We start from the raw sequence: 115343 nt of genomic DNA on the forward strand, positions 1-115343 counted from the left end.
TGAGGCTGCGCAGCCGGTTCCCCAGTTCACCGCCTTCGGTCATCGTCAGCCCGGTCAGTTTGGCCATCCGGATCATGGCCCGCGCGTGTGGTTTCCGCTCGGCTTCGTAGGTGTCGAGCACACTTTCGGACAGCTCACCACGAAGCACTCCGGCGAGCTTCCAGCTGAGATTCGCCGCATCACGCAGACCCGCACCCATCCCCTGCCCGATGAACGGCGGGGTGAGGTGGGCGGCGTCCCCGAGCAGGAATACGTGCTCACTGCGCCACCGGTCGGCGAGCTGAGCGCGAAAGGTGTATTCGGCGACGCGCACCAATTCCGATCGCTCGTAGGCTGTTTCGTCGAGCCATGGGGCGAGCAACGGTTGAAGCTGGACGAGATCCCGATAATCTTTAGCGGTCTCGGCTGGGTGCAATCGGAATTCCCACCGGTATCGGGTTTTGCCGATACGCATAAAAGTGGCCGCGCGCGAGGGATCGCAGACCTGGTGTACGCCTTCCCAATGACCGAGGTCGGCTGTCGTAGCGATGTCGACGACCAGCCACCGCTGGTCGAATCGCAGGTCCTGCATGCGTCCGCCGATCGCGCCGCGCACCAGACTGTTCGCCCCGTCGCAACCCAGGACGTACCGCGCCCGGACGGATTCGGCTCTCCCGGTGATCCGGTCGTTGAAATCCACTCCGACGCCACCGATTCCCTCTGTGACAGCGGTGACCTCCGCGCTGCCGCGCAGTGTCACGCCCGGGTAGAGACTCAGGTTGGTGCGCAGGATCGCTTCCAGCTCCGGCTGGTCGAACAGGTTCGCCTCCGGATGGCCGTTGCGACCACCGGCCGGGTCGCGATCGAACTGCGCCAGCACCCGATGATTCGGATCCACCAAGCGCAGCCCCAGCGCGGGCCGGGAAATGGCGTCGAATTCGGCGCCGACGCCCAAACGTTCCAGGATCCGCCGGATTTCGCCGTCGAGGTGGACCGCCCGTGGCTGCGGGTAGACCCCCTCCCACCGCTCCAGTACCAGCGATTCGACGCCGTACTGCGCCAGCAGCGTGGCAGCGGTGAGGCCGGCCGGACCCGCGCCGACGATCACGACCGGAATCGTCGGCGAACTCACGAAGATACACCCGCCAGGACGACGACGTATGCGAAGGAGATCAGACCGGTACCAGCCGCGGGGGCAATCTCCGCGACACCGTCACCATTTCGCAGGTGACTGGCGATGGCACCGGACATCAACAACACCAACCCGGTGCCCGCCGCCATACCGATCGACGGGCGGGCCAGACCGAGCAGCACCCCACCGGCCGCGACGATCTCGACAGCGCCGATGCCTCGATAGGCGGTCGTACTGTAGCCGAGGTGCTCGGCGCGTTTGCGCATCGAGGCCACTGCGGCGAGCTTGGCCGCCCCGAAGGACAGGAATTCGGCCGCCAGTAGGCCCGCCAGCACGGTGGACGCGATTTTCATTGCCGCACCTCGACTTTCCAGTTCATCGCGTAACGCCCCAGGATCGTTTCGGTCGCAGCCCGGTCGGCGTCGGTGTCGAGCGTGACCGTCGCGACGATCGCACCGTCCACGACCGCGGCGGCGATACCGGTCACTCCGGAGATCTCGGCGAGTGCGTCGAGCAGTTCACGGCGGGTGGCGTCGGCGCGCAGCCCGAGCTTGTAGGGCTTGCCGACATCGGTGACGGGCAGCGCGTCGAGGATGGTGACCGTCTTGGGCGCCGCAGCGCGCTCGTGCACTCGCTCGGCCGCCCACGACACCAACTCGTCCTCGGTGACGTCCGCGCCCGCCGTGAGCGCTACGTAGGCGACCGGCACCTCACCGGCGTGCACGTCCGGACGGCCCACCGCCCCGGCGGCACCGACCTGCGGGTGCGACAGTAGGGCGTCCTCGATGGTCGCGGGATCGATATTGTGACCCCCACGAATGATGAGATCCTTTGCGCGACCGTGCAGATAGATGAAGCCGTCGTCGTCTACATGGGCCAGATCGCCGGTGTTCAGCCAACCGTCGACCACGGTGCCGAGACCGTCGACGACATGACCGTGCTCATCGCGACCGGTGACATATCCGGCGAACAGGGTCGGGCCACTGATCACCAACACACCGATCTCCCCCGCGGGCAGCCTCTTCCACGTACCGTCATCGGCGACCCGGACGACCGCGACATGCTGGTAGGGCATGCGCTGCCCGGACGCACCAGCGCGTGGCGCCTGCGGGAAGCTTCGTGCGCTCGCGCAGGTCGCCTCCGTCAGACCGTAGCCCTCGACAAGGGTGACACCGGTGTGGTCCTGGAAGCTCTCCCGTACCGCGGGCGGCAGTGGCGATGCGCCCACCAGCGCGTAGTGCAGGCTCGAGATATCGGCGCCGACCGGGCACTGGGCAAGTACCGCGTACACGGTCGGTACGGCGCTCATCGCGGCAATCTTGTAGTGCGCCACCATATTCCAGAACTCCGCGTACAAGGCGAAGTCTCGGTAACCGAGCGGACCGGCCCACACCACGGCCTGACCACGGAACAGCGGTGCGAGCAGAGTGACGACCAATGCGTTGACGTGAAACAGCGGCAGCGCCGCGAACATCACCGCGTCCTCGTCCAGCATAGAATTAGCGGCGATCATCCACGCGTTGGCGACCTCGCCGGAATGCCGATGCGCGGCCAGCTTCGGCACACCGGTAGTGCCGCCGGTGTGGAACAGCGCCGCCAGATCCGATGCGCTCGGGGATGGTCCGGCGAAGCCGGTCGAATCCTGCTGAGCCGCAAGCTCATCGAGGTAGCCGATGCGGACGTTCGCTATCTCGGACAGCTCCGGCGGCGGCTCCGAGGCTGCGGTGGGACGCAGCACCAGCAGAGCCTCCAACAGACCGCGCGCGGCCAGTTCGCGCGCGGCAGTCCAGGTGTCGGGGGCGAGTTCCGGACCGGCGGTGATCAGGACCCGAGCGCCCGAGCGGCGCAGCAGTTCGGCGACGTGCTCATGCGACAGGCCGCCATTGATCGGCGCGGCGATACCCGCTACCTGTGCGGCGAGGGTTGCCGGGACCAGCTCCGCGCAGTTGGGTGCGATGAGCGCGACCGCATCGGAGCGGCGCACGCCCAGTTCGTGCAGCAGGTTCGCGTACCGGTGGACATCGGCGAGCAGTTCGCCGTAGCTGCGTCGCAACGGCTCTCGCCAGCGCGCCGCGTCCGGCAGCACCGTGATGGCGTTGCGTTCCGGCCACAGCGTCGCCGCGCGGACGAGCAGGGCATAGGTCGACTCGGGCAGACCGCGTGCCGCGAGCGGCACGGATTCGATGACCGCCAGGTCTTCCGGTCCGGCATAGCGGGGCCAGAGGAGTTCCTCGGTCGAGGTCTCCAGCGTCGAATTGTCGGTCACCGGGCGTACCTCACGACCGTGCGCTGGCGGCCCAGGTCGATGGCGCCGTCGTCGGTGCCGATCGCGGTCTCGACCGTGTCGCCGTCCTTCAGATACTTCGGATTCTTGGCCTGGCCTTGGAAGAACATCTTCCATTTGATCTTGGGCGGCAGCAGCGAAGCGATGACCTGCACCGCCTTGGGTGGCGCGCTGATCGCGGTGCCGATCGGGGTGCCGGTGAGCAAGAGGTCCCCGGCGTCCATCCGCTGGAAGCGGGTCAGCGCGCGCAGGGTCTCGACCGGCAAGTAGATCATGTCCGCGACCGTCATGTCCTGGCGCAGTTGTCCGTTGACCCACAGTCGCAGCCGCAGATCCCCGAACCGCTTCAGCTCATCGGCGTCCAGCAGCACCAGTGCCGGGCCGACAGGGGTGAATGTTGGGTACGACTTCGCCTCGTAGAACTGGGTTTTCGGCAACTGGACGTCGCGCGCCGAGATATCGTTCGTGACGACCAAACCCGCGACGTAGTCCGCGAGGCTCTGCGCCGTGATGTCCGATCCGACCGGCATTTCGCGGCCGAAGACCAGGCCGATCTCCACTTCGTAGTCGAGAAGTTGCACATGGGCGGGCCGGATGACGTCGTCGTGGGGTCCGCTGATCGATCCGGATGCCTTGCGGAAGAACGTCAGCGGCACCGTCTCTGGGTCCATGCCCGAATCCTTCACATGGGACACGTAGTTCGTCATCTGCGCCACCACACGACACGGTGCGGTCACCGGCGAGATCAACGAAAGGCTTTCCACAGCAACGACTTCCGAGCTACCGACGGCTGCGGCGATCGCCGCACGATCGTCGAGCAGCTCCCGCGTGGTCGTCGCGGCGGTGTCGATACGGGCGGCACCCGAGGGTGTCTGCACCCACCAGGCGTCGGCGGTACGGAGTACGGATGTGCTCATGAGTTGGCCACTTTCAACAGGCCGCGCAGGCGGCGGATATCGAATTCGTTGTCCTCGCGCAGCGCGTCGACGATCGCGCGTATCTCGCGCAGAGATTCGCCTCCCGGCTTGATGCCGAGGAAGTCTTTGGTAACCGGCGGGCCCCACTGCGCCAGACCGGAAGCCGTCATCGGGGCCCAGCCGGGCTCGACGGAGCAGTCGAACATGTCCCCGTCACTGAAATGTTCGACCATGAAACCGTCGGGATCACGCCAATAGTCGAAGATCTGACTGCCCTGGATATGCCGGCCGATCCCCCACGACCGGTGATAACCCTGCTCACGCAGATACTCACCGCCTGCAGCGAGCGCGTCCAGATCCGCGACCTGATACGCCGAATGCACATATCGGTTGGACGGCCCCAGCGTCAGTGCGAGCGTGTGATGATCCGCTGGAACCGAACCCCGGTCGCAGCGGATGAAGCTCATCACCGGCCCGCGTTGACGCTGGCCCGAGTAGTACTGGAAGTCGCTGACGATCAGCCCCAGCTTCTCCAGATACCAATCAAGGGTTTCCCGGTACTTGGTCGTTTGTACGACGATATGTCCGAGCCGTTGCACGCGCGCGGGTGCTCGCAGTGGTCGCTGGGTGGCGTTCACGCGTGCCACCTCGTGTCCGAGGTTGAATACGTGCGGCTGCTGCGTCGGCAAGGCCGCCAGCTCGTGGGTCTCGGCGACCACCCGGACCCGCAGCCCGCTGGGGTCGGTGAGATCGACAGTCAATCCTCCCAACGATTCCGGTAGGGCCACCGCTCGCGCGCCGGTCGCCTCGGCCAGCCGCAAGAGGTCGGCGGAATCGGCGACACGGAAGGCCGAACCGACGAACCGCGAGCGATCCCCGCGGCGGATGAGCATGCAGGGCGAGCCCGGATCGGTTCCACGCAGCTGCACCTCGTCGGCCGTCCGCATCGCAGTGGCGAAGCCGAAGGCGTGCGCGAAGGTTTCCGCTCTGTCCAGGTCGGGCTTCTCGAATTCCAGCCAGGCGAGATCGAGCACTTTGATCACCGGATTGCGTGCTCGGCCGGGATGCTCACCCGCCAGCCCGCCGTGCTCGCTGTGCAGACCGCTGTGCACATCGTGATGGCCGCTCATCGACCACTCCCTTCCAAACGTTGACGATATCGTCACTCACGATGAGGCTCTCAGTCAAGTCAATCTGACAATTTCGTCAGTATTGACTCGGGACGCTACGATGGCGTGCGAGTACATCAGGAGAGGTGCATCGATGACCGCACAGACCGGTTCGGAACCCAACCGCCTGGAACGCCGCAAGGCACGCACCCGGGCCGCGCTCGTCAGCGCAGCGCAGTCGTTCTTGGCCGAGGGAAAACTCAACGTGCCGATCCTCGAGATCACCCAGGCCGCCGACGTCGGCATGGGATCGTTCTACAACCACTTCCAGAGCCGGGAAGAACTGTTCCGAGCCGCGATCGAAGAGGCGCTCGACCACCACGGCGCAGCCCTCGACCTGCTGTGCGAGGACGTGGACGACCCCGCACAGGTTTTCGCCCAGAGTTTCCGGCTCACCGGCCGCCTGCACCGCCTGAACCCCACCCTGAGCAAGGTCCTGCTCAACGATGGACTCAACCTCGTGAGCTCGGACCGGGGACTCGCACCGCGCGCCCGCCGCGATATCGAAGCGGCGATCAGCGCCGACCGGTTCAAGATTCGCGATCCGGAACTGGCCATGACCATCGTTGCCGGAACCTCTCTGGCCCTCGGCCAACTCCTACATGATCAGCCGGAACGCGACGACGCCGAAGCAACCGATCAGGTGACCGAGGATCTGCTGCGAATGTTCGGGCTTCCGCCCGAAGAAGCGCATGAGGTCTGCCGGCGTCCGCTACCTCCACTGGACGCACCACGGGACGACTCGGCCGCCTGAAGTAGTCAGACGACCGAGCGGATCTTCCGCTTCCGGAGTGCCAGCGTCAGCCGCAACAGGCGAATACCCCACCGTTCCACTCGCCCGTCTCTGGTCGGCAACAACCCGATCGCTCGGGCGAACTCGGCAGTGTCGTAGTAGCCGTTGATCCGCGTGATCCGGCCATCATGGACATCGATGAGCGCGAGCCCGGTCAGCTCGAACCGGCGTCCGGTGGCCGGAATCCCCTGAAAGTCGCGGCCGGTGAAGGTACCGCACCGATACCATTCGACCGACGCGGTCGTCCCGTCGACATATTGGCGGATCACCGTAGTCTCCAGATCCGGGAACGCCTCGAACAGTGACCGCAGGAATCGCCGTTCGTCAGCCCGACCACGGACCAGCCCGATCCCGGAGAGTTGCTCGACGATGTCATCGGAGACCCACTCCATCATTCGACCGACGTCGCGCTCGGCGTAGGCGGAGTAGAAGTTGTCGATCACGGCACGCACATCCGCGACCTGTGATCGCCGCCGGGTGCCACGCGCTTGCGCCATTACATGTCCTGTTCGGAATGGGTCGCCGCCCCCGAGGTGACAGGCGGCGAAGCAGGGGTCGGAAAGATTGTTGGAAGTCAGAAGAATCAGGGCCGCCCCGCACCGCACATTCATCGCCGTCCAGCCGTTCGCATGCACGGTGGGCGGGATTCGTGGTCAGAAGTCGAAGGAAATAGCGGGCAGTGGTCTAGCGGCGATATCCCGCGCCTCGTCGCGTGGAACGCCCAGCGCGCACAGCGCGAGTTCGGCTGCGGCACATCCTGCCTCACGCCAAGCTTGGTGCCCCTCTAGCACCATCCACATGGCGCTGATCACGGTGCCCAGCAGCATCGAAGCGATCCCAGGCTCCATCCCGGGAGTGACGTTGTAGCGACCGGCCTCGATCCCGGCGGCCACGTCTTGCATCGGAGGGCCGCCCATCACCTCGCGCAACGACTCATCCGTCAGTCCGTAGCGGACGATAAAACGGCCCATCGCGGGATTCTCGTGAGCAAGGCGCACCAGCATGCGCGTACCGACCGCCAGCCGCAGGGGCGGATCCAGGTCGCCGTGGGCATCCATGGCGCGCACATTCGCGGTGTGGACATCGATGGCGAGCTGCGCCCTGACCTGATCGAACAGTTCATCCATGGAATCCACATTGCGGTAGAGCGTGCCGCGAGCGATTCCCGCTTCCGCGGCGAGCTCACTGATCGTCAGGTCCGTACTGCCCCGTTCCGCGAAGAGCTTCATGGCGGCGGCACTGATCCGCCGCTGGGTCGCATTCATCGGCATCCTCCTGATCTCACCGAGAGAGTACGTAGCTACCCAAATTAAGTCAATGAGGTGCCAGGTAGCACAACATTGACATGAATTGAACATGAGTGTTCAATTCGTGCTATCAAAGGAAGGACAACGAGATGAACAGCTCACCCCATGGGCATGGCGCGACCCCACCGCCCGAGAACACACCGGTTTTAGTGGTCGGTGCCGGGCCGGTCGGATTGACGCTGGCTCTGGAGCTGGACTATCACGGCGTGGAATGCGTTCTCGTGGAACGGAATTCCACGACGACGCGGCACCCGAAGATGGACATCACCAACTGCCGCAGCATGGAGCTGTACCGTCGGCTCGGCGTCGCCGACGATCTGCGCAAGGCAGCGATCCCCGCGGATACCCGCATCAAAGTGACCTGGGCCACCAACGCAGTCGGCTGGGAGTTGGCATCCTTCGAATACCCCAGTGTCGCTGAGGCTTACGAGCAGATCAACCAACGCAATGACGGGACCCTCCCACTGGAACCATCGATGCGAGTCTCGCAGGTGATCCTCGAACCCACCCTGCGGGATCTGATCGAGTCCCGAGCGCAGCACGCGACGGTGCACTACAGCTGGGCGCTGGACAGCTACACCGAGGACGCCGACGGCGTCACCGCAGTATTGATCTCCGGAGAAACGGGAGAGCGCCGTACCGTCCGCGCCCAATATCTCGTCGGATGCGACGGCGCAGGCAGTCTCACCCGGCAGCAGCTGGGAATCGGACTCGACGAGATCGACCTGCGCAAGATGCTCGTCACAGAGCTCGGCCTGCCGAAGATCGCGAAAGCGCTGGCCCAGGCGTTCCTGGCAAGGGGCGAACGCCCCGCCGACGGCCGCTTCTATCTGGTGCACTTCACCACCACCGACAAACCCGAAGTCCTCACCCGCTTCGGAACGGTGTGGCATCTGCAGTCGCCCGAGGGATGGACCGTCATCTCCCAGAACGACTCCGACACATGGACTTTGCACGCACCGCTCGGCATGGGCACCGACGCCGATCGCATCGACCCGCGCGAGTTCGTCTACGAGCGAGTCGGAGCGAAGTTCGACATGGAGGTTCTGGTCGCCAACGCCTGGACTCCCCGCCTGACGGTCGCCGACTCGTTCGGCCGCCGACGGGTCTGGTTGGCCGGAGACGCCGTGCACCAAGTAACCCCCACCGGCGGATACGGCATGAACACCGGAGTCGGCGACGCCGTCGGACTCGGATGGATGCTCGCCGCCCAACTCCAAGGATGGGGAGCCCCAGGACTACTCACGGCCTACGAGCAGGAACGGCGCTCCGTCGCCCTCCGCAACCGGGAAGCCGCGGCCCGACACAGCGTCGTACGCGCAGCGGTGATGACCACTTTCCGCCCCTCCATGTACAGCGAGCGCTGGCTTGGTGAACGTACCCGGCAACAGATCGGCCGCGAGATCGGCGATCTGGGAAACCTGGAGAACGAAGCCTGGGGCATCGAACTCGGGTACCGGTATGACTACTCCCCCGTCATATGCGGTGAGCCCGAACCCCGAGCGCCACAACAGCGGATGGATGTATACACACCGGGCACCTGGCCGGGTTCCAGGCCGCCGAGCGTTCGCCTCGACGACGGCCGAGCGATCTTCGACCTCTTCGGACGCGGGTTTACGCTTTTGCGATTCGCCGACCACGATGTCGACGGATTCATCGATGCCGCGACGCAGCGGGGTGTCCCCGTCGAGGTCGTCGACATCCGCGATGCCCGCGCCCATTCCCTGTACGAGCGCGACCTCGTGCTGATCCGGCCCGACCAGCACGTCGCATGGCGTGGAGACTCCACACCCGCCGCACCGCTGCCGATTATCGACCGCATACGGGGCGCCCGTAATTGAGCTCGCACACCCGGCCGTTGTGAATAGTCGAACGAGAAATCCAGCGAAATGAACAATAGGTCTCATTCAGCGACAACAACCATTGAGGCGCGTATCACAAAACGGTAACGATACCGCGAAGTGCATCGACATGGCGAATAGCCGCTGCAGCACCGAATCCATTGGGGCGTAGGGACTCGAGCGCTGCGAGGCTGTTCATTTCGTCGTCGAAAGGCACTGTACATGCAGCTCTTCCACCTCGGACCTCGTCATGGATCGATAGCCGGCCGATTCGCCCGCGGACTGCTCGCGGCTTTGTTCTCATTAGCCCTCGCCGTCGGCTCGACGAGTTTATCCGCCGCATCCGCTGATGCCGCTTTCAACGCAGATGGATTCGATTTCTGGGTGGATTCCAGCATGGGCCCCATCAAATCTCGTATCTTCCGGGCCGCCGACGGTAATACCGACAGAGTCGTCTATGCCCTCGACGGCATGCGTGCCAGGGAGGATCTCAACGGATGGGAGATCGAAACCGAGGTCGCCCGTGAGTTGACCAAATGGAATATCAACGTTGTGATGCCTGTGGGTGGGCAGTCCAGCTTCTACCTCGATTGGAACGCACAGTCGAGCTTCCTCGGAATCCAACCCGGCTCCGGATCGGCATCCGGTTCCTCCTCGGGATCCGGTGGCATGCAGGTCTTCTCGGGCGGCCCCGGTAAGTCCTATACGTACACCTGGGAGACATTTCTGACGCAGGAGTTACCCATTGCGCTGCGCGATCGACTCGGTTTCAAATCGGACCGCAACGGCGTGTTCGGCCTCTCGATGGGCGGCAGTGCGGCGCTCACCCTGGCCGCCTACCATCCGGATCAGTTCAGCTTCGCCGGTTCGTTCTCCGGCTACCTGAACATCTCCGGACCCGGTATGCGCGAAGCGATCCGGGTCGCCATGCTCGACGCGGGCGGTTACAACGTGGATTCCATGGCCGCACCATGGGACTCGAAATGGTTGCGCATGGACCCATTCCTGTTCGCGCCCAAGCTGATCGAGAACAACACACGGGTTTGGGTCTCGGCCGGCACCGGACGCCCAACAGCCTCCGACGGACCAAGCTTCAACACCCTGACCGGGATGGGCCTGGAAACGCTGGCCTGGGTGAACACCCGTGCCTTCCAGGCCAGAATGCTGACGCTCAACGCTACCAACGCCACCTACGACTTTCCGGAGTTCGGAATTCACAACTGGCTCAATTGGCAAGATCAGGTATTCCGCATGCTGCCAACGCTTTCGGATTCAATTGGGTGATGCTGTCACTGTGCGACACCGCGATTCGCCGACCGAGTCCGTCGCGCTAATTCTTGGCGTTCCAGCGGATCGCGGTGGTGAAGAACAGACCGAGGCTCAACGCCGAGGCCGGCGCGGTGAGCGCCGCGCCCTGGAAGCCTTGGTAGCAGGTGTACTGGGTGCTGTACAGCGCCCAGTACACCAGGAATAGCATCGGCGTGGCCGCGACACTCAAACTATGGATGCGCCAGTCGTAGGCTGCTACCTCCTGCCCGGAACGAGTCGCGCAGGTTCGTGCCCATACGAAGCCGACGAGGACTTCGATGTAGCAGACGATGAGTACCACCAGCATCGGATCGGTGGCACCGATCTCGGTCCGATAGAGCAGTGCGATCGCCACGACACACAGCCCAGAGACGGTCCACACCGCACAGTCGAGCCACGCGCCCGGCAGGCGCGGCGCCCATGCGGCGACCGCGCTGCGTGCGTCGGAATACCGGCACGCGACGATCGCACCGACGAGAATGAGGAACCCGCTCGCAATGCCGCCCAGCAAGTTCGTCAATTCCTGCGTGGTGTCGCGGCCGACGCCGAAAGCCAGCCAGAGCAGTCGCAGAGCCGGTGCGGTGAACAGGAGTGCGAAGCTGTAGGCCATCAAGGACTGATGTACCGCGATCTGGCGCATACCTGCGGCGAGCACCGCCACCACTGTCGAGACCAGCGTCGCTACGGCAAGAAACCAGAGCCACGCACCGCTTCGGGTTCGCGCGACAGGATCGCCACGTGTCCCAGCCCCGCCTCACCGGTCACCCATCCGGAGCTTTGCATGCGCAGCGGTTCGGGCGTGGTCACCGGGACCGTGAAGATCTCCTGCGCAATGTCTTTCGGCCCCGGGAAGCGCCATAGGCGTTCCACACCGCGCAGGGCCGCCTGCTCGCACTGCCTTCGACCACGGGTACGCCACGATCCGCGACGCGGGCAAGGATGCGGTCGAAAGTCTCGTGATCGTCGACCTGCCAGCCCAGCGCGGTCACATCCTCAGCCGGGCCACGCTGGATCAAGAAGCGGCAGGACCGGTCGTCCAGCCGGAAGCGCAACGTGTGCAGGTCCAGCGCATCGGTATGGAGCCCGATGGCATCCGCGCCGAACCGCTGCCACTCTGTGAGTCGATCCGATTGCACGACAACATATCCCAGATGTACGGCACCGAATACCGACCCATCGACGCGCGGTCGCGAGAGTCGGCTCACGACTTCGCGTCCAGAAAGGTGGCGGCGAGGGAGTTGAACAGGTCCGGCCGTTCCCATTGCACCCAGTGGCCGGTGTTGGCCGCCAGATACAAATCGCAGTTCGGCATTGCCTCGGCCAGCATGCGACCGCCCTCCGGCCGGTTGACCTTGTCCTCCGTACCCCAGACCACAAGTGTGGGATGCACGACTTTGCGCAATCGTTCGTCGCGGGTGAAGTCCATGCGCCAGAGCGTGCGCAGCGCGAACAGGCCCGACGGCCGACGCAACGGCGGGTTCCCTACCACGTCCGGGTGGATGCTGGCCCGGTACCGCTCCTCGATGAGTTCTTCGGGCACGGCGGCACCGTCGAACACGAGGAATTCGCGGACGAACCGGATGATCTTCTCGTGGCTGGGCCCACTGCCGGTGTAATAGTTCAGCAACTCTTGCAGCCCTGCGGTCGGCAACGCACGTGTGGTACCCACACCGCCGGGCCCCATCAGGATCATCCGGTCGACTTTCTCCGGCCGATCCATCGCCAGCCGCAGCGCGGCCGCGCCACCGTAGGAGTTGCCCACCAGATGCGCCGAAGCGATGCCGAGTTCATCCAAGAGTCCACCGACTGCCTGGCCGAGATCACCGAAGGGATCGGACGGGTTCACACGCTTGGATGAGCGGCCGTAGCCCGGCAGGTCCGGCACGATCACCCGGAACCGCTGCGCCAGCATCTCGATATTGCGTGAGAAGTTGGACAACCCGGTCGCACCCGGCCCGCCGCCGTGCAGCAGGAGCACCGCCGACCCGGATCCGGCCTCGCTGAAGAAGATCTCGCGATCGCCGACCCGGACCATCCGACCGGCCCCGACACCTGTATCAATTCTCGTCACTACTACCTCCACAACCATTATTGATGAAATCATCAATTACAGGGAGGGCGGACGTCAAGTAGGACTGACGAAAATGTCAGAACCGATCGATGCAGCACATCACCAATTATTGACCGTATTCATCATATATGATGAAATCATCATTAGACCGGCCGGGTGCACCATCACTCCGTCGGTCGCGCGCCGTCGACGTCGCATCGAAATCACTGTCGAGCGCTGGAGCGCACGAAGGGGGAAACAAACCATGGGGCATCCGAAACGACGTAGGCACCTCCGGATCGACGAGTCGTTCTGGGCATGGCTCGACTCACCCGACACGCCAATGCATGTCGCAGCACTCGCCGTTTTCGAATCCGACAACGAGCCCACCTCTGCGGTCGTGAAACGAGTCATGGCGGGCTTCAGAGCACGAACCGATGTGCACCCTCGCTTCCGGACGGTGATCCGGATGCGACGATTTCCCAGGCGCGCCCGACGCGAATTGGTCGACCACCTCGACCTCGACCTACACATGCGCCACCACGTGCTACCGGACACCGATGATGAACACGCACTGGCACAACTCATTTCGCACCTACAGTCGAAGCGGCTGGACGCCGGACGGCCGATGTGGGAGCTGCACGTCATCGAAGTCCTGCACGGCAACCGATTCGCCCTCTACGTCAAGGCTCATCACTCCTTGGTCAACGGCGTCGACGCTGTCCGGATGCTCGGCCGCTCCCTCACACCTGCCGCCGACGCGATCACACCGACCCCGCTGTGGACGATCGACGGTCCGAGGCCGCGGCTCACCACCGCAACAGGTAGCGGCAGGGCACGAGCCTCGATCACCGAACATGTGAGCCTGCTGTTCGCCGCCTCGAAAGCCGTTGCGCGACTGTGCCGCCCGCGGCGCGGTGACTCGCCGTTGACCAGTCCCTTCGCGGCCCGGAGATCCCGCATCAATGTCGATACCGGTCCGCAACGCCGGGTCCGCACGGTCTCCATGGACCTGAACAAGCTCAAAAGACTCGCGCAAGCCAGCGAGACCAGCGTCAACGACGTTGCGCTCGCCGCCTGCTCCACCGCACTGCGCCGGTATCTGCTCGATATCGGCGAACTCCCCGCCAAACCGCTGATCGCAGGCTGCCCCGTCTCCATCGCGGCGCCCGAGGGATCGGCGGCGGACAGCTCGATCGGCATCATGTTCGCCGATCTGGCCACGAACCGAGCCGATGCCGTCGCCCGGCTAAGGACCATTGCACGATCCACGAGAGCGGCGAAAGACCATCAGGCCGCTCTACCGCATCGAGCCCTGCTTCCCTACTCGATCCTCGCGATGGGCTCACACACTCTCCGACAGATCGCACCAGGCGCCGTCGAACACATGCCGCCCGCCTTCAATCTGATCATCTCGAATGTGCCCGGACCACCCCAGCCCCTCTACCTCGCCGGAGCCAGGATGGTCGAACTCCACCCGCTGTCACTGCTGTTCAAGGGTGAGGCACTCAACATCACCGCCCTGTCCTACAACGATCGGATGAACTTCGGGCTCACCGCCTGTGCATCCGCGCTGCCACAAGTCGACCTCATCGCCCGCTACCTCGAAGACGCCGTCGCCGAACTCGAAACCCACTACGCCTCAACGTTTCCCGATCTGTCCAGACCCGCATGAGGCGAACCGCCACCGAGGCCGACCAGACCGGCGGTCAACCATCGACGCAGATGTCGTGTGACATACCGCACGCGACCGAACGGCCGAGCAAGTAATTGACGAAATCGTCACAATGTGAGCCTTTTGGCCGTCGCAGCTGCCAGCATGGGCTTTGCGCTGGGACAACAACCCCATCATGGGTCCAAGACAGGCGTCCCCGCGGAACCGAACCGATGGAGTGAGCACGATGCGTTTGAGAAAGGCCATTGCCGCAGCGTCCGCTGCGACGCTGTCAGGGTTGTCCTGCATCGCACTGGGAAGCGGGATCGCTGACGCGGACCCCGGCTGCCCGGGGCTGTACGTGGTGGCTATTCCCGGAACATGGGAGACAGGGAAGGCGAAATCCCCGACCGCGAACGGGCGGGGCATGCTGGCCGGGGTGACCGACGGCCTGCCCAGGTCCACCCGGGTCGACTACGTCGACTACCCCGCCACCGCATTCCCGTGGGAGGGCGAGATTTACAGCGCGTCGAAGAAGCAGGCTGTCCAGAACGCACGCGGGATGGTCGGCGCGATGGCCCAGCAGTGCAACGCCACCCAGATCACACTCGTCGGTTACAGCCAAGGCGCGGACGCCGCCGGCGACCTCGCCGCAGAGATCGGTACGGGACACAGCGTGGTGTCGCCGGATCGGATCGCCGGTGTCGGCTTGCTTTCGGACCCCAGCCGCTCACCCAGCGATACCCAGATCGGCCAGCCGGTCGGTGGTGCAGGTGCTGCGGGCGCGCGGGCTGGCGGCTTCGGCACGGTTGCCGACCGAGTCCGCACGATCTGCGCACAAGGCGACCTCTATTGCTCCACCGACGATCGCGACTATCTCATGCGGCTGGCCGGATACCTCGCTCGCCAGGATATGAACCCGAGCGCCCCTTGGCGTTACGCGCTCCAAGCCACCTCGATCCTCATCGAGCTACGGGCACACGGCGGCATCGCCGCCCTGCAATCACAACTCGAGTCCGAGTCGACCCGAGCCGAAGCCCAACAGCTCGCGAAGTTCTACGCATCCGGAACGCACCAGTCCTACGGCACCTACCAGGTCGGCGACGGACAGACCGCGACGGGTTGGATGCACAACTGGATCTCAGCCCTGGGCGATTGAACAATCAGTATCTCATCGGCAGCACTGTCACAGATCAACTCGTCCAGGACCGGAACACGCCGAGTCGCCCACCCGCGCAACACAGTTGATCGATTCAGTGCGGGTCGACGACGCATGCCCGATGAGGGAAGCAAGAAAGGTTTACCGCCGTGAAGGTCACCGAGATCGCGGGGCGGCTCTCGCCGCCGCCGCACCGACCATCACCGACGTTGCAGCGGCTCCATCCGAGCCGCATCAAGGCCCAAATCTTGCCCGTCAGCGGCCCATCCAATATTATGACGATATCATCATTTACGATGAATGTGTCAGTCGCCGGAGCCTCGGCGGATTGGTTGGAAAGGTGGACGGCCGGTGGGCCACTACAAGAGCAATGTGCGCGACCTTGATTTCAACCTCTTCGAGGTACTGGGGTTGGACGCGATCCTGGAGTCCGGAGAGTTCGGCGATCTCGATGGGGAGACCGCGCGGTCGATGCTGACCGAGGCCGCCCGGCTGGCCGAAGGGCCAGTGGCGGCGGCCTATGCCGACGCCGACCGCAATCCCCCGGTCTTCGACCCGGCCACGCATTCCGTGCAGCTGCCCGAGTCGCTCAAACGATCGGTGCGCGCCTGGTACGACGCCGACTGGTGGCGCGTGGGCAAACCGGACTCGATCGGCGGTGTCCCAGCCCCACAAATGCTGACCTGGGCGATCACCGAATTCCTGCTGGGCGCCCAACCGGCAGTTTGGATGTATCTCAGCGGACCAAGCATGGCAGCCCACGTCCACCGCTCCGGCACCGAGCTCCAGCGGCATTGGGCTACCCTTGCCGTGCAACGTAATTGGGGTGCCAGCATGGTGCTGACCGAACCGGATGCCGGCTCCGACGTCGGAGCAGCGCGGACACGAGCGATCCCCCAACCCGACGGAACCTGGCACATCGAAGGCGTGAAACGGTTCATCACGTCCGCCGACTCCGACGATCTGTTCGAAAACATCGTGCACCAAGTCCTCGCCCGACCGGTGGGCGCCGGTCCGGGAACCAAGGGCCTGAGTTTGTTCCTGGTGCCGAAGTATCACTTCGACCCGGAGACCGGTGCCCCTGGCGAACGGAACGGGGTATTTGTCACCAACCTCGAACACAAGATGGGCCTGAAGGCCTCTGCCACATGCGAACTGACCTTCGGCGATCACGGCACGCCGGCAGTCGGGTACCTGCTCGGCGAAGCGCACGAGGGCATCGCGCAAATGTTCCATGTCATCGAAGAGGCGCGAATGCTGGTGGGCACCAAGGCGATTGCCACATTGTCCAGCGGCTACCTCAATGCCCTAGACTACGCCAAGACGCGAGTCCAAGGCGCGGACCTCACTCGGATGGCCGACAAGACCGCACCGAAGGTCACCATCACACACCACCCCGACGTTCGCCGCTCGTTGATGCTGCAGAAGGCATACGCCGAGGGCCTGCGCGCGGTCTACCTCTACACTGCCGCGCATCAGGATGCCGTTGCCGCCCAGCATGTTTCCGGTAGCGATGCCGAACTCGCCCACCGTGTAAACGACCTACTGCTGCCGGTCGTCAAGGGTGTCGGTTCCGAGCGCGCCTACCAGTACCTGACCGAATCGCTGCAGACCTTCGGTGGCTCCGGCTTCCTCCAGGACTACCCGATCGAGCAGTACATCCGCGACGCCAAGATCGACTCGCTCTACGAGGGCACCACCGCCATCCAGGCGCAGGACTTCTTCTTCCGCAAGATCGCCAAAGACCGCGGTGTCGCGTTGGCCCACCTCGCCGGGAAGATCCGCGAAACAGTCGAATCCGACGTCGATTCCGGAAGACTCAAGGACGAGAAGCTCCTGCTCGGCACCGCCCTCGACGACTTGCAGGACATGGTGTCCAACCTCACCCAGCACCTGCTCGCTGCCCAGGCAGAGCCCACCGAGCTGTACAAGATCGGCCTGGTATCGGTGCGCTTCCTCCTCGCATTCGGTGATCTACTGATCGCATGGCGGCTTCTCATCGGCGCTGAAACCGCCCTCACCGCAATGGATTCCAGCCCCAGCGACCAGGACCGAGCCTTCTACCAGGGCAAGATTACGGCCGCATCCTATTTTGCGAGGACAATCCTGCCGAGACTCGGCACCGACCGGACCCTGATCTCCGATATCGACACCACCATCATGGAGCTCGACGAAGCGGCGTTCTAGCGCGACACCGCGCGCCAGCCGATTCGACCGAAGCACTGCATAGCCTATAGGTGCACCGAATTCGAGGCTTCGTCCGAGAGTTCGCGATCATCGGTAAGGCGTCGACTCCGGTCAATGCCTTACCGATGGTCAGCATGTGCACCTCGGAAGTCCCTTGGTATGTCGTAACAGACTCGAGGCTGTTGTCGTGCCGGCGGACGAGGTAATCGAGCGAACGCCGAGAGCCACTTCGGGATTTGCAGCCAAACAGCCGCGATCCTGCCGCTCCGGCGGCGGGCGATGGACCCGAAAGTGGCCGCCCACTACGACGGCGATCTGAGCCTGGCAAACATCGACTTACTCGAGCGAGCCCAGATTCTGGCTACTAACTGAGCCCGGACCTTCTCCGCAGAACGCGACGACGCCCCATCGTCAGCACTCCAGCGATTGGTGCCGCTTCCGTCGTGCGAGCCGTTGTCCGCGAGAGTGCCACCTGTCGTGGACAACGGCTCCCCACACCACGATTCCAGACGCCGGAGGCTACTGGCCCTTGAAGGAAGGCACGCGCTTCTGCAACACGGCCGTGATAGCCGCCGCCAGATCCTGCGAGGGGAGGAACGCGGCATTCCAGGCGGACACATAACGCAAGCCCTCGGCCACGGCTGGCGCAGTCCGGGTCTCGAGCACATCCTTGATGCCCTTCACCACCAGCGGCGGGTTGGCCGCGATCTCGCGGGCGAGCGCATGCGCGGCGGCCAGCACAGCCTCTTTGCCGTCGAAGACCTCGTTCACCAGACCGATCTTCTCGGCACGGGCCGCATCGATGTCTTTGGCGGTAAAGGCCAGCTCCCGCAAGTGGCCCTCACCGATGATGCCGGGCAGACGCTGCAGCGAACCCACATCAGCAACAATGGCGACCTTGGCCTCCCGCAGGGAGAACTTCGCGTCAGCACTGGCCAGGCGGATGTCGGCGGCCGCGATCAGATCCAGGCCGCCCCCGATGCACCAGCCGGACACCGCCGCGATCACCGGCTTCGTGCACTCGGCCACCGCAGTCACCGCAGCCTGCATCCGGCGCACCTCGCCGAGGAACTCAGTGCGTGGTGCGGCCTTGACGTTCTCGCCCAACACCGGATCGAGCAGGCCTCCCATCGCGGTAAGGTCCAGACCGAAGCAGAAGTGCTTGCCCGCGCCGGTAAGCACCACTGCGCGCACCTGCGGGTCCGCGTCCAGCTCACGGAAGAGCTCCGGCAGTTCGCGCCAGAAATCCGGCCCCATCGCACCGAACTATAGGCCGACGCCAGCGTCATCGATCGTAGGTTCCACACACCGCACAGAGCTCGGTCTGTCCCTTTCGGGCAGTAATCTGTGCCCCACCGCCCGTTCCTGGTACCAATCGCCGAACTCGTCCCGGCCGACCCGAGTAACCCTTATGTGTTGGCGGGCCGATGTGATGGAAGGTGAGCGCGAGAGCCGCTCGGCGGGCTCATTGTGCCGCCCCCGGTGACCCGGATGGCGCCGTCTTGGTCGGCGGTGGCGCGATAGGCGCAAACCGCTTGGCCGCCACCGAGTTCGGCGCCGGTGGCCAGATCGTAGGTGCGGCCGTGCAGGGGGCAGATCACGACTCGGTCGTCGGTGAGGCCGTCGGCGAGGGGACCGCCCTGGTGTGGGCAGGTGGCGTCGAGGGCACGCAGTGTGCCGTCGCGCAGCCGGTATACCGCGATCTGCGCGCCGTCGACGACGTACGCGCGGCCCTCGCCGACCGGGATGTCGTCGAGCCTGCCGACAATATGGCCGGTCATCGGATCGGCACCCGAGGCAGCACGGTCAGCGGCAGCGCGCTGCGGAATTGTCCAGGGGTGCTGGGTTGTTCGGCATCCTGCCAGGGGTCGCGGTAGGCATCGACCGCCTGCCGCATCGCGGCATCCAGTCGCTCGGCGTCGCCGTCGCGGTCCTCGACCACGACGGCGCGAATGTCGTCGATGCCGATGCGGGGCACCCAGGCGTAGGTGCGTTCGAGCCAGTTGGCGTTTTCCCGGTAGTACTGCAGGAATCGTCCGGTCAGGCGGATCACCTCCGCCGGGCTGTCGACGGTTGCCAGCAGGTCGCCCTTGCGGATGTGCGCGCCCGCCGCGCCGCCCACATAGATCTCCCAGCGCCCGCCCTCGACAGCGACAACGCCGAGATCCTTGCAGAGCGCCTCGGCGCAGTTGCGGGGGCAACCGGTGACGGCGAGTTTCATTTTGGCCGGCCCGGCGATGCCCTGGAATCGCTGTTCGATCGCGATGCCGAGGGCGGTGGAGTCGCCGACGCCGTATCGGCAGAAGTCCGATCCCACACAGGTTTTGACGGTACGGAAGCTCTTGCCGTAGGCGAAGCCGGACGGCATCTCCAGATCCGCCCACACCGCGGGCAGATCCTCCTTGCGCACGCCGAGCAGGTCGATCCGCTGGCCGCCGGTCAGTTTGATCAGCGGTATAACGTATTTGTCGGCGACATCGGCGATCCTGCGCAACTGCTTGGCATCGGTGACCCCACCCTTCATCTGCGGCACCACCGAGAAGGTGCCGTCGCGTTGGATATTGGCGTGCACCCGGTCATTGACGAACCGCGCGTCGCGCTCGTCTACGAACTCGCGCGGCCACATCATCTGCAGCAGCGCGGCCAGCCCCATCTTCGAGTTGGCGTCCTCGCGCCCGTCCGGCGCTAGGGCCGCGAATACCGATGACACCGAATGCAATCGGAGTTCCCGGATCAACCGCATCAGCTCCGGCTTTTCGTGCGGGATGCCCGGCACATACCAGCGTGCCGACGGGTCCTCCTCGGCCACACCGCCCGCCGCCCATTCCACGATCTGCGCCACCAAGGTTTTGCAGGACCCGCACCCCTTACCCGCCCGCGTCGCGGCCATGACACCCGCGACCGTCTTCTGCCCTCCATTGACGGACGCGACCAGTGCGGATTTGCTGACGCCATTGCAGTTGCACACCTGGGTGTCCCCGGCCAGCTCCGCGACACCGACCGCCACGTCCGGGGTGCCGATATCGAACATGAGCGAAATGCGTTCCTCCGGTAGCGGCAAACCCCGATCGAACGCCTGCATCAGGAAGGCGACCTTGCGCACGTCACCGACCAGGGTTGCGCCGACCAGTTTGCCATCACGGACCACGATCGTCTTGTAGACGCCGTGTTTGGGTTCGGCGAACTGGACGAATTCATCGTCCGGATGTTCGGGCGCCTTGATTCCCATGGCGGCGACATCCACCCCCGCGACCTTGAGTTTCGTCGCCATCCGGGAACCGTGATAGGCCGCCTGGCGGTCGGTTCCGGTCAGCTGGTCAGCCAATACCTTGGCCTGCTCCCAGAGCGGGGCCACCAGCCCGTACACCTGGCCGCGATGCTGGGCGCATTCGCCGACGACATAGATATTGTCGTCATCGACCGAGCGCATGTGATCGTCCACGACAATGGCCCGCTCCACGGTGAGACCCGCGCGTTGGGCGAGGCCGACATTGGGCCGGATGCCCGCGGAGACGACGAGCATGTCGCAGTCGACCACGGTGCCGTCGGCGAACTCGATCCCGGTGACCGAACCCTCGCGGCTCAGCACCCGGGTCGTGCGCTGTCCAGTGTGCACGGTGATGCCGAGGTTCTCGATCGATCTGCGCACGATCGCACCGGCCGCCGCATCGAGTTGTGCGTTCATCAATGTCGTCGCGGAATGGACAACTTCGACACTAAGGCCACGATTCTGCAAACCGCGGGCGGCCTCGAGGCCGAGCAGTCCGCCACCAATGACCACGGCCTTCGACCTACCCGCCGCGTAGTCGATCATCGCGGTGCAATCGTCGAGGCTGCGGAATCCGAAGACACCGGCGGTGAGCGTCCGGTCGTCGGCCCACATGCCATCCATCGGCGGGAAGAACGAGCGGCTGCCGGTGGCCAGGATCAGTTGGTCGTAGTGCATCGATGTGCCGTCGTCAGCCTGCACGACGCGAGCGAACCGGTCGATGCGCACCACCCGTCCGCCGGCCCGCAGGTCGATATCGTTGTCGGTGTACCAGTCGAGCGGGTTAAGGAAGATCTCCGCGGTGTCATCCGAACCGGCGAGCACATTGGACAGCAGGATGCGGTTGTAATTGCCATAGGGTTCGTCGCCGAAAACGGTGATCTGGAACATATCCCGTCCGCCGCGGGACAGGATCTCCTCGATGGCGCGGACGCCGGCCATCCCGTTGCCGACGACAACCAGGCGTGGTTTCCCGGTCGTCGGCCTGCCATTGCCGATATCGGGCGAGATCATGATGCTTGTCATGTCACGGTCCTTCCGCGTGGCTCAGATCTCGACGAGACCGAGGTCGACGATCAGGGTGCCGCTCACCCCGGCGGGGGCGGCTACGAACAGTTCGATCACCGTGTCAGCGAGTAGATCCTCCACCACGCGCAGCGAGACATGAGTGGCGCCCTTGGCGGCAATCGGGAAGTACCGCATGGGACTACCGTCACGGACCAGTACCACGCCCACTATCTCGTCGGCGCTGTTGCCGCCGCGAAAATACACCGGTTGGGTGACCGCGCCGGACGGCACCACATAGCGCAGCGACGGGTCGAGCGGCAACGGATTGTCGAGGCCCTTGCCCTCGAAGGCGAAGACGCCCTGCAGGAATCGGGGCGTGCTGGTATCAGGCATCTGCTGCTCCTCCAGTGGTTCTGGGCGTCGGGTCGGATCGGCACGGGATAGGGCGACCGCGCACACCTTGAATTCGGGCATGCGGGAATACGGGTCGAGTACCGGGTTCGTCAGCAGGTTGGCATTGCCGTCGCCGCCCCAGTGAAATGGCGCGAAGACGGTGTCGGGACGGATACCCTGCACGATTCGAGCCGTCATTACCGCGGTGCCGCGCCGGGTCCGCAACCGCACCAGATCGCCTGCCCGCACCTGAATCCGCTGGGCCACTGTCGGATGCAGCTGGACCACCGCGGCGGATTCCGCCTCGCTCAGTGAGCGGACCCGCCGGGTCTGGGTGCCCGACTGGTACTGGCTCGGCAACCGGCCGGTCGTCAGGTAGTACGGGAATTCGACGTCAGGGAGTTCGGCCGCGCCGATGTGTTCGACCGGATGGAACCTGGCCCGTCGGTCGCGGGTGGGAAAGTCCTCGGTGAACAGGCGCGGGGTGCCCGGATGTCGCGGTGACGGGCACGGCCAGAACACGCCCTGTTCGGCGGCGACGCGCGCATAGCTGATGCCGGAGTAGTCGGCCTTGCCGCCCCGGCTCGCGCGGCCCAGTTCGGCGAATACTTCCTCGGGCGCGTCGGAGAATCCAGGTCGGCCCAAACGCTCTGCTAGGCAACGCATTACCTGCAGATCGGTGCGCACGCCGTCGGGCGGAGCCAGTGCGGCGGGGCGCAGAATTACCCGGCCCTCCACATTGGTCACGGTGCCGGTCTCCTCGGCCCACTGCGCACTCGGCAGTACGACATCGGCCAGTTCGGCCGTTTCCGACAGGAAGAAGTCCGATACCGCGAGGAAGTCCAATGCTCGGATACGCCGCGTGATCCGTGCCGAATTCGGCGCGGACACAACGGGATTCGATCCGAGCACCCATAGTGCGCGTACTCCGTCGTCGGTGCCGAGGCGGTCGAGCAGTTCGTAGGCGGACAGTCCGGGCCGCGGCAACTCGGCAGGGTCGACACCCCAGACCGCGGCGACGTGGGCGCGCGCGACCGGATCGTCCAGGCCGCGGTAGCCCGGCAACTGATCGGCCTTCTGACCGTGTTCGCGGCCGCCCTGGCCATTGCCCTGTCCAGTGATGGTGCCGTAACCGGAGTATCGGCGTCCTGGCAGCCCCAGCGCCAAGGCGAGATTGATGAATCCGAGCACCGTATCGGACCCCGAATGATGTTGTTCGGCGCCGCGCGCGGTGAGGATCATGGCCCGCCCGGCGCCCGCGAGCAGGCGCACCGCCTGGACGAGATCCTGTTCGGGTACGCCGGTGATGCGTTCCACCCGGTCCGGCCAGTACAGTCGCACCGCCCGGCGCACCGACTCGAAATCCGTTGTGCGATCGGCGATATAGTCGGCGTCGATCAACTTCTCCCGGATCGCGACGTGCAACATGCCGTTGGCCAGCGCGAGATCGGTGCCCGGCACCGGCTGCAGATGCAGATATGCCCCACGTACGGTGGTGGTCGCGCGCGGGTCGATCACAATGTGGCGGGCGCCGCGCGAGCGTCCCTCATCGAGGAACCGCATGGCGGGCGGCATGGTGTCCGCAGGATTGGCGCCGACCAGCAGCACCACATCCGCGTGGGCGATATCGGCCAGCGGGAAGGGCAGGCCACGATCGATCCCGAGGGCGCGGGTCGCGGCATTCGCCGCTGCGGACATGCAGAACCGGCCGTTGTAATCGATCGCCGACGTGCCCAGTGCCACCCGCGCGAATTTGCCGAGCTGATAAGCCTTTTCATTCGTCAGACCGCCGCCGCCGAAGCAGCCGACACTATCGCGCCCGTAGCTTCGCCACGCCGCGGTGACGGCGCCGACAATGCGGTCGAGCGCGTCGTCCCAATCCGTCGGACGAAACGGCTCCGCCCGCGAGTCACGCACCAGCGGCCGGGTGAGCCGCTGCGGATGCTCCAGCAGTTCCGCCGCCGTCCAGCCCTTCGCACACAACCCACCCATATTGGTCGGAAAGTCGCTCTGCGGACGCAACCCGACCGGCGTCGCCGTGCCGTCCAGCACGATCCCGCACTGCAGCGAACAGTACGGACAGTGCGTCTTCGTCGCAGTCGGGACCACCGTCACCATCCACCCCCCACCCCAGCAGCGGACGGCACCGAACCTATCCCGAAATACACGGAGGACATAGCGGCTGTCTCCCAGGTCGAGCCTGCTTACCAGTCCCGCCAAACTAGAACGATCACATTGCCGCCGTATTGCCCCAACGCTTCGGCAATGAATCCATGCAATTCGATGGGACGCACGGCTTTCGATGACCACACCCCGTGCGCCAGTGGTGTGCCACCGTGCGCACGATACCTCCGGTGCCCTTTGAACGTGGCCGACCCACCAGCGTCCGACGCCCATCGTTTCGCGCCTCGGTGTCGGTCGACGTCGGCGGTCGAGTTCCGGTCTGCGGCATGGGATTCGGCAGGATGTCGACGGTCGGGTACACGTAGAAGCAGTCCACTACCGGGCGACTCGGGTGCGATTTCGGGCCAGGCTGCGGTGATGTCGTTGCCATTGCGAGACAGCAGCCGCAACCGTTCGGCGACATATCCGATCGCCCGAATGCCGTCGAACTTCACCTCATAGGCCCCCCGGTCATCGTCGCTGGGCAAGACGCCGGGCGCCGCCAGCATCGCCGCGTAACGGGGCAGCTTCGTCACTTCCGCCTCGCCGCCATCGCCGGTCCCTTCGCGAACTCGAAAACCGCTGGCAAACAGTCAGAATAGTACCGACCGGTCCGACTGAACCAGTCTCGCGGAACCCGATTCGGGGCCCGAGGCCCGCGCGGTGACAGCTCAGGAGGCGGCGCAGCCGGATCTGATATTCCTCGCGGTGCCGTTCTTCGCCGTGCCGGATCTGACCGGCCTGACCGATTGGTCCGGAAAGATCGTCGTCGACACGACGAATCAGTTCGCCACGGCGAACCCCTGGCAGGGCCGCTACGACGTCGGTGACCTCACGGGCAGCGAGTGGGTCGCCGAGCAGCTGGCTGGCGCACGGATCGTGAAGGCGCTCAACACCATATTCGCCGGGTTCATCGCCGCGAACCCCCAGCACGCCGAGGGTCGGCGGGTGGTCTTCTACGCGGGCGACGATGCCGACGCGAAAACCCACGTGGCCGCCCTCCTGGGCGAATTCGGATTCGCCGCACTGGATCTCGGTGGTCTGCGAGCGGGCGGACAGCTGATGCAACTGCACGGCCCCGCTCAACGCCAAACACTTCCTGCTCCAGGATGCCGGTCGACGTCCCTGACCCTCCCGATCGACTCGGCCGGTCGTGATGCACCTGCCCATCCGAAAACAAGGAGTTCGGATGACCCGCTTTTCACGGTCCTGGCGGCTCGCTCGATTCACCAGGACGGCTGTTTGGCGCTCCCTCGATCCGGGAAATTGCCGAGCGCACCGGGCTCCTCCAGAGCCATGTGTCGGCGTCGGTAGCGCGGCTGCGCGAGGGCGGCGCGGTCATCACGACGATCGACCCGGCCGATCGTCGCCGCACACTGGTCCGGCGCGCGGACCACATCGCCTCCTTCGCCGACGACCTCAGAGCGATCGCCCCGGTCGATGAAGCAATCGCTGCCGCCATCGGCAGCGACAACCCGACCCGCGTCGACGAGATCGTGACCACGCTCGGCACCCTCGCCTCGCTGTTGCAGGCGGGAGCCGCTCACCCCTGACCGCCGACCCGCCCTGCACGGCGGGGACACCGCGATGATGACTCGATAACGATCGTTCGCGAGACACGTTGGGCCTGTGGAGATTCCCGCAGGTCGGATGCCGTCGAATCTGTAACGGTTGCCGTGTACGCGCCAACGTCAACCTGTTGGGGGTTATCGATACACTCCCGCGCCATGCGAATCGGCTACGACCGGGTGTCCACCCGCGATCAGCATCCCGAAGCAGCCAGAGGGGAACGGGAAATTTCGAAACAGAGTGAACCATCATGTGGTGCACAGCGTTTCTTCTGGTAAGCCGTCGACGGTGTGTCAATAGCGTCGAGCGCCGTTCGGAGATCTTGCGCTACCCGCGTACGCGAGACTGCACGTCAAGAAGAAGAGGTTTCTACGTGATCAACGCCAAGAAGACAATTGCCGTGTGTGCGAGCGTAATCGGAATCACTGCCGGGATGGCGGTATTCCTCCCCGCGACGGCATCCGCGGCAACCTACGGTGGTCAGTGCGGTAAGGGATATGACGTGATCGATTCGCACGACATCGTCGGTGGCACCGCCTTTCTGACCTACAACGGTAAGAACAATTGCGTTGTCACCGTCCGGGACCAGGCGGGGAAACCCGTGCGGATGGGCGCCGGGCTCCGGCGGTCAGGGGATAGTCGCGCCGTAGTCGTCGACGACGCCGAATACACCGAGTTCGCGGGTCCGGTGAAGGTCGAGGCAAAGGGCGACTGCATCGACTGGGGCGGCCTCATCGGTGATGACGAGTGGCAGGTATTCAAAGTGCACTGCGGCTGAACGGCACGTGCCCGTACCTGCTCATACCAGGCCCCGGTACGGGCTCGTGCGCAGGGGTCTGGCAGCAGCACCGATGCGTACTAGGTCGTGTTTTGGAAGTAGGTCGCTGTTGTGCGCCGCTGTGCGGCGCACAACAAGGGGGTGGGTGAAAGGTGTTGTCGGCGTTGGTGTGTCGGTAGCCGGATATGGGCGAGGTCTCCGGTATGTAGTTCAGCGACCAAGCAGAACGAATACCGGAGACCTCGTGCCCAGCGTAGTGGTGGCGGGGCGAGCGGATCTGACCGATGCCCAGTGGGCGCGGCTGGAACCGCTGTTGCCTCGTGGGAAGAAGGCGGGCCGCCCGCCGAAATGGAGCAAACGCCAGCTCATCGACGGGATCCGGTGGCGGATCCGGTGCGGGACACCGTGGCGGGACGTGCCCGGACGCTACGGGTGCTGGCAGACGGTCTACGGGCTGTTTCGCCGTTGGCAGCGCGCGGGAGTGTGGTGTGGATCTGGAAGATGCTGCAGGCGTTCGCCGACGCGGCCGGGAAGATCGGCTGGCGGGTGAGTGTCGACTCCACCATCGCGCGTGCGCATCGACACGCCGCAGGGGCTCGTCACGACGGTCATCGGCAGGTTGAGCCGCCCGGCGGGGTCGATGCCGAGCCGCCCGACCACGCGCTCGGGCGGTCCCGGGGCGGGTGGACCACCAAAACCCATCTGGCGTGTGAGCAGGGCCGCAAGGTGCTGTCACTGCTGCTGACGGCCGGTCAGCGGGCGGACTGCCCGCAGTTCACCGCGGTGCTCGAGGCGATCTCGGTGCCCCGCCTGGGCACCGGTCGCCCGCGCACCCGCCCGGAGGAGGCGCTCGCGGACCAGGCCTACAGCTCGCGCGCGAACCGCTCCTATCTGCGCCGACGAGCAATCACCGCGACGATCCCGGTCAAGGCGGACCACGCCGCCAATCGGCGCAAGAAGGGTTCTGCCGGTGGAAGACCACCGGCGTTCGACGCCGAGCGATACAAACAGTGTCACGCGGTTGAGTGCGGAATCGGTCAGCTGAAGGAAAACCGGGCCGTCGCAACACGGTTCGACAAGCTCGCCGTCCGCTACCAAGCCGTCCTGCACATCGCTGCCATCAATCAATGGCTACGACACGGGTGAGGGCGGGCATCCGCCCGCCCTCACCACTTCTAAAACACGGGCTAAGCGGCTGCCCGCCAGTGTCATCGGTGTGGCTCTCTAATGGCTTGCGTCCCACCGGGTTACCGTGCGGGCGTGGCTGGAAAGGGGTCTGCCCTGGCTCGAAGTAGCGGTGCCTTCCTGCACGGATACCTGTCCGTCGAACTGGGAAGGATTCCCCAACTGCGTTCGGGTCGCGAACGCGGTCACACGGTGACACTTCCCGCGCAATACGTGTCCACATTCGTGCGGCTCGGGTACGCGACAACGATCGATTCAGCACAAGGAGTGACCGCCGAAACGTGTCACGTCGCGCTCACCGGATACGAAACTCGCGCACAGTTGTATGTCGCGATGACCCGCGGCGCACACACCAACCACGCCTACCTACCGACCACTTTGGACGGCAGCGAGACATCGTTCTACAGCGAACCGGCGGTATCTCCGCGCACCGCGGTCGAAGTACTGTTACGTATTCTCGGGCGCGACGGCACACAGAAATCCGCGCACACCGAGCTACGCGACGCACTGAATCCGTTCCGCCGCATCGGCCGCGCGGTCGATATCTACCTCGACGCGATCGGCGTCGCCGCCGAACACGCCCTCGGCACCGACGGACTCGCCGCACTCGACGCCGCGGCCGAAGCACTGCACAACGGACTCACCAACTGCCCCGCCTACCCGATATTGCGGCAACACCTCGCGAGCATCGCGCTCACCGGAGCTGATCCGATCACCGCATTGCACACTGCCGCGTCGGTGCGGGAACTCGACACCGCCGACGATGTTGCCGCCGTGTTGGATTGGCGCCTGGATTCCTCAGGTATGCATTCGTGCGGGGCTGGGCCGCTGCCCTGGACACGGGGACTGCCTCGCGGCCTGGACGAAGACACCGATCCCGGACAGTTCGCGGCGCGAGCGCGGATCGTCGCCGACCTCGCCACCGCGATCCGCGCCGACGCCCGAGACTGGACCGCGGCCACAGCACCGTTCTGGGCACGACCCCTCATCGGCAGCGACCCACAACTGCTCGCCGACCTCGCGGTCTGGCGAGCCTCCCTCCATGTCGATGACCGCGACCTACGCCCCACCGGACCCGCCCGCCCCACCACCCTGGAACGCGAACATCAGCAACTACTCCACGCCCAAGTCGTCGACGCCATCGGCGACATCGATCGGCCCGTCACCACATGGTCGCCCGTGATCAAACAACTCGACGAACGCATCACCACCGACCCGTACTGGCCCACGCTCGCCGACAAACTCGACCTCGCCGACCGCGCCGGAATCGACATCCGAACCCGCCTCCGCGACGCCGCTGCCCTACGCCCCCTGCCCGACGAAATGCCCGCCGCCGCATTGTGGTCACGCCTGGAACTCGAACCCTCAGCCCTCGACATCACCAGCGGCGACCGCGATCTGCGCCCGCCATGGACCACCGAGTTGCACGACATCCTCGGCACCGACACCGCCGAACGAGTCATCAACGATCCGGGTTGGCCGCGCATCGTCGCGGCCATCGACCGCGCCACCGGCACCGACTGGACACCTTACGAACTGCTCACCACCGCACACGAACTCCTCCAAGCCGCCCAACCCGACAACACCCAAGCCCTACGCCCCGACCAACTCGCCAGCGCACTCGCCTGGCGCATCGACGCACTCCTACATCACAACCCCATCGACAACGCACCTAACATCGACGCCAAACCTCAGGCGCATGTCGACACCGAATCCGACCAACCGCCAAACACCACCACCGGGGACCGTCCGGAAACACACCACCACAGTGGTGATTTCGACGCCGCGAGCATCCCGGTCGACATCGGTGAGATCGCAGAGTTGTTGCGGACCGGCCAGACCCGTACCGCCGCTGCCGCGTTCCGCGAACTGACCGACACCGCCACCGATGAACAACGCGCAATCATCGAACGTGTCGCGGAAACCCTGTACCACTACGCATTTCCCATTGCGCTCGCTCGGCTACGCCACGCCGCCGACCGATACCCCGAGCATCGCGCACTCATCGAAGCCTGCACTTCGAGCAGCGATCCGCGCGTATACCAACCAGCCACCGACCCCTCCGCACCCACATATCGCCGTGACCGGCGCCACGAAGCCGCCCGCGACAACCCCACCCGCACAGAGTCGAGCCGACCCGACACGGCCCCGCAGCCGGTCGACGAAGACACCGCAAAAGCGGTCAAGGACTACATCGATACCCGCGCCAAGGTCGACGACAACCCCTTCGATCAGCCACTCCCCGAAGGAGTTCCCCACCACTACCACCACGACGTCATCCCCGACTCACAGCCCGATGGCTACGTCTTGGACTACGACCTCGCCGCCATTCCCGACAGCCACGGCCTCAGCTGCGTCTGCTGCGGACTCGAACGCGCCCGCATCGACATCACACCGATCGCCTTGCGCCGCAGCGACGACGGACTCTGCGGCGACTGCCGCGACAACAACGAACCCGGAATCCCCGACCACGACCCCACCAACCACATCCAAGCCCGCTGCGACCACATCGCCGCCACCCACCCACCCGAGGCAGCCCGCGCGATACTGCGACGCGACTGGCGCGCCAGCGGCCCCCTCGCCCGCGCGCAAATCACCGCATGGACCACAGCTCATCCCCTCCCCGAACCGGTCACCGCACCCACGCTCGACGCACTCGCAATGCTCAGCGAAACCGAACTCCAACAAAACATCAACGACCTCTACCAGCGCATCGCCCTCGCCGACACCGACGCAATCATCTACAACCCCCACCCGAACCCGCCCGACCCCCACGACGAAGAACCAGACCGCCATCAGCAAGAAGCACGCCAAGCCATCCACGACGCCCACACCAGCATCCGCGAATTCGAAGACGCCGAACGCGCCGTCCGCGCCCTCGCCACCCAACTCGACAGCGCCAGAACCACACTCGCAAACACACCCGTCTACCGCCGCAGCCAACGCCGCGCCCTCAACGCCCAGATCACCCGCCTCGAAACCGAACGACAACGCCGCACCAACCTCAGGGATTCCGCAGGCACCACCGCCCGCAACGCCCAACGTCGCGCTCTACAGATCGCCGGCCCCGCCGAAGAATGGGAACACATCCTGACCGCCGACACTCGACCTGCCCCCACACCCACCACCCCACAGCCAGCCAACATCGACACAGCCGAACAAGCCCACACCGCTCGCATCGCCGACTTCGAACAACAACTCGACCAGTTGCTAACCGAACAACACCGACGCACCCAACTGAACCCCACCGAAGCCGCCAGCGAACAACAACTACGCCAACAACTCAGCGCCCCCGAAGACGACGCATTCGACAGCTTCGACGATGCTGTCGAAGTTGGCGAGCCACAGCGCGGCTACGATCTCGAGCTTTAACCGCAAGGCCGCGCAGTTAGCGGTTCAGTTGGTGTGTCAATCGAATGATGGTGTGGGGCTTGGTATGCCGTGACGTAGGACAGCGGAGCGCCTGGTAGAAGAGGTTTGTCACTCCAAGACAACTCTTCACTGGGAGCTCCGCTGTCGGATCAGTCTGTCATCAACCGACGCGGCATGGTAGCCGCGGGTGTATTCGCGCCGGGTCATCTGGGGGAACTGACCCGGATCGTGTCGTTCGACCTGGTCGATGCGGCGCTGGAGGCGTCGGGCGCGGTGCAGTCGCGGGTGCGGCTGCTGCCCTCGCGGGTGGTGGTGTATTTGCTGCTGGCCGGGGCGTTGTTCACCGGGATTGGGTATCGGCAGGTGTGGGCGCGGTTGTGTGCCGGGCTGCCCGGCAGTCCGAGGGGGTGTCCGGGTTCCTCGGCGTTGTCGCAGGCGCTGCGCCGGGTCGGGCCCAAACCCCTGAAAGCGTTGTTCGACCTGGTCCGCGGGCCTGCCGTCGGTGCGGTGCGGTGGCGGGGTCTGTTGGTGTGCGCGATCGACGGCACCAGTGTGTTCGTGCCCGACAGCCCAGACAATGTGGCCGCGTTCGGTCGTCACGGCGGTGGTCACGCCCAGGCCGGTTACCCGATGCTGCGGTTGCTGGCAGTGGTGGCTTGTGGCACCCGCACCGTCGTCGATGTCGTGTTCGGACCCCTGCGGGTCGCCGAAACAGCCTATGCGCCACGCCTTTTCGGGTGTCTGCGTCCGGGCATGCTGCTGTTGGCCGACCGGAACTTCGCCGTCACGGCGTTGATCGAGCAGATCACCGGCACCGGCGCGGATCTGTTGATCCGCGCCAAACTCAACCGGCGCGTCCCCGCGATCGCGCGGCTGGGCGACGGGTCGTGGCTGACCCGCGCCGGCGCGGCGACGGTGCGGGTCATCGACGCCGAGATCGCCGTCTGCTGCGCCGGTGGGCCCCGGCGGGTCGAGCGGTATCGGCTGATCACCAGCCTGGCCGACGAGAAGCGTTACCCCGCACAGGAATTGGTGACTCTTTATCATCAGCGGTGGGAGATCGAAACCAGCTATTTCGAACTGAAATCGACCATGCTCGGTGGCCGGGTACTCCGTGCCCGCACCCCGGCCGGGGTCTGCCAAGAGGTCTACGCCCTGCTCATCACCTACCAGGCGCTGCGCACCGTCATCGCCGATACCGCCCTGGCCACAGGTGATTTTTCCGCGGACCGCGGAAGTTTCACCGTCGCCATGCACACCGCACGCGACCAACTGATCCACGCCGCCGGGATCATCAACGACACCACGATCGACCTCATCGGCACGATCGGCCACGCAATCCGGACCAGCCCGTTGACCCCACGCCGCGCACGCACCAGCCCCCGCATCGTCAAACGTGCCATCTCCAAACACCGCGCCAAGGGCGACATCGACCGCAACATCTACAAAACCCAGGTCAGCATTCATATCCTGCCCGGTTGACAACCGGGCAGAACCCCAAACTGCGCGGCCTTGGCTTTAACCGCGGATATCACGAAGCCACGTCGGCCACCGCGAAACATCGGCGCCAACTCTTCAGCCGGAAGCGTTGCGCAGAGCACACCCGTGCCGCCAGCCCGGTACATGCTCAGCGAAAGTTCCTCTCCCGCAACAAGTGTTGTTACAGTCTCGCTCACTCATCTTCAATCTGCGGCAGCACTTCCGTATCGTCCTCGTCGCTCCACCAGCGCACCGGCCGTAGTGGCAACGATGATGGCGGTCGGATCACTTCATCCTCGACCAGCTCGCCGTCCCACGAATCATGACGCGGCATCCTGCCCGCTCGGTGTCGCCCTGGGTGACCGTCCGATTCCCAGTAGGCACCAACCCGGTAACTCAGCACCGCCGTGAAGATCACCGAGGTAGGCCAGAGGAGCCAAACGAGTGATGCCGTCATTCAGGAGCCGTCCTCGATCAGCAGCAGATACGCCGCCTCGAGATGCACAATGCACTCGTCCGGATGATCAAAACGGTGGGTGCGCCGCAGCTCTCGAGCGCGTTCAACCGTCAACTCCAGCAAGGACACCTGGCACATGAATTCAGCCAGCTTGCTATCTGCATGGACAAATGTTCTGTGCGGCAATGGGTCTGGGGACGTCATTACTCTTCCCACAGCTCGGCGCAGGGTAGTGCAGGCAGATCGTCGGTAACGTCGTCGTCGACGGTGATTGGTAGCTTCAACTCCGAGTAGCCGTTGCCCATCAACGCGTCAGCCACGTTCTGCGCTTGCTCGGCCGAAGCCTGGTAATCCAGCTTCAACGCGCCGGACTCGATGTGAATGTGCCGGATGCGGCGCGGTGGGTTTGCCGGGCGCATGGTGGATCACAACCCTGGCGGCAGGCGCCGGCCAGATTCGATCTCGGCCGCGAAAACGTCATAGCCCGCACACAACTCGCACAGCTGGTGAGCCTCCGGCAGTTCGTCCAGGTCCGATGCCTTCGCGACCAACCTCTCCCACAAATCGGCCATCCGGGCAGCGATCATTCCGACCGACTCCGTATGCACAACGACGTTCGACGCGGTTCCGGCACGAGGTATCTCCGGCTGCACGCGCAACTGGTCCTTCCGACGCTGCAACAGCCGGTCGGCCACCGACTCGTCGATGACCATGATCAGCATCTCGATATCCGACCTCGCCGAGACAAGCTCTGCGGCAGCTTCTTTCATCTGCTCCGCAGATGCACCCGTCTGGCTGAGCACGGCGAGCGCCAACCGGTGCTGGCGTTGGCATTCAACAAACTCTCCAGCCGGATCGAGGATGTCAGTCGCCGTTACCGGCACCATGCCGGCGAAGGCAGCGAGGACCATCTCGCTCGACGGAAGCGGCTCAATTGGAGCCCACTCCGGGATTTCGACACCGGACTCCGAGTCGCTGGTGCCAGACGGGCGATCCTCTGATCCGCCCTGTTCGGGCAGTGCGTTCATCCCGCTCACCGCTGATGCGTCGTGGACGGCACCAAGCGGCCGGCCTCGGCGAGAACCTGGAGTGCGGCAGCCTTGCGCGGGCAGCACATTGCGCGACAGGCAATGTGGAACTGCACGACAAGGTGGGCTCGGTCGACGCTGAACGGAATCTCAGGCGTGGAGTGGATTTCCTGCTCGGTCATCGCGATTGTCTGGTGCATGGCCAGGGTGTGCATGTCGGACCTCGGTTCGTAGCGGGATTGGAGATGCACCCGGCACCGAGGGCTCGTAGCCACCGGTCTGCCAGCCTCTCCGGCGACCGGTGCGCCTGCCCGAGGGGCTGAAGGCGTCGTCCTGGTGCCGGGTGCGGTCCCGACCGTAAGGTGGTTTTTGGCCGTTGACCGGCGCAAATAGGCGAAACCTCTAAAATATTCGGAAAACCGTATATGGTGCCGTCAGGGACGAAAACCCTTGACCGGCAACGGGTCCCGAGCGTTTAGCCGATCTTGCAAATGCACGTTCATTTGAGAGCGGAGACAGCAGGATGCACATGACAACCGGCGAGGTCATCCGCCGAGTTCGTAAATCACTCGGGATGACCCAAACCGAGCTGGGAGCCATCCTCGGCTACACCCAGCCCGTTATTTCGCAGCTCGAACACGATGGCGCCGCCGTGCACGACGTACGGGTCCTGCGGCGAATTGCCAAGGCGCTTCACGTTCCGCTTGCCATACTGATAGTGGAGTCGGACGAGGAGGCAGACGTGAATCGTCGCAATTTCCTACGAGCCAGCGCATTCGGAGCCGGAACCGCCATGACTGTCGGTGCCGCAGGACAAGCCGCTGCAGCAGCTTCATCCACAGGAACCATCCAGGTCGGTGCCGCCGATATCGCTGAGATCAACGCCAGTACAAACCAGATCCATGAGCTTGACCTACTTGTTGGCGGTGATCGGCTGTGTCGTGTCGCCGCCAACGAAGTCCGGTACGTCGAGCAGCTGCTGGGTGCCGCCAGCTACAGCGAGGCCATCGGTCGCCAGCTCACCAGTGCAGCCGCTGAGATGATGACGGCTGCCGGATGGGTTCATTACGACGCTGGCCGCTTGGACCAAGCACGACGCTACTACGCGGAAGCGGCACAGACCGCAGCTGCGGCAGGTGACGGGCTTGCGGCATCCCATGCCCTGCTCAACGCCAGTATGCAGAGCTTCCAAGGTGGCTTCGGCCCGTCGAAACCTTCAAGGGAGGCGCGTCCCAGAGACGGGGTCAATCTGGCCGATGCCGCGCAAACCGCCGCGCGTCGCGACGGCGGGCCGCGAGTGCGTGCCTTGGGTGCTATCTACGAAGCAGGCGCCCACAGTGCGACGGGCGACGCAAGCGCGATGACGAATGCCATCAGCCGAGCGCACCGTGCCTACGAATCGGGTCGTGGTCACGATCCGGACTGGGTGTATCTGCCACCAGCGGCCCTGGCCGGCATGACCGGCTGGTCGTACATGCGGATCGGTGACCATCGCACCGCGACGGCCTATTTGCAAGAGGCAGTCGACGGCACGATGTCATGGCCACGGGAGAATGTCGGGTGGCGTATCAAGTTGGCCGAGAACCACATTCAAGGCGGCGAGATCGCAGACGGCTGCCAGATCCTGATCGATCACTTCGACCAGATCAACAGTGTCGCGTCGACGCGACTGCAGTCCACTATCGACAGCGTCGTGCAGGAGATTCATCCGCATGCAACGGTGCCGGAGGTCCGTGAGCTTCTGGGGTTGGCGGCCAGCCGCTGACCCCTCAGGAATATCAAGGGCGAAGTCACGCTCCGCCCGTGGACTGTGGCTGTCGCCGTCCCATTGCCTTACCGATGAGCACCCGAGCCGCTTCACCAACGACCGCCTGGTTCAGCAGCGTCTGGAATACCTGCTCGTACAGGACCAGTTCCCGCGGTTGCGTGATAGTCAGCTCAGCCGAGATCGTTTCGACGTGAGCCACCTTGCGGTCGAAGATGGCGAAGTTCGTCGTCGGCACCTGGTAGTCGGACATCGTCGGGATGATGCTCACCACAACGTTCGGCAGACGCATCATACTGAGCAGGTGGCCGAGCTGATCGATCATCACGTCGTCCGAGCCGACGGTGGTGTACAGAACTTGTTCGGCGAGAACGAAATTGAATCGATGGTTGCCGTGCCGAAGGACTTGCTGCCGTTCCAGCCGGGCAGCGATGCCGTCGTCGACGGGTTCGTCGTGAGCGTAGAACGCAGCGACCTTGGTGAGCATGGCACGCATGTAATCCGGGGTTTGAAGCAGGCCTGGCATGATGACCGGCTCGAACCAGCGCGTCAGCCGCGTGTCCTCTTCCAAGGTGTGCAGTTGTTGCTGCTTGCGCCGGATGCCAGCGATTCGTTTCCACTCGACGTAGGCGGCTTCGACGTTGCGCAGGGTGGCGATCAGATCGGGTATCTGCTGTCTGGCTTTGCAGTGGCGGCACCAGATACGAATGTCGGCTTCGGCCGGCGTCTGCTTGCCGCTCTCGATCTTCGAGACTTTGGAGGAGTGCCACCCGGCCAGCTCGGCCAGCTGGACGCCAGAGAGGCCTGCGTCTTTGCGTAGCTCCCGAAGACGGGACCCTAATGCCTCTCTGGCATCACGAACGCTGGAGCTGGTCACTTGGCAGCAGCGTAGTCGCTTCCCACATAGTCAGCGTGCGGGATGCCGAGGCCCCACACCTTGTCGCGAATGGCCACGAGGTGAGCCGCGATCACTGGATCTTCGGTGACGGCGAACCCGCCGAAGTCACCATCGTCTTTGAAGGTGACGAAAACGACCAGGTGGTCATCGAACAACCAGTAGTCATCACTGGTCAGCTCAGCTGGGTCGATCAGGGGCCGCGGGAGCCACTTGATCTCTTCACCCGCTTCGATGTTCAGCGGGGCGATGGTCAGTCCGAACCGGGTGTAGTCCACGTGCGGCACGCTGACCAGCCGCACCCGGTGCACTTGCTTGCCGAGACTGGTGACGTCGCGGATCAGGTCATCCCAGGAACGGCACCATTCGTAGTCGTCGGGCTCTCCGGCGAGGAACTTGCGGAACGGCTCGTGCTCATCGGCGACGAGGTACTCGTCCTGCGTTTCCAGATGGAAGGCCCGCTTCCACGCACCACTGCGGAAGAGGTCGACAAAGTCCTCGCCCTGGATCAGCTTCATACGGGCCGGATTTCCTTTCCGATCGGCACTTCGATGGCTGTTTCGTGATCGGGCAGCTCCATTTGCTGCAGGGCTTCCAGGTCCGTTACGGGGGTGCCGCTGAGCGCGAACGTGCCGCGCCCGGTATCCGTGAGCGGCGTTCCCAGGCAGGTGCCGGTCTCCAGAAAGCCCAGCAGCATGTGCGGGATCTCGATCACGGAGCCGTCCGGTCCGGTACGCCAGTAAGCGTCGGCATGGGGCGCGGTATCGGCCTTTCGGTCGGTCCGTTTCCCCATGCCGCGCTCCCGAACCCGCCGTGCGTCTTTCAACGCAACGGGCTCTCCATAGGTCATGCTGCTGGAGCGGCGCATGGTGTGTGCCATGGAGTGGGGATCGTCGAGCCCCGGTGTCGGTAGCGCTGGATGTGCACCGACGAAGGGTCGAAAAGCCTGACTCCGTTGTATTCCGGCCAGCGGCGCCTGTTGTAGCGCACCCAGATCCACCGTTTCGGTTTTCGTGGATGTTTGTGCACTGCCCAGGACCACACCCGCCACCACAAATAGTGGTGGAGTCTTTTGAATTCCTCGGCGGCGCAACTGAACCGGAAGTACTGTGTCCATCCCCGCAGCAGGCGATTCAACTGCTTGAACACCTCGTCAGCGGGGCGATGGCTGATCTGTTTGGTGACTGCCTTGATCTTGTGCCGGACCCGTGCGGCCGATTTCTCCGACGGGTAGCTGTAGATCATGCGCCGGGTGCCTCCTCTCTGGGTGTGCCGCCGGATGCGGAACCCCAGAAAGTCGATGCCCTCGTCGATGTGGGCGATTCTGGTCTTGTCCGGGGCCATACGCAGCCCCAAAGGTGCCAGGACACTGGCTATCTCACCGTGTAGTGCCTCAGCGTGCTCGCGGGTGCCGTGCACCAGGACAACGAAGTCGTCGGCATACCGGACGAGCCGGTATGTTGCTCCGCCGCGTTTGCGGTGCCGTTCCCGCGCGCTGGAGTTGCGGTGGGCTGCCCATCGGGCGTCGAAGTGGTCATCGACGTCGGTCAGGGCGATGTTCGCCAGCAGTGGCGACAAAATGCCGCCTTGAGGAGTGCCGGACCACGTGTCTCGGTTCACGCCGTCCTCACCGAGGATCCCGGCTTTGAGGAACGACTTCACCAGCGCCAGAACATGTTTGTCTGCGATACGATCACGTACCCTGTCCATCAGGGCGGTGTGGTCGATCTCGTCGAAACATGCAGCGATATCGGTCTCGAATACCCACACGTAGCCTTTCGCGGCCTTGTGGCGGATATCCTGAATCGCGTCCTGCGCACGCCGATTCGGGCGGAAACCGTAACTCGACGCCGAGAACCCGGCCTCGAAGATCGGTTCCAGCACCAGCTTCAGCGCCGCCTGCGCGACACGGTCGGCAACAGTCGGGATCCCCAGCGAACGCAGCTTTCCATTCGCCTTCGCGATCCTCACCTGCCGCACCGGTTCCGGCCGGAAGGCGCGGGCTTTCAAAACAGCCCGAAGATCTTCCAGAAACCGTTCCGTCCCACCCTGACTGTTCTCGATCGACATCACCGTGCGCTTGTCGATACCAGCCGTGCGGGCTCCCGTATTACCCGCGACCCGATCCCACGCATGCACGAGGAAACACGGGTCGCTCACGAGGTTGTACAGATCATCGAACCGACGACCACGATCGGCCGCCGCCCAACAGTGCAGCTTGGATTGCATACTCAGTACCCGCTGCTTCACCGTGAATGGTTTACCCAGCGCGGCACCGATATTCACCGGTGCATCTTCTGACATTGCTCTCCTGAAGTCTGCGAACCTACTGCCGTCCTTCCCCGTGTGACCGGCTTTCCCAGCCTCGGAGTACTACGACGGCTCCGCCCCGTCGCGCGGTTATCGGTGGGCAGTGACACCTACCCGCCGCCACCATGGCTCCAGTGGCGGTGAGGGATACCCAGCACGACGGTTCCCGTGTTCACGTATTTCCGATCGACGAGGTAGGCACCCGGCTTTGCCCCGGCGGCTCCCGGCAGGTACGCCACAGTCAATTCCCCACCGGCTGCCGGACACCACTGGCCGTGGCCCCCGGCGGGCGCATCCCCCAAGGTAAGTTCAGCGCGCGCCGCAACCCGTCCCATCCACCAGATTCCACAGGACGGTTCACTCTTAACGAGGGTTCTGACACCGGTTCCTCACGTATACCTTCTCGTCTCGCTCGCCGAACACCAGTCCATCTGGCAGTACTGAACCGTCCCGGCTTTATCAGGGCCGCTTGCCACCAAACCCGTTCACTCCCTTAAGGTTCGGCTACCCCTAGCTTTACGCGACTGCTGTGACAGCCACGAATCGGAGGTCTTTCACCTCCGTTCGGAAACACGCGCCTCACGGCGCACTCCCTGGATGACATACGTTCCCTGATCGGACGCGAAAAGCGTTGGGCACGTTCCGTTCTGACTGCCAACACCGAGGCATCGTAAACGCATGGCGACCGTCCTTGATCTCATGGTGCGCGAATTTGCTCGAACGTCGTCATCGTGGCTCGTCACGGGGCGGCCGGTCAATGGTCCAGGCATGCCCGAAGCAAATCCGAGCAAAAGCCTGGCAGCGCGTTGAGCTGGCCTTCTACCGTCGATGATCAGGCGCTCGGCACCAGTGAAAGCCCGCTCGGGACAAGACAAGTGGCTTGTTGCTCCCTGGTGCCGAGCTGCCCCACCAAGGCAGCGAGGGAGTGAATCGCATTGCGTCAGTATCTGGTGAAGGTGCACTGCTGCGGCAGCCAAAGGCTGATCGAAGTGCCAACAATCACACGCTGGACACCTGTCAATGACAAGAAGGCGATCGCCGTAACCGCCAAGACCATGATCGCCGCGATTACCGGCGCTGCCGTCGATTCGTTCGGCGTCGATCTCACCGAAGACCGACCCCAACGGCGGACTCGACGACCAGACCCTGTATGAGAGACTGCAGCAGAAGACACAAACCGGGAACGGGGTGTAGACAATCTTCGTCAGCGGCACACTGACACATGAGATTACGGAGCACCGTAGGTGCCGCAGGAGGCGTGGGGAGTGTTAGTCAAGCCCTCGCGTTTGCCGTCGTCAATCTCGGCACACATCGAGCCTCCAAAGCCGCAAGGGTTGGTGATTCCCACCTTCTTGACTCGAATCGGTTCGTGTCCTGGAACCGCGCTGCACTTGAAGGCTTTGCCGGCAGCTTTGATCTTGTCAGCGCCAAGGGTGCGTTCGATTCGGATGGGCTCGCCGGGAGCTGATCTGGGCGAGGCCGGTTTCCTGCGGCGCGCCGATGGGTGTCAGTAAGCGGCTTTGGTCCGAAGAGACGTGCCACGCGGGTGGCCCGATCACGTCGGCCGGGCGCTGCTGCTCGCTGACGATTTGTGTCTCCGCCATGAGGGGTTGCGCAACTAGACTCCGGACATGCCCGTCGACTTGTCGTGCCGCCTAGTGTTTCTCGCTTCGCCGGGCGGACTAAGTTCCGAACGAAAGCGCTGTCGGAAGGTCTTCCGTGAGTACAATGAGACACGTTCTTTGAAGCAACGGACCTCGTTCTATATCCACGCTTGGGAGGATGTCTCCGGTGGCGTGGGCAGGCCACAAGATCTGATCAACCCGAGTCTCGACGAATGTGATTTCGTTTTGATGCTGTTCAATGATCGGTTCGGTTCGCCGCCCGCCCATGACGACAGATTCGCTTCAGGAACCGAAGAAGAGTTCTTCCGTGCGCTTAAGTTGCTGGCGGATGCCGAGAGCCCCATGCGGGACATTCTTGTCTTGTTCAAGACTGTTGATCCCGATAGAATCCGCGACCCCGGCCCGGACCTCAAGGCAGTTCTAGACTTCCGTGCGCGCCTCGAAGCATCGAAAAGCCTGGTGTTGCAAAACTTCGACTCACTGGACAGTTTGAGCCAAATCGTCGAACGAAAGTTGCATGAATGGTCTGGTCCACTTGAATCCAAGCAGCCGCGCGAGATCTTAATACCTGAAGCAACGGTCGACATGTCCGGGATGCGCACGCGAGGGCGGGCGGATCTGCTGGAATCCGCCAAGTCGTTTGCTCTCGATGGCCTCTTGGTTCAGGCTGAGGCGGCATACGCGGCCGCAACCGAAGACGGTGACCCACGGTCGTTGTTAAGTTTCGCACAGTTCATGAGGCGGACGGGCCGACTCGAACAAGCTATGGCTCTCAACCGACAGGTGGTAACGAATTCAGATTTATTACTCTCTCGATCAGCGGGACCCGTTGCGCTCCGTGTGGAGGCAATGTCGAACATTGGCGTAATTCAGCGAAAGCAAGGCGAGATCACCGGATCTCTTAGCATACTTTTGGAAGCGGTAAGGACTGCGGAGACTGCACTGGAGCCTATCCATCGTGAGCATTGCTATGCGCTGGACAATTATGGACTTTCCCTATTGCGTACCGGGGAGAGCAGTCGCGCTCTAGTCCAGTTCGAACGCGCAGATTTTCTACGTGATCAGTACGGCACGAACGCCGAGCGCGCGCAGTCGGCCGTCAACTTGGGGCGGCAGCACCTAGCTCAACATCAGTTCCAAGATGCATTAAATAAGTTTGGCCGCGCACTTCGCCTTCTTGAAGCGGATCCTGACGAACATCTCAAGGCAAACGCACTGACAGGACGGGCAGAAGTACTCATTCGACTCGATCGGGAAGATGAAGCTGATGAACTTCTACGCGAGGCGCTTGAGCTCAATGAGCATTTACACCATCGGGATGGCCGCAGTATTGTCCATGCGCTCTGGGCGAGGTCTCTACTGAAGCAGGGACAGTCAGAGAAGGCAGGCGCTCACCTGGACGCTGCGGCCAAGATCGTTGACGAGTCGGGCAATTTGCATGGGCGCGGTGTTGTCGAATGGCTCCGCGCCGAGCGAGCCCGTTGCGAGGGCGATTTGATAAAAGCGCGAGCGCTACTTTCCGATGCGGAGGAGATCGCCTCCCGATCCACGGACCGCGCGCTTCGCGCAGATATCGAAAGGCTTCGCGCAGCGATTCAAGAGGCTTGAAACCATCTGCGGCTGGGCCACAGAAAACACGATAATCTTCCGTCCGGGAAGGTACCGCATCCCGTGTCGATCAGCGCGAAGTTTTGAGTAACTAACGGCACACGGGATAATTGCGGCTGGTGACCGAATACACCGAACTTATTAGCATGAACCGGCTGCGCATCAAATTTATAATGCATCGCTACGCAGTCCCCACTGACGAACGATGGTTCTAGTGAGCGCAGGAATTGGAGATGCCGACGGGGGATGCGTTGAACCAGCGGCAATATCGATCCGTCGGATTTACACCGAGGGTAGTTACTCAAAGTTGCAGCGCCGCCCATCCGCAGGAAGGCATCAATTCGCCCTTGCTCGATTGCTCGCAAAAATGCGGCGTCATGATGACCGCGAAGATAGTGGACTCGGTCGCCGACGTCTACCGAAAGATTAATCAGCGCTTCAATAACATCGCGAGACTGCGGTCCGCGGTTCACATAATCACCGAGAAAGACCAGCACTTCGGCTTCTCCAAGTGCTCGATTGATTACTTCACGCATGGGCACCACTGCGCCGTGAATGTCACCTATGAAAGCAAACTTTTCCATCAAAGCACCACCTTGGGGAGTTCGTCATACGGGAGGTCTTCATCATCGTTCGAGAGCGCCAGCGTGCCGAAGTTAGACAATTCCTGATTGGAACTCCAAGCGCCTTCGACCAAGCCATGAAGATCGCCGTACGGATTTGGTTCGAGTACGCCGATAACCTCCTCGAGGCGGCGGCACAGATCGTCGAAGACCTCGTTACTTGCCGGTTGCCGCACTGCCTTGTGCGACGACAAAACTGTCACTAGGGCGTGGTCGCCCTTTCGATGAGCGATCTCCCGTACTGAGAAGCAGGTTTGATTCTGAGCGAGTGCCTCGGCATACAACGCCGAACGAAGGAGGTATCGCGCGACTTGAGTAAGCCCTTCGATGTATGTTGCCCGGTCTACTAGAGGCATGTCGAGGACGGGAGTAAGAGAACGGATGCGCTCGATCAACCGGCCAGGCACTGGCGGCGCTATCTCTCCGAGAAGGGTTGCGAGCTGTCCATCCTTGTCCAACAGAATCCGCCCATCCCGACGGAGATGATAGCCGAACAAAGTTCCTGAAGCGTCGCGCAACTGTCCATCAGTGTAGAGGGCGACACTGACGGCTCCGTCGCTTTGCGGAACTGCACCGGTGTAGTTGAGCACAAGGATGTCGACATCAGAGTCAGTGTCTGCATCACCTCGCGCCCAGCTTCCATAGAGCAAAAGCGCATCGAACTTGGACACTAGCTTGGACCGCAACTCGCGAAGAAGGACAATTGGGATGCCCAGGTCCAGGAGCGTACCCTCAATCGGTCTCCATTGAGCATCGTCAAGTTCGGCGGCAGAACCACTATGCGACATCGTCATAGTGTTTCAGCCAGCCCGAGTGCATGGCATCTCAACTCACAGATTCCGCGCGGATGGTACAGAATCCGCCTGAGGGCCGCCGGGCGACGCACGCCATCGCGCTTGTCGATCCATACGAAGGGACCGTCACATTCGGCGCGGCGAGCGATGGTACTAGTGCAGTCTGCCAATACGTGGCTCGATTGATTCCTCAAGCTGCCCTAACATTCCGGCGTGGAATGACGAACTGTCTGAATGGCTGTCGATCACGTAGAGACCAAATCCGGGCGGGCCGGCCAACGGCCGGGTCGCCGCCGAACCCGGCATCAGCGAGGGCGGGTTGCACGAGTGGCTGCGAGACAACAGCCTCGACCACGGTGAACTCGTCGCGTTTCTGCCAGCGAAAGCCACAAGCTTCTCAGCCCGCCCGGTCTCCTGCGGCACGCTGCGAGGTAGCTGACCCCCACCACGAACCGCTGCCACCAGATAAGTCGACGGTTCAGCCGGTACCGGAATCGGTGCCTTGATCCCGCGCCAGCGCAGCCGGTTTCGGTTGGCTCTGCTGGAGTACGCCTTGTCGGCCAACACGCGATCGGGCCTGACGCGGGCACGACCACCGGCGGCCTTTGCGACCGCGATCGCATCCAGCACCGCCGTGAATTGCGGGCTGTCACCAGCCTGACCAGCAGTGATGAGCGTCGCCAATACTCGGCAGCTCTGTTTACACTCCAGATGCAACTTCGTGTCCAGCCGCGCCGAGGTTGAAAGCATCATGCGCTGCCCGCAAAGGCTACAGGGCCCCTGGAAGTCAACGATGAACAGATGGTCGCCTGGACCCGCATGACCCGGTAACAGTGGGGGGCGCACTGTCGATCATAGCTGTGACACTCCGTGGTGAGCTCTGCTGATACTCAAGGGGATTAATGGCAAAGCGCGTTTTCGTCAGCTTTGACTACGACTACGACAGGGTGCTGAAGGATTTCTTGATCGGACAAGCTCGAAACCACGATTCGCCCTTCGAAGTGCACGACTGGTCGATCAAGGAGCCCTCCGCCGACTGGCGAATCAAAGCTCGCAGACGAATCAGAGCTTGCGATCTAGCAGTGGTCATGTGTGGTGAATACACTCATACGGCCGAAGGGGTTGCGACCGAACTGGAAATCGCCCAGGAGGAAGCAATCGAGTACTTCCTACTCAAGGGCTATTCCGACAAGGTGTGCACCGCGCCAGTAACCGCGAAGGCCAGCGACAAGATGTACGTGTGGACCTGGGCGAATCTCAAACTACTGATCGGCGGTGCACGATGAGCCATCCACCCGAATCCATCCCATCTGCACAAGTCATGGACCTTTACAAGATGGCCGTTGAGATGGCCGATCGCGTATCAGCGCGTAGGGGAACTGCGAACTCATTTTTCCTGACGGTGCAGACAGCCTTCGTAGCGGTACTCGGGTTAGCTGACCCCCACCTAACCAAGTCCTTGTGGGCTTCGATAGCTGTCGCACTGGCGGGAATTTCCCTGTCTGCCACATGGTGGCTTCAGCTTAAGAGCTACCGCGATCTCAACCGTGCGAAATTCGATGTGATCAACAAGATCGAAGAGCAGTTGCCTGTTAAAGTGTTCTCCGACGAATGGACCGCACTTAAGCGTGACCCCATACGCTCCTGGCGTACTCGCTACGCAGAGCTGGGTGTTAGTGAACGTCGCGTCCCCTTCGTATTCATGGCCGTGCATGCCCTGCTCTTTACTGGAAGGCTGCTTGGATGACTTACCTTGGTGAGATTGCACACCGAATCCGCAACAACCTTCCTATCGACGCAACGCCACCGACCGATTCAGACTTCCTATTTCTAATCTATGCCGTTCTCGTACGAGCCAAGGGTGAATTAACCACGTTGGAGGATGTCCATGATGCGTGGGCAGCCTGGATGCAGACGGTGAAGTCCGATCACGATGCTCTTGTCCCATTTAAGGACCTTGCACGTACCGTACAGGACGAGGACATTCCGTACTTGGAGGCGATCCGTCGGACCGCACTAGAGTTGCGAACCACTAACCAAGATGCAGCCGATTCCCCACCTGCCTGATCCGGCCGTGCACAGCTAATATATTGTTGCGCCATGCAATTCAGTGAAGCTGGATTGCACAGCCTGCCACAAGATCAGCACGCGAATGCCTCGACATCCTCAATGACGTCGAAGGTGGCTGGCGCTGCCACACCACCTTCAACTGCACCGACACCTGCCCCGCGGCATCGAGGTCACCAAGGCCATCCAGGAAGTCAAGCGGCGGCAACTGTCATGTCCGCTGCGATGGCGAGGCCATCGATCGCTCTGATCGCCAGAGCGAGTGCAGCGGTGGTCCGGATCCACACGGCTCTTCCCCTTACCTGTTGCGGATCGCAGTGATCGACGGTCAAAAGGACGGGGCATAGCTCACAGGCGAAGCAGTGTGGGTATTCCGCAATCGGTCGTCCTGCACGATCATTCGGCCTCAATCATCACCGACGAAGATCATCGATCAACTTCTTTATCCTCGTAGCTGTTTCACTGGAATGTGTTCGAGCCCAAGGCAACCCGGCGCGACCTTATGGGTCACCGCTCCGATCGGGACGACATCCCATCAGCGCTACAGGGCAACCTTGTCAACCTCACCAACCGGCCGGGGCACGATCTAGCGTCAGGAATCGGACAGCACTCCGGGCTGCAGAAGTGCTCACCGGCCAGCGCCCCGGGGTGACCAGCGCTCTCCGAACCCGACCGTTATAGGTTGAGGACTCGCCGATCGACTGCCATTGACTTGTCACCATTAGGCTGTCAGGCATGGCAGACGCCCTCGGGTTGAATCCGCAGCGGGTTTTCCGTTTGATAGTCGCCGGTGGCGGCACCGGTGGTCATGTTTTCCCCGCCGTCACTGCGATCCACGCGCTGCGCACTCAGTTAACCGCCTCGGGCCGGGAGTTGGAGGTGTTGTGGATCGGGCAGGACGGTGGCCTCGAATCCCGGGTCGCATACGACGAGGGCATCCCGTTCGCTGCTGTGGCAACCGGCAAGATCCGGCGGGACCGCAACCCACTAAAGATGGTCAACAGGGCCAATATCATTGACCTGTGCCGGGTTCCGGTTGGCGTCGCACAGGCGCGCGCGACGGTGGCGAGATTCCAGCCGGATGTGGTGCTGGCTACTGGTGGTTATGTCGCTGTGCCGGTGGGGGTCGGGTCGTGGTTGTGTCGTCGGCGGTTGGTCATCCATGAGCAGACAGTCCGTTTGGGGTTGGCCAACCGGCTGCTGGCGCGTATCGCGACGCGCGTCGCGGTGTCTTCCGAATCGAGCTTGCCGCATCTGCCGCGCTCGGCGCGCTCGACGGCGGTCGTCACGGGCAATCCGGTGCGGTCGGAAATCCTCGAGGCAGGCAAGGCCGACAACGCAATTGAGGCGCTCGGGTTGCGTGGGTTCGATCGATCCCTGCCGACGGTTTATGTCACGGGCGGCGCGCAAGGTTCAGCGCAGATCAACTATGTCGTACGGGAAGTCCTGCCATGGTTGCTGCTCCGCGCCAACGTGATTCACCAATGCGGCAGCTCAGCAATCGCAGACTTTCAGCAGCACACCGTCGCCCTCGCCCCTGAGCTGTCGCCCCGGTATCGGGTCACAGAGTTCGTCGGACCGGAACTACCGGATGTGCTGGCGCTCGCCGATGTCGTGATCTCCCGCAGCGGTGCGGGCACGATCGCCGAACTCACCGCGTTGGGTAAGGCCGCGGTGCTCGTGCCGTTGGCCTCCGCGGCGGGTAACGAGCAGGCCCACAATGCGCGTGCTCTCGATGAGGCTGGCGCGGCAGTCGCACTGCTCGGCGAGGTGTCAGCGGAAACCCTTCGCGCGGTGGTGGATCCGCTACTCGCCGACCCTGACCGCCGCGCGGCCATCGCTGCACAGGCCCGGCTGCGTGGCCGACCGGAGGCGGCCGACCAGCTCGCACAACTCGTGCTGTCCACCGCACACTAAAGAGGTTGGCCTGGTGCAGATTCCGTGAGTGCCAGTGCCAGCACCGATACGACATGCGCGACGTCGTGCTCGGTCATTTCGGGGTGGAACGGCAGGCTCATGATCTGTCGCGCCGTGGTTTCAGTGACCGGCAATGATCGAGACCATCGCGCGAACGCGGGCTGGAGGTGGTTGGGCGGGTAATGCACTCCCACACCGATACCGCGGTCGTGCAGGATTTCGAACACGCGGTCGCGGCCGGTGAGAACGCGTACGACACAGTTGAACGGAACACTGCGCTCCACATCGACGTCGACCAGCGTGACCCGATCCAAATGGGCCAACTCCCGTGCATAGGCACGCCACAAATTCCGACGTACGGTTTCGATGGCGCCGAAATGCGCGAGCTGCACACGACCGATCGCCGCGTGCACAGCGCTCAAGTGATAGCGCCACCCCGGTGTATCGACGTCGTAGGAGGTTGTTCGGATCCGCGCAGCCTGCGCCTGGCTCACACCCAGGAGCCGCAAGGCGCGGGCCCTGACGGCTTCATCGGTATTGCGTGGAATCAATGCTCCGCCTTCACCACAGGTCAGCGACTTGATCGGACCGAACGAAAAGCAGGTGAGTGCGCCAGTCGCACCCACTCGTACCGGACCGAGGCTTGAGCCGAAAGCGTGTGCGGCGTCCTCGATGACTGCGATTCCTCGGCGATCCAGATTGTCCTGAATAGCGGTGAGATCAACGGCGCGTCCACCGTAGAGCACCGGCATCACCGCACGCGTGCGCGGAGTGATCGCCGCCGATATTGCGGCGCTGTCCACGCATAATGTGTCGGCGTCGATGTCGATGAAATGTGGTTCGGCGCCGCTCATCAGGATCGCCTGGATCGTCGCGCAAAACGTCTGCGACGGCACGATCACCTCATGCCCTGGACCCACTCCGGCAAGAAGCAGTGCCACATGGAGGGCAGCAGTGCACGAGGACACCGCCACCACATCGGGTACGCCGAGGAACGCTGCCAGCTCGACCTCGAATGCTTCGGTCGCGGTGTTGTGGCCCCACTGCCCGATCTGCAGCGCTTCGGCCACCGCAGCGTATTCCGGTCCGTGCAAGTAGGGCTTGGCGTTCCTGCTGACGGACTGGAAGTCAGAAGTTGTCATCGGAAGGTCCTTCTGCAAGGAACTGGAACGGTTGAGGATGCGTCGCCCCAGCGCTGTGACGGACCGGGGCGAGGTCGCGGACGGTAAGCGTCTCAACGTATTTGGACAACAAGACGCCAGGCCGGTAACGAAGCCGGTCGTGGTCGACTCGAAGTCCCCACAGCCCCGCCAGGGCCTGTTCGATCAGATCCGCACCGGCAGCTTCAGCAAGCAGAAATCCGCCCGCGACACGGGCGTTCATCTCAGTTAGGACGACGCGTCGCCCCGGACCGTCGTCACGGAGAAAGCCCTGTACGCAACACAATCCAGTCGCACCGACCGCCGCTAAAGTCGCGGTGACAGCATCGGCCACTTCTGAATCGTGAAAGGTGCTCGATACCATCGACAGCCCACCTTTGGTGAGCAGGCGATACCGCAGGATCACCGACGCTCTCCCATTGCGGTCTACCAAGCAGTCCGCTGTGAATTCACGGCCGTCGACACGAGCCTGCACGATCGGTTCGGGCACCACCTCGCACAATATGAGAGCCTGCTGCCAGGTCCTGCAGAACACCACGTTCTGGGAGCCCTGCCCGTGGCGCGGCTTGACAACCAGAGGGCAGTCGTCCGGTATGGCGGCGATCTGGTGGGGCAGCCAGGTGCGCGGAGTCGGGATACCGTGCTCGGCCAGCGTCGCGGCGAACTCGGCCTTGTCCAAGCAGGCGTGTATCGCATGCTGCGGCGGCAGCCATGTCCGCACACCCATCTCGGACAACCTCGGCCGCAGCGAAAGTAGTTGCGGGAGCTCGGACTCGACTGCCGACAGCATCGCATCCGGTCGCAAGTCACGACATAGCCGCAACAAATCGGCGTCGTACCGCGGGTCAGTAGACGAGATAGACTGACGGACAGTCAATCCCGGCAGCGACAGACCGTTGGCGAGGGGGTCGGCGTCGGTACCGAAAACCTCGCAGCCGAGCTGAAGCAGTCTTCTGGCCAGATCGAATCCCGGTTGACCACCGACCCCGGTGACGAGCACACGACGCGACGCGCGCGACCCATCCGAATTCATGTCACTCCCCCGAGGATGCGTCGAGTTTGATCGCCGCGACAGCAGCTGCCGGGTTCCGCAGTTGCGGTGCCCAACGGTCGGGGTTGTCGCGGTACCAGCACACCGTCTCGGCCAGCCCGTCCTCGAATGGCTGCACGGGTTGATAACCCAGGCCCGCGACCTTGTCCCAAGTCATGGAGTAGCGGCGGTCATTGGAAGGCCGGTCGTCCACACATCGCACCTGGTCCCAGTCGGCACCGAGCTGTTCCAGGATCAGGCTGGTGAGCTGTTTGTTCGTCAGGTCGGTGCCGCCGCCGATGTTGTAGACCTCACCCGGCTTCCCGTGCCGCAACACCAATTCGAGACCTTGGCAGTTGTCCTGCACCGACAGCCAGTTACGGACGTGGCCACCGTCGCCGTGCAGGGTTACCTGTTCACCCTTGAGCAAGGCGGTGATAAAGGCGGGAATGATCTTCTCCGGATGTTGTGCCGGGCCGAAGTTGTTGCTGCTGCGTGTAATACACACCGGGACGCCGTATGTTCGCCAGTACGACAACGCCACCAGATCCGAAGCCGCTTTCGACGATGCGTAGGGAACCGTCGGACGCAGCGGGAAGTCCTCCGACGCCGACGCCGACAGCAATGGCCCATAGACCTCGTCGGTGGACACATGTACGAACTTGCGGATTTCCGACCGCCTAGCGGCGTCGAGCAGAATGTGAGTTCCCAACACGTTCGTGCTCAAGAAATGGCCGCCTTGGAAGAAAGAGCGGTCGACATGCGACTCGGCGGCCAAGTGCACGATGGTCGTGTGTTCGGCGACGAGGTCGTCGACCAGACGCGCATCAAGGATGTTGCCGACCACCAGATTCAGCCGGTCCGACAGCATCGCCGCGCCAAGATTGCTGCGGTGACCGGCGTAGGTGAGTGCGTCGAGGACCGTTACCCGAGCCGTGTCATCCGAGGCCAATAGCCGCTTGACAAAGTGCGATCCGATGAATCCTGCACCGCCGGTGATCAGCACGTTTTCCATATCTAGCCTTCATTCAGGAGTTGTTGTCATCAATGGGATTCAGCGAGTAGGCGATGACTCCGCCAGCTGGGGCGACATCACGGCAGCGGGCGTTGACCGTGGACGACTTCGGCAACGAGGTCCGACCACTGAGTTGCGTGGAATCCCAAATCCGACCACGCTCGGTGCACTGCCATATCGGAGCCACGTTCAGCGTGCTCGAGGACGTCGAGGGCTTGGACATAGGCCGCGGCGAGCGAATCGGCCGCAGCACCAAGCGTTGTAGTGGTTCGAGGACGTACGTAGCTTCGAACCCATCGGTCTATTGCCGCGACGAGCGCGATACGGCAGCCGTCAATTTCGTTGGAATGCTCCGGATATCGGAGATAAATGTGATGCAGCTCGGCAAGACGGCGAGCGCATTCGGTGACAGGATGGTCTGTCAACTCAACTCCTGTCCTATAGTTGCTCGGCGTATTGCCGATCTGTTCGTGCATAGCGGCACGAAGCTCGTGCCAATCAGGAACGGACGGGCGCGCAAATACACCTTCGATCAGCAGAAAACCGGTGATCATCATGACTCCTGGTCCTCGGCGTCGAGCCTGCGTTGGATATCGAACACGCTGGGGCCGCGTCTTTCGGGCCCGAGGACGATCGCGGCACCAACGATGAGCCCGCCGGCAACGCCCCCGGCGGCTAACCACAGAAAAACGGCCATGGCTCAGCCGACGACATGCGACAGACGAGCGAGTGCCGCGAGGAACGGACTGCACCGCGGTCCATGCCCGGCGTGAGTGGTGAGGATGAACTGGGCCTGCTCCCGGTCGATCTCCTCGGTCAGCGGCGCATCGCAGTTACGAAAGCGCGCGACCCACAAGTCCCTGTCCCTTTGTGTCGGCATAGCCTCTCCCCTGGTGGCGGTGATTGCGCCCAGATGCCGGACTACCAACGGCGGCCCCATCGTTCCGTCGGTGGACGGGTGAGCATCCGGATGGGGAATTGCGTGCGACCTGGCATCGGGTTTGGAATGAGCCTGCGCGCAACGAATCGGTCCATAACAGTGCGGAACCAGCGCGGGAAGGGTTAAGAGCGGGTAATTTGCTGTTCGGCACTGGTCGCAGGCAGGGGAGCGAACCGTATGGTGGACATCGAGTGGGCGCCCGCGGAGGTTCGCGCCCTGCGTGAAGCGATGCGGCGCAGCCCACTCGAATTCGCGCGGTTAGTCGGCGTCACGAAGCGAACTCTCAACCTCTGGGAGTCCGGACAGACGTCGAACATGCACGAGTCGAGCAAGAGACTGCTGTACCACGTCTTGGAGGATGCCACCGACGATGCGAAGCAACGGTTCTGGACAACGGTCGCAAGAAATTCGCGTCCAGGGACTGTCCCTCGCCCGAGCGACGGTGATCTCCTGCTCGCGACGGCCGACGAATCCGCGTCACTGCTGGCATGGGCGGAAACGACCAACGTGGGCCCGCTGACGATCAAGGACCTTCGCGACAACCTGCGCTGGGTGACCCGCGAGTACCTGAAATCACCTACGCTGCCACTGTTTCAACGCGTGGTCCGGACCCGCAATCGAGCGATCGAGTTGCTGCAGGGCCGGCAACACCCACAGCAGAGCGCCGAACTGTACGCAATAGCCGGATGGTCCATGACGATCCTCGGCTGGATCACGACAGACCTCGGAAACGCCGATATCGCCGAGCGACATCTCCGGACCGCGTGGGCTCTTGCCGAGAACACCGAGGACAAGGAATTACGGGCCTGGATCCGCGCTGCACAAAACACAGCAGCGTCGTGGCGGGGCGAGTACGACGATGCCGCTGACGCCGCCGCAGACGGACTCACCTACGCCACCACCGGCACAGCTGTGCTCATCCTGGCCAGCGCCAGAGCTATCGACCTAGCCCACCTCGGCCGCGCGCGGGAGTCCGCCGCAGCGACTCAAGAAGCTCTCGATATCGCAGCCCGGCTGAACGACGAACCACAGCGCGACCAGTTCGCGGGACCATTCTCATGCTCCATCGAACGCGCCGGCGGATACTGGGCCGACACCGCCCTCGTCAACGGCGACCCAGCCAAATCAATCGAATTCGCCACCACCGCCCTCGACCAGTTCCGCAGCGCCGCACCAGCATTGCGTAACTTCGGCTCCGAACGCATGGTCCGCTGCCAGCGGATCAAGGGATACATCGCGCTCGGCGACCTCGACGTCGCTGCCGCCGAGCTCGCGAACGTGGCGGCCACAACACCAGCCGAACATCGGGTCGGGCCCTTGATGCAACGAGTCGACGAAATCGCGCAACTGGCACACGATACAGCCGGGCGGACGAGTCGCGTCACCGAAATCACTAATGCCGCAACGGCATTCCGGCAACTCGCAGACCTCGGGAACCTGCCTGCACTCGCAGCCGGTACGAACGGAGACCAACTCTGATGACTGAAGGCTCGACCTGGGATCACTGGTGGTGGCGCCCCGGTTGGAGATTGGGCCGGTCGTTCTACACCTGGCACGTGACCTTCGCCGAAAACTCCCCAGTCGCAGGCCTCGTCGACCTGTTCGCGCCGACACTGGCACAGATCCCCACCATGGACGCCGTCGGCAGAGAAGGACTGCACGTCACGATCCAGGGCATCGGATTCACCGATGAGGTGGCGGCCGGGGACGTCAGGCGGATCGCTGATGCCGCTTCCGAGCACATTTCCCGGCGTGCACCATTCGACGCCCTGATCGGGCCGCCCACCGTGGACGAGGAAACCATCGGGATGCCGATCGCGAATCCCGAAGGATTCCAGGGGGTTCGAACCGACCTGCAACGAGCCATCGCAGATGTATGGGGTCTGGACAATGTGCCCGAGCGCGACGACCGATTCCAGCCCCACCTCACACTCGCCTACTCCACCGGAGCGGCACCGATGAGCAGCCTGCGCGACCTACTCACGCGAAATCAATTGAGCCGCATCAAGGTTGCAGAACACGTCACAGCGGTGTCACTCATCGAGCTGAACCGGGACAACCACCGATACGAATGGCGCGAGATCGCCAAGGTGCCGCTGGGCACACCCAGATCTCTTGAAGCGCACTAGCGAGCGTTGACATCGGGCGGATGTTGCCCGATGTGTAAAGCCCGGAGCGGTCACGAGGCCTAGATCTGCGGATTCGTCGCACGAAAAGCATCCGCCGATACAAGATCGGTGGCGAAAATGTGGGATTTGGGGTTTCATGGAAGTTGGGGATGAATCGCGGATCGGGTGAGGAATGAGTAACCCATGTATTCACTCCCCCTTCTTTCTTCCAGCGCGGCCATGCCACCAGGCACAACAGCGCTGTCGTTGTTCGGGGCACGGGATTCCGAGCGAGGGCGTATCGCTGTCGGTTGGCCCCGTCGACCGCTCGGCATCTCTTCGGTCACTGGCCATGGACTGCCAGTCCGTTTCGTCGGTGTGCGCACAGCTGCGCACCGACTCAGTGTGGAGTCTTCCTGGCCGCCTCTGCACCGACGAGAAGCGAATCAGCGTGTAGCACACTCCTGTTCGGCTCACCGCGTCCTCGGCGACGAACACATCGACGGCCAGTGCACTGCGGCGGTTTCGTACGGAGACCTCGATGAGCGGTGAAGTGGTCTGGCTCAGCACCGACGATGTCGCCGAACGGCTGAAGATTCCGAAGAAGACTCTTGCCACTTGGGCGAGCGCTGGACGCGGTCCTCGATTCGCACGAATGGGACGGTACCGGCGCTACCGACTGAGCGATCTACTCGCCTGGGAGCAAGAACAACTGGACAAGACGTGACCGGCTGCTGTGTTGCTGCGCACCGAGCGCAAGGCAGCCACTCGTCCCAATTGTCTGTTGTCACAGGCGGGATCACCACGGAATCCGTGCAACCCGGCTGAACACTGTCGTTGACAGCTATTAATTAGCAAACTTTCGAGTCTTGAAATCGAGTTTTCGATCTTCGAGACTCGTCGCCGCTGGGCATCGCTATCCACCTACGACGATCAGTCAGTCCGACGAAGCCATCTCACGGACCTGCGTGGCCACTTAGGTCCCCGACTCGACAAAGCGCAACACGCAGCAATCCGCACATCGAGTACCGAACGGAGAAAGCACAATTGGGCGGCAGACTCCCCAAACCAATTGGGACCTTCGGCACACCGACGAAGCCGAAGAAGCAGAAGAACGGACGCTGGCGCGCCACCGTTCGGTTCTATGGTGCCGCGGGAAGTACCCAGCTCGAGCGGATCGGTGTTACCGCCGATGACGCACGCAACCGGCTTGCCGAAGCGATGCGCGACCACCGGGAACAACTGGGATCTCGGCGCATCACCCGCACCACCAAGCTGATCGATCTGGCCGCCGAACTCCTCGTCGAGCTGGAGGGTGATGACGCCTACACCGACGGGAACATCGAGGACTACCGCCGCGAGATCTACGTATCCAAAGACAAGCGCGCCGACCCCAAGACGATCAAGATCGAGAACTCCCTGGGCAACCTTCAGGTCTGGCAGGCCTCGGCCGGAGAACTGGATCGGCACCTCAAACGGCTGGTGAGTCTGGGTTTACGCCGCAAAGCCAAGCAGCACAAGATCGTCCTGCGTGCGATGCTGCAGATCGCCGTCCGCCACGGTGCCGTCGAGACGAACCCAATCGACGGCGTCGGCGCGTTCACCAGGCGCAAGAAGCAAGCGCGCGGCAAGGTCCAAGACCAGCAAGCGTTGCCCGCTTTCCGTGCCCAGGTCCGCGCGTGGGCTCGCGGTGAGGAGATTCCCGGCACCCCGGCCTACACGACCGGGCCCGCACGGGACTGGGCAGTGGTGTGGGTGATCGACGTGATCACTGGGACAGGAATGCGCCCGCACGAGGTATTCGCGCTGCTACTCGACGACATCGATCTCGATGCCGAAGACCCGTATCTGGACATCACCGGAACGCTGGTCGAGCAGAAGGGCAAAGGCACCGGCGGATGGGTCCGCAAGCCCGCTCCGAAGACCGAAAACGGATGGCGCCGAATCCTGTTGCCGCCACACACCATCGAGTCGATCCGCGAGGCCATCGAGCACCTGAAGACCTCCGGTCAGCCGAACCCGATGGGGCTGCTGTTCCCGTCCCGAGTCGGGACACTGCGCAATCCGAACAACTTCGGCAGGACCTGGCGTGCCGCCCGCGGCGAAACCTTCGCGTGGATCACACCGCGAACCTTCCGCAAGGGCGCCGCCACCGCTGTCGACCACGAGTACGACGACCCCGAGCGCGCGGCCCGCCAGCTGGGTAACACCACGGCTGTAGCGAAGGGCCACTACATCGACATCCCGGAGACGGTGCCGGACAATCGGGACGTCCTCGAGCGGTGGGCACGGGGCGAATAGGCCCGAAAGTGTGAGATTAATGTGGGATCGGGTCAAATCCCGACCCTCGACCTGAAAACAAAAACCCCTTCCGACCGAGGTCAGAAGGGGTTTTTCTGTCGGGCTGACAGGATTTGAACCTGCGACCACCTGACCCCCAGGGAACCCGTTTTCGACCTGGGGCGTCCGGCTGGTGCCCTCCCGTCCAGGGCAGAAGCCTTTCAACGTCCGGCTCGTACTGCCCGGTCCGTCTTGTATCGACCAGTCTTGGCAAGTTCTAGGCACGCTGGATATCGTCTCTCACCTGCGATTACTGCGATCCGCCGCCGTCGGCTACCGGGCGCTCGCGACCAATCCAGTCGCGCTTTCCGCGGCACCCGCTATCTCTTCGGTAGCGCTGGCGCTGCCTAGCATCCACACCGATCACGGGGTGCAAGTTCACCTTGGATCGGCCGATTCGTCACCGGGCCGCGCGGCGTAAACAATCGGACCACCGCACGTGGCAGGACGTTGCTGGCCATCGCCATTGCTTTGGTACTAAGACCGTGTCTTGCGTGGTTGTAGCGTCTGATGCTGCGCGCATACGTCTCCCGGTCGATTTCGTGGGACTCCTTGTATGAAGCGCGGGTGAGTTACCACTGTCAGTGGTGCGGCAGCACTCGGTAGACGATCTCCACCCCACCGCCGTCCAACGGCCGCGAACTCTCGAATTCCAAACTGGTCTGTGGATTCAGCGAATCGGTCAGGCGCAGGCCGTTGCCGACGAAGAACGGCAGTACCACGAGTTCGAGTTTGTCGAGAACACCGAGGGCGCGGTAGGTCTCGATCGTGCCGGGGCCGCCGATGAGATGGACATCGCCGCCGCGATTGGCCGCGCGAATCTTCTCCAGCAGCCGCTGCGGATCGTCGTCGACGGTCACATCGTCGGGAGTGCCCTCGGGCCGGTGCGAGCCGAGCACGAAGACCTCCAGGTCCGGCCAGGGCCAGCGATCGGCGGTCAGCGCGGGTTCGAAGGTGGTGCGACCCATCAGGGCGGCCTCGCAGGTCTTGAGGAATTCGGCGATACCGTGACTGCCCGGACCGTGCACCGGATCGATGACCTGAGGCGGCCAGCCGTGCGGAGTCGTCACATAGCCGTCCGCGGTCATGCACAGGCGAGCCAGGATTTGCATAGTTCGTCCTTTCGTCGAGTCACAGAAGAGACGGCGCCTGCTGCCGAAATTCATCGGCGGACGCAGAAGAGCCTGACCGGGATCGTTCCCCAGGTCCTGGACTGTATTCCCAGGCCGACCGAGAGGCGACCACGCTGCTGAGCAGGTCTTCAGCGCAATCGTCTGCGTCGAATCCGGTTGTGCTGCATGATATTCGGTTTGTGACCGACGAGTTGTCGAAACGTCTTGTGCCGGACCGGTTGTGGGCTCTGGCCGAGCCGTTGCTGCCCGTGTTCACGCCGCGCCCGTGGGTGGCGGCACCGCACAGGCCGACGAGCGGTCGGTGTTCACGGCGGTGGTGTTCGTACTCACCAGCGGCTGCGCGCGGCGGATGTTGCCGCCGTCGTTCGGCGTGACGGTCTCGACCGCGCACTGCCGGTTCAGCGTGTGGACCGAGGCCAGTGTCTGGCACCGGCTACACCGGGGGTTCTCGATGAACTCGGCAGCCAAGGCTTGATCGACTGGTCGCGGGCGGTAATCGACGCGGCGTCGGTGCCAGCCAAAAGGGGGACCCATGACAGGGCCCAGCCCGGTCGACCTCGGCAAGACCGGATCGAAGATCCACGTGCTCTCCGATCGTGCGGGAATCCCCCTGTCCGTGGGCATTTCGGCAGCGAACACCAACGACGCCGAAGCATTGAAACCGCTCGTGAAGGCGATACCCGCTCTGCGATCGCGGCGCGGCCCACGCTGGCGCAGGCCTGGCAAGCTGCACGCAGACAAGGCCTACGACACCGCCGACCTGCGACGATGGGTACGCAACCGAGGCATCACGGTCCGGATCGCCCGCAAGGGCATCGAGTCCTCCCAGCGGCTCGGCCGCCACCGATGGGTCATCGAATGCACGATCTCCTGGCTGACCGGCTACCACCGGCTCAACATCCGCTATGACCGCAGAGCCACAAACGTCCTCGGATTCCTCGCGACACTGACCTGATACAAGAAACTGACGAAATCAGCGACATGAGACACGGTCTTGGGGCTCGATTGGGTTTGGCGGCCCGCGTCTAGCGGGCTTGCAGGCAAAACTGCTGGGAGCAGCAGTAATCCCCGAAAATTGACGCTGCCGGTCGCTACGCTCGGCAGATGGGGCTCGCAGACGAAATCCGTAATGAGCGGGCAGCAAAGGCTGCCTCAGAACGGCGGGCGAAGGCCGAGAAGAACCGAGTTGATTCCCAATGGTGGACAGAAGCAGTGAAGGCGCTCGACTCCGCCGCGTCAGAGGTACCCGAGGCATGTCGCGAGATGAAGCTCCGCAATCACGGTGGCCTACTTACCCGTGGTTGGGTTTTCCAAATCGGTAACGCCTTTTGTCGACGACGTCAGTTACTCACTGGGATATCCGGGTCGACGTTTTTCTACGTGGCGTTTATGTCGTCTGGCGGGTGGCGATTGGTGCGCCCACGGGGGAAAGCCGACTGTATCAAGGGGAGTGGCTGTCTCGTGACGTGCCGAAAGGACGACCCTCGCGGCCATCCATACGAAGGTGACCCTGAGCTATTCCTCATGACAGTAGATGTACTGGACGACGTGCGGGAACAGCTCAAGAGACCGCTTGGCAGCCACTTTCATTGAGCTAAAGGGGATGGCCCGTTCCCAATGAAATGAGACCACTCGATATTAGAGTCCTGTTGGCCCTGGTGAGGGCTGGAAGGGACACTGAGGGGACATGGCAGGACGCAAGCGGCATTCCGCGGAGGACATCGTGCGGAAGCCGCGCCGTGCCGACGAACTCGCCGCTGCTGGGCAGACGGGTGAGCAGATCGCTGCTGATCTGGGGGTGTCGGCGGCGACGTTGTACAACTGGCGCCGCCAGTACGGCGGGGTGGACACCGATGCCGCGAAGGAACTCAAAGAGCTGTGAGAGCAGAACGCCAGGTTGAAGCGGCTGCTGACGGACGCGGAGCTGGAGAAGGACGCGCTGCGGGAGATCGCGAAGGGAAAATTTTAGGCCCGGCCGCCAAGCGGCGGGCGGTGGACATGCTTCAGCAGGTGATGGGCATGTCGGAACGGTTCGCGTGCAAGGTGGTTGGGCTGCACCGGTCCACGTATCGGCGGCTGCCGGCCGCGCAGACCCCCGCTGGATCCGGACGCGGGATTGCGGGTCTGGCTGCGTTCCTACGCCACGAAACATCAAGGGCACGGATTCCGGCGTGCGTGGGCGGCGCTGCGGTTCGACGAGGGCTCGCGGGTGAAAAAGAAGAGGGTGCACCGGCTCTGGCGGGAGGAAGGCTTGCAGGTGCGTGCGCACTCGCCACGCAAACGCGCTGGCTGCTCGGCTGTGCCGCTCGTTGACGCGCATGCGCCGAAGGCGGTGTGGGCGTTGGACTTTCAGTTCGACTCCACCGTCGACGGGCGGGCGGTGAAGATCGCGTCGATGATCGATGAGCACACTCGTGAATCACTACTGCACATGGTGGAGCGCTCGATCACCGCCGAACGGCTGGTAGCCGAGTTGCAGAAGGTGTTCACCGCGCGCGGCGGGCCACCGAAGGTGCTGCGCATGGACAACGGTCCTGAAATGATTTCCCATGCGCTGCAACAGTTCTGCACCGACCGGGTGGGGATCGTCTACATCCCGCCCGGCACGCCGTGGAACAACGGCCATATCGAATCGTTCAACCGGCGGCTACGCGCCGAATGCTTGAACCGTAACCACTGGACGAGCCTTCTCGAGGCCCGAGTCGTCATCGGCGACTTCAAGGACGAGCACAACAAGCGGCACCGGCATTCGGCGCTGGGCTACCTGACCCCGGCCCAGTACGCTGCCCGCTGCAGCCACACCCACCACCCCGTGGCCTGCAGTATCAACTGAATCCGGATCGAATCAACCCCGGACTCCAATGCCGGGTTGATCCGGCCCCCGGAGGGGAGACCAGCCTTGTGAGAGTTGAGGCAGACTGACCGTCAGGAGGTCATGGTGCCGAAATCGTATCCACAGTCCGTGCGCCGACAGGTGTGCGCGCGACTGCGCGCTGGGGAACGGGTCGCTGAGATCGCTGCTGAGACAGGGATTTCCGCGGCGACGCTGTTCAAATGGAAGGCTCAGGCACTGGTCGATGCGGGAGCCCGTGAGGGCGTGCCGAGCGTCGAGGCCGACGAGCTGGCCTCCGCGCATCGCCGGATTGCCCAGCTGGAGGCCGAGCTGAAACTCATCCGAGACGCGTGTGAACTATTCGACGAGCAGGTGGTGATCTCCCCAAAAGGAAATACGCGATCGTCGAAAGGCTGATCGCGCGTGGGCATTCGGGCCGAGCCGCCTGCCGTATCGTCGGATTGAACCGGGCTACATTTCATCGGTTGCGCAAGCCAGCGTTATCGATTCGGTTCCTGCGGCGAACGATTGTGGCCGACGAGATCGGCAAGATCCACCTGCGTTCTCGCGGAACCTATGGGCGGCGGCGAATTCAGGCGGCGTTGCTCAGCGAGTGCGACATGGTGGTCAATCATAAGCTGATCCACTCGATCATGGGTGAGTTGCAGCTCTCGGGGCTGCCGCTCCAGAAGGGGCGAAAACCGAACCTGCTGGGTGTTCATACGCCATCGGACCTGGTGAACCGCATGTTCGTCGCGAACCAGCCGAACGAGCTGTGGTGCACGGACATCACCGAGCATCCCACTCGTGATGGAAAGGTCTATTGCTGCGCGATACTCGATTGCTTCAGCAAAAAGATTGTCGGAAGGTCGTTTTCAACAGCCCCGGATACAGCTCTGGTCAATAATGCGGTGAATATGGCCGTCCGGGAACGGAAAAGATACCACGGCGCAATATTGCATGCCGACCACGGCACTCAGTTCACATCCTGGTCGTTCGGAGAGAACCTTCGCCGGCACAATCTGATTCCCTCCTTCGGAACCGTGGGCGATTGCTTCGACAACGCTGCTATCGAGGCGTTCTGGGGGCGAATGCAAACCGAGTTGCTGAACACCAGGAAGTGGCCCACGAGCCTCGAGTTGACCATAGCGATGGCCGACTGGATCGATAACTTCTACAACGCCGAACGCCTCCACAGCTACCTCGGCCACCTCAGTCCCGACGAGTATGAGATGCTGTGGCACGCCACCCAATCGGAGTCTCGACTCTCGTAAGAGCGGCTCACTCTCCGGGGGCCGGATCAGGTGGTCGCCTTATCGGGGGACTGGTCAATACGAACTGTCGAAAGGCAGGCTGCTGTCGATCCTGCGGGAACATGGGGTCCAGATGCGGAACCGGCCGATGACTGAAGAGGAGATCGAGTGGGCGGTGCGGCTTTACGGCGAGGGGCAACCGCTGAATGCTGTGGCGCGGCGACTCGGGAAGAGCAAGGGGAGTGTGTGGAAGGCGCTGCGGGAGCGAGGAGTTGAGAGGCGATCAGCCACAAGGTGACTGGCCCCCAGGCGTAGTGACACGACGCTGCGGGCACAGGCAGGTACACGCCGAACTCTCAAGAGTTCTCCGCGCTTCGGCGTTGGACGGCACGCCTTCGGGAGTAGTGCAGGTTGCACAGACCTCGCACCTCGGATATCCGCGTGCAGTCGATCTCTGAACATCGTGGATGGTTAGGTCGATCCAGCAACCATCGGTTGTAGTGCGATTTGCAGAGACCTCGGGTATGTGACCCGTTCAGACAACCCTCAACGGAGCAGGCACTCTTGCTCCGCAACCATCGACTGTAATGCGATCGACACAGCCCTCGTGCGCGTACTGGGTTGTCACAGTCGGGCTCAACACATACTGACGGCTTTGCCGGTAGTTCGATGGTGCCGTATTTCCTGCGGCGTCGGTAGTGCTTATCGCACAGGCCTTTTGTGCCGGCCTGTCGATCGCAACTGTCAGCTGCGCATCCCGCGCGGATGACCGGATTAGGGTTTGTGGCCCATTCGTCCAGGAGTGGCTGAACCTCAGCGGGGTCTCGTCGCCAACCAATCTTGTCACGTTTGGCCAGGTTGCAGCTCTTATGGGCGAGCGCCAAATTCAACGGGTCATGCGTGCCCCCGCGTGCGATCGGCACAATGTGGTCGACCTCGGCGGCGAGCGGATGAAGTCTAGGAACGTGCTCGGGCACGGGTAGCCCGCAAATGCTGCAGTCATCACCGTCACGTGCACGAAGCTCCTCGGCGGACAGGTAGAGGGATGCGCTACGCCGCCGGCAGTTATCGCACAGTCTCTTCGAGATCGGCGTCAAGCGGCGCCCACCACCGTTCGCTGGCGCCAGATAGTCAATCGGCACCCCACACTGACTGCATTGTCCCGCAGTGCTGCTTTGAGCATGCCGTCGGGCGAGATTGCGGCAGCCCACCGAGCAGTATCTGTTTGTACTGCCTACACCCACCAAATCACCGCACCACTGACACGGCCCGTTCATCGTCGGCGTCACACGAACCGCAATCACTCGCAAAGGCTGGCCCAAACTGCGCTGCTTCGCATGGCCAGAACATAATCCATGCCCGCTGACCACACGATCGCACTCCGGGCCGCTGCAACGAGGCTTGCATTTCTCGGAACAGTAGCGCCTCCCTCGCGGAAGCCCCGTCAGGTCCGCGCCGCAGCTCCGGCACAACCGCGCCATCCGATGACCCGCACGAAATCGGTTGTGATGCACAGCACAACGTCCACCGTTGGTTGCGGGATGATCGCAGCCGGATTCGGAGCAACCTGAAATGCCTAACGCTGCGCGCTCTTCGGATAGAAGCGGCGATGAAAGCAGCTGACCGGTCCGCTGAAGTTCGCTGTAGTGGCGGGCACAACGGCCACGTGCCTTGACGGTCCGGGAACAGCCAGCCACAGAACATGGTCGTGAGCTGTTCCTTGAGGAACCTCGGGCCCTGTCGTAGTGCGCTTGACAGAGCCCTTTCGCCGTGCTTGTTCGGGCACAGCCTGGCTCCGAGCATGGCTTCGGCTTCGCCTTCTCCAAAGAGCCGGTTCTTTTCAGGCGCTGCCGGTGCATGAAGCACAGTCCTTCACGACTGCTCCTCGTCCGATCACACCCAGCCGCAGCGCAGAGCTGCCCGCGTGACCGAGTTCCAACTCCGTTCGGATCGCCGTACTTCCAGAATGCTTGGTAATGCTTCTCGCACAGCTGCCATCGTTTGACGGACACCTTCAAGCGGCAATCCGCGACAGTGCAGGTACCGGCGGTTCTCACCTTGCTCCTTGGTCTGTCTGATGACAGCGCGGAGTGTACGGCGTGCCACCGACACGTCACCGGAACCAGGTGTCTTCCACCGCGATCCGTTACACCATGTTGCTTCGGATGACGGCGGCGCAAGGCGAGGAGCGGCCGGACCGGTTCAAGTATTGTCCGCCAAGGTATGCCGAAGTTGGGGTTAGCGGACGGTACTTGAAACAGTGGGAAGCCGACTGGCTGGGCCAGGTGATCGCCAAGATCGACGCAGCTCCGACTCGTCGGCCCGGAAGGATCGGCGGCAGTAACGTTCAACCGCGGCGGCTGGATAGGCGGCTGTCGCCCAACACCATCGCCGAGGTGGTCGACGCCTACCGAAGCGGTACCTCCCACCAATCAGCTGTGTGAGCAGTACGGCCTGTCGAAGGGCGGGCTGCTGAAGATCCTCCGCGAGCACGGCGTACAGACGCGGAACCAGCCGATGACGGACGAGGAGATTGACTGTAAGACTCACGGCCAGGGCCAGTCGCTGAATGCCATCGCGCGGCAGCTCGGGAAATGCAAAGGAAGTATGTGGACGGCGTTACGGGAGCGAGTGGTGGAGATGCGACCAGCGACGAGATGATCCAACCTTCCTTCTCCGTGATCGCTGAGGCTCCCGGCGTTTCAGCAACCGAGCATGTGCCCGGAGGTGAGATACTCCGCCGCATGTCGAGTGCTTTGTGGCCGTTCCCTTTCCAAGCTGGCATCTGGGGAACGGTAGCCGCCTGGGTTGTCATCGTGCTCATGGTCGGTTCACTCATCCTTGGGATACTGACCTACGTCCACAACCGTCGAACCGAACAACAGAAGGCACAAGCACGCCACGTTCGGTTCACCAGCCTCCATTGGACCGACGAGTCATACTTCGGTAAAGTACACAACCTTTCGGAGAAATCCATATATGATGTCTGCCCTAACCAGTCGAGAAAGTGGCCTTTTCGCAGAGTGGTAGCAGAGGAGTGTCTTGAACAGGGCCAGCGGCTATCGGCCGAGGAGATCGCAGACCTCAAAGCTCGGTGGGATGCGACATCTGGCGGCACTATGTACGCATGGGATTACGAGAGTGCGCACCTTGCGCCTGAAGAATCACGGGAAGTCGCGTTTCGTGGGCCGAAATCGGTAACCGAGCAGTACTGGGTTACCTTCCGCGATTCGATGGGTCGCAAATGGGCGCTTGAACTCGACGGAACCGAACCCCTTCCGGCGGTAGATGAGATCAGCAACGAAAAGTATCCGCCGCGGAGGTCGTTTCGGAACCCAGTCAAATACTTTCGACACCGAAACAGTATGTTCCATGAATCAAGCATGAAACACATGCAACACGAAACAGATATCCGCAATATACACAATTGGGCCAATAGATTAGGCGATCGAGACAGGCTTCCGAAAAGTGAATGATGACCTCGCGGAAAAGATTGCAGGATGGCAACCGAAGTCGGCCCCCGATACATTTCTGCAAGCATTTCAATCGCGATGCAAGTACGAAGAAGACCTGCTGCTAGCTCGTTCTCAATTCGAGCTCGAAACTCGCCTGCACAATTTTTCGTCCGGCCCGCCCATTGAGGCGTTGGTCCGCGACTTCTTTCGTCGTATTCTTCCGAGCAGATACGCCGTTGATTGCGGCCATGTCATGGATCTCACCGGAAAGACTGCTGGTGAATGCGACATAGTCGTTCACAACGACACGTGGTTTCCGTCGATAAGAGCCCGAGTATCCGAAGACGATCGTTATTATATCCTGGGCGCAGAAAGCGTCTATGCGGCATTGGAGGTCAAGCAGACGCTCGATCTGAGCACTCTTGAGCAGGCGATGGAAAAGTTAGTTGTCTGTTCACGGCTAGGTCGGGAGCGAAGAAGCTTCGCAACAACTCTGACCGAGAATCGCTACATGGAGAGGTCCGACACGACCGTTGGCAATAGGTTATTCACCGGCATCGTTGCAGTTCGGTTGGGCAACTGCACTCAGCAGGAATTGATCGAAAAATTCGTAGAGATAAACCGCCTCTTGAGCAGGGATGAGATGGTTCGCTCTATATGCATACTCGGCGAATGGACATCCCTTTGGGGCTATCGATCAGAACGATTCGGGCGAGATATGATTGCTTCGTTTATGGACGAGGATCTAACCTCAGAAATCAAGATTGGACTTGCCGCGAAAGAGTATGGGAATTGCCCGCTTTCTGTTTTCTCTGCCCATCTGATCGATTCAGTGACACTTAGCACTCTGTGCTCGTGGAAGTTCGCCGAAAATTATGGAGCCTACACTGCGCCTAAACTTGCCGATCCTTCTTATGGATTCACGATCTCGGCTCCCGGCTCAACTTAGCTGAGAATGGGCCGACGTATCGAGAGACTGGACGGTTGAGGAGTGCCTCGACCTCCACGCGGATGAGCGGGCGTCGGTTGACGACTGGAAGGCCCTCGGGCAGTTGTTCGTCGCCGGGTTTACCTCTGGGCATGTCAGGTACGCCGAAGACCATGTCAGGTACGCCGAAGACGGTGCCACGCAATAACGCTCGTCAGCGTATCCAAATCCGTTAGCTCCTTGTCGGACTCCGGCGCTACAGTCGGCGCATGACGCCTCGACTGGGTGGGTTCCCAGAGGAAGAAGCTTTCGGCACGGACCGGGTGTGGCTTCCCGAGCAAGCCACTGGCAGACACGGAACAATTCGGTCATCCCTGCCGCCGGGACCTGAACGAGAAGCGCTGCTGCAAGAGATCATGGCATCGCTCAGAGAACAGGCCAGCGATCCGACTGCGCTGGTAGCCGAGCTTCGGGATCTTCTGGCGGGTAAGGATCTAACACAGCTGATCAGTGCCGTAGCGGTGCCCGCAAGTATGTCCCTCATCCCTGATGTGGGCTCTGGTGCACTTGATGACGGCCCAGATACGTGGAACTGGGCTGCCAAGATCGAATACCTTGTGGGTATTGCGCTGTCCGTGGATAGTTCGGGAACCGAAGATTCTCCCCGCGCTGTCGTCGAGCAGGTTGTATCGCTCGTTGGTGCCATCTTTGAGGCGGAAGAGGCTCGGATCTTTATCGATTCGATAGATGAAGCCGACGATGGTGGAGCCGAACTCGGCTTCGCTCGTATGCAGCTGCAAATGGAGCACCTGTCCGATCGAATGCCTGGGTACGCGGTCCACATGGAGAAGATCGATACTGAGGTTTTCAGTCGGCATCGTCAGTATTACATCGACGCCTGGGGATTCAACCCGGCCGACGTCATGCGGATAACTAGACAGCATTCACAAGCAGTACGAAAGCGTTTTTCCTCTGCGATGGCCGCTCTTCGGGCAAGCGTTGATGCGGGCGACGAAGCGGATATCTCGGCCGTTATTGATGGTTTGAATGCAGCAAGCATTTGGACTGCTGAGACGGTTGCGGAGTCGACCGGTTCGGATGTTGACGAGATGCGGGCCATGCTGGAATTCTTCTCCACGACATACGAATGCCAGCCAGAATTCCGTTTGCCAGGCGATGACAACATTGTGCGGAAACGACCGTGCATCGCCCTCGGCGATGGGCAGCATCTCGTCCCAGATCCGTGGGCATTGCCGACCGCACTTCATGACCGTTTGGCGACGGAACCCAAGACGGCAAACTATGACCCCGCCAAATATCATAAACACCGGCAGCAAGCGCACGAACGGCTGGTGGAAGCTACGTTTACGCGCATTTTCGGCAATGCGAATGTCCATGCAGCCCAGTACTACACTTCTACCGCTGGCGGCGAAGGCGAGATAGATGTCCTCGTCGCTACGGAATGGCCACTGGTCGTGGAAGCCAAGGCGCACTGCTTGACTGAGGCTGGCCGAAGAGGCAGGCGCGATAGGGTCACATCGCGGGTGGATGACATGCTTGGAAAAGCCCTTGACCAAACCGACCGAGCGACTACCTACATCCTTGACGAGGGTGGCCGAAAATTTTCTTTGAAGCAAGGTGGCAAATTGCATGAGGTCTTGCCATCGGAAATTTCTGGCGTGACGTCAATTATCGTGACATTCGAGCGAATGGATCCAATCGCGACGTATGGTACAGCTATCGCTGCTTCGGCTAGGCGTCCAACGTGGGTTCTGGGTATAGGTGATCTTCTCGTGGTCGCCGATCTATTACCAGATCCGGCAGCTTTTCATCACTACGCACGGCTAAGAGCCGCGATGGCTGACGATCGCGTAACTGCAGCCTGCGAGTCGGATGTTCTTGGCAGCTACTTCTATGACCGCGTGCAACCCCTGCTCACTCAGGAGAGTGATGGCCAAGTCCTACGTGTAGTCGGCTATGCCAGCGGACAAATAAACCGATACTATTCGAATTGTGAAATGGAAATAGCAGCCGCCGAAGCTCCGACAACGGGGGTACCTTCCCACATCGCCGTTGCACTGAGTACCACCGTCGATAACGTAGGTTGGGCGGAATGCGCGCAGGCAGTTATGTTGGCGGAACCGAGTACTTGGACCAAGTGGAAGCGCTTTACGCGCCGACATAAGGGCAAGGGAGAGTTCAAGGCCACTGAAACGCTGACCATTACAACGAGCGGGGATCATTCGGCTGTCGAGGCTCTTGACGGCATTTCCCTACTTCGTGTAGGTCGAGCGAATTTGGGCTGGCCTTCAGCCTAGCGCTTTCCATCCCGCCCACGGCCGCGGCCCAAGTTCCCCTCGTATGCACGCCAGCCGGTGATGCGCCTGCTTCTCGTTGGCGGTCCCGCTCGTTGCCACCTGCGCTGCCATCGTGGTCATTCGTAGTTCCCGGATATCTCTGAGCAGTTCAAAGCCCTCCCAGGTGGCGACATCATGGCCATACACCTCGCAGAACTCGGCGTACTGCTCGGCGGTGATCCACCTGAACGAACTGTGCTTGATCGCCGTGTGAACCAGATCCCACTCCGGCGGCCCAACTGATGTCCGCTCCAGATCGAGGAGGACAGCCTCACCATCCTCCATCGCCGCGACGTTGCCGATCCAGGCATCACCGTGAACCACGCACCAGGAAAGCCCATCCGGCAGTGACTCCCACCGCTGTCGGAGATCCGCCAAATGTTCTCGGAGCCAATGCCTGTCAGGATCGTTCAACCACTCGGCAGCGGCGATTCGCTCTTCCAGTCGCACGAACGGCGCGATTTTGCCGAGGTTGAGTTCGGCTGGAATCGGCAGAAAGTGGAGTTGCTTGAGCAGAGCAGCCACCTGCGTCGGGGTGCCGTGATGGTGTGGCGGCAGTTCGCGCCAGAATGTAGTCGCGTGGCCAGCAACCTCGACCGGCTGATCGACATCTGGAACGACCTGCACCGCTGGAACGCCTGATTGCTGCAACCAACGCGCCACGTTGACCTCGCGTCGTGCTGCTTCCAATTGCCCTGGCCGACTTACCCGAGCGACGACAGAGCCCGGTAGCCGGTAGATGGCGTTCTCGCTCACCTGAATCGGTTCGGCATGGTCCACGTCCAGGCCGACCGCGGTGCCGGCCGTCCGCACGATCGCCAACCAATCGGTTCCGGTCACGTCTGTCATGCGCGAACCAGCGTGCTGTCGATCCGCGAGCGCAGTTCATCGACCTCCGTCGTTTGGGCATGAGGCTGGGTGAACATGCGGAGCTCACGCAGATCATCCGCCGCCCGGCGTGAACGAAGGTGTCCGGCGTCGCTGAGCGCAGTCTGGCCGAAGGACGCAGCCTCGACCGGATCACCCGTGGCCATGGTGAGCGACGCCAGCTTGATGCCAGATATTGCCCGCGAGCGAACAAAGGCGTCGGTGTGTCCTGCAACGGCAACCTCCAATCGTTGCCGTGCCTCACCGACGAACCGACCTTCGAGTGCCACATCGAACAGGGCATGGCCGGTGTCGCCGGAGTGCTGGGCATGGTCGTAGTAGGCCATCCAGGGAGGATCGTTATCCGGCGCGGCCTGAGCGAACTCGTCGTCGGCTTGACCGACAGCACGCACTGCTTCATCGGTGCGGTGCAGTTTGGCCAGCGCTCGGGCTCTGGCCGCGTGCAACATGGCACGTTCCGTCGCCGTCAGTCGATCAGCCCTGACCATGGCCAGCTCGATAAACGTCAGCCCATCGTCGGGATGCCCGCACCAGGTCGCTTGCCGAGCCATTGACGACAGCACCTTGCCGCGGAGGTGCCAGTTGCCGACGTCCTCAGCGCAGGTCAGTCCGAGTTGAAACATGCTGCGGGCATCAGCATGCGCGTAGGCATCGAAGGCCATGAACCCGGCCGTGTGTCCGAGGAACCCGACTGCGCTGTGCAGGTCAATGCGATGCTTCTCGGCACAACTGGCACCCAGCAAGTTCACGGCATAGCGCAGTTGGGCCGAGACCGCTTCCCGAACCAGGCCACCGCCATAGGTGTGATCCCAGGAGCTGAACTCCCGTGCGGCAGTTCGTACCTGCTCGATTTCCGCCAGGCCGACCGTCGACGGGACAGGCGTTGGTTTAAGTTGGGCCAGCAAATCCAGTAGCGGCTGTTTGGTCGCGACCGCCGCAGTGAAGCCCAGCGCGGCGCGAACAAATTCCTGGCGTTTCACATCACCGAGCGTAGCCCCGGACTTTGCTGGCAGCTTGAACCAAAGCAGCTCGGGCGGCACTTCCAGCACTTCCGCCCAACGGATCAGTTTGGACAGTTGCTCGGGTGCCGGACCCTTTTCGATACGGCTGAGTTGGGCCTGGGTGAGGCCAAGCCAAGTGGCGACCAGTTCTTGGGGCAGCGGTCGATTGTGAAACGGGTGCGTGCGGTAGGCGAAGATCACCCGGCCCATGTGCCAGGTGGCGAGCGCATCGCGCATCTGATCGGTTTGCCAAAAGGCAGGCGGAACTGGCGACGCCTGCTGTCGTTCATCCCGGAGCGCGATTTCGCATGGTGCACAACGCGATTCAAGGTTGTACCGATTCAGCCTGCTCCCACAACGAGCGCAGTACCGCTCTACCTGGGGTCCCCGCGTCATGATGGCCGCTCCCGGGTTTTCCTGGGTTTTCTCACCGTTTCGCTTTGGTCGCGTGAACCTACCAGGGCTTGACAGGCGACGCCATACGTTTCATACATACCCCGAATACCCCCTTGTCGTGGCCCTTTTCGCCCCAGAAACCGACCCTTGGGCAGTTCACGAAAACCTTGCCGAGGAAAGGGGTAGGCGTGGCGTTGTCCCTAGTAGTTCCCATCTTTGGTCCGCCAGCAGCGGGCAAAACGACGCTGACGATGCAGCTCGGATCGGCACCTGGGCGCCGGGTGTTCCGGCTGCGCCAGCATGTCTCTCAGGAGGTGCTGGCCGCAACGGCGGTCACACCGGAGCAGCTGGGTTGGATCGACGACTACACAGTCGCCGCAGCACTCCGCTCCTACTTCGAAACCGTCAATGCGGATTCGGAGGTTCAGGCGGTGCTGCTCGACAATTTTCCCGGTTCCGCGGCCCAGGTCGATCAGTTGCTGGCGATCCTGTGGTCACTGACGCCCTGCCACATCGAAGCCATCGAAGTGGTCACCGACGTCAAGACGCTCCGGCAGCGGGCCCGGAACCGGAAGGTCTGCCATCGCTGCGAGCGTGACCCGATCAACGATCCCCGCTCGCCGGCGATCCCGAGCGATGCCGACCCGTGGCAGTGCGGCCGGTGCGGGGGCCTGCTGCATCCCAGACGCGGCGATTCACCGCGGCTGTTCAAAGCGCGTATGCAGCGCTACCACCAGGCGGCTGCGGATATCCGTGATGGCTTCGCCCGTGCCGATGTCGCGGTCACCCAGCTCGACACCACCAACACCATCGACGGGGCGGCCAATCTGCTTGCCCCGCTGCTTATCTCACGGAGTGAACCACGATGACGACCGTCGATCTGCCCATCCCTGGCTTGCGAGCCAACGGCGACAGCTATGGCCATGCCCGCATGCCCCGTGGTGCCGACGTTCCTGAACCGGACCGGATCGACCGCATCGCGTACGGCCGGTTCCGCAACGTCTACCTCTACATCACCGAAGCGTGCCAACTACGCTGCGAACACTGCTACATGGGTGAGCGGTTGGACCGCGCACTCAAGATGCCTTTTCCGCAGATTGTGGACACTCTGACCACCTGGCGGCGGATGGGCGGCGACAAGCTGACCATCCTCGGTGGCGAACCGACGCTGCATCCGCACTACTGCGAGGCGATTCGTCTCAGCCGGAAATTGGGCTACGAGCACGTCATCACCACAACCAACGCCCAGAAGCCCGCGCTCAAGAAGTTCCGCAAGCTCGAACCCGACGATTTCGCGTACATCCAAGTCAGTTTGGACGGGGGTAGCGGCGATAGCCATGATGCGATCCGGGGGGCGGGTACCTTCACCCAAGCGCTGGAAACCACCGCCGAGCTGACGCGCCGTGGCTTCGATACCCGCATCATTTGCACGGTGAACAAGGCGAATGAGCAGGACGTGCTGCAGCTGCTCGTCATTGCCGATCACCTCGGTGTCAGCCTGGTGAAGTTCCATGTGTTCTCGACCATCGGCACGGGGCACGGCAGCCCGGAGATGGCTATGAACCCGCGGGAGTGGGTGGATTTCTGCGACAACCTGAATGTTGTTGCACCTCAGTACAACACGCGGGTGTGGTACCAGCCGACCTATGCCCGGCGTGACCAGATGGAACGCTATGCCGCCGAGGGCTACCAGGGGTGCATCGGCCGGACTCTGGATCGGATCTCGATCTTCCCGGATGGCCGCTGCTATGTCTGTTCCTACCTGTTCGACACCGAGTTGCACTTCGCGCAGATGGTCGACGGTCAGGTGCAACTGAACCACGGGGTCAATGAGTTCGACCTGTTCACCAGCGTGCTGGCCGAAAGTTCCTGCGGCGGTTGCAAAGCCAGTGCCTGCCAGGGTGGCTGCCCGGCCGAGGAGCTGGTAATGGGCAAGGCGTCCTGTGCTGCCTACGACGACATTGTGCCGGTCTGCCGGTTGTGGAAATCCAGCGCCAAACCCGAAAGCGAGCCTGCCTGATGGACACCATGGAAACCCTGGTCGAGAGCCTCCGCGGCCTGGATTGGACCGACATCGACGCCGTCGAAAACGCCTGCATCGAAGTACTCGATATCTTGGTCGAAGACCGCAGCATCGTGCGTGATCGAATCACCGTCCTGCCCACCAGGCCGGAGTTGTTCAATCTGTGCGAGCACTACGACATCCTGGACAAGCTGGTGCTGCACGATGACGCCGAGGCCGGCTTCCGAGTTCGGTTGCACATCTTCCTGCCCGGCTACTTCGACCGGCCACACAATCACCGCTGGTCGTATGCCAGCCGGATCCTGCGCGGTCAGTACCGGCACTTCCTGTTCGGCAATGCCGAAGTGGACGAACATGTCGATCCGGCCAAACTGCCGGTGCTGCAAGCGCGGGAGGAACTCGTCGGCTCCGGCTACGCCTTGCACCACTCGATGGTGCATGCCGTGGTGGCCGAGCCTTACACCGCCTCGTTGGTCATCCGTGGTCCGGCCGTCAAGGATCGCTTCTTGGTGATGGATCGCGTGACGAATGAAGCCTGGTGGCAGTACGGGGCCAAGCAGGAATCCGCGGAGGACGCCGAACGGAAGCGGATGACGCCGGAGCGTCTCGATTGGCTGATCGGGCAGCTGGATGAGTGGAAACTGTTCTGAACTGCGCAAACGATCAAGATCGACTGTCCGTCCCTCGGGTTACGCTCCGCCCGTGAGCACACAGAGCACGAAGAAGTGCAAATACTGCAATGGGCCGGTCCGCTACGTCGATAGCCCCATCGAAGGCCACGGCGCTGGCGAACCGGCTCGGGTGGACCGGATGTATCACTGCCTACACGGCTGTGACACGTCGCGCCTTACTGGCGAGTGCGGTCACGATATGCATCGGATTAGCTAGCGTGGCGTGACTGCCGAAGTTGGAGGCCACCGCCAGCGACGACGGCCTCCAGCTCCGCCAGCGTCGGCAGTGGGACACCGTGGTGTCGTGCGCACCGCAATGCCCCCTCGCCGACCCGAGCACCATACTGCGATCCATCGACCACCCCTCCCGCAGGCCATAGAGCAGTCCGCCCGAGAACGCGGCGCCCGCGCAATGGGTATGCCGTACTGTCACCGGAAAGGCAGGCGCAGCAACTGTGTCCGTGGGGTTCACTGCCACCGCCCCATAGGCTCCAGCCGTCACCACTACCCAGACCGCAGCCGTTTCCTCCAGCAGTGATCGAGCGACGGTGAACGCTTCGGCATGGGCACTGTCATCGACATTGGTTTGCACGAGCAGCTTTTCGTAGCCGGCCGCCGCGGACCGAAGCCCATCTGATAGCGGCGATCCGCCGAGGTTGACTAGCACCGGCACCTGCGCCGCACGCGCGGCTTCAATCACTCGCACGGCCGCTCTCTCAATGAGCTGGTAGGCGTCGACGTAGACAAACGACGCAGTGGCGATCGGGACAGGTCGACAGCGGCGAGTTACTCCGCCACCCCGGCAGATGCGCGAACCACGTCCGGGTGTGGTGACAGTCAGCGATCACCACGATCCACGGCGTGACGACTTCGGGATCGGACATGGCGGTCGTAGCGACACTGCGACGCTGCAGCCAGGTACTTCCGGCCTTCCTGATCGTCACCAATATCGTTGGCTACGAGAGTGGTTGGAACATCCAATGCCGCCAGCACCGCCGCGGCCATCGGACCATCGGCAGCAATGGACTGCCCGGTGGTACGAACCTCGACACCGTGGTTGGCAGCCGGAAACAGCGGCACGCTCCAAAGTTCGGCCCGGGCAAGATACGAGACACAGACGATCGGGCCGTCAGCGCGTGCCGCCATCACGACTACCAGCCGTAGATCGAGAAAGGCCTGTTCTTGGCGATGTGCTGCATGGCCGCACGGCAGTAGGCGATCATGTGGTCAGGCAACGCATCTGCCGGAAACCATCGAAGATCGCCGCACTTGTCCGGCTCCAAGTTGGTGGGTTCTCCCTGCCACGATCGGACCGTGAAGAAGAACGCCATCCGGCCACCCGAGGACGAGTTGTGCATGACGTGGCTGAAGTGCACGTCAGCCGGAGCAATCGTCACGCCGATCTCTTCTTCGGCTTCACGGATCAGAGCGTCGATGACGGATTCGCCGGCCTCAAGGTGTCCCGATGGCAGATGCCATGCCCCATCTTCGAATCCGGTGTTCTGTCGCTGGCCGAACAGCGCTTCGTTGCCGCGGCGCAGCAGCAGATGGACATCGCCGGTGACCTTGTGACGTTGAGGCTTGGTTTGGTGACTGGATTCAGTCGTGACGCTCATACGGGCGCGTTTCCTTTCGTCATGGATTATATCGCTGACCTGGGATTTTGCCGAACCGTGGGTGAATCAAGGCGAGCCTAATCCCTTCGTGACGTCCGGCCTATACACCGGACGCATAACGCGGCGAGCCAACGCGGTATAGCCCCTGACCAGGGGTAACGCGAACCCTGGACCGCACCAGGCCGCCGGAAAACGGCCAAACCGCAAGGGAGGCAACCGAAATGCGCGCAAAGCCGCGTCATATTCACATCGAGAGCGGTGCCCTGAAGCTCGACTACCGGCCCATTGGCGAACAGGTCCAAAGCGTCGCGGACGAGCTGACCAGCGGCGGCTACGCCAACCTGCACTGGTGGTGACCATCGACGACAGCGTTCCCGAGAATCTGCTGGTGCCCTGCGCCGGGCTGTGGGAGTGAGCATCACAGGGAGAAACCATCAATGACGTCAAATCCAGGGCAGCACAGAACATTTGTCCAGGCCGATGGCAAGCTGGCCGAGTTTATGTGCCAGGTGTCCTTGATGGAGCTATCCGTCGAACGCGCCCGAGAGCTTCGACGCATCCACAGGTTCCATCACCCGGACGAATGTCTGGTGCACCTGGAGGCAGCGTATCTGCTGCTTATGAATGAAGACGACTGCTGATCGAATGTCGACATCTCGTCATGATCATTTGGCCAATGCCGGAATTCAACCAAGGCCAGCTTCTAGGCCAAGCAGTTGCACACCTCGATCGTAGCGGTCATCCGAGGTCAATGTACGCCTCGCTGGGCACCCCCCCCAGGCTTTGCGGCCCGTTGGAAGGGGGAGCCTGTGGCATCGGCAATCCCGCCTCCGCACCCAAGGTCCTTGTCGCCGACTGCGCTGGCGGTTCCATTGGAGTGGGTGCCAAATAAGGAGTGGTTGAACCCGACTCAGAGGGACTCGTGCACGAGGCTCGAAGCCCAGTCGCGGATCTCGGCGATTACCGCCTGAGGCCGCGGCGCCGTCGAGTACACGCGAATCTCGGTGTACCTGGGATGAACAATACCCAGTGCGGAGAGGTCGTCCTCACGCAGGCGCACTACCAAGTACCCAGCCGCGAGCAAATCGAGGCTCTTGCGTTCGTCGACGAGCATTTTCGCGGGTGCACGGTGCCAATACGCACCGTCGTACTCGATCACCAGAGTCTGTCGGACCAACTCGCGTCGCGAGCCCGGATCTGCTGCGCAACATGATGTCCACGTTCATCCAGGCGCGGATGAGCGCTGAATCCGACCCGATGTGCGCGGCGCCGGTTACGGTGAACGCTCCGAAGAGCGGTTCAACTCCCGAAACGGCTACCGCCACCGCGACTTCGACACCCGCGTCGGCACCCTCGACGCGGCCATCCCCAAGCTGCGGTCCGGGTCGTATTTCCCGGACTGGCTGCACGAGCGCCGCAAACGCGCCGAACGGGCTCTGACCAGCGTGGTGTCGACCTGCTACCTGCCCGGAGTCTCCACCCGCCGCATGGAGCGCCTTGTCGAATCGCTCGATGTGACAAAGCTTTCCAAGTCTCAGGTCTCGATCATGGCCGCCGAGCTCGACGCCCAGGTCGAGGCGCTCGACCAGCCCCAAACCGCCCGGGGCCGGCGGGTCGATGCGAGACAAAGAGATCCACCAACGATCCGGGTCGAGAACGAGCCATCAACCACTCACACGACCACCAGCCCCATCTACTTGGACACACGAGAGGGACGACCGATGAACCATCGCATCGCCAGGACCCGACGCGCCGATGGCCACCCCCCCGACATCTGACCGCTCGCCATGTTCCATATAAGGAGCTTTCGCCGCAGCATCGGACATCACAAGAGACGCCGTTGCACAGCAGACGTCACCGCCGCGCGACTACGTCGGGAGGGGACGTAAGCATGGACATCGACATCTCCTGTCCCGCTTGCGGGCGCACGGATTGGGTCCAAGCCGTGCCCGCGGTCCGCGCCACCGGAGTCCGGACCGTCACCGGCACCGACTACTACTCCGGCGTCGGGATCGCTTCCAGCGGCTTCGTCCCGGTCGTCGGCTCCGCGACGATCGAACGCACCCAGACATCGAATCTCGCTGCAGCGCTTCCACTAGCACCGGCGCAACGAACCTCGGGCCGACTCGTTGCACTGGGTTTGCTGATGTCGATTCCATTCTTCGGTGCCATCGGTCCGGCGATCTATTCACTGACCGAGCGACCACCAGGAGCCAGCGAGCCGACCCTGTGGGCAACCGCTGTCGCAGTAGGAGTGGCGGTGGCGTTCCTCGTGGTCTTCGCAATCCCTTCGGTGATCGCGTTCGGAACTGCGATCCGGCGGGCTCGGCGAAGCGGCCGCATCTCTCGAGGGCTACCTGCCGCGCGCGCTGTGTGGAGTGCGGGCCAGTATTGCCATGGGTGTGGTCTGTGCTTCTGGCCGTACTCACCTGCCCCGAATGTGCCTGCTCGGAAGGCGATGCCTCCGCATAATTTCACGTGGGTCGTGTGGAATTCCGGTGGCTACGCCAACATCTGACGGCTGACAATGCGTAGCTGCCCCGTCTGGGCTGGAGGAGCCAGCGGGATGCATTCGTGGAAGCCAATCCCGCCGCATAGACGACATCGGGCTGGTTCTGCCACATCTCACGGCGTGTCTGTAGCTACCGCTCAAGTTTCCTGTCTATTCGCTCTGGTATCCGCGTAAACGTTGGCCACAGCGTCCCCAGTGTTATCCAAGCTCAGTGGATTCCCGGATTTCGCCGGTCGGCGGTGTCTCGCTGCCCTGGAAGACCTTTCGAGCTGTATCAGTTGCCGATCGCGTGGGTTCTAGCCCGACGATCGGCCCTCCCTCGGTGCGCTGATCGGCGATATCGGGCTTCCGTCGGTCGCCGGTTGAGCCGAGGAGTGTTGCACTTGTCTTCGCGGCGTCATTGGCGGCAGCTATCAGCTGGCGGGCCTGCTTCGGCGTAATTTCGAGCAGATCGGCGACATCGTCGTCGGTGTTGCCTTGTTCACGGATTGCCGCGGCGGCGCGTGCTTGCCGTTGTCGGTGCTCGCTGATTTCGGTGGCCGCTTGCTCCTTCGCCGCCGCTATCTGCTGATGCAGCGCGGCGATTCTGTCATCACGTGCTTGCTCGATGTTCGTGATCTGCTGCCAGGCGGTGATGTACTGCTTGACTGCTCCGCTGACAGCTTGTTCGCGTTTGCGGGCGGCGTCGCGGCGATCGCGGATTCGCGCTCGTGAGCGTCGAAGTCGTTCGGCGGCTTCGGGTGAGCGCGTGCTGCGGGCACGACGGGGTGTGGTGTTGTCGTTCATGCCGATTCCTGACCGGCCGATCCGCGCGTCAGTCCCCAACCTGCAGGATACGCGCCGATCGTCGGTGATGGATCTTGCCTTCTGCCATCTCGTCGCTGAATCTGTGCGCCGCCCGATCAGCTACCTCCTGGTATGGCTGCACTGACCAACTCCGTTCTGATTCTGCGTCTTTCGATTCGCGCAGGGACTGCCAGCGAGACATCTCGTTTGTCCCCGACGTTCCGCCATCTGCCAGCAAGTAGCTGAAATCTCCCACTGCGAACGCCAGGTCCGAGCACGCGCCCGGGCCTGGCGTTCTTTCGTATCCGGAAGGTGTTGAGCCATGCCCGAATCTCCTCCCTCGCCAGTGCGGTGCGTCGTGTGTCGCACCACAGATGCCGGTGGCCGGTTCCCCGTTCAGGATCAATGGGTTTGCCACCGCTGTGTGCCGGATCTGCCGCGCTGCGATGGCTGCCGTCACCGTGTTGTCACTGTGAACGACACCGCAGAGGAGTACCGGCTGTGCGGGCGGTGTACCGCCGGGTGGGTCGGTTGCGTGTCGTGTCGTCGTTTGACCGCGCCGTACCAGCGCACCGATTCCGGGGAGGTGGTGTGTGGGCGTTGCGCGGAGGTGTTCTTCGACCTGTGCACCAGCTGCAGCCGATTCAGCGCTACCAGCCGTTACCTCTCCGGTGGCGGCCGTGTCTGTAGTCGATGTGCCGAGCATTACTCGAGCTGCCGTAGTTGCGGCACCTTGACGCGTGTCGGCGGGGATTGCGATAGCTGTGATCACCGGCATCATGTCTGGAATTACAGCTACAAGCCCGATCCGCGCTTTCACGGGAACGGACCGCTGTATCTGGGGATGGAACTGGAAATCGTTGTTCCCGAACATTACTACCGGCGATGCGTCACGCTCGCGGGCGATCGCCTCGGGTCTTTGGGGTATCTAAAGCGTGATTCCTCGATCGAGCCCGGCGGGTTCGAGTTGGTTACTCATCCGATGTCGTATGAGTACGCGATCGGCGAGTTCCCGTGGACGTTGCTGGGGCAGCTCGCGGAGTTGGGATGCGAGACCGATACCGGTGTCGGGCTGCATGTACATGCCAGCCGTGATGGATTCGCGTCTTCGGCGCACATCTATCGATGGATGAAGATGCTGTACCGCAACGAGTCCGCGGTCACCACGATCGCCCGCCGCCGCTCGCATTACGCGCCGTTCGATCAGCGAGCCCGGGCAAAGGTCAAAGACACTGCCAAAGACCCGCTGCACGCGTTGGGGTTGAGCCGGTATCAAGCAATCAACCCATACCCGCGAAAAACCTTGGAGCTCAGGGTTTTCGCGAGCTCGCTCGATGTTCAGCAGGTGCAGGCGGCGTTGGCGTTCACCGCCGCCTCGATCGACTACACCCGCGGCTTGCGTGTCGCTGATGTTCGGGCCGGGGCGTGGGAATGGTCGCGCTTCGCCGCCTGGGTCACCGAACACAGCGACCTCTACCAGCCGCTGCTGGCGGAGATGGAGGACCTGTCGTGTGCTTGCTGACCTATTTCCCACCCGGCACCCCACCGGATCCGACCGCCTTATCGATCGGGGCGAGGGTGAACCCGCACGGTCACGGATTCGCCGTCATCGCCGGAACCCGCATCATCACCGGCCACGGCATGGACGCCACCGCGGTGATCGACCACTTCACCGCCGTCCGCAAACGCTACCCGCGATGCGCGGCACTGTTTCACTCCCGCTACGCCACCCACGGCGACCGCTGCGTGGACAACTGCCATCCATTCCGTCTGGGCGGTGACGCGCGAACAGTGCTGGCGCACAACGGCACTTTGCCCAAACGGGTGCATCCGGGCCCCTATGATCCGCGCTCGGATACTCGCATCGCCGCCGAGGAATACCTGCCGAGTGCGCCGTTCGGTTCGATCGACACCCGCCATGGCGCGGGTGGTCTGCGATCGTGGCTGGGCAGCAGCAAGCTGGTCATCCTCACTGTCGATCCCGTCTACCGCCACAGCGCCTACCTCTTCAGTGAATCCGCGGGCCGCTGGGATGGCGGCATCTGGTACTCCAACACCAGCTACCAGCCACCAGCGCCGCGCCGTCCGGTTCGCCGCGTTTTGTGCCGGTCCTGTCTGAACGTCGACTTCGACCGAAAAAGCCGCTATTGCACCCGGTGCGGCTGGTGCTTCGACTGCGACACCGTGTTCCCCAACTGCGAGTGCGCCGGGAGCCACCGTGCAGGCGGCCCCCCACCCCAGCGCGGCGGGCTTGTCTTGACTTCCTCCGCCTCGCACCAGCCGCGGAGGTCGCCGTGAGCCCTATCTTCCGCTGATTTGTCCCCGAGAACCCGCGCCCAGCGACTTCCGCTGCGTGCGGGTTCTTTCCATTTCACCGAAAGGTCTTGTGTCATGCCCGCATCCGTTGTGGCCGACTCAACGTGCTCGCAATGTGCCGATCCCCTCCCGCCTGGCAACCTCACCACGACCCTCGATGGCGAATGCCTGTGCGTCTCGTGCGTCGAAGACCTGTCGGTGTGCGTCGAATGCGGCGGGCACACCCGCAGCCCGCACCTCACCAGCGACGACACTCTGCTGTGCGCCCGGTGTATGTCCGGATGGGAGCGCTGCGATGACTGCCACACCTACAGCCGCGCCACCACAACGGCGGTCGGTGCCCGCGAGATCTGTGGCAACTGCGTCAGCGACTACCAAACCTGCGACGACTGCGCCCGGCTGTGCACCGACACCTACGGCGTCCAAGGCGGAAACCGGGTCTGCGACACCTGCCTCGACGAGGACTACCGCGAATGCGCCGAATGCTTCGACCTCATCCCCTACCACGACACCTACTGCCAGGACTGCACCCGCCCCGGCCACCCCGCGATCCACGGCTACGACTACAAACCCCCTCCCCACTTCCACGGCACCGGCCCGCTGTTCCTCGGGCTCGAACTCGAAATCAAAACCCCCACAGACCATTTCAATGATGCGGTCGACACCGCGCTCGCCCACATCGGCGACCTCGCCTACCTCAAGGAGGACTCCTCGATCAGCCCGTGCGGGTTCGAGCTCGTCACCCACCCCATGTCGTATGAGTACGCGCAGACGCAATTCCCGTGGGGGTTGCTGGCGCGGCTGCGGTTGCTGGGCTGCTACACCGACAGCGACGTCGGTATCCACGTCCATGTCTCGCGTGAGGGGTTCGACTCTTCCGCCCACGTCTACCGGTGGCTGAAATTCGTCTACCGCAACCAGACTCCGGTCACCATCTTGGCGCGCCGATCCTCCAGCTGGGCCGAATTCTCCCCGCACGCACGCTCGAACGTGCTGGCCTTCGCCAAGGGCGAGCGTAGCGCGGCCCGCTATCACGCCATCAACGTGCGCCCCGAGCACACCTTCGAACTACGCATCTTCGCTAGCTCCCTCCAGCCGCGGCAGGTGCAAGCCGCCGTGGCCTTCGCCGCCGCGTCCGTGGAATACACGCGCTCTCTGACCGCAGCCGATATCGCGCGCCGCCGCGGCTGGGAATGGAACGCCTTCACCACCTGGCTGCGTGGTCGCCCGCAGTATTCACCGCTTCTCGCCGAACTGGAGGACCTGGCATGTGCATCCTGACCTTCGTCAAACCCGGCATCAACCCCAACCTCGACGCCCTGCGCGGTGGCGCACTCGCCAACCCCCACGGCCACGGCTACGCCATGATCACCGGCAACACCATCACCGTCGGCCACGGCCTCGACGCCGAGGCGGTGATCACCGAATTCGCTGCCCTCCGGCAGCAGTACCCCGACGGGGCGGCGTTGTTCCACTCCCGCCTAGCCACCCACGGGCAACGAACGGTCGACAACTGTCACCCCTTCCTGGTCGGTGGCGATGAACGAACGGTGCTCGCGCACAACGGGATCCTGCCCCAGATCGTGCACCCCGCCCCCGGTGATCCGCGCTCGGACACCCGCATCGCCGCCGAGGAGTTCCTGCCACGGCACCCGTTCGGGTCGCTGGATTCCTGGGCCGGGCGCCAACAGCTCGAACGCTGGCTCGGCTCGGACAAGATGGTGCTGCTCACCGTCGACCCCGCCTACAAGGACACCGCCTACATCTTCAACGAACACCGCGGGCACTGGGACCAGGGCAGCTGGTACTCCAACCACACCTACCTGCCCGCACTGTGGGCCAGCGATACCACCGACTACTGGGGCTACTGCACCGAATGCGGCGAATTCAACGACGACCCCACCGGCCCGCACTGCATCGCCTGCGGGTTCTGCGCCGACTGCCTGCGCGTGTTCCCCCAATGCGAATGCCCCTCCTACGACGGCGAGGAACGCTACGCCGACCTCTTCGACCTCAAAACTGCCTGAACCCCAACACATCCACTCACACACCGTCGAGCTCGCGGTGACGACTCCCCGACGAAAGGCGCGAATTCACGTGAGACACAGACCCAATCCAGCAGACACCGCGACGCGACTACGCCATATCCACGTTCACCCGATCATAGCCACCACCGACGCCGTGGTCGGGCGGCTGATCTACCAGGGCAATAGCCTTCAGAAGGGTTGGTATCACACTGATTTCGGCTCCGCTGCGGCCGCTGGCCGCGCTGCGGCGCTGACCGCACCGCATCGCTCCCGCACGGTTGGTGATCTCGCTCGGTGGTTCGGCGTGAATGAGCCACTTCTATGACCGGCCCGTGGCTACCGGCCTAGATCGAGGCCGAAGGCGAGTTCCTGGCCTGCGTACTCAAAGCCATCGACAGCTGGTTCGCCGACACCGCCAATCTCTATGAGCTCCACCATGCACGCGAACTCGTGCGCGGTCGTCTCCTCGCCCTCGACACCGCCGGACCTCGCGCTGCCGACCCCGCGCCTGATCCGGTTGTCGAGGTCATCGGGACCGAACTGCACCGGCTGCGCCGCCGCGATTCCATCGCCACGATCGTGACCCGCGGGGGCTACCTACACGAGCAGATGCGGATCAGTGCCGTGCACCGCCACCACACTGTCCTGCACCGCCATCCCGACGAGCCCGGGGTCCTGCTCCCTTTGGCCTTCATCGAATCCGTGGCCGCCGCTGGCGTGGCCGAAACTTGTAGAGAGGAAGTGAATTCGTGAACAGCGCTTCGGCTTCGTCCCGTGCCGACATCATCGCCGAGTTATCGCGTGCCGTGCCCGCCTACTTCGATACGAGCCGTCGCATGGTCGCCGTGGGGGCCACCCCAGTTCTCAGTGATGACGCGCGCACCATTCTGGCTGCCGTACTCACCGAACACCACGACCTCGACACCAGGCTGTGGAGTTTGCATGGCACGCTCACGACAGCACCAGGCCCCAGACATCTCGGTGGCACCGATGGGCGCTGAACTTCACGCCTACACCGCGCGGCTGCGCACTGATCCGCGGTATGAGCCCTGTCTGCCCGAGGACGCCCGCACGGTCGAGGGCGTCGTAGTCGCCGGATATCACGCCGCGTTCGCCGCGCCCCCACGCCCGGCCATCGCCGTCGCGGTGTTCGGCGGGCTCGATCTCGCACGTTCTGGTCCGGCGGCGGTGATGGCGCTGGTGCGGGTCGAGCACGCCAGCCAGGTCATCACCGTCAACGATGACGGCAGCAGCCGAATCCACTGGGAAACCAACACATTCGGACAACTTTCCACCGGAATCAGCTGGTATCTCGCGCCCGCCGAACTCGCCTCCGACGGCCGACGAGTGATCGCCGATGGTCGTTGGGCCGCCGGTGGCCGTCAAGCAGTGCTCCCTCACTCGGTGACCGTCTTCGTTCCTGGAGCACCCCCGGTGGTCGATGTCCACGACCACGACCCGCGCACCGGCCGCCGCTGGGTGCCGGCGTGATCAGCAGCGGCGAAGACATGCTGGCCTGGATCGAAACCAACCTCCCCGAGCTGGACGAGGACCGGTTCGGGCCCTGGCAAGCAGTACCCGCGACCCCCGACGCGCGCACGGCCCACATATCTGTGCGCATCCACAGTCCCGGAACTGCTGACCGCACCACCACCATCACTCTGTCCGCGGCCCCGATCGACCTCATGCCCGGCGCGCCGCGCGACTTCCCGGCGCCACAACCAGATTCGAGGTGAGGATGTCCGATTCCCAGACTCCGCGCCGCACACGCACCCCGACGCAACCTCCGGTGCCGATGCGGTTGATGCACGCGCCCAGCGCCCACGGGCTCGTGGTTCCGTTCATCACATTGGCGCATCACGATCGCAACCAGCCGGTGTGGGGAGCGCTCGATCCCGTCCGTCGACTGCGCGCCTTCACCGGCAAGCTGTGCCAGGTGTGTGGTGAACCCCTGCAGGTGTACGGCGAACCGTTCGGTGACCGGGTCGTGCTGTATCTGCGGCCCAGCGATTACCTGCGGGGAATCGCTGTCGAGCCTGGCGTCCATCCCGAATGCGGACGCTATTCCCAGCGCGCATGCCCGACGCTGGCTGGACGCAGCCCCCGCTACAACCCGACATCCCTCGGCGAACGCCTTACCCGCTGTGCCGACCCCGACTGCGGCTGCGCCCACTGGGCCGTGACCGAAGACGCACCCACGACACCCTCGCGGGAAGGTCAGCCCGCCGAAGCCTGGTATCAGGCATGGCTGACGCTGTCGGACTACACCATCGTCTCCGACCCCGGCGACAACACCACCGCACCCGCGCTCGGTGTCGACATCCGCAACGCCCGCCTATTGAAACTGCGCAAGATCCGCGACGCCACCCCCACCGACACCGGTGACCGGCCGATGGATCTGCTCGCCGCGCTCGTCGCCGCACGCGAACTCTTCAGCGACGCAAGCCATTTGTAGTGAACCCACCGATCCGGCTCGCACACTCTCGTTCACGGCTGTGTCTGGCCGACAGCACCGAAACCGGTGTGCCGGTGAACAACCAGCCACTGTCCCCGAATTGCTGCTGCACGCGTTGACCCATCACCGGTAACCGTCCGCCATCACAAGCGCCGCGCAGCGCTTCGAGGTCATGCGCGAACTCGCTCGACGGTGTCACCAGGCCAGAAACCTCGTGGCCGATCCAGAACCCCCTGGCAGACAACGGATGCCGCCGCGAACAAGCCCGATCCCCCGCTACCAGGAAATGATCTGCGCTCATCTCGGGTCCGTGGGCGACTGTGCCGTCGTATCCATGCACAACGATCTGATCGCCTCCGCTCGATCAGCGTTCGAGTCTCCGCGCAGCAGCGGGCGGCCTCATCTCCTCGGTTCTGTCCTCAGCGCCGACGTCATGGCCGTACCCCGCCGTGCGCCGGTCATCGCACATCCATCCATGACCACCAGAGCCCGTGAGCCATCGACGAAAGGTAGGGACGAAATCCTATGTCCGACAATACCGATGACGATGCCCAGTCCCAGTCCATCGACTCGGGGATCTCCGATCCGGGTGACCGTACCAAGCAGTCTTTCTCGGCGGGTGCGTTGCACGTGGGCGATCCCGGCGAATTGATCGTGGCGGTGCCCGCGATGGTCGGGTTCGTGCCCGAACGCTCACTCGTAGTCACGCTACTGCGGAATGCGCCCGACCCCGACGGCGCTCCGACCATCGACACGGTGGCGCGCTTCGATCTGTACGTCGACAACGAGCGACCGGCCTCAGCGGCGGCCTACGCCGAGGCCGTCGCCCGGATCTGCGCCATGGACGGCTCGGGCGAGGTACTGGCGGTGATCGTCGATGATCGAGCACTGCCACCACACCCGGTCCCCGACCGGCACCAGAAAGGTGCGGGAGGCCACGCCGGGCTGATCGAGGCATTCGCGCAGCGGCTCGCAGACCAACACGTGCTGCTGGCCGGGGCGTGGGCTGTGCGATCGATCCAAGCGAACGAACCATGGTGGAGCCTGCTCGATGCCAACCACCATGGGACGTTGCCGGATCCGGCAGCCTCGATGGTGACCGCCGCGCATGTGTTCCACGGGCGACCGATCCGGCCCACACGCTCGCAGCTGACCAATCTACTCACCCCCGACACCGAGCTGACCGCCCAAGTCGCCGGGCACCTCGAGCAGTCCGTGGCAGCGGCGCACGACCGGTACACCGCAGCCGTCCGTTCTGGCGATTCCGACGCCTATCACCGGCACACGCTCGAGCGGATGCTGTGGCAGATCGCCGATACCGACTCCGGCACGAACCCTACTGCGCGCGAATTCGCTGACCTGGCTGTGGCACTGCGGGATCGAGTCGTGCGCGACGCCCTGTTCGGGCTCGCCGTAGGTGAGCATGCCGACGCCGCCGAACGCCTGTGGCTGGCGCTCTCGCAATTGGTATCGGGCACCGATCGTGCCAATGCCGCAACGCTTCTCGGGTTCAGCGCCTACGTCCGCGGTGAGGGCACTCTGGCAGGCATCGCTGTGCAGGCTGCCCGTGACGCCGACCCGAACCATTCCATGGCGATCCTGTTGGCGACCTGTCTGACCACCGGGATGCGACCCGAGACCGTGCGCCGCCTTGCTCACTGCGGTCTCGGCATCGCCGCCGACCTCGGCATCGACCTCGGACCGGACACACACTGACCCGGCCGCCCCAATCAGTTGCCAGAGACCGACCCCGGGCAGGCGCTGACAGCTTCGTTGCGGCACCTCCGTTCAGCCGCTGTCGGGCGCGGGCGACTCGTCAGAGGCGTGGCCGTGTCTCCTCGGCGTAGATCCGCATCCCCTCTGACACCTTGCGCGCCGCGTGCTCGAGCTGATCGGGCGTCAGATGTTTGCCGAACGCTGCGGCGTCGAGCAGCTGTTCACGGACCTGATCCAGATTCGTCCACGCCCTGTCCAACCGAGAGAGTTCGGGCATGAACGCGACGATACCGCACATCGAACATATGTGCTAACCAAGTGTTCGCCGTGGCATCCGACGCGTTCGACATCCTCGGCCGCGCAGCAGCTCGGCGACAGCGCTGTCGAGATGGCGTGACCGATGACCCGCGTCAGCCGGCCGCGGTGGCGTCAGACGACAGCATCAGGCTGCTCGGTCCCCGCCGAGCTGGTCTACGCGCGTGGATGCGCGGTGTTACTGCGTTGTCGTCGACTTCGGCATCGATACCGACTGGCCCCGAGAGCTACGCGCGGTCGACCGGCCCCGAAGTTCCAACTCGCTACACCGCCCCGCAGCCGCTGTCACTGTCCCCGATGACTGGAGGTCCGATGTATCGCTGTGCGTCCCAACCTGATCCAGCTCTCGCCTACCTCATGGTGGTGGGCTGATGTCAGATACCAGGCAACTGATGTGGGCCATCCTCGCCCGCGCGGCGTTGACCGCGCCGATTCCTGTCCGGGGATTGATCGACAGGGTCGGGGCCGAGCAGGCCACCGACATGCTCACCACTGGTGACTCTGCGCTGCGGGGTCACGGCGATCTTCGGGATGCGGCGCGTCGTGATCTCGATCGTGCCGCCTCGGTCGAGGTCCGCCTGCTCACCCCCGACGACGCGGACTGGCCCAGGCCGCGGCTGGCCGACCTGTACGCCGAGCATGTCGAGTCGAGCGCACCGGTCGCGTTGTGGTTACGCGGCCACGCCCGGCTGGACACCTTCGCCCAGTCCACCATCGGCATGATCGGAGCACGGGCGGTCAGCGACTACGGCCGCCACGTCACTGCCGATATCGCCGGAGAGCTCGCTTCGCGCGGTTGGACGATCTGCAGCGGCGGCGCGTACGGGGTCGATGCCGCCGCGCACCGCGCCGCCCTCGCACATTCCGGGACCACGATCGCGGTCCTGGCGACCGGGGTGGATCGCGCCTACCCGAGCCCGCATGCGGGCCTGTTCGACGATATCGCCGCGACCGGACTGCTCGTCAGCGAATACCCACCGCAGACCGCGCCGTCGAAATCGCAGTTTCTGGCACGGAATCGACTCGTTGCCGCGCTGACGCGCGGGCTGGTGGTCACCGAGGCCGGACTGGCCGGTGGGACCCGTAACACCGTGCGGTGGGCCAACCGACTCGCGCGCCCGGTGTTCGCGGTACCGGGCCCGGTCTACTCCGCGTCCTCGGCGGGCTGTCACGCGATGATCCGCGACGGCGAGGCCGAGCTGGTCACCACCACGACCCAGATCCTCGATGCCCTCACCAGCTCGGCCGACCACGCGACCGAGTCGTAGCTACCGATGGCCTGATCACCACCGGCCGCGCCATCCATGACCACCGCACGACCAACCCTGCTGCCGAACCCGGATCGGCTGCAGCGCAACACTTTCGGATCGTCTCCGATCCCAGCCCACACCTACAGATGTGTGGGCACCACTGAAACCACTGCTTCCCGACAAAGGAGTTCCCCTATGCCCGCCGTAGATACCCTTACCCGCAGCGAATACCAGCGGTTGCAGTACACCGGCTCGGCCGGACCCACCCCGGCGATCGAGGACTCAGCTGTGCTGGATCGCTGGCGCGCCGAGTTCCCGGACTGGCGCGGCAAGTACTGGTCGTTCCTCGCCGACGAGCGGGGAGTGCTGCGGCTGCGCCCGATCAACGTCGCCGCTCGCCAACCCGCCGCGACCGCAGCCTGACTCTGCCGCGCGTCGCCCGTATCTCGCAGTCCTCTCACCGTTTTCGACGGGACAGCCCACTACTCGTGGTGGGCTGTCCCGCCGCCTGTTTGTCAGGAGTATTGATGTCCGACACCGAAATCCTCACCGCCGCAGCGGTCCCTGACTCCGACGCCAGCGAGCCCGACGCCCGACATGACACCGCCGACGAGATTCGCGTGCGTGCCGATCTGCCCGCGATCGAGGCGGTGTGGATGCGGCCCGACGACATCGCGATCGCGGAGAATGTTCGCGCGACGTTCCGTATCGATGACCATCCCGCGCAGGTTGCCTCGATCAAGGAACGCGGTGTCAGGGATCCGATCAACGCTACTCGCGAGGCCGATGGTTCTGTGCAGGCCGATGACGGTCAGGTCCGCATCCTGATCGCCCGTGAGGTCGGGACGCCGTGGATCCCGGTGTTCATCACCGCCGGGCCGGTGGGACTCAGCGACAACGAGCGTCGCATCGAGCGCACTCTCGATCAGATCAATTTCAACGAGCGCCGGATCCCGCTTACCAAGGCCGACTACGCCGCGGGTGTCGCGTTGATGCTCGACCTGGGGGCGAACGTGACGCGGGTGGCGAAGGGTTTGCAGACCGGGCGAGAACAGGTCAAAGCCCAAGCCAAGATCGCCGCGTCGGCGACCGCCACCGCGCTGCTGGATTCCGATCAGTTCGGTCTCGATGAGCTCGCGGTCATCGGCCACTACGAAACCCTCGGCGACACCGACGCCGTGCAACGACTAACCCGCTGCACGCGGACCGGCTTCACGATCGAGGTCAAACGGATCCTGGCCGAGCGCGCCGCCCAACGCAACCGACTGCAAGCCGCACTTCCCTACGCCGCACACGGATTCGGCATCCTGGCCGCCGAGCCCGACACCAGCGGTCCCGACACGGACTACATCCCCGCCGAGCTGCTCACCACCATCGACGGACACCCGGTCACCTTCGAACACATCAACACCGACCCGACCCGGTGGGTGGTGTATCTGCACATCGAGGCCAACGGGCAGCTCGTCGAGAAAACCAGCGGCGCGGTCATCGACCCCGACACCGTCGACCCGAACACCCACAACAACACCGACGCGGCCCCCGAACCGGGTCTGGTCCACGCCGATCAGGTCGAGTGGCGTGATCGATGGGTGCCGTTCTGCTACCTGGCCGCCGATCAGTTGCCCGACAGCGGCCTCCAGGTGCCGACCGCCACAGGCGGCGCCTCGGCCGATAGCGGCGATGATTCAGCCGCAGTCGCGGCCGAACGTGATCAGGCCCGCAAAGACCGCGCCCAGGAGAACGAGCTCAACATCCGGGGTGAGGCCGCGGGCGAACGCCGCGACGGCACGCTGATCAAGTTCGTGTCCCGGCGCACTCCGCACAATCTGGCCGCCGCGTTCGTGGCCGAGTCCATCGCCCACGAACTCGACACCGTCCATCTACGAAAGGTGCTGCACCTTCTCGGGGTCGGCGGCACCCGCGAAGCACTCATCAAGGCCATCACCTCCGCGACTCCAGCGCGAGCGTGGGTGATCGTCACGGCCATGATCGTGGCCAAACACGAAACCGACCTCGATAAGTCCTTGTGGCGCAACCACACCGCCGCGACCGAACGGTACCTGCATTTCCTCGCAGAGGCCGCCGCCGGACTCGACTTCGCCCTCGACGACGTCGAACTCGCCGCAGCAGGCGACATCGACTACCGCGACATCGACATCGCCGCCTAACGCCTGCCCGATCAACGGGCACCGCGTCACCGGGCGACATCTCATGGTCAGCGGCGATGCCGAGGACAGTAGCCCGATTCCTATTCTCGCCAACAACATTCGAAGGAGAAGCCATGGCTGGCGATACGACACTCACCGTGATCGGAAATCTCACCGCCGACCCCACATTGGCCCTGACGCCATCGGGCGTACCCGTCGCCCATTTCACGGTTGCCTCGACACCACGCTACCGCGACGCCACCACCAACGAGTGGACCGACGGCGAGGCGCTGTTCCTGCGCTGCAACGTCTGGCGCGAGGCTGCCGAGCACGCCATGGAGTCGCTTAGTCGCGGGGCGCGCGTGCTCGTGTCCGGGCGGCTCAAGCAGCGCAGCTACCAAACCGCCGAGGGCGAGAACCGCACGGTCGTCGAGCTCGAGGCTGACGAGGTCGCAGCCTCGTTGCGCTTCGCCACCGCCAAGATCACCAAGACCACCCGGCGCGCGGGCTGGAACAGCGACACCCGCACGACCGCTTGGGCCAACTCCGATGACCCGTGGGCGGCGACCTCGCGTGGACCCGCGCTCGCCGGTGTCGGAACAGGTGAAGAGCCCGGCTTCTGACCAGACACTCCCCGATCCCGGGTCGGGGTGGGTGAGAGGGAGGTCATCGAGCGGGTAGGGATGTCCGTCCCGCCGGTCGTCCAGCCCGAACGAGGGCTACCAGACCGTCACCCGACACCGCGGGGCCCGCGCCCGGCACCACCGAATTTCGCTTGCGCCCGGCAGCAAGGCGGCGGTCGGGGTTCGAAATTCGGTGGTGCACGCCCCGGCGCCGTTCCCCACCGCGCCGTGCGCCGTCCCGGTCGAAGCGCCCTCAGGCTGGCCGCCCGGCCAGCCGACCATCCCTGTGGAATGTCACGTCCACGTGGGTTGGGTCGTCTCCGCTCGCACGAAGGGAAATCCGTTGATCCGCATTGAATCCCAGTCCTTCCTCGACGCGATCGCTCACATCCACTGGCATCTCGAAGCCGGTCGCCACGACGACGCCCGCGACGCATTCGAGTACGCCCTCACCGAACTCGCCACCGGCGAGGACCTTGACCGCCTCACCCGAGTGGCTGACACCTTCACCCACAATCCCTACGTGATCGCGCGCGCCTCCCTGCGGTCACAGTGGCGACGGTCCGATCCGAACCTGCGCGCATGGCTCGACATGTTCGTCACCCGCACCGACCCCGGCCTGTATCGCCCCATCGAGCAGCAACCCCAATGGATCACGACCGTCCCGCTCGTCGCCGCCGAGTCCAGTGCCCGGCGAATCCTCGCCACCAACGACAAACCGACGCTGAAACGCACACCCTCAACCGCAACCACCATCGCCGCCAAACGCGCCCGCCGACAGCCCGAACACATCGCGGCAATCAAATCCAAGCGCCGCCCCGTAACCGAGCCACGCATCGTCACCGACTACATCCGCACCCGGTTCCTCCTCGACACCGACCCCGCCCACGACGCGTCGATGTGGGATCGCACCTACCTGCGTCAGATCGTCGACCAAGTCCGCGTCGAGCGCGACCGCGCCGGTGCCCACACACGCGAGGACTTCGACGCCGATGCGATCGCCCGCGCCCGAACCGGTCTCGACATCCGCGACGACGACCGCCCCGCCTTCCTCGCCAACGGCAACGGCCTCGACTACGACCGCACCACACTGCCTCCGCTACAGGGCTGGGTGTGTGTCTACTGCTTCGGCGAACGCGCCTGCAGCGACCACTTCATCACCGACACCAACGGCCAACGCCTCAGCGACGACGGCCTCTGCCAGCACTGCCGCGACAACGACCGCACCGGAATCCCCTCCCTCCCCGCGGGTTTCACCCTCGCTGACGAGGTCGTCGCCTACTGCCAGCACCTCACCGACCACTACCCCGCCGCCGCACCCGCACTGCTACACGCCCTGCAGCAACGCTCGACACGGATCGTGTCCGGTCTGGTCATGGCATTCCTCGACCGAGGACTCCAACCCTCGGCACCAGGCACACCGATCACCGCACTGACTCCGGTGCAATTGCGCACGGGACGATGCTGCTCCTGCTACGCCCACCCACGCGACATCGACATCGACGACCTCTGCGGCGACTGCCGAAACCGCTACCCCGTCGCCGCCTGACTTCACACCTTGACCTGTTCACCCGGCCCGCAGTCAGCGGGTCCGCCATGACCGGTCCGCCGCGGTACCCACTCCCGCGGCGGACCGGACCACCACGCTCACACACCGATCGAACGGAGACTGCTCGTGTACGAAACCCTGCACAGCATCTCCACCTACTTCCTCCTCTTCACCGGCATTTACATCACCGCCCTCGTCCTCGGTCACGTCGTCGAGCACTACTTCGATCCCGCCGACCAACCTGCGCCCGCCCTCACCATCTGCACTTGCCACTGCCCATCCGCCAGGACGCGGACGCGCGGCGATAGCGGGTCACCCAACCGATCGGCAGGCAGCAGTCCGCATCCAGCGAACTGCCGATCCTTACCCATCAATCAGCCCCCACCACTACACTTCCCGCAATGCCATGACCCGCATCGCTCACCCCTTTCCCACACCACCACCCACCGACCTAGCGCCACCACTCGCACCCCAATCCCTTCCTCTTCACCCATTCACAGCAAGCACACCTCTTGCATCCACGGGATAACAATTCGGTAACGACCAGGGTTTTGCTTGATTTGACGAAAAAATAGTCAAATCCACCCCCTGGCGTAAATGGCCGGGTGGGTGCTTGATGGATATATGACCGCGACGATTCATAAAGTCGTGGCAGGCAATGGGTATCAATATTATCTACGTAATGTCGCCGCGAATGATGTTTCGGCTCGAGGCCGTTCCAGCCTCGCCGACTATTACTCCGCTCATGGGGAAGCTCCGGGCTGCTGGCATGGCACGGGCCTGGCCGCGTTGGGCCTGCAACCGGGTGAGGAAGTCACCGAAGAGCAGATGAAATCCCTGTTCGGACTGGGCCGCCACCCGAACGCTACAGCGATCGAAAACGCCATGTATGACGACCAGATTCGTCTCGGTGTGGAGCACAAAGATGCGGCACAAGCCGCTGATCGCGCGTCGCGTTTAGGCAACCCGTTTCGGGTTTATGCAGAGGTTTCCGAATTCCGTAAACGGTGCGCGGAGGCGTTCGCCCGACACAATAATTCGCGCAGGAAGGACCCCTGCGACGCTATTCCCGATGACGAACGTGCGAAAATTCGTACCCGTGTGGCGTTCGAAATGTTCTGCGAAACCTACGATCGCGCACCATTGAGCGCGCGGGAATTGTCGGGGTGGGTGGCACGAAACTCGCGCCCGAACACCGTCGCGGTCGCGGGTTTCGATATCACTTTCTCGCCCGTCAAGAGCGTCTCGGTGCTGTGGGCGCTGGCGCCACGCGCGGTCGCGGAGAAGGTCGAGGCTGCCCACCATGCCGCGGTCGATGATGCTCTGCGCTGGTTGGAGCAGCACGCGATCTTCACTCGGTTGGGCCGCAACGGGATCCGCCAGGTGGATGTCGACGGGATTGTGGCTGCCCGGTTTGTGCATCGTGACAGCAGAGCAGGCGACCCTGATCTCCACACGCATGCGCTGATCGCCAACCGTTGCCGTACCGGCGATGGGCGGTGGCGCACCCTCGATGGCACCGCGATCTACCGGGCGGTGGTCACCGTGTCGGAGATCTACAACACCCGCCTGGAACACCACCTCGAGGACTTGGTGGGTGTGGAGTTCGCCGAACGCGCCACCACCGATCCGTCCAAGCGTCCGATCCGTGAAATCGTCTGCATCCCAACACCGTTGATCGAGGCGTGGTCGCGGCGCGAAGCCGCGATCAAAGAGCGTGTTGGGGAACTCGCCGCACGGTTCCAGCAGCGGTTCGACCGCGAACCGATCCCCACCGAAATGTATGACCTGGCACAGCAGGCCACCCTCGAAACCCGACCGCCCAGACACCATTTGCGGTCGCTGGCCGAGCAGCGCGGCACCTGGCGCTCGCAGGCGATGGCACTGCTCGGCGGCCGCGACGCGCTATCGTCGATGATCGTCGCGGTCTTGAATCCCGTGCGGCCCCAGCGTGTTGCGGTGACCACCGGGTGGATCAACCGGACCGCGCAGCGGGTCATCGAGGTGGTTTCCGAGCACCGCTCCACCTGGCAGGCCACCAATCTGCGTGCCGAAATCGAACGCCAACTCCGCGGCCACGTGCGAGGTCAGGACTGGGAACAAGCCGCCGAAGCAGTGCTAGCCGAAACACTGTCACCTGAGCATGTGATCGCGCGCGGTGACCCAGATCTGGCCGATGAACCCGAATTACACGCAGTTCCAGCGTTGTTGCGGCGCCGCGACGGCACCAGCGTCTACACCGGCGCCGGTGCACAGATCTACACCTCTGCTCGGATGTTGTCGATCGAACAGCAGCTGATCGAAATGTCGGTGCAGCCCGGCGCACGCCAACTCTCATCGGATCTCGTCGCGGCGGCGGTGCGCCGGTACAACGACGCGAACCCGGATCAGCGGCTCAATGCCGGACAGGTCAGCGTGATCGATGGCTTCGCCTCGTCGAGTCTGCGGGTGCGAACGACCAACGCTCCGGCGGGAACGGGCAAGACCACCGCGATGGCGGTGCTCACCGACGCCTGGCATTCCAGTGGCGGTCAGGTCCTCGGGTTGGCGCCGACTGCGGCGGCGGCCGCGGAGTTGGGCAAGGCGATCGGCGCCCGGGTGGAGACCGTCGACAAGGTCCTCGACGTCCTGGCCCGCCACACACCCAGCCGTGACAGCCACGCCTTCGACCGCGAGCAGCCGCCGTCGCTGCCGCAATGGATCCTCGATATCGACGCCGACACGTTGGTGATCGTCGATGAGCACGTCAAGATCGGCAATCTCAAACGCCTTCGGCTGCTGCGTTTTCTGACCGACCGTGGCGCGACGGTCCGCTGTATCGGTGACCCGCGTCAGCTCGCGTCGATCGAGGCCGGCGGCGCGGACGCCGATATGGACGCGGCCTCACCTGAGGCAACCATGACCCTCACTCACGTCGTGCGGTTCGCCTCGAACGCGGAAGCGACCGCGAGTTTGCAGCTACGCGAGGGAGATCCGGCCGCGCTGGGCTGGTATCTGGACAACGGCCGAATCCACGCCGGACATTCCGGAGCCACGCACGATGACGCCTACACCGCATGGATCACCGACCACCGCGCGGGCCGCGACACCATCATGCTCGCCGCTACACACGACATTGTCACCGAACTCAACGCTCGCGCTCGCGCCGACCGCATCACCCGCAACGGCGGTGGCGTGGGCGCGGAATGCGTTCTCGCCGACGGCCTGCGGGCCTCGATCGGGGACACAATTCGCACCCGCCGCAACAACCGACGGCTGCGACTCGGTACCAACGATTGGGTCCGCAACGGCTACGCCTGGACCGTCACCGCCGTGCATGCGGACGGAAGTCTGACCGCCACCCATGTCGGCTCGAACGAAAAACACGGTCACAGTGTGCGCCTTCCGACGGATTATGTGACCGCGTATGTGCGCCTTGGTTACGCGACAACGATCGATTCCGCGCAGGGGATCACCGCTGATTCGTGTCATGTTGCGCTCACCGGGGGCGAGACTTTGCGACAGCTTTATGTCGCGCTCACGCGCGGAATTCACGCCAACCACGTCTACGTGCCGACCGCGTTGGATGGTTCCGAAGGCTCGTTCTGGTCCGAACCCGCCGTCTATCCGCGCACCGCTGTCGAGGTTTTGCTGCGCATTTTCGGGCGCGACGGCGCGCAAAAATCGGCGCACACCATGCTGCGCGATGCCCTGGATCCGCACCAGCGGATCGGTCGCGCGCTCGATATCTACCTCGACGCGCTCGGTGTTGCCGCCGAAAACGCCCTCGGCGCCGATGGTCTCGACCGCCTCGACGCGGCCGCGGAAGCGATACACCCGAACCTCATTGACAGCCCCGCCTACCCCGTCCTGCGTCAGCACTTGGCGATGATCGCGCTGTCGGGGCGTGACCCGATCACCGCGCTACTCACCGCCGCCGACGCCCGCGAACTCGACACCGCCGATGACGTTGCCGCCGTCCTCGACTGGCGCCTGGATCCATCCGGCGCCCACTCCACCGCCAACGCACCGCTCCCCTGGGCGACCGGGATCCCGCGCGGACTGCGCGCGGAGCGCGACTCCACCCAACTCGCTGCCCGTGCTCGTATCGTCACCGACCTCGCCACCCAGATCCGTGATGATGTCCAGACCTGGACGCCCGCGTCCGCTCCGCACTGGGCGCGCCCACTGATCGGATCGGCCCAAGGACTGCTCGAAGACCTCGCCGTGTGGCGAGCCTCCCTGCATATCGGCGACCACGATCCGCGCCCCACCGGACCACCCCGCTACACCGTGGGCGAACGCGAACACCAACACCTACTCGACGCACACGTCGCCGACGCCCTCGGCGATATCCATCTGCCCGCCAACAAATGGGCGCCGCTGATCACACAGCTGCAACCCCGCATCCTCACCGATCCCTGGTGGCCGATCCTCGCCGACAAGATCGAGATCGCCCACCGATCCGGAATCGACATCGAAACCCGACTGATCGATGCCGCGGCACTCCGGGCGTTGCCCGACGACATGCCCGCCGCGGCCCTGTGGTCGCGACTCGAGCTCGAACTCGTCGCCGCCGAGGTCACCGACACCGGCAACCTCACCCCTGACTGGACCAACGAACTCCACCAGATCGTCGGCGAGGACACCGCGCACCGCGTTATCAACGACCCCGCCTGGCCGCGCCTGGTCGCCGCGATCGACCGCGCCACCGGCACCAACTGGACTCCCGCCGAACTGCTGACCACCGCATACGAACTCATCCTCGCCGCCCAACCCGACGACGCCACCAACCTCCGCCCCGACCAATACGCCAACGCCCTCACCTGGCGCATCGACGCGCTCCTCCACCAACCCACCCACCCCAACTCTCACCCGTCCCCGGAACACACCATGCATCCACCGGAGCACCACCCAGACCCCGAACCGCACGATCCTCCACACCGCGACACCACCGCACCATCGACCCCACACGAACCGATCCGGCCACCGGAGATCACCACCAGTGCTGAAATCACACTGTCCGACAGCGCCGCCATGATCGCCGCATTGATCCAAACCGGTGACATGGCAGCGGCGCGGCGCGTCTTTCACGACCTCGCCGACGCCCTCACCGACGAGCAACGAGACATCATCGAACACGTCGGCACCACCCTCTACCGCAACCACTTCCGCGTCGCCGTCGCGCGACTACGGTGGGCCGCCGACCAATACCCCCAACACCGCGCACTCATCCACGCCTGCACACCCACCAGCGACCTACACGTCTACCGACCCGCGACCGAAGACATCCCAGCACCGGACCGGCACGTCCAGCACCGGCACGCGGCACGCGATAACCCCGGCCGTTTCGACCACACGCCACAGCAGCCACGACGCACCGACCCCGATATCGCGGCTGCACGCGACCACCAGGACTACCTCGACACCCGCGCCGACGTCGACACCGACCCCGAACACCTACCCAAACCCGACGGTGTCCCGCACGGCTACTACCGCGAAAAACTGTGGGAAGACCGCTATCTCGACTCCGAGGCACCCGACTACGACCGCCAAACAGCCCGCAACACCCACGCCCTGCCGTGTGTGTCCTGCGGCATCGGACGCGCCGTCACCGACAGCGCACCGATTCCGCCACGCCGCAGCGACGACGGACTCTGCGGGGAATGCCGCACCGACAACCAACCCGCCATCCCCGACCACCCACCCACCGAGTACATCCGCGCCCGCTGCGACCACATCGCCAATACCCACCCACCAAACACCATCCTGGGCCTACTCAAACGCGACTGGCGCGCCGCATGCACCCTCGCCGAACGCCTCGCCATCACCACCTGGGTCGAACAGCATCTCCTGCCCGACCCCCTAACCGAGCCATCAGCACCACCGTCCGAGGATCTCCTCGACGTGTCCGATCCGGTGCAGATGCTTACCGACGACCAACTCGCTCAAGCCATCACCGATGTCAGCCTGCGCATCGACCTCGCCGACACCGAATCCGTCCTCTACGGGCCCGCGCCCGGCACCGGGTCCGCGGACACGACAGCTGTCGACACCACCACCTGGCTGCACAACGAACTCATCGACCTCAACACCGAACAACACCGCCGCACCCAACTCACACCCGAACAAACCACCGCCGAACACGCCCTACGCGCACGCCACCACCACGACAACACCACCGAAGACCCCACAGAATTCGAGCCCGGCCCGATCCTCGATCCCTCCCTCGGCTACGACGACCTCGGGCTGTAGACATAAGCAGCGACGACATCGAATGCGACAGCCCCACGGCACTACCCACCGGACGGACCTCGCGTATAGACGGTCATTGACCTGCTCCTGGTGATGGCCGGTGTTCGTTGTGCCCCGACGCGTGTGTTCCCGGCCAGCGCACCGCTCCTGGTCCAGGTCCGGCACAAACGCGGCTGGCAGACTGCTGCGCCCGGCGCGATCTGTGATCGTCTCGCAGCCTTTGAAGTTCGGCGCGAACTGCTCGTGGCCCACACTCGCAGGCCCAGACCATCAGGGACGGAGGTGGCGGGCGGTATACCGAGGCGGCGGTTTCGGATCCAATCGGTCTGGCTATTCGAGGAGTCGATGGTCGACCGGTGGGGCTCCCACCATTAATCGACCGACCGGATGCTCGGTATCGATGGCAGGCTATTTCGCTTCTCGCAGTATCGGTTTGAGGTGATCAACGGTCTGGCTGCCCCGAGGATTCGGATGTGTCAGCCGTTTGGGGCGTGGAGGTTTGGTGTCCTTTTTGATGAACGACAGGCGCACGAGTGCCTGCTCGAGTGGCATGGCGAGTTCGGCGACGAGTTCTGTCAGGACGAGCATCATGGTGGCGCTGTCGAGTTCATCGGGGTGGGAGATGATGTCGTCGAGGACCATTGCGCTGATCGCCTGCTGACGGGTCAATACTTTCTCCGGCAGCCAGGTCAGTGACCAGCGTTCCTCGCCGGTTGCGGCATCTCCCATGCGCAATGCTGTTTCGGGCGAGGTCGTGCTGGTGATCTTCAACGGTGAAATGTTCAGCCCGGCAACGCGTTCGGCCACGATCTGCTGGCGTGCGGCGGCTGTCGGTCCTTTGATCAGGTTGCGTCGAGTCTCGAACGCGGCCGTGACTTCGTGGTGTCGGCGGGCGGCTCGTTCGTCTTGTTCGCGCCGAGCTGCTGTGAAGCCTGCGATGGTGTTCTGCAGCTTCACTAGGCCGGACTCGACGTCGTAGCGGTACTCCTCGGCGGTGTCGGCCAGGTGGCCGTCCAGTTCCTGGAACACCTGGTAGATCGTGAGCGAGTGGACGACGTGACTGGTTTGTTTATCGGAGCTCATGCTGTCACCTCACCTTCGTTGCGTGTCCTTTTGCCCGTTCCCTGCTGGGTGGAGCTTGTGCCCGGTTCGAAGTCGATGAGGTAGTCCCCACCGAGCTCGAGCGTGCGGATCTTCGCGCGGGCCCTGCTTTTGTGCGAGTGCACCGTGGATACCGAACTGCCGATGATCTTGGCGATTTCGGTGTCGGGCAGCCACAATGCCCACGCCATCAACGCCACCCGGTACTCGGCTGTGGTCAAGTTCTGCGACAGAACGAACCGGATGTGGCGGAACGCGTCGTCGTTGAGGACCCGCTCGAGCGGGTTCCGGGAAGTCATCGACAGCCCGAGCATCGGCACCGCGCTCTCGACATACTCGGGGATCGGGACCGCGCCGTCGGTGCGCCGCCACACGTCGATGACCCGTCGTTTGGCGATCTTCATGATCAGCGCGTCCGATCTGCTCGATGGCTTGCCCGCGAAGTCGCGTTCGTACTGCTCCCACACCGCCAGGAACACTTCCTGCACAATGTCATTGGCCCGCTCGGCGTCCTGCAACGCGCTCAATGCCAACCGGTAGACCGCAGGAGCATGGCTGCGGAACAGCTCGTTGAACCTGACCTGCTGATCAGCCACGGGCGGTTGATGATCTGTCATCGCGCCGAAATCTCCCCGGCTGCAGGCAAGGCGCTGGTGATGAACCGACCGGACCGCGCTTCACCGACATGAACGACGAGCACCCTCGACTCGCCAGCGCGGCGACCGGTGATGTCGGCGATAATCGAACCCCCGACCCCACGGTCGACATGAAACCGCAGGTCAGAGCCTCCTCAACGTCGGTGTCCGTCATCCAACAACCGACCGTTGATGACAATTCGGGACCTTTCACGTCATTTTGCGACACTACGTTTCAGTTTCTAATGACAGAACAAAGACAACAAAGCGTCGGTCGATACCAAATCAATTGGTAAGACGCTTCGATCATCGAGTGCGGTAACACGCTGGACGGCACCAGTTTTCCGTCACGGTGCGAATCTGCCCGCGGGTCGCCTCACCGGCCTCATCACGGAAATCAATGTGGCGCCATCGCCAAAAATCGGCTTTCATGGAGTTGGAGAATCTGCGGGCTGGATGAGAAAGAAGCGTCCATGCCTATTCAGCCGCGCCAAGCAGGTCTTCCCCTACCAGGAGGACTTGTCCCACCCCCACGCCAGCGCCGGCCAGCAAGTTCGATGCTGACGGTATCGATCATCAACGATCGCGCGCGCCTGTCCGGGCAACGAGTCTTCGCTGAAATGGGATGGCCCGCAGGCTACCCCATCACCTACTCCGTCGCCGGGAACCTCGTCGCTATCCGCACTGCCCAGCCGGAGGCAGCACAACAAAAGATCGGCCGACTAGGACAGATACGACTGCCTGCAACGGTGCGCCGCGCCACCGGCATCACCTTTGGCGATGCACTACTGCTCATCGGCTTGCCCAGCATCGGCGTGGTCGCGGTCATCCCGTCGCGGGTCGTGCACGAAGCCCTGTCGTCCGCACTGACCAACCTCCAAGGCGACGCATGAGCATCCCCAACGACCACGAAGTCGCTCGACTGTTCCTGGACCGCTTGGGAATCCACCCCGAAGAACTCCTGCGAGCGACGCCAGGCAGCAAAGTTCCGACCTTCGCGGAGTACATACCGCGAGTCGCTCGAGCAGTATCTCCCGGCGCCCGACGAGCCTACTTGCCCTACTGGCGTCGACTCAGCGCGCGCTGGCCCGACCGGGCACTCGACGAACCCACCGCCCTCGAACTCCAGGAACTCATCGAGCAAACTCGACACGCCGCCGTCGTACGCCGCAACAACCGCGGCGGACGCTCCGCCGCCGAGCACATGGTCAGCGCACTGCGCTGCCTGTACCGATACGCCACCCGCGACGGCTATATCTCCCCCGCCACCAACCCCTCGACGGACATAGACATGCCCACACGACTGCCGAGCACGCGCCGCGCGCTATCCACCCGCCAACTCACACAAATCAACCACATCGCCGCAACCACAGGAGACGACCCCGAACTCGACACCCTCATCCTGCGCCTTCACCTCGAAACCGCCTGCCGCACCGGAAGCGCCCTCAGCCTCCGGAAAGAAGACCTCGACCCCGACCAATGCCTGATCCGACTGTTCGGCAAGGGCGGAACCCTACACTGGCAACCGGTATCCCCCACCCTCATGGCCCGATTGATCGAACACAGTGAACGCAGCCCCGATCCAAGCCAACAACTGTTGCGTTACCGACATGGTCGCCCGATCACCCGCCGCCGCTACGACCACCTCTGGGATCGAATCGGACGCCACCTGGCCTGGGTCGCAACACAACAGATAACCACGCACTGGCTGCGACACACCACACTCACCTGGGTCGAACGCAACTTCGGATACGCGATCGCCCGCGCATACGCCGCGCACGCCGAACCCAGCGGCCACGACGGCACCACCCTCACCTACGTCCGAGCATCCATCGAAGAAGTCGCATCAGCCCTCGCCGCACTCACCAGCGAGCCTCATCCCCTCGCACCTTCACACGACGATGACATGCCAACACCCGCCGTCACCGAGACCCGTTGACCAATCTCTATGGCCAACAGCCAGGTCTAGAGTGCTGAGCCGAATCTGGAAGAGATCGGCGGAAGCCTGTCCCGACCGCACATCTCGGTAGCCGATGTCCGCGAGTGAATCGGCCCACCATGTCCTGCCGGATCTTTAAGATTCAGGGGTGTCGATAGGGCCGGGGGCTGGCCTAGATCCCAGTCAGATTCGTACTCGTGAGGAATTCGCGCGAGCGCTCACTCAACTACGAACCGATGCTGGGTTATCGGTCAGGCAAGCAGCCGCGCGGTCGGGTGCTTCACATGGAACGATTAGCGGTTGGTTCGCGGGCCAGCATGTGCCGACTGATGCGAACGAGCAGATGCTGCGTGACTTGCTGTCGGCGTGCGGAGTTGCTAGTGGTCAGCATGACCGGTGGTTGGACGCCATGCGTCGTGTCCGCCGAACAACGATTCGACGTGGCGACACCCCACTTTCAGATCGGCTCATGCTCATCATCGGCTCGGAGTGCGACGCACTGCCCCGCCTCGGGTTTGTTGATCAGGCCGCCGCAGAGTTGGCATCGTCACTAACAGAGTTCGGCGAGTGGGTTCCGGTTGGCCCCTCGGTGTTGAGTGATCCCACCGTTGCTGAGCTGAGACGCGCTGTGGCAGAGGCGTTCACAGCGGCTGCTGATTCAGGTGCCGCGTTGCTGATCAGTTTCATCGGGCACGGTGTCACAACCGGCGACGGGAACTTCTTTCTGCTGGCTCGTGATTCACCGGCGCAGCCAGACTCGGATACGGCGCTGCATCTGATGCAAGTGGTCACCCAGGAACTCGACCGCCGCCCAGTGGGCGGACTGGTCCTTTTGCTCGACGCCTCGGCGCTACCACGAGACATAACGAGGCGAACTCTCATGGCGGGAGCACCATTCGAGTTGCTGGCCGCCTCCGATAGCGGCGCAGCGTACAGCGGCCTGTTCAGTCGCGGCCTCACCGAGATCTTTCACAAGGGAATCCCCTCCGCTGGTGAGCGATTGCAGTGCAGCGATGTCCACAAAGAACTCGCGCGGTTGACCGGTGACCGCCAAACACCTTCATATGTGTCGTACTCCGGAGCGCAACAAGCAGAGCTGTGGTTGGTGAACAACCATGCGCGACTACCGACCACCCGAGAAGCGATGGCTTCGGTCGTCCAACCAGCCACACTGACGCTTCCATCGTTCACGAATGATGACGCCGTCGGTCCGGACCGGTTGGGTATCGATGGGGATGCTCGTGCGTTGGCCGCGCTCATAGCATCCAAGCAGCTCGTACCACCGTTGGCCATTGCGGTTTATGGCGAGTGGGGCAGCGGCAAAACCTTCTTCATGCGCCGAGTCGAGTACTACATCGACCGGCTCGCCAGCACCGGCACCGCAACATCGATGTTCGAAACCGATGTGCGACACATCCGTTTCGGAGTATGGCATTACGCCCGCGGCCACATCTGGGCCAGCCTCCTCGAACACATCTTCAGCACCTTGTGCCCACCGGAAACGACGACCGAACAGAAGTTCGCCGAAGCCACCGCGCAAATCCCGATCATCCAAGAAACCGTCGCGGCTGCCGAGCAGAAGATCGACGCCACCAAACAACGAATCAAGGACCTCGACACCGAACTCGCCGCAGCACACCAACGACACCACGAAGCCATCCAAACCCTCGGATCGGTTCGCGGACGCGACATCCTGCAGGCAGTCACCGCCGACGACGCAGTGCGCGAACGATTCGACATCGCGATGAACGAGATGGGAATCCAAGCCGCCACCGACAGCGCCCGAAACCTTCTCGATTCCGCCCGCACCGCGATCACTTTGGCGAACAGGACTACCTTCCTGGCAACGTCGGGAAAGCATTGGTACAGCTCGCCATTGGCGGTCGCGGCCGCCGTCGCACTGCTCGTCGGCGGCACCACCGCGTTCACTGCGGCACTGGCACCGGATGTGTTCCGCAACATCGGCACGGTGATCGCACCACTGGCCACCATCGGAGCGACTGCTGCCGCATGGATCGGGCGCCAGTCGGTTCTGGTGCGCAGGCTCCTCGAACCCGCCGAACACGTGCAGCGACAGATCGAAGGTCGAATCGAGCAGGCCCGCCTCGCACAGACGACCGAACTGGCTGAGCTCGAATCCGATGCCGAGGCCGCACAGGCCGAACTGGCGGCAGCCAACGACGAGAAAGCGACAGCTGTGGCTGATCTCGAGGCAGCCTGTCGAGCACGCGAGGAACTCACACCGGCACGGTTGCTGGACAGCTACATCGCCGAGATGGCCGCCAACGGCGAATACACCGAACACCTCGGAGTCGTCGGAATGGCACACCGCCATCTGCGCGGACTCAGCGACCGCCTCCACGCCGCGGCAACCGATCCGGCGGTGTCGATCAAACGAATCGTGCTCTACATCGACGATCTCGACCGCTGCCCTCCCGACACGGTGGTCACGGTGCTCGAGGCCGTGCATCTGCTTCTGGCCATGCCGTTGTTCGTCGTCATCGTCGGAGTCGACACCCGCAGCCTCGACCGATCACTTCGATCAGCACACCCCGAGATGCTCGAACTCACCGAGTCCGCATCAACACCATCGGACTATCTCGAGAAAATCTTCCAACTCAGCTACGCCATCCCCTCGATGACCTCCGAAGGCTGTCAGGCAGTCCTACGACAAGTCGCCACGATCTCAAAGGTCTCCACCCGCACCGTCTACCCGGGCGCTACGCTCCATCCCAGCGTAACCACGTTTCCCAGCGAGGATGAGCAGCCCCAGACCGAGCCAGCCCTCGATGTCTCCGCAACGACCACCTCATTCACGCAGCAACCAATATCCGATGACCAACTCGGACAAGCGCTGACCCTGACCGACGACGACCTCGACACCCTCGACCTCGTCGCGCCACTGGTCGCCGCCACACCTCGGCGCGCCAAGAGGTTCCTCAACACCTACCTTGTCGTTCGCGCCCGACTCTCCACGACCCAGCACGACCCCGCCGCACTGGCCTTGCTTGTTGCTGTCCTCATCGGCGTCCCGCATACCCTCGGACGTCAACTACTCCACTCCGATCCGCCGAACACCGACATTTCCTTCCGAGACTGGCTGCGCAGCACCAACATCGACAATTCAGCCGACCTGACGCGAATCCGTAACTTCCTTCAAATCGCCGACGACCTCACAAACACACCGATGACCACAATCCTCGCCCAGTTGCCGCATGCACGCCCCTACGCTGTCCCCGTGCCGGACTCGCCGCAACGCGTAAATGGCGAGGGCGCTACCCCTTGACTGTCGTATGCCAGCAGCTAGGGACCGCTTCGGGGCATGTTTCTGCCTGAGCATAGGACCATCTCGGTGGTCGGTGCCGACCAGCGGAGTAACGCATCGCGGTACGGACCGATCAAACAGCGTGATCGACTGCGCCAGTTGATTGCTGGCGCCGCTCTCCTGCAGACGAATGCTGGATTGGATAAGGTGAACCAAGTTGCCAGCTTCTGCGCCGGAAAAGCGCAAAGTCTTTCAGCTCTCCGGCAACGTGTGTGCGTTCTCAGGTTGCCGACTGCGGCTTACCGTGGAAGCCACGGCTGAGGAACGGCTGGTTGCACTCCGCGAAGTCGCCCATATCGTCGCGGAGAGCCCCGACGGGCCACGGGGTGATTCTCCGCTGGGCACCACCGAACGCAATCAATACGAGAACACAGGAGCCGACCAGTGGAAACACATTCTGACCTGCACCGATTCCTGGCAGATCCGCCAGAATCCGTCACATCTGTTCTATGTCGCGGCACCGGATTCGGTCGCTGATAAGGCACGCGGGAAGTTCGAGATCCGGTGGCGTGGCCATGCCGATCCTACGCTGCTGGCACTCGAGCACACGGCCGAGACATTCATCCCCTAAGCCTCACTGCGTGCTGCCTGACCCCGCGCACGGAGAAGTACGTGAGCAACCGCAGCGACGAACCCGGACTCGCGCTGGTGTTCGACGGTCCACCCGGCTCAACTCACTTTGAGCGGGGCGGCGTCGAGCTGCGGCACGCGTTCGCTGCCGCGAGGGGACGCTGAGTATCGAGCCGGACACCGAGGAAGCCGCCACCGAAGGCGCGTGCTGCGGCAGCGCCGCGAAGAAGGAGGCCGTAGCTTCCGGCGCGTCCTGCTGCGGCTGAGACCCCCGGAGGTCTTGTTCGCCCGATGTTCGCTTGCCCTCGGATTCGATAATCATCAATATCGATGCGTGTCGAATCGAGAGCTTCCGTTGACCGACGTGACCTCACCAGCGTGTGAGGTCACGCCCTTGGCCCGCCAACCTCTGACCGCCCAGACCGCGACCGAGCTGGCGGCGGTGTTCAAGGCGTTGTCGGACCCGGTCCGGTTGCGGCTGCTGTCGGTGATCGCCAGCCACACCGGCCAACAAGCCTGCGTGTGCGACATCTCCGACGGTTTCGACGTCTCCCAACCAACCATCTCCCACCATTTGAAGGTGCTGCGCGAGGCCGGGTTGTTGTCGAGTCAGCGGCGTGGATCGTGGGTGTATTACCGTGTCGAACTCGCCGCGCTGCACCAGCTCTCGACACTGCTGGATATCGCGTTGCCCAAGGCGGTGACCCGATGACGGTGTTGGCGCGGCGGCTGACCGCCGAGTTCATCGGCACCGCCCTGCTGGTGTGCGTGGTCGTGGGTTCCGGTATCGCCGCCCAGCAGCTGTCCCCCCACGATGTCGGCCTGCAATTGCTGGAGAACTCCACCGCTACCGTGTTCGGGCTCGCCGTCCTGATCCTGATCTTCGGCCCGGTTTCCGGCGCACACTTCAACCCCGTTGTCTCCATGGCGGATTGGTGGGCCGGACGCCGCAACCGCACCGGCCTCACCCCCACAGAGCTAGCCGCCTACATCGGCGCGCAGGTCCCCGGCGGTATCACCGGGGCGGTGCTGGCCAACATCATGTTCGACCAACGCGCCGCCCAGATCTCCACCCACCACCGCGTCACCACCGGGCACCTGATCGGTGAACTCGTCGCTACCGCCGGGCTGATCGCGGTCATCTTCGCCCTCGCCCGCACCGGCCGTGCTGCCCTCTCCGCCGCAGCCGTGGCCGCCTATATCGGCGCCGCCTACTGGTTCACCAGCTTCGCCAACCCCGCCGTCACCATCGGGCGGGTCTTCTCCGACACCTTCGCCGGGATCGCCCCGGCGGCGGTACCCGCCTTCATCACCGCCCAAATCATCGGTGCCGCACTCGGATTCACCCTCATCGCGCTGGTCTACCCCGACCCTGCACCAGCCGAAAACGTCGTCACACCCCATCCAGAACACCCACTCACCGATCGCCACGGCGCACCATGACCGACCACCCTCACCGGCTCCGCCGTCTGAAAGGCTCTGCCTGCCAATGACATCCATCCCCAGCGTGCTGTTCGTCTGCGTCCACAACGCCGGACGCTCTCAAATGGCCGCCGCGTTCCTGACCCACCTCGCCCCAGACCGCGTCGACGTCCGCTCCGCCGGGTCCGCCCCCGCCGACCAGGTCAACCCGGTCGCGGTGGAGGCCATGGCCGAGGTCGGCATCGACATCTCCGCCGAAATCCCCAAAGTACTCACCACCGACGCCGTGCAAGCTTGCGCCGTGGTCATCACGATGGGCTGCGGCGACGCCTGCCCCTACTTCCCCGGCAAGCAGTACCTGGACTGGAAACTCGACGACCCCGCCGGACAAGGCATCGACGCCGTCCGACCCATCCGCGACGAGATCGAACACCGGATCCGCGGCCTGCTCGATGACCTCGGCATCCCCGCATGATCACTACGCGCTGGTGAGTCTCAACGTTCCGGTCTACGACTACCTGACGGCCCAACGAATCTACTGACCACCGAAACGTCAGTGACCGCAAGTCTTTCTTCAGCAAATGCCAGGCCTATCGGGATTTCCGGCGCACGCGCATGAGAGAGGTGTTCGTCGCCATCCGCGCGATCCCGCAGCAGACCTACCAGGTCGCTGATCAAGCGCCCCCCGCGGTCAAGGCGCTACTGCTCCAAGACGCGGGGACGGGGGTTAGTGTTCGGTGTTCCAGAAGCCGATACCGATGGCGCCCCACCAGCAGATCTGCGAGATGGCACCCGATGCCGCGCCCCAGAGCAGCAGACGCTTCGTCAGTTGTGTCGCCACATGGTTCGTCAGACGCTTGCCCAACAGCAGCGCCTGAAGCCCGTTGAGCGTCAGGATCAGAACGAATGCCATCTTCGTTCGCGTCATGGCGGATTCGAGATTCGGTTCGAGCAGGCATCCACTGGCGACCAGTCCGACCAGGCCGGCCCAGATCGGCACATGCAGGCGCGCGATGCCAGCCAATGCTTCGGCGAGGGTGGTCCGCCCGACTAGCCAGACCAACATCAGATAGTCGGCGATAAGGACACCACCGAAGCCGAGTACGAGGGCGGCCAGGTGGATGAACAGGCCGACGGTGTGCAACTGCCGATCGACGTCGAGGTGGTCGGCAATCCACAGTGCGGCTCCGAGCGTCACGGTTGCCAGCAAACCTGCGGCAGCCACCGTCCACCACGAATCATGAAGTGCCACAGCGCGTTGCGGATTGTTCTCGGGCCACCGACGCCGCGACGCGACGGCCGGATGCCACTCGCCCCAGATCGTGGCGGCCGCCCGCGTTCTCGGCAACACCACGATCGTAGTGATGGACGTCTGACCAGGTACTTCGGCAGTCATGCCATCAGACATACGGGCCTCCAGACAACATTCACAGGACATTCACAGCAATTGTTAGGACAGGCTAATCTATCTCTTTGGTCGGGTAAAGATGGTGGATCGTCCGTGCGAGCAGGCGCGGATCGGGCGTGAGGATGAGATGAGAACGACCCAGGCTCTCGGATTGAGCATCGGCTCGGTAAACGCGGTATCGGCCGCGGTGACCAATGACCCCGCACATCCGGTGGTGACTACCCGCCCCACCACGGTGACTTTCTCCGGTGACGGCATCGCATCCATCGGTGCGGTTGCTCGCGAGGCCACGGTGCTGGCGGATTTCGCAGATCTGGCGATTGCGCAGGATCCGATCGTCGCCGTGGCGGGGCGGGCCATGAGCTGCGCCGATCTGGTTGCGGCAGTGGCAAATCGGCTGACCGCAACGTCGGTGCACAGCGTATTGGCCTACCCGGCAATATATTCCGGCGACCAGGTCGCCGAACTCCGGTCAGCGTTGAATCAGCTCGAAGCCACAGACGTCGGACTGATCCCCGAGCCGATTGCGGCGGCGCAGTGGCTCGAAACCTATAGTGGCGCAGCGGAATCCGACCTTGTCCTGGTCTATGATCTCGGCGCGAGCTGCCTGGATCTTGCGGTCGTTCGTGCTGGCAGGCTGGTCGGACCGCCGGTGCGCTCCTACGATTTCGGCGGCCGTGCATTCGATGTGGCGGTGGCCCGCTACGGACACGACATCACACCGGACGCCGAATCACGTTGGGCGGAGCGTGTATCCGCTGATGATATCGCCGGGCTCCGCACCCGTCAGGTGCGTGAGTCGGTCCCGCTGGTGCGCGACTACGTCCGTGCCGCCGGTGTCGCGGTATCCGATATCGACCGCATTCTGTTGGTCGGTGGCGCGGCCCGGCCCGCGGCGGTGGCACGACTGCTGGCCGATGAATTCGAACTCCCGATTGTCCTCGGCCCCGATCCGGCGCACACCATCGCGCTGGGTGCCGCACTGCTCGCATCCCGCGCCGCCGCGACCGACGACAGCCCGGCGGTCGTTCCTCGCGGCCGCCGCGAACCACGCGTCGCGGCCTTGGCGGCCGCGGTGCTAACTACCGGGCTACTCGTGCCTGCCGCAGTGCCGTTCGGGCGCACCTTGAACCATGAGTCCGCGATGGAGGAGACGTCGGTGGACGTGCCCGCGGCACCGCGTTTCGATCCCCATCTCGATCCGACCCCGGTCACGGTGGCGCCGAACACGGCGCCAGCCTTGCCGCCGAACGCGATGCTCGTCGACAACCCCGCTGCGTCCCCGCGGCTCACGGCCCCCGCGACATGGTGGGCGACTGCGCCGGACCCTGCGGCACATGACATCTCACCGCTGCCGTTCGCCGAACCGCCTGCCGGTTCAGCGAAACACGAATCGGCGCCAGACTTCCCGTCCGCGACAATTCGGCCCGATGGAACGGCGCCGTCCGCCACTGTCTCCGGTGCGTTATCGAATTCGGGGCGATCGAATGGTTCGGGCCGACCGAGCGATTCGGGCCGATCGAACGGTTCGGGCCGACCGAGCAATTCGGGGGGACCGAGCAATTCGGGGCGGAAGGGGTCCTCGGGTCGGCGGTGATCCGAAGCGACCCTGTCGATCAGGGCGCTCTCACCTGTTGCGCGCGGCTCAGCGTGTTGTTCGGGTAGGTGGGCGGCGGCTGCTGCGACGGCGACGCGGACGACAGGTGGTCGCTGTGTGCGGCCAGGGCCAGGACTTCGGCGCCGGCGGGGCCGCGGTCCTTCTGGCATGGCTGGCGGCCAGGAACGAATTCTCGTCCGTGACTAGCTGTTTGAAGTGCGGGATCCCGTCGGCGCCTTAGCTCGGCGGTGGCCGCGTAGTCGGGTTCGAAGGCCCGCAATGCGGCTGGAACCCCATCCACTGCTCACCGCCGAACCCCAACCCCATCACCCTGGACAACCATGGTGCCGGTCGCCCACAACACGCGACCGGCATCACAATGGATAACACTCCGATCAATGATTCCGCCAATGCCACAACCTTTTTGAAGCATGCAACAGACCGAAACCGAATCAGTCGACAGAACGCGACAACGGTCCCACTTAGCTACTTCCACTGCGGTACCGAAAACCATTACAGCTCAACAAAATACAGACACAGAAACACTATCGATAACCCTATGCTATGCTCCAGCGAACCCAAATAGCCTCCACTTGAACACAAATCCGCGTCATCACTGACAGAGATTCGTGATCAAGTCCCCTCTCGCGCACAGATTCACGTCAAACGTGACAGAAATTCGTGCTCTGTGTGCGAGTACCCTTGCACACACAGGCGCCGACCAGTCGAAACACGTTCTGACCTGCACCGATTCCTGGCAGATCTGCCAGATTGGGTCACATCTACCCCCTCGCGGAAGTTTGCTGGCGCGGGTGATCGCCGATGATCGCGCCGATCATCCCTCCCCAGGCCCCGCTACAGGAACTCATCCATGGCCCGCTGCCCGCGAGCCGGACGGTGCGCCCTGCCGACGGGTGATGTCGTCTACGGGATCTGCACCGTCGGCGACGGCGGCCGCGCGTCCTGGACAAGCTCGGCTTCAGCCAGCAGTTGCACCGGTACGGCCTGCCCGTCGGCTGTGTGGATGCGCGGTCACCGGCGTTCCGTCGAAGAACCGCGCTCCGTCACACAGCCCGAGTTCGAAGCCCTGGTTCCCGTCGAAGGTGTCTCTTGTCACCTGTTAACTCGGCTGACCTGGCGGTCCGCGGGCTGCTCACCGAGCCGGGGCCGGCAGGCCCGACGGTACGGTGCTGAGGTCGTAGTCGCGGTTGCTGGGCAGCTCCAAGTAGGGGAACCGCTCGACGGTCGCCCGGATCTCCTTGATCCGCCCGCCATGGTCGCCCCAATGGAGAACGACCTTGTTCCCGATGTGCGCCTGATCAATGTCGATGACGCATTGCGACAGCATCTCGCGGTAGTAGTAGCTGTAGACTGCGGCCGATGCGACGCCGACCTGCTCGTCGTCCTTGGTGACGAGGTCGGCGTGGCCACCGGCGATCTGCTGGGGGGCGCACGGGAACTCGATGTACTTGTATTCCTCACCCGGCCTGAAGTGCGAGGCGAAGACGTCAAGGATGTCTTCGGCGTTCCAGCGCAGGATCACCGTCTTGCGCCGCGGGGATGCCTTTTCGGCCTCGACCGCCGCGCGCCCGAGGAAGTCGTGGTCGAACTTCGCCATCCAATCCCAGTTGACCTCGGCTGGCGTCCGGTACCTCGCGCGCAGGTCGGTGGGGTCGACGCTCCCGGACATCGTCGTGCTCCGGCCCGCCCCATACGCGGCCATGAAAGCTTCGTCGCTCAGGACCGACGGCAGGAACGTGCAGTTGGCTTGCGGAAAACCGCCCTCGGTGTGGTTCACCGCGTAGGTCCGCCAGCCGAGGCGCTTGAGACCGATGTCCTTGCCTGCCCGGTAGACTGCGTCGTAGACGACCGGCCCGGCATCGAACGGGCCGCGCACCTCGTAGGCCAGGGTGCCCGCCATGCCGATCCGCGAGAGCTCGAGCTCGGCCTCGACGCCGGCGATCTCCACCTTGCGGATACCGAGGAACTTCAAGTCGCGCAGATCCCGGCCGAGCGTGCGTTCGAGCACCTGCAGCGACGCCGGTCCCGCGACCTGCAGAATGAAGATCTCGCGCACTGACGTTTCCACGTCCATCCCGGCCGAACCCAGCCGGTGCACTCCCCATGGCAGGCTGGCCAGCTGGCGGAACGAGTCCTCGCTGTCCCTGATCGCGAGGCCGTGGTTGGCGATCAGACCGTTCTCATCGGGCATCACGAGGTGCTTGGAGGTCCCAACAGGCCACTCGCGGACATTGTTGATGCTCAGCGACGACAGGAACGCTTGGGCGTCACGCCCGCGGTAGGTCAGCTCCGCGGGCCCGGTCAGGTTGGCCGCGACGTAAGCACCGGTCTTCCACGACATCGACTCGGCCTTCCAGCCATCCCCCTCCCAGACATGCAGATTGCCGAAGAACATCCGGTAGGTCGGGACGTCTCGGTACGCCGGCACCGCGCCGATCGAGCCGATGGGGAGCACGTCGTTGTCGCTCATGCTGTTCATCCTCTTCCCTGTCGGCCTCTCTCGTGGCCGGTCGTTGGGTGACGGTAACCCCGACCGCCTCGCCGCTCGGACGCGTGGCGGGATTGCTCAACTCACAAGTCTGCAAGGATCAAATCGGCGCAATCGCCGACACCGCAGGCTTCTCCACCGGGAACGTTCCAGCTGACCTGCGGGTGTCCCTGTGGGAGGAGCGCAACCGCCCTGGCTGCTGGATCCGCGTTGTCGGTGCAGTAGGTCGCGAGCGCGGTCGGCATCAGCGAGCGGCATCTGGCCCGCGTCTTCGCCACCCACGCGACCTCCGTCGCGCAGACGATCTCCGACGAGCGGATCCGGCGAGCAAGGGATTTGCTCCTGGATCCAGGCCGAGAGTCCCAGACCATCGGCGAGATCGCGGCTCTGGCCGGCTTCACCTCACCATCCCACTTCGCGCGGGCGTTCCGGAGAGCCTACGGCTGCAGCGCACGCGAAATGCGGCGCAGCGCTACCGATCGACTTGACACAGCCAGACAACATTTTCGCCGACTCACGCCGTGGGATCCGTGGCCGGTTCCGCGCTGCATAGCCTAATCGCACACCAGCGAGTGGGAAGGACCACAGCATGACCAACACCGAGACGACGGGCACCGGGACTCGTCCCCTGCCTCAGCCCGAGCCCGGCCTGCGCCCGCAGGACGTCATTGACCGGGCGGAGGCGATGATCCCGATGTTGCGTGCCCAGCAGGACGAAGCCGACGAGCGAGGACACTTCTCGACCGCAGTGCTCGACCAGTTCCGGGCGGCCGGATTCTACCGCATGGTCCAGCCGAAGCTCTTCGGGGGATATGAATTCGACAACGTCACGTTCTTCGAGGTCGTGTACCGCATCTCCGCCGGTCATCCCTCCTCCGGCTGGTGTTTTTGCCTCTCGGCGACCCACGTCTCGGTGATCTGCTCGTTCCTCTCCGCCGAGGCGCAGCAGGAACTGCTGGGGCCCGACGGCGAGTTCCGCTCGCCACACCGGGCCGTTCCGGGCGGCGAAATCCGGGAGGTCGAGGGCGGCTACCGGGTGAGCGGGACGTGGCGCTTCTCCTCAGGCATCCCGATCTCGACCCACTTTCTCGGCAACAGCCTGCTGCAGCGGGACGGAACGGAGCCGAAGAACGTCGCCTTCGTCGTGCCGCGCGAACAGGTCACCGTCCTCGACGACTGGGGAAACGGCGCCGCACTGGGGATGCAGGGAAGCGGTTCCAACGCGGTCCGGATCGACGACGTGTTCGTCCCCGCCGACCACATCATCCATGACGACATCCTGTTCGGCACGACGACCGACTTCAACGAGGGGACGCCAGGCACACGACTACATGGCAACCCCCGCTACCTGGGTCTGTTCGACCCGATCTACCACCTCTCGTTCGGAGCGGTGCTGGCGGGCACGGCCCGCGCGGCCGTCGAGCGTCTCCGTGAGCTGATGCCGGTGACCAAGCGGATTCTCGGCGAGGGCACGATGGCCGCCGACCCGGATGCCGTCCGCGCGATCGGGCGCTGCGCCGCACTGGCCGACGCCTCCCATTCGGTGATGCGCGAAACCGCCGCCCGCATGGATGCGCTACTCGCGCGGTGGGCACGGAACCGGGCCCCCATCGCGCCGGGCGAGCTGATGCGACTCCACGCACTCGCCCGGCAAGGTGCGCTCCTCGGTGCAGAGG

General features: G+C 63.5%; 105 protein-coding genes and 7 pseudogenes (2 of these 112 running past the window's edge). 64 read left to right on the forward strand and 48 right to left on the reverse strand.

Annotation, left to right across the window (positions count from 1 at the left end; translation table 11 throughout):
• The 5 genes in view from ACQPYR_RS28535 to ACQPYR_RS28555 are tightly spaced (each overlapping or abutting the next) and all read right to left on the reverse strand, a layout consistent with a single transcriptional unit that may run on beyond the window.
• Positions 1-1111, reverse strand: partial view of a bifunctional 3-(3-hydroxy-phenyl)propionate/3-hydroxycinnamic acid hydroxylase gene (locus ACQPYR_RS28535; RefSeq protein WP_433622027.1) — the 5' portion only. The gene continues 425 nt to the left of window position 1, outside the view; only the first 1111 of its 1536 coding nucleotides appear in the window; it begins with the start codon at positions 1109-1111; its stop codon lies off the left edge, out of view.
• Positions 1108-1464: a DoxX family protein gene (locus ACQPYR_RS28540; protein WP_433622028.1), complete on the reverse strand. Its 357-nt coding sequence runs from the start codon at positions 1462-1464 to the stop codon at positions 1108-1110. Before ACQPYR_RS28540 ends, ACQPYR_RS28535 begins: the two co-directional genes overlap by 4 nt.
• Entirely contained in the window at positions 1461-3377 is a 1917-nt protein-coding gene (locus ACQPYR_RS28545; protein ID WP_433622029.1) for an acyl-CoA synthetase, read from the reverse strand. Before ACQPYR_RS28545 ends, ACQPYR_RS28540 begins: the two co-directional genes overlap by 4 nt.
• Positions 3374-4312, reverse strand: coding sequence for a fumarylacetoacetate hydrolase family protein (locus ACQPYR_RS28550; protein WP_433622030.1), 939 nt, complete (start codon positions 4310-4312; stop codon positions 3374-3376). Before ACQPYR_RS28550 ends, ACQPYR_RS28545 begins: the two co-directional genes overlap by 4 nt.
• Complete coding sequence (locus tag ACQPYR_RS28555; protein WP_433622031.1) at positions 4309-5442, reverse strand: VOC family protein; 1134 nt, start codon at positions 5440-5442, stop codon at positions 4309-4311. Before ACQPYR_RS28555 ends, ACQPYR_RS28550 begins: the two co-directional genes overlap by 4 nt.
• Before the next feature lie 133 nt (positions 5443-5575).
• Here ACQPYR_RS28555 and ACQPYR_RS28560 point away from each other — a divergent pair, with 133 nt between their 5' ends.
• Positions 5576-6235 carry a TetR/AcrR family transcriptional regulator gene (locus ACQPYR_RS28560; protein WP_433622032.1) on the forward strand — a complete coding sequence of 220 codons (660 nt, stop codon included), beginning with the start codon at positions 5576-5578 and terminating at the stop codon, positions 6233-6235.
• Between the two features lie 5 nt (positions 6236-6240).
• Here the strand turns inward: ACQPYR_RS28560 and ACQPYR_RS28565 are convergent, their stop codons facing one another.
• Together ACQPYR_RS28565 and ACQPYR_RS28570 are read right to left on the reverse strand one after the other, a co-directional pair.
• Positions 6241-6771 carry an ester cyclase gene (locus tag ACQPYR_RS28565; protein ID WP_433622033.1) on the reverse strand — a complete coding sequence of 177 codons (531 nt, stop codon included), beginning with the start codon at positions 6769-6771 and terminating at the stop codon, positions 6241-6243.
• A gap of 156 nt (positions 6772-6927) precedes the next feature.
• Positions 6928-7539, reverse strand: a complete 612-nt coding sequence (locus tag ACQPYR_RS28570) for a TetR/AcrR family transcriptional regulator (protein WP_433622034.1) — start codon at positions 7537-7539, stop codon at positions 6928-6930.
• 131 nt (positions 7540-7670) lie between these two features.
• Between ACQPYR_RS28570 and ACQPYR_RS28575 the strand changes: the two genes are divergently transcribed.
• Both ACQPYR_RS28575 and ACQPYR_RS28580 read left to right on the forward strand, forming a co-directional pair.
• A complete protein-coding gene (locus tag ACQPYR_RS28575; RefSeq protein WP_433622035.1) occupies positions 7671-9422 on the forward strand; it encodes an FAD-dependent monooxygenase in 1752 nt (583 codons plus the stop codon).
• Between the two features lie 222 nt (positions 9423-9644).
• Positions 9645-10706: an alpha/beta hydrolase gene (locus ACQPYR_RS28580; RefSeq protein ID WP_433622036.1), complete on the forward strand. Its 1062-nt coding sequence runs from the start codon at positions 9645-9647 to the stop codon at positions 10704-10706.
• Between the two features lie 46 nt (positions 10707-10752).
• On the opposite strand, the gene ACQPYR_RS28585 is transcribed toward ACQPYR_RS28580, so the two are convergent.
• The 3 genes from ACQPYR_RS28585 to ACQPYR_RS28595 all read right to left on the reverse strand — a co-directional run bounded on the left by ACQPYR_RS28585 (position 10753) and on the right by ACQPYR_RS28595 (position 12792).
• Positions 10753-11385: a hypothetical protein gene (locus tag ACQPYR_RS28585; protein WP_433622037.1), complete on the reverse strand. Its 633-nt coding sequence runs from the start codon at positions 11383-11385 to the stop codon at positions 10753-10755.
• A 148-nt stretch (positions 11386-11533) separates the two neighbouring features.
• Positions 11534-11935, reverse strand: coding sequence for a hypothetical protein (locus ACQPYR_RS28590; protein ID WP_433622038.1), 402 nt, complete (start codon positions 11933-11935; stop codon positions 11534-11536).
• The gene (locus ACQPYR_RS28595; RefSeq protein ID WP_433635262.1) at positions 11932-12792 is read right to left on the reverse strand and encodes an alpha/beta fold hydrolase; all 861 of its coding nucleotides are present in this window, start codon (positions 12790-12792) and stop codon (positions 11932-11934) included. The genes ACQPYR_RS28590 and ACQPYR_RS28595 overlap by 4 nt, the downstream gene beginning before the upstream one ends.
• Positions 12793-12874: 82 nt before the next feature.
• Here ACQPYR_RS28595 and ACQPYR_RS28600 point away from each other — a divergent pair, with 82 nt between their 5' ends.
• The 3 genes from ACQPYR_RS28600 (at position 12875) to ACQPYR_RS28610 (ending at position 17780) form a co-directional block, all read left to right on the forward strand.
• A complete protein-coding gene (locus ACQPYR_RS28600) occupies positions 12875-14455 on the forward strand; it encodes a wax ester/triacylglycerol synthase family O-acyltransferase (protein ID WP_433622039.1) in 1581 nt (526 codons plus the stop codon).
• A 226-nt stretch (positions 14456-14681) separates the two neighbouring features.
• On the forward strand, positions 14682-15593 hold the full coding sequence (locus ACQPYR_RS28605; protein WP_433622040.1) for a cutinase family protein: 912 nt from the start codon (positions 14682-14684) through the stop codon (positions 15591-15593).
• A gap of 351 nt (positions 15594-15944) precedes the next feature.
• Positions 15945-17780 carry an acyl-CoA dehydrogenase gene (locus ACQPYR_RS28610; protein ID WP_433622041.1) on the forward strand — a complete coding sequence of 612 codons (1836 nt, stop codon included), beginning with the start codon at positions 15945-15947 and terminating at the stop codon, positions 17778-17780.
• Between the two features lie 97 nt (positions 17781-17877).
• Here the strand turns inward: ACQPYR_RS28610 and ACQPYR_RS28615 are convergent.
• From ACQPYR_RS28615 to ACQPYR_RS28640, 6 genes and pseudogenes are all read right to left on the reverse strand, one after another.
• Positions 17878-17994, reverse strand: a pseudogene (locus ACQPYR_RS28615) (acyl-CoA dehydrogenase); the annotation flags it as partial.
• A gap of 305 nt (positions 17995-18299) precedes the next feature.
• A pseudogene (locus ACQPYR_RS28620) lies at positions 18300-19040 on the reverse strand (crotonase/enoyl-CoA hydratase family protein); the annotation flags it as partial.
• Positions 19041-19189: 149 nt separating this feature from the next.
• Positions 19190-19561, reverse strand: a complete 372-nt coding sequence (locus ACQPYR_RS28625; protein WP_433622042.1) for a Rieske (2Fe-2S) protein — start codon at positions 19559-19561, stop codon at positions 19190-19192.
• Positions 19558-22062: a nitrite reductase large subunit NirB gene (nirB, locus tag ACQPYR_RS28630; protein WP_433635263.1), complete on the reverse strand. Its 2505-nt coding sequence runs from the start codon at positions 22060-22062 to the stop codon at positions 19558-19560. Before nirB ends, ACQPYR_RS28625 begins: the two co-directional genes overlap by 4 nt.
• Before the next feature lie 33 nt (positions 22063-22095).
• A complete protein-coding gene (locus tag ACQPYR_RS28635; RefSeq protein ID WP_433622043.1) occupies positions 22096-24567 on the reverse strand; it encodes a molybdopterin oxidoreductase family protein in 2472 nt (823 codons plus the stop codon).
• 86 nt (positions 24568-24653) lie between these two features.
• Complete coding sequence (locus ACQPYR_RS28640; protein ID WP_433622044.1) at positions 24654-25148, reverse strand: hypothetical protein; 495 nt, start codon at positions 25146-25148, stop codon at positions 24654-24656.
• Positions 25149-25260: 112 nt separating this feature from the next.
• Between ACQPYR_RS28640 and ACQPYR_RS28645 the strand changes: the two are divergent.
• The 6 genes and pseudogenes from ACQPYR_RS28645 to ACQPYR_RS28670 form a co-directional block, all read left to right on the forward strand.
• Positions 25261-25926: pseudogene (locus ACQPYR_RS28645) on the forward strand (NADPH-dependent F420 reductase); the annotation flags it as partial.
• The gene (locus ACQPYR_RS28650) at positions 25911-26165 is read left to right on the forward strand and encodes a hypothetical protein (RefSeq protein ID WP_433622045.1); all 255 of its coding nucleotides are present in this window, start codon (positions 25911-25913) and stop codon (positions 26163-26165) included. The pseudogene ACQPYR_RS28645 and the gene ACQPYR_RS28650, both read left to right, overlap by 16 nt.
• Before the next feature lie 389 nt (positions 26166-26554).
• Complete coding sequence (locus ACQPYR_RS28655; RefSeq protein ID WP_364388105.1) at positions 26555-26959, forward strand: spore-associated protein A; 405 nt, start codon at positions 26555-26557, stop codon at positions 26957-26959.
• A 259-nt stretch (positions 26960-27218) separates the two neighbouring features.
• Positions 27219-28105 (forward strand): IS5 family transposase gene (locus ACQPYR_RS28660; protein ID WP_433635264.1). Its coding sequence is split into 2 segments (ribosomal slippage): positions 27219-27447 and positions 27447-28105, totalling 888 coding nucleotides; the frame shifts between segments, so codons are not numbered across the junction.
• Positions 28106-28219: 114 nt separating this feature from the next.
• Positions 28220-31516, forward strand: a complete 3297-nt coding sequence (locus ACQPYR_RS28665) for a hypothetical protein (RefSeq protein WP_433622046.1) — start codon at positions 28220-28222, stop codon at positions 31514-31516.
• Positions 31517-31690: 174 nt separating this feature from the next.
• Complete coding sequence (locus tag ACQPYR_RS28670; RefSeq protein ID WP_433621300.1) at positions 31691-32998, forward strand: IS4 family transposase; 1308 nt, start codon at positions 31691-31693, stop codon at positions 32996-32998.
• Positions 32999-33188: 190 nt separating this feature from the next.
• On the opposite strand, the gene ACQPYR_RS28675 is transcribed toward ACQPYR_RS28670, so the two are convergent.
• The 5 genes from ACQPYR_RS28675 to ACQPYR_RS28695 form a co-directional block, all read right to left on the reverse strand.
• Positions 33189-33452 (reverse strand): hypothetical protein, encoded by a 264-nt coding sequence (locus tag ACQPYR_RS28675; protein ID WP_433622047.1) that lies wholly within the window; start codon positions 33450-33452, stop codon positions 33189-33191.
• Positions 33453-33590: a hypothetical protein gene (locus ACQPYR_RS28680; protein ID WP_433622048.1), complete on the reverse strand. Its 138-nt coding sequence runs from the start codon at positions 33588-33590 to the stop codon at positions 33453-33455.
• A 65-nt stretch (positions 33591-33655) separates the two neighbouring features.
• Positions 33656-33871 carry a hypothetical protein gene (locus ACQPYR_RS28685; protein WP_433622049.1) on the reverse strand — a complete coding sequence of 72 codons (216 nt, stop codon included), beginning with the start codon at positions 33869-33871 and terminating at the stop codon, positions 33656-33658.
• 6 nt (positions 33872-33877) lie between these two features.
• Positions 33878-34480, reverse strand: coding sequence for a hypothetical protein (locus tag ACQPYR_RS28690; protein ID WP_433622050.1), 603 nt, complete (start codon positions 34478-34480; stop codon positions 33878-33880).
• A 5-nt stretch (positions 34481-34485) separates the two neighbouring features.
• Complete coding sequence (locus ACQPYR_RS28695) at positions 34486-34662, reverse strand: hypothetical protein (protein ID WP_433622051.1); 177 nt, start codon at positions 34660-34662, stop codon at positions 34486-34488.
• 347 nt (positions 34663-35009) lie between these two features.
• On the opposite strand from ACQPYR_RS28695, the gene ACQPYR_RS28700 reads away from it, so the two are divergent.
• Positions 35010-36245 carry a helix-turn-helix domain-containing protein gene (locus ACQPYR_RS28700; RefSeq protein ID WP_433622052.1) on the forward strand — a complete coding sequence of 412 codons (1236 nt, stop codon included), beginning with the start codon at positions 35010-35012 and terminating at the stop codon, positions 36243-36245.
• A 25-nt stretch (positions 36246-36270) separates the two neighbouring features.
• On the opposite strand, the gene ACQPYR_RS28705 is transcribed toward ACQPYR_RS28700, so the two are convergent.
• From ACQPYR_RS28705 to ltrA, 4 genes are read right to left on the reverse strand one after another with little or no spacing between them, the layout of a single operon-like run.
• Positions 36271-37122, reverse strand: coding sequence for a helix-turn-helix domain-containing protein (locus tag ACQPYR_RS28705; RefSeq protein WP_433622053.1), 852 nt, complete (start codon positions 37120-37122; stop codon positions 36271-36273).
• Positions 37119-37658, reverse strand: coding sequence for a DUF6879 family protein (locus tag ACQPYR_RS28710; RefSeq protein ID WP_433622054.1), 540 nt, complete (start codon positions 37656-37658; stop codon positions 37119-37121). Before ACQPYR_RS28710 ends, ACQPYR_RS28705 begins: the two co-directional genes overlap by 4 nt.
• Positions 37655-37933 carry a hypothetical protein gene (locus tag ACQPYR_RS28715; protein WP_433622055.1) on the reverse strand — a complete coding sequence of 93 codons (279 nt, stop codon included), beginning with the start codon at positions 37931-37933 and terminating at the stop codon, positions 37655-37657. Before ACQPYR_RS28715 ends, ACQPYR_RS28710 begins: the two co-directional genes overlap by 4 nt.
• Positions 37934-37986: 53 nt before the next feature.
• Positions 37987-39426: a group II intron reverse transcriptase/maturase gene (gene ltrA / locus ACQPYR_RS28720; RefSeq protein WP_433635265.1), complete on the reverse strand. Its 1440-nt coding sequence runs from the start codon at positions 39424-39426 to the stop codon at positions 37987-37989.
• Positions 39427-40439: 1013 nt separating this feature from the next.
• On the opposite strand from ltrA, the gene ACQPYR_RS28725 reads away from it, so the two are divergent.
• Positions 40440-40604 (forward strand): hypothetical protein, encoded by a 165-nt coding sequence (locus tag ACQPYR_RS28725; protein WP_433622056.1) that lies wholly within the window; start codon positions 40440-40442, stop codon positions 40602-40604.
• 477 nt (positions 40605-41081) lie between these two features.
• On the forward strand, positions 41082-42683 hold the full coding sequence (locus ACQPYR_RS28730) for a tetratricopeptide repeat protein (RefSeq protein ID WP_433622057.1): 1602 nt from the start codon (positions 41082-41084) through the stop codon (positions 42681-42683).
• On the opposite strand, the gene ACQPYR_RS28735 is transcribed toward ACQPYR_RS28730, so the two are convergent.
• The 3 genes from ACQPYR_RS28735 to ACQPYR_RS28745 form a co-directional block, all read right to left on the reverse strand.
• Positions 42671-43267 carry a metallophosphoesterase gene (locus ACQPYR_RS28735; protein WP_433622058.1) on the reverse strand — a complete coding sequence of 199 codons (597 nt, stop codon included), beginning with the start codon at positions 43265-43267 and terminating at the stop codon, positions 42671-42673. The two genes, ACQPYR_RS28730 and ACQPYR_RS28735, sit on opposite strands and share 13 nt — an antisense overlap.
• A complete protein-coding gene (locus ACQPYR_RS28740; RefSeq protein ID WP_433622059.1) occupies positions 43267-44100 on the reverse strand; it encodes a nucleotidyltransferase family protein in 834 nt (277 codons plus the stop codon). The genes ACQPYR_RS28735 and ACQPYR_RS28740 overlap by 1 nt, the downstream gene beginning before the upstream one ends.
• Positions 44101-44253: 153 nt before the next feature.
• Positions 44254-44853, reverse strand: coding sequence for a transposase (locus ACQPYR_RS28745; protein WP_433622060.1), 600 nt, complete (start codon positions 44851-44853; stop codon positions 44254-44256).
• 149 nt (positions 44854-45002) lie between these two features.
• Here ACQPYR_RS28745 and ACQPYR_RS28750 point away from each other — a divergent pair, with 149 nt between their 5' ends.
• The 4 genes from ACQPYR_RS28750 to ACQPYR_RS28765 all read left to right on the forward strand — a co-directional run bounded on the left by ACQPYR_RS28750 (position 45003) and on the right by ACQPYR_RS28765 (position 48084).
• Complete coding sequence (locus ACQPYR_RS28750; protein WP_433622061.1) at positions 45003-45386, forward strand: TIR domain-containing protein; 384 nt, start codon at positions 45003-45005, stop codon at positions 45384-45386.
• The gene (locus ACQPYR_RS28755; protein WP_433622062.1) at positions 45383-45847 is read left to right on the forward strand and encodes a RipA family octameric membrane protein; all 465 of its coding nucleotides are present in this window, start codon (positions 45383-45385) and stop codon (positions 45845-45847) included. Before ACQPYR_RS28750 ends, ACQPYR_RS28755 begins: the two co-directional genes overlap by 4 nt.
• Positions 45844-46167, forward strand: a complete 324-nt coding sequence (locus ACQPYR_RS28760; RefSeq protein ID WP_433622063.1) for a DUF7701 domain-containing protein — start codon at positions 45844-45846, stop codon at positions 46165-46167. Before ACQPYR_RS28755 ends, ACQPYR_RS28760 begins: the two co-directional genes overlap by 4 nt.
• A 735-nt stretch (positions 46168-46902) precedes the next feature.
• Positions 46903-48084, forward strand: a complete 1182-nt coding sequence (locus ACQPYR_RS28765; protein WP_433622064.1) for a UDP-N-acetylglucosamine--N-acetylmuramyl-(pentapeptide) pyrophosphoryl-undecaprenol N-acetylglucosamine transferase — start codon at positions 46903-46905, stop codon at positions 48082-48084.
• Here ACQPYR_RS28765 and ACQPYR_RS28770 read toward each other — a convergent pair.
• The 5 genes from ACQPYR_RS28770 to ACQPYR_RS28790 form a co-directional block, all read right to left on the reverse strand.
• Positions 48081-49226, reverse strand: coding sequence for a DegT/DnrJ/EryC1/StrS family aminotransferase (locus tag ACQPYR_RS28770; RefSeq protein ID WP_433622065.1), 1146 nt, complete (start codon positions 49224-49226; stop codon positions 48081-48083). The two genes, ACQPYR_RS28765 and ACQPYR_RS28770, sit on opposite strands and share 4 nt — an antisense overlap.
• Positions 49213-50244, reverse strand: coding sequence for an ATP-grasp domain-containing protein (locus ACQPYR_RS28775; RefSeq protein ID WP_433622066.1), 1032 nt, complete (start codon positions 50242-50244; stop codon positions 49213-49215). The genes ACQPYR_RS28770 and ACQPYR_RS28775 overlap by 14 nt, the downstream gene beginning before the upstream one ends.
• A gap of 34 nt (positions 50245-50278) precedes the next feature.
• The gene (locus tag ACQPYR_RS28780; protein WP_433622067.1) at positions 50279-51289 is read right to left on the reverse strand and encodes a dTDP-glucose 4,6-dehydratase; all 1011 of its coding nucleotides are present in this window, start codon (positions 51287-51289) and stop codon (positions 50279-50281) included.
• Positions 51290-51366: 77 nt separating this feature from the next.
• Complete coding sequence (locus ACQPYR_RS28785) at positions 51367-51846, reverse strand: DUF4254 domain-containing protein (RefSeq protein ID WP_433622068.1); 480 nt, start codon at positions 51844-51846, stop codon at positions 51367-51369.
• A 143-nt stretch (positions 51847-51989) separates the two neighbouring features.
• Positions 51990-52169 carry a hypothetical protein gene (locus ACQPYR_RS28790; RefSeq protein ID WP_433622069.1) on the reverse strand — a complete coding sequence of 60 codons (180 nt, stop codon included), beginning with the start codon at positions 52167-52169 and terminating at the stop codon, positions 51990-51992.
• A 237-nt stretch (positions 52170-52406) separates the two neighbouring features.
• Here ACQPYR_RS28790 and ACQPYR_RS28795 point away from each other — a divergent pair, with 237 nt between their 5' ends.
• The 4 genes from ACQPYR_RS28795 (at position 52407) to ACQPYR_RS28810 (ending at position 56638) form a co-directional block, all read left to right on the forward strand.
• Positions 52407-53708, forward strand: coding sequence for a helix-turn-helix domain-containing protein (locus tag ACQPYR_RS28795; RefSeq protein ID WP_433622070.1), 1302 nt, complete (start codon positions 52407-52409; stop codon positions 53706-53708).
• On the forward strand, positions 53708-54358 hold the full coding sequence (locus ACQPYR_RS28800) for a 2'-5' RNA ligase family protein (RefSeq protein WP_433622071.1): 651 nt from the start codon (positions 53708-53710) through the stop codon (positions 54356-54358). The genes ACQPYR_RS28795 and ACQPYR_RS28800 overlap by 1 nt, the downstream gene beginning before the upstream one ends.
• 520 nt (positions 54359-54878) lie before the next feature.
• A complete protein-coding gene (locus ACQPYR_RS28805) occupies positions 54879-55064 on the forward strand; it encodes a helix-turn-helix domain-containing protein (protein ID WP_433622072.1) in 186 nt (61 codons plus the stop codon).
• A 320-nt stretch (positions 55065-55384) separates the two neighbouring features.
• Positions 55385-56638 (forward strand): hypothetical protein, encoded by a 1254-nt coding sequence (locus ACQPYR_RS28810; RefSeq protein ID WP_433622073.1) that lies wholly within the window; start codon positions 55385-55387, stop codon positions 56636-56638.
• A 620-nt stretch (positions 56639-57258) separates the two neighbouring features.
• Here the strand turns inward: ACQPYR_RS28810 and ACQPYR_RS28815 are convergent.
• Positions 57259-57789 carry a dihydrofolate reductase family protein gene (locus ACQPYR_RS28815; protein ID WP_433622074.1) on the reverse strand — a complete coding sequence of 177 codons (531 nt, stop codon included), beginning with the start codon at positions 57787-57789 and terminating at the stop codon, positions 57259-57261.
• A gap of 200 nt (positions 57790-57989) precedes the next feature.
• Here ACQPYR_RS28815 and ACQPYR_RS28820 point away from each other — a divergent pair.
• The 5 genes and pseudogenes from ACQPYR_RS28820 to ACQPYR_RS28840 all read left to right on the forward strand — a co-directional run bounded on the left by ACQPYR_RS28820 (position 57990) and on the right by ACQPYR_RS28840 (position 61917).
• A pseudogene (locus tag ACQPYR_RS28820) lies at positions 57990-58765 on the forward strand (IS5 family transposase).
• A 732-nt stretch (positions 58766-59497) separates the two neighbouring features.
• Positions 59498-59692: a transposase gene (locus ACQPYR_RS28825; protein ID WP_433622075.1), complete on the forward strand. Its 195-nt coding sequence runs from the start codon at positions 59498-59500 to the stop codon at positions 59690-59692.
• A gap of 165 nt (positions 59693-59857) precedes the next feature.
• Positions 59858-60643 (forward strand): IS3 family transposase, encoded by a 786-nt coding sequence (locus tag ACQPYR_RS28830; RefSeq protein WP_433622076.1) that lies wholly within the window; start codon positions 59858-59860, stop codon positions 60641-60643.
• Positions 60644-60718: 75 nt separating this feature from the next.
• Positions 60719-61060, forward strand: coding sequence for a transposase (locus ACQPYR_RS28835; RefSeq protein WP_433622077.1), 342 nt, complete (start codon positions 60719-60721; stop codon positions 61058-61060).
• A complete protein-coding gene (locus tag ACQPYR_RS28840) occupies positions 61060-61917 on the forward strand; it encodes an IS3 family transposase (RefSeq protein ID WP_433635266.1) in 858 nt (285 codons plus the stop codon). Before ACQPYR_RS28835 ends, ACQPYR_RS28840 begins: the two co-directional genes overlap by 1 nt.
• A 335-nt stretch (positions 61918-62252) precedes the next feature.
• On the opposite strand, the gene ACQPYR_RS28845 is transcribed toward ACQPYR_RS28840, so the two are convergent.
• Entirely contained in the window at positions 62253-63755 is a 1503-nt protein-coding gene (locus tag ACQPYR_RS28845; RefSeq protein ID WP_433622078.1) for an HNH endonuclease, read from the reverse strand.
• A 267-nt stretch (positions 63756-64022) separates the two neighbouring features.
• Here ACQPYR_RS28845 and ACQPYR_RS28850 point away from each other — a divergent pair, with 267 nt between their 5' ends.
• The 4 genes from ACQPYR_RS28850 to ACQPYR_RS28865 all read left to right on the forward strand — a co-directional run bounded on the left by ACQPYR_RS28850 (position 64023) and on the right by ACQPYR_RS28865 (position 68597).
• Positions 64023-64340 carry a hypothetical protein gene (locus tag ACQPYR_RS28850; RefSeq protein ID WP_433622079.1) on the forward strand — a complete coding sequence of 106 codons (318 nt, stop codon included), beginning with the start codon at positions 64023-64025 and terminating at the stop codon, positions 64338-64340.
• A gap of 165 nt (positions 64341-64505) precedes the next feature.
• Positions 64506-65372, forward strand: a complete 867-nt coding sequence (locus ACQPYR_RS28855; protein WP_433622080.1) for a hypothetical protein — start codon at positions 64506-64508, stop codon at positions 65370-65372.
• The gene (locus tag ACQPYR_RS28860) at positions 65365-66300 is read left to right on the forward strand and encodes a DUF6602 domain-containing protein (protein WP_433622081.1); all 936 of its coding nucleotides are present in this window, start codon (positions 65365-65367) and stop codon (positions 66298-66300) included. Before ACQPYR_RS28855 ends, ACQPYR_RS28860 begins: the two co-directional genes overlap by 8 nt.
• Positions 66301-66548: 248 nt before the next feature.
• The gene (locus ACQPYR_RS28865) at positions 66549-68597 is read left to right on the forward strand and encodes a hypothetical protein (protein WP_433622082.1); all 2049 of its coding nucleotides are present in this window, start codon (positions 66549-66551) and stop codon (positions 68595-68597) included.
• Here ACQPYR_RS28865 and ACQPYR_RS28870 read toward each other — a convergent pair.
• The gene (locus tag ACQPYR_RS28870) at positions 68589-69449 is read right to left on the reverse strand and encodes a phosphotransferase family protein (protein WP_433635267.1); all 861 of its coding nucleotides are present in this window, start codon (positions 69447-69449) and stop codon (positions 68589-68591) included. The two genes, ACQPYR_RS28865 and ACQPYR_RS28870, sit on opposite strands and share 9 nt — an antisense overlap.
• A gap of 32 nt (positions 69450-69481) precedes the next feature.
• A complete protein-coding gene (locus ACQPYR_RS28875) occupies positions 69482-70762 on the reverse strand; it encodes a helix-turn-helix domain-containing protein (protein WP_433622083.1) in 1281 nt (426 codons plus the stop codon).
• A gap of 227 nt (positions 70763-70989) precedes the next feature.
• Between ACQPYR_RS28875 and ACQPYR_RS28880 the strand changes: the two genes are divergently transcribed.
• From ACQPYR_RS28880 to ACQPYR_RS28890, 3 genes are read left to right on the forward strand one after another with little or no spacing between them, the layout of a single operon-like run.
• Positions 70990-71790, forward strand: a complete 801-nt coding sequence (locus ACQPYR_RS28880; RefSeq protein ID WP_433622084.1) for a hypothetical protein — start codon at positions 70990-70992, stop codon at positions 71788-71790.
• Positions 71787-72941, forward strand: a complete 1155-nt coding sequence (locus tag ACQPYR_RS28885; protein ID WP_433622085.1) for a radical SAM/SPASM domain-containing protein — start codon at positions 71787-71789, stop codon at positions 72939-72941. The genes ACQPYR_RS28880 and ACQPYR_RS28885 overlap by 4 nt, the downstream gene beginning before the upstream one ends.
• The gene (locus ACQPYR_RS28890; protein WP_433622086.1) at positions 72941-73594 is read left to right on the forward strand and encodes a hypothetical protein; all 654 of its coding nucleotides are present in this window, start codon (positions 72941-72943) and stop codon (positions 73592-73594) included. Before ACQPYR_RS28885 ends, ACQPYR_RS28890 begins: the two co-directional genes overlap by 1 nt.
• Before the next feature lie 172 nt (positions 73595-73766).
• Here ACQPYR_RS28890 and ACQPYR_RS28895 read toward each other — a convergent pair whose 3' ends face one another.
• The 3 genes from ACQPYR_RS28895 to ACQPYR_RS28905 form a co-directional block, all read right to left on the reverse strand.
• On the reverse strand, positions 73767-74321 hold the full coding sequence (locus ACQPYR_RS28895; protein WP_433622087.1) for a PfkB family carbohydrate kinase: 555 nt from the start codon (positions 74319-74321) through the stop codon (positions 73767-73769).
• 131 nt (positions 74322-74452) lie between these two features.
• Positions 74453-74761 carry a hypothetical protein gene (locus tag ACQPYR_RS28900; protein WP_433622088.1) on the reverse strand — a complete coding sequence of 103 codons (309 nt, stop codon included), beginning with the start codon at positions 74759-74761 and terminating at the stop codon, positions 74453-74455.
• A gap of 5 nt (positions 74762-74766) precedes the next feature.
• Positions 74767-75231, reverse strand: coding sequence for an NUDIX hydrolase (locus ACQPYR_RS28905; RefSeq protein ID WP_433622089.1), 465 nt, complete (start codon positions 75229-75231; stop codon positions 74767-74769).
• Positions 75232-75452: 221 nt separating this feature from the next.
• On the opposite strand from ACQPYR_RS28905, the gene ACQPYR_RS28910 reads away from it, so the two are divergent.
• Positions 75453-75587 carry a hypothetical protein gene (locus ACQPYR_RS28910; RefSeq protein WP_433622090.1) on the forward strand — a complete coding sequence of 45 codons (135 nt, stop codon included), beginning with the start codon at positions 75453-75455 and terminating at the stop codon, positions 75585-75587.
• Positions 75588-76141: 554 nt separating this feature from the next.
• Here ACQPYR_RS28910 and ACQPYR_RS28915 read toward each other — a convergent pair.
• A complete protein-coding gene (locus ACQPYR_RS28915; RefSeq protein WP_433635441.1) occupies positions 76142-76390 on the reverse strand; it encodes a hypothetical protein in 249 nt (82 codons plus the stop codon).
• Here ACQPYR_RS28915 and ACQPYR_RS28920 point away from each other — a divergent pair.
• Positions 76367-76811: pseudogene (locus ACQPYR_RS28920) on the forward strand (transposase); the annotation flags it as partial. The gene ACQPYR_RS28915 and the pseudogene ACQPYR_RS28920 sit on opposite strands and share 24 nt — an antisense overlap.
• A gap of 1130 nt (positions 76812-77941) precedes the next feature.
• Here the strand turns inward: ACQPYR_RS28920 and ACQPYR_RS28925 are convergent.
• Positions 77942-78529 (reverse strand): hypothetical protein, encoded by a 588-nt coding sequence (locus ACQPYR_RS28925; RefSeq protein ID WP_433622091.1) that lies wholly within the window; start codon positions 78527-78529, stop codon positions 77942-77944.
• Between the two features lie 733 nt (positions 78530-79262).
• On the opposite strand from ACQPYR_RS28925, the gene ACQPYR_RS28930 reads away from it, so the two are divergent.
• The 10 genes from ACQPYR_RS28930 to ACQPYR_RS28975 all read left to right on the forward strand — a co-directional run bounded on the left by ACQPYR_RS28930 (position 79263) and on the right by ACQPYR_RS28975 (position 87043).
• Positions 79263-80051 carry a hypothetical protein gene (locus ACQPYR_RS28930; RefSeq protein WP_433622092.1) on the forward strand — a complete coding sequence of 263 codons (789 nt, stop codon included), beginning with the start codon at positions 79263-79265 and terminating at the stop codon, positions 80049-80051.
• A gap of 119 nt (positions 80052-80170) precedes the next feature.
• Entirely contained in the window at positions 80171-80827 is a 657-nt protein-coding gene (locus tag ACQPYR_RS28935) for a hypothetical protein (RefSeq protein ID WP_433622093.1), read from the forward strand.
• Between the two features lie 93 nt (positions 80828-80920).
• Complete coding sequence (locus ACQPYR_RS28940) at positions 80921-82126, forward strand: hypothetical protein (protein WP_433622094.1); 1206 nt, start codon at positions 80921-80923, stop codon at positions 82124-82126.
• Entirely contained in the window at positions 82114-82872 is a 759-nt protein-coding gene (locus ACQPYR_RS28945; RefSeq protein WP_433622095.1) for a class II glutamine amidotransferase, read from the forward strand. Before ACQPYR_RS28940 ends, ACQPYR_RS28945 begins: the two co-directional genes overlap by 13 nt.
• A 450-nt stretch (positions 82873-83322) precedes the next feature.
• Positions 83323-83625 (forward strand): hypothetical protein, encoded by a 303-nt coding sequence (locus tag ACQPYR_RS28950; protein WP_433622096.1) that lies wholly within the window; start codon positions 83323-83325, stop codon positions 83623-83625.
• Positions 83622-83873: a hypothetical protein gene (locus ACQPYR_RS28955; RefSeq protein WP_433622097.1), complete on the forward strand. Its 252-nt coding sequence runs from the start codon at positions 83622-83624 to the stop codon at positions 83871-83873. The genes ACQPYR_RS28950 and ACQPYR_RS28955 overlap by 4 nt, the downstream gene beginning before the upstream one ends.
• Positions 83863-84363 (forward strand): hypothetical protein, encoded by a 501-nt coding sequence (locus tag ACQPYR_RS28960; RefSeq protein ID WP_433622098.1) that lies wholly within the window; start codon positions 83863-83865, stop codon positions 84361-84363. The genes ACQPYR_RS28955 and ACQPYR_RS28960 overlap by 11 nt, the downstream gene beginning before the upstream one ends.
• Positions 84360-84608: a hypothetical protein gene (locus ACQPYR_RS28965; protein ID WP_433622099.1), complete on the forward strand. Its 249-nt coding sequence runs from the start codon at positions 84360-84362 to the stop codon at positions 84606-84608. The genes ACQPYR_RS28960 and ACQPYR_RS28965 overlap by 4 nt, the downstream gene beginning before the upstream one ends.
• Before the next feature lie 2 nt (positions 84609-84610).
• Positions 84611-85327, forward strand: coding sequence for a hypothetical protein (locus tag ACQPYR_RS28970; RefSeq protein ID WP_433622100.1), 717 nt, complete (start codon positions 84611-84613; stop codon positions 85325-85327).
• A 525-nt stretch (positions 85328-85852) separates the two neighbouring features.
• Positions 85853-87043, forward strand: a complete 1191-nt coding sequence (locus ACQPYR_RS28975; RefSeq protein WP_433622101.1) for a DUF4192 domain-containing protein — start codon at positions 85853-85855, stop codon at positions 87041-87043.
• A 100-nt stretch (positions 87044-87143) separates the two neighbouring features.
• Here the strand turns inward: ACQPYR_RS28975 and ACQPYR_RS28980 are convergent, their stop codons facing one another.
• Entirely contained in the window at positions 87144-87320 is a 177-nt protein-coding gene (locus ACQPYR_RS28980) for a DUF6374 family protein (protein ID WP_433622102.1), read from the reverse strand.
• A 409-nt stretch (positions 87321-87729) separates the two neighbouring features.
• On the opposite strand from ACQPYR_RS28980, the gene dprA reads away from it, so the two are divergent.
• From dprA to ACQPYR_RS29005, 5 genes are all read left to right on the forward strand, one after another.
• A complete protein-coding gene (gene dprA, locus ACQPYR_RS28985) occupies positions 87730-88626 on the forward strand; it encodes a DNA-processing protein DprA (RefSeq protein WP_433622103.1) in 897 nt (298 codons plus the stop codon).
• Between the two features lie 177 nt (positions 88627-88803).
• Positions 88804-89031, forward strand: coding sequence for a hypothetical protein (locus ACQPYR_RS28990; RefSeq protein WP_433622104.1), 228 nt, complete (start codon positions 88804-88806; stop codon positions 89029-89031).
• Positions 89032-89135: 104 nt separating this feature from the next.
• Positions 89136-90776 (forward strand): hypothetical protein, encoded by a 1641-nt coding sequence (locus ACQPYR_RS28995; protein WP_433622105.1) that lies wholly within the window; start codon positions 89136-89138, stop codon positions 90774-90776.
• 113 nt (positions 90777-90889) lie between these two features.
• Positions 90890-91378, forward strand: coding sequence for a single-stranded DNA-binding protein (locus ACQPYR_RS29000; RefSeq protein WP_433622106.1), 489 nt, complete (start codon positions 90890-90892; stop codon positions 91376-91378).
• 343 nt (positions 91379-91721) lie between these two features.
• Positions 91722-92927 carry a hypothetical protein gene (locus ACQPYR_RS29005; RefSeq protein WP_433622107.1) on the forward strand — a complete coding sequence of 402 codons (1206 nt, stop codon included), beginning with the start codon at positions 91722-91724 and terminating at the stop codon, positions 92925-92927.
• A 33-nt stretch (positions 92928-92960) separates the two neighbouring features.
• Here the strand turns inward: ACQPYR_RS29005 and ACQPYR_RS29010 are convergent, their stop codons facing one another.
• Positions 92961-93200, reverse strand: coding sequence for a hypothetical protein (locus tag ACQPYR_RS29010; RefSeq protein ID WP_433622108.1), 240 nt, complete (start codon positions 93198-93200; stop codon positions 92961-92963).
• 351 nt (positions 93201-93551) lie between these two features.
• Here ACQPYR_RS29010 and mobF point away from each other — a divergent pair, with 351 nt between their 5' ends.
• Positions 93552-99161, forward strand: a complete 5610-nt coding sequence (gene mobF / locus ACQPYR_RS29015) for a MobF family relaxase (RefSeq protein WP_433622109.1) — start codon at positions 93552-93554, stop codon at positions 99159-99161.
• A 408-nt stretch (positions 99162-99569) separates the two neighbouring features.
• Here the strand turns inward: mobF and ACQPYR_RS29020 are convergent, their stop codons facing one another.
• Complete coding sequence (locus ACQPYR_RS29020; protein ID WP_433622110.1) at positions 99570-100244, reverse strand: hypothetical protein; 675 nt, start codon at positions 100242-100244, stop codon at positions 99570-99572.
• Positions 100241-100879: an RNA polymerase sigma factor gene (locus ACQPYR_RS29025; RefSeq protein ID WP_433622111.1), complete on the reverse strand. Its 639-nt coding sequence runs from the start codon at positions 100877-100879 to the stop codon at positions 100241-100243. The genes ACQPYR_RS29020 and ACQPYR_RS29025 overlap by 4 nt, the downstream gene beginning before the upstream one ends.
• 575 nt (positions 100880-101454) lie before the next feature.
• Here ACQPYR_RS29025 and ACQPYR_RS29030 point away from each other — a divergent pair.
• The 8 genes and pseudogenes from ACQPYR_RS29030 (at position 101455) to ACQPYR_RS29065 (ending at position 108628) form a co-directional block, all read left to right on the forward strand.
• The gene (locus ACQPYR_RS29030) at positions 101455-101790 is read left to right on the forward strand and encodes an AbrB/MazE/SpoVT family DNA-binding domain-containing protein (RefSeq protein WP_433622112.1); all 336 of its coding nucleotides are present in this window, start codon (positions 101455-101457) and stop codon (positions 101788-101790) included.
• Complete coding sequence (locus ACQPYR_RS29035; RefSeq protein ID WP_433622113.1) at positions 101787-102836, forward strand: tyrosine-type recombinase/integrase; 1050 nt, start codon at positions 101787-101789, stop codon at positions 102834-102836. Before ACQPYR_RS29030 ends, ACQPYR_RS29035 begins: the two co-directional genes overlap by 4 nt.
• 148 nt (positions 102837-102984) lie before the next feature.
• Positions 102985-103206, forward strand: a pseudogene (locus ACQPYR_RS29040) (helix-turn-helix domain-containing protein); the annotation flags it as partial.
• A gap of 300 nt (positions 103207-103506) precedes the next feature.
• Positions 103507-106122, forward strand: a complete 2616-nt coding sequence (locus tag ACQPYR_RS29045; protein WP_433635268.1) for a P-loop NTPase fold protein — start codon at positions 103507-103509, stop codon at positions 106120-106122.
• A 196-nt stretch (positions 106123-106318) separates the two neighbouring features.
• Positions 106319-106732: a hypothetical protein gene (locus ACQPYR_RS29050; protein WP_433622114.1), complete on the forward strand. Its 414-nt coding sequence runs from the start codon at positions 106319-106321 to the stop codon at positions 106730-106732.
• Positions 106733-107065: 333 nt separating this feature from the next.
• Positions 107066-107443, forward strand: coding sequence for an ArsR/SmtB family transcription factor (locus ACQPYR_RS29055; RefSeq protein ID WP_433622115.1), 378 nt, complete (start codon positions 107066-107068; stop codon positions 107441-107443).
• On the forward strand, positions 107440-108174 hold the full coding sequence (locus ACQPYR_RS29060; protein WP_433622116.1) for an aquaporin: 735 nt from the start codon (positions 107440-107442) through the stop codon (positions 108172-108174). Before ACQPYR_RS29055 ends, ACQPYR_RS29060 begins: the two co-directional genes overlap by 4 nt.
• Positions 108175-108220: 46 nt before the next feature.
• Positions 108221-108628: an arsenate reductase ArsC gene (locus ACQPYR_RS29065; protein ID WP_433622117.1), complete on the forward strand. Its 408-nt coding sequence runs from the start codon at positions 108221-108223 to the stop codon at positions 108626-108628.
• Positions 108629-108880: 252 nt separating this feature from the next.
• Here ACQPYR_RS29065 and ACQPYR_RS29070 read toward each other — a convergent pair whose 3' ends face one another.
• Positions 108881-109504, reverse strand: coding sequence for a hypothetical protein (locus ACQPYR_RS29070; protein WP_433635269.1), 624 nt, complete (start codon positions 109502-109504; stop codon positions 108881-108883).
• Between the two features lie 184 nt (positions 109505-109688).
• On the opposite strand from ACQPYR_RS29070, the gene ACQPYR_RS29075 reads away from it, so the two are divergent.
• Positions 109689-111158 carry an Hsp70 family protein gene (locus tag ACQPYR_RS29075; protein ID WP_433622118.1) on the forward strand — a complete coding sequence of 490 codons (1470 nt, stop codon included), beginning with the start codon at positions 109689-109691 and terminating at the stop codon, positions 111156-111158.
• A 1153-nt stretch (positions 111159-112311) separates the two neighbouring features.
• On the opposite strand, the gene ACQPYR_RS29080 is transcribed toward ACQPYR_RS29075, so the two are convergent.
• On the reverse strand, positions 112312-113649 hold the full coding sequence (locus ACQPYR_RS29080) for a hypothetical protein (protein WP_433622119.1): 1338 nt from the start codon (positions 113647-113649) through the stop codon (positions 112312-112314).
• Positions 113650-113907: 258 nt separating this feature from the next.
• On the opposite strand from ACQPYR_RS29080, the pseudogene ACQPYR_RS29085 reads away from it, so the two are divergent.
• Together ACQPYR_RS29085 and ACQPYR_RS29090 are read left to right on the forward strand one after the other, a co-directional pair.
• Positions 113908-114225 (forward strand): annotated as a pseudogene (locus ACQPYR_RS29085) (helix-turn-helix transcriptional regulator); the annotation flags it as partial.
• A gap of 31 nt (positions 114226-114256) precedes the next feature.
• On the forward strand, positions 114257-115343 hold the 5' portion of the coding sequence (locus tag ACQPYR_RS29090; RefSeq protein ID WP_433622120.1) for an acyl-CoA dehydrogenase family protein. It continues 179 nt past the right edge of the window; the window shows 1087 of its 1266 coding nt (coding positions 1-1087); its start codon is at positions 114257-114259; its stop codon lies beyond the right edge, outside the window.

Source organism: Nocardia sp. CA-120079 (genome assembly GCF_050955745.1).
Classification (GTDB): domain Bacteria; phylum Actinomycetota; class Actinomycetes; order Mycobacteriales; family Mycobacteriaceae; genus Nocardia.

Bases quoted from the DNA above. Each gene is read 5' to 3' on its own strand.
- ACQPYR_RS28540 (WP_433622028.1), bottom strand. From the start codon at position 1,464: ATGAAAATCGCGTCCACCGTGCTGGCGGGCCTACTGGCGGCCGAATTC.
- ACQPYR_RS28550 (WP_433622030.1), bottom strand. From the start codon at position 4,312: ATGAGCACATCCGTACTCCGTACCGCCGACGCCTGGTGGGTGCAGACA.
- ACQPYR_RS28555 (WP_433622031.1), bottom strand. From the start codon at position 5,442: ATGAGCGGCCATCACGATGTGCACAGCGGTCTGCACAGCGAGCACGGC.
- ACQPYR_RS28560 (WP_433622032.1), top strand. From the start codon at position 5,576: ATGACCGCACAGACCGGTTCGGAACCCAACCGCCTGGAACGCCGCAAG.
- ACQPYR_RS28565 (WP_433622033.1), bottom strand. From the start codon at position 6,771: ATGGCGCAAGCGCGTGGCACCCGGCGGCGATCACAGGTCGCGGATGTG.
- ACQPYR_RS28570 (WP_433622034.1), bottom strand. From the start codon at position 7,539: ATGAATGCGACCCAGCGGCGGATCAGTGCCGCCGCCATGAAGCTCTTC.
- ACQPYR_RS28575 (WP_433622035.1), top strand. From the start codon at position 7,671: ATGAACAGCTCACCCCATGGGCATGGCGCGACCCCACCGCCCGAGAAC.
- ACQPYR_RS28580 (WP_433622036.1), top strand. From the start codon at position 9,645: ATGCAGCTCTTCCACCTCGGACCTCGTCATGGATCGATAGCCGGCCGA.
- ACQPYR_RS28600 (WP_433622039.1), top strand. From the start codon at position 12,875: ATGTCAGAACCGATCGATGCAGCACATCACCAATTATTGACCGTATTC.
- ACQPYR_RS28605 (WP_433622040.1), top strand. From the start codon at position 14,682: ATGCGTTTGAGAAAGGCCATTGCCGCAGCGTCCGCTGCGACGCTGTCA.
- ACQPYR_RS28625 (WP_433622042.1), bottom strand. From the start codon at position 19,561: ATGACCGGCCATATTGTCGGCAGGCTCGACGACATCCCGGTCGGCGAG.
- nirB (WP_433635263.1), bottom strand. From the start codon at position 22,062: ATGATCTCGCCCGATATCGGCAATGGCAGGCCGACGACCGGGAAACCA.
- ACQPYR_RS28635 (WP_433622043.1), bottom strand. From the start codon at position 24,567: ATGGTGACGGTGGTCCCGACTGCGACGAAGACGCACTGTCCGTACTGT.
- ACQPYR_RS28670 (WP_433621300.1), top strand. From the start codon at position 31,691: ATGGTAGCCGCGGGTGTATTCGCGCCGGGTCATCTGGGGGAACTGACC.
- ACQPYR_RS28675 (WP_433622047.1), bottom strand. From the start codon at position 33,452: ATGACGGCATCACTCGTTTGGCTCCTCTGGCCTACCTCGGTGATCTTC.
- ACQPYR_RS28680 (WP_433622048.1), bottom strand. From the start codon at position 33,590: ATGTGCCAGGTGTCCTTGCTGGAGTTGACGGTTGAACGCGCTCGAGAG.
- ACQPYR_RS28685 (WP_433622049.1), bottom strand. From the start codon at position 33,871: ATGCGCCCGGCAAACCCACCGCGCCGCATCCGGCACATTCACATCGAG.
- ACQPYR_RS28690 (WP_433622050.1), bottom strand. From the start codon at position 34,480: ATGAACGCACTGCCCGAACAGGGCGGATCAGAGGATCGCCCGTCTGGC.
- ACQPYR_RS28695 (WP_433622051.1), bottom strand. From the start codon at position 34,662: ATGACCGAGCAGGAAATCCACTCCACGCCTGAGATTCCGTTCAGCGTC.
- ACQPYR_RS28700 (WP_433622052.1), top strand. From the start codon at position 35,010: ATGACAACCGGCGAGGTCATCCGCCGAGTTCGTAAATCACTCGGGATG.
- ACQPYR_RS28710 (WP_433622054.1), bottom strand. From the start codon at position 37,658: ATGAAGCTGATCCAGGGCGAGGACTTTGTCGACCTCTTCCGCAGTGGT.
- ACQPYR_RS28715 (WP_433622055.1), bottom strand. From the start codon at position 37,933: ATGGGGAAACGGACCGACCGAAAGGCCGATACCGCGCCCCATGCCGAC.
- ACQPYR_RS28730 (WP_433622057.1), top strand. From the start codon at position 41,082: ATGCCCGTCGACTTGTCGTGCCGCCTAGTGTTTCTCGCTTCGCCGGGC.
- ACQPYR_RS28735 (WP_433622058.1), bottom strand. From the start codon at position 43,267: ATGGAAAAGTTTGCTTTCATAGGTGACATTCACGGCGCAGTGGTGCCC.
- ACQPYR_RS28740 (WP_433622059.1), bottom strand. From the start codon at position 44,100: ATGACGATGTCGCATAGTGGTTCTGCCGCCGAACTTGACGATGCTCAA.
- ACQPYR_RS28745 (WP_433622060.1), bottom strand. From the start codon at position 44,853: ATGATGCTTTCAACCTCGGCGCGGCTGGACACGAAGTTGCATCTGGAG.
- ACQPYR_RS28750 (WP_433622061.1), top strand. From the start codon at position 45,003: ATGGCAAAGCGCGTTTTCGTCAGCTTTGACTACGACTACGACAGGGTG.
- ACQPYR_RS28755 (WP_433622062.1), top strand. From the start codon at position 45,383: ATGAGCCATCCACCCGAATCCATCCCATCTGCACAAGTCATGGACCTT.
- ACQPYR_RS28760 (WP_433622063.1), top strand. From the start codon at position 45,844: ATGACTTACCTTGGTGAGATTGCACACCGAATCCGCAACAACCTTCCT.
- ACQPYR_RS28765 (WP_433622064.1), top strand. From the start codon at position 46,903: ATGGCAGACGCCCTCGGGTTGAATCCGCAGCGGGTTTTCCGTTTGATA.
- ACQPYR_RS28770 (WP_433622065.1), bottom strand. From the start codon at position 49,226: ATGACAACTTCTGACTTCCAGTCCGTCAGCAGGAACGCCAAGCCCTAC.
- ACQPYR_RS28780 (WP_433622067.1), bottom strand. From the start codon at position 51,289: ATGGAAAACGTGCTGATCACCGGCGGTGCAGGATTCATCGGATCGCAC.
- ACQPYR_RS28785 (WP_433622068.1), bottom strand. From the start codon at position 51,846: ATGATGATCACCGGTTTTCTGCTGATCGAAGGTGTATTTGCGCGCCCG.
- ACQPYR_RS28790 (WP_433622069.1), bottom strand. From the start codon at position 52,169: ATGCCGACACAAAGGGACAGGGACTTGTGGGTCGCGCGCTTTCGTAAC.
- ACQPYR_RS28795 (WP_433622070.1), top strand. From the start codon at position 52,407: ATGGTGGACATCGAGTGGGCGCCCGCGGAGGTTCGCGCCCTGCGTGAA.
- ACQPYR_RS28800 (WP_433622071.1), top strand. From the start codon at position 53,708: ATGACTGAAGGCTCGACCTGGGATCACTGGTGGTGGCGCCCCGGTTGG.
- ACQPYR_RS28805 (WP_433622072.1), top strand. From the start codon at position 54,879: ATGAGCGGTGAAGTGGTCTGGCTCAGCACCGACGATGTCGCCGAACGG.
- ACQPYR_RS28815 (WP_433622074.1), bottom strand. From the start codon at position 57,789: ATGCAAATCCTGGCTCGCCTGTGCATGACCGCGGACGGCTATGTGACG.
- ACQPYR_RS28825 (WP_433622075.1), top strand. From the start codon at position 59,498: ATGGCAGGACGCAAGCGGCATTCCGCGGAGGACATCGTGCGGAAGCCG.
- ACQPYR_RS28845 (WP_433622078.1), bottom strand. From the start codon at position 63,755: ATGCACCGGCAGCGCCTGAAAAGAACCGGCTCTTTGGAGAAGGCGAAG.
- ACQPYR_RS28865 (WP_433622082.1), top strand. From the start codon at position 66,549: ATGACGCCTCGACTGGGTGGGTTCCCAGAGGAAGAAGCTTTCGGCACG.
- ACQPYR_RS28875 (WP_433622083.1), bottom strand. From the start codon at position 70,762: ATGCGCGATGCGCTCGCCACCTGGCACATGGGCCGGGTGATCTTCGCC.
- ACQPYR_RS28885 (WP_433622085.1), top strand. From the start codon at position 71,787: ATGACGACCGTCGATCTGCCCATCCCTGGCTTGCGAGCCAACGGCGAC.
- ACQPYR_RS28890 (WP_433622086.1), top strand. From the start codon at position 72,941: ATGGACACCATGGAAACCCTGGTCGAGAGCCTCCGCGGCCTGGATTGG.
- ACQPYR_RS28900 (WP_433622088.1), bottom strand. From the start codon at position 74,761: ATGGCGGCACGCGCTGACGGCCCGATCGTCTGTGTCTCGTATCTTGCC.
- ACQPYR_RS28905 (WP_433622089.1), bottom strand. From the start codon at position 75,231: ATGAGCGTCACGACTGAATCCAGTCACCAAACCAAGCCTCAACGTCAC.
- ACQPYR_RS28910 (WP_433622090.1), top strand. From the start codon at position 75,453: ATGCGCGCAAAGCCGCGTCATATTCACATCGAGAGCGGTGCCCTGAAG.
- ACQPYR_RS28925 (WP_433622091.1), bottom strand. From the start codon at position 78,529: ATGAACGACAACACCACACCCCGTCGTGCCCGCAGCACGCGCTCACCC.
- ACQPYR_RS28935 (WP_433622093.1), top strand. From the start codon at position 80,171: ATGGACGCCACCGCGGTGATCGACCACTTCACCGCCGTCCGCAAACGC.
- ACQPYR_RS28940 (WP_433622094.1), top strand. From the start codon at position 80,921: ATGCCCGCATCCGTTGTGGCCGACTCAACGTGCTCGCAATGTGCCGAT.
- ACQPYR_RS28945 (WP_433622095.1), top strand. From the start codon at position 82,114: ATGTGCATCCTGACCTTCGTCAAACCCGGCATCAACCCCAACCTCGAC.
- ACQPYR_RS28960 (WP_433622098.1), top strand. From the start codon at position 83,863: ATGGGCGCTGAACTTCACGCCTACACCGCGCGGCTGCGCACTGATCCG.
- ACQPYR_RS28970 (WP_433622100.1), top strand. From the start codon at position 84,611: ATGTCCGATTCCCAGACTCCGCGCCGCACACGCACCCCGACGCAACCT.
- ACQPYR_RS28975 (WP_433622101.1), top strand. From the start codon at position 85,853: ATGTCCGACAATACCGATGACGATGCCCAGTCCCAGTCCATCGACTCG.
- ACQPYR_RS28980 (WP_433622102.1), bottom strand. From the start codon at position 87,320: ATGCCCGAACTCTCTCGGTTGGACAGGGCGTGGACGAATCTGGATCAG.
- dprA (WP_433622103.1), top strand. From the start codon at position 87,730: ATGTCAGATACCAGGCAACTGATGTGGGCCATCCTCGCCCGCGCGGCG.
- ACQPYR_RS28990 (WP_433622104.1), top strand. From the start codon at position 88,804: ATGCCCGCCGTAGATACCCTTACCCGCAGCGAATACCAGCGGTTGCAG.
- ACQPYR_RS28995 (WP_433622105.1), top strand. From the start codon at position 89,136: ATGTCCGACACCGAAATCCTCACCGCCGCAGCGGTCCCTGACTCCGAC.
- ACQPYR_RS29000 (WP_433622106.1), top strand. From the start codon at position 90,890: ATGGCTGGCGATACGACACTCACCGTGATCGGAAATCTCACCGCCGAC.
- mobF (WP_433622109.1), top strand. From the start codon at position 93,552: ATGACCGCGACGATTCATAAAGTCGTGGCAGGCAATGGGTATCAATAT.
- ACQPYR_RS29020 (WP_433622110.1), bottom strand. From the start codon at position 100,244: ATGAGCTCCGATAAACAAACCAGTCACGTCGTCCACTCGCTCACGATC.
- ACQPYR_RS29025 (WP_433622111.1), bottom strand. From the start codon at position 100,879: ATGACAGATCATCAACCGCCCGTGGCTGATCAGCAGGTCAGGTTCAAC.
- ACQPYR_RS29030 (WP_433622112.1), top strand. From the start codon at position 101,455: ATGCTGACGGTATCGATCATCAACGATCGCGCGCGCCTGTCCGGGCAA.
- ACQPYR_RS29035 (WP_433622113.1), top strand. From the start codon at position 101,787: ATGAGCATCCCCAACGACCACGAAGTCGCTCGACTGTTCCTGGACCGC.
- ACQPYR_RS29060 (WP_433622116.1), top strand. From the start codon at position 107,440: ATGACGGTGTTGGCGCGGCGGCTGACCGCCGAGTTCATCGGCACCGCC.
- ACQPYR_RS29065 (WP_433622117.1), top strand. From the start codon at position 108,221: ATGACATCCATCCCCAGCGTGCTGTTCGTCTGCGTCCACAACGCCGGA.
- ACQPYR_RS29075 (WP_433622118.1), top strand. From the start codon at position 109,689: ATGAGAACGACCCAGGCTCTCGGATTGAGCATCGGCTCGGTAAACGCG.
- ACQPYR_RS29080 (WP_433622119.1), bottom strand. From the start codon at position 113,649: ATGAGCGACAACGACGTGCTCCCCATCGGCTCGATCGGCGCGGTGCCG.